This window comes from Streptomyces sp. CWNU-52B (assembly GCF_047444975.1).
Taxonomy (GTDB): Bacteria; Actinomycetota; Actinomycetes; order Streptomycetales; family Streptomycetaceae; genus Streptomyces.
In genome coordinates, this window is sequence record NZ_JBLFJV010000027.1 from 162,632 (window position 1) to 277,974 (window position 115,343).

Consider the following 115,343-nt stretch of genomic DNA (forward strand, 5'->3'; position numbering starts at 1 on the left):
GTTGCTGGCTGTGGGTGCGTTGTGGCTGGTCGCGCAGTTCCTCGCGCCCCTGAGGACCGGGGCTGCGCCCCGGGGGTTCTGCTGCTGGATTGCTGGCTGCGGGCGCGTTGTGGCTGGTCGCGCAGTTCCTCGCGCCCCTGAGAACCGGGGCTGCGCCCTTGCCGTTCGGCTGCGGGTGCGTTGTGGCTGGGCGCGCAGTTCCCCGCGCCCCTGACGGGGCCGGGCGCGGGGAACTGTGCGATCAGCCACGGGCGGTCGGTTCGTCATGTCTCCGGTTGCGTGGCTCGTAGCAGGCGTTCCGCCTCGGCGCGGCGGGCCACCGCCGTCTCGTCCGCGTCCGCGCCGGAGGCGTACGCCGCCAGAACCGCCCGCGCCCGCCCCGCCGCCCAGTCCGGATGCTCGAGGTCCGCCTCCAGCCAGCCCGCCGCCAGCTGTGCGTCCGTGCGGCTGTGGAGGGCTTCCTCGCCCAGGGAGAGGAAGCCGGAGACGGCCAGCGTCAGATGGGCCAGCGCCTCCTCGAACAGCGCCCGGATCGCGTCGTCGTCGGCGTCCCCGGGCACGGACCGCGCGACCAGGTCACCGAACTGCCGGTGCGTGTGCGCGAGTTCGGCCACGAGCCGTACCCGCCCCGCGGCGTCCTCGGACACCGCGGCCTCGGCGGCGTCCACCGCCCTGTTCATCAACTCCCGTGCCGCGTCGAGCCCCGCCTGCCCGGCATCCTCCGACAGCTCCTCGTCCCGGCCGCGCACCGCGAGCCACGCGCGGGCCCGCAGTGAGCGGATCAGCCCGTGGACGTTGCCGAGGGTCCGCCACAGATCACCGGCGCGCTCATAGGCCCGCTCCGCCTCGGTGAGCAGCCCCGCGTGGCCGAGCGCCTCGGCGGCGAGGTGGGCCAGCGTCGCGTGGTCCTGCTGCTCGGGCCACTGCCGGGCGATGTCGGCGGCCCGGAGCCAGTGCTCGGCGGCCTCGCGGTGCTCACCGAGCTCGGTGAGGCAGTCCCCCAGCCACCACCGGGTCTGCACGATCGCCCCGTCCCCGTGCGTCTGCGCGCTCAGTTCCACCAGCGCCGACTCCAGGACCTCCGCGGCCTCCGCCCACCGCTCCTGACGCAACAGGAAACCGCCCAGCTGATGCCGCGCCCAGGCACCGAGCGTGGCGCTCTCGCCGCCCTCGTCGGCCCAGTGCGACGCCTCCAGGGCATGGTCGGCGGCCGGCCCGAACCGCCCGGTGGCGCCGAGTATCTCGGCCAGCTGGAGATGCAGCTGCGCCTGACCGGGCGCCTCCACGAAGGGCGCCCCGTGCTCCAGCGCCGCTCTGGCCGCCCGCTCGGCTGCCTCGGCGTCGCCCAGGTGCCGGGCGAGCCCGGTCAGCCGGGCCTCGTACTCCACCGCGAGCCACGGCAGCCCCGCCGCGACGAACGCCTCCGAGGCCCGCGTGAACAGCTCCACGGCCCGCTCCACGTCCCCGGAGTGCGCCGCGAGCTGCCCGAGCACGGCCTGAGCCTCGGCCGCCCGCGAGGCGACCAGCAGATCGTCCCCGGCGCCGGGCCCGGCGAGGGCCAGCAGCTCCCGCGCGGCGGTCTCCGCGGCGGCCTCCCCGCCCGCGGCCCCGCCCTGCGCCCCGTTCGTCTCCGTCGCCTCGTGCACCCGGTGCAACAGGATCCGGGCCCGCCCCACCAGCACGGAGGCGGCCTGCCGCAGCCCGGTCCCGCCCTCCGCGAACAGCGCGAGCACCCGCTCGTACGGCTCCGATATCGCGGCCAGCGCCTCGTCGCTCCGGCCGGCCAGGGCCAGGACGTACGCCCCGCGCGAGCGTGCCGCCAGGGCCTCGCCCGGGTCGCCCGCCTCCTCGTACAGCTCGGCGGCCCGCGCGAACAGGTCCACGCCCTCGGGGCCGAGGCCCATCGCCCGGTGGTCGGTCATCTCCGCGAGGTCGCGCGGCGCCAGCCCCGTAACCCCTGAGTCTTCTGAGTCCCCGGCGTCTCCTGCGGACCCGACCGCCTCGGCGACCGCGGCCCACGCCGTGACGGACTCCGGGTGCAGGGACTCCGAGAGCCGGCGGGCCTCGGCGAGCAGCGCGGGCAGATCCGCTCCCGGGCCGGTCCCCGCGGCGGTTTCCGCGTCCGCGGCGGTCGCGGCCCCCGTCGCGAGCCGCACGGCGCCGGTGGCGGCCCCCGCCGCGCGTACGCCCAGCGGCAGGCGCTCCACCAGCGGTGCCTGCGCCATGCGCCGGCGGGCGCGCTCGCTCACATACGTCGTCCCGTTGCGCTCGTCGAAGCGTCCGGCCAACGCGAGGGCCTCCACGCGCGCGTGGGCGGCGAGTTCGCTCGCGGTCCAGGTACGGCCGGGCGGACCCGGCACCGGCCGACCGCCGTACCCGAGCGAGGCCAGCCGGTCCGTCAGCAGGGCGACCACCGCCAGGAAGTCCACCCGGCTGCGCGGCTCCCCGCTGTCCGTGAAGTACGCGGGCCGCTCCGCGAGCAGCTCCAGGGCACGGGCCTCGTTGCCGGTGAGGACGCAGAACTCCACATGGTCCGCGTACGCGCCCCGCATGCTCTCCATGGGGCGCACGAGCCGGAAACCGCGCAGATGGTGGGCCCGTGCCTCGTCCGTCCGGCCCAGGCGCAGCAGGGGCAGCAGCGAGGACGCGAGGACGGCGTGCGGTTCGTGGGCGCAGGTGTACTCGCCCTCCAGGACCGGCCGCCACAGCTCCAGCGCCTCGGCGTCCGCGCCCCGCTCGGCCAGCCACCAGCCCTGGTCGTGCAGCTCGCAGGCGTGGCAGTCGGCCATGGCGTCGCGGTCCGCGGCCAGCCACGCCGTGTACGCCCGCTCGGCCCGCGCCAGGTCGCCGATGGAGTGGGCCACCGTGAACTCGGTGCTGCGGACCGCCCGTTCGGAGTGACCGGCGAGCCGGTAGCGGTGCTCCATCTCGGCGAGCCACTTCTCGATGGAGGCGAGCGGCACGTGCGGCTGGCCGACCATGCCGGAGGAGACCCACTTGAAGACCCAGTGCAGGGAGTGGACCTCGTACGCGTCGAAGTCCTCGGGCCGTTCGTCCCACATGCGCAGCAGCCGCGCGAAGGGGACGAACATCCGGTCCTTCTCGGAGCTGTAGTTGTAGACCTTCAGCTGGTGGCCGAGCGCCTCGATCACGGCGAGCGGTACGTTCAGCTTCTCGGCCTCGACGAGCAGTTGCTCCGCGCGCGCGTTGCGGGCGGGCCCCTCCGGCTGCTCGTAGTTCTCCTGCATCGCCCGGCGCAGCGACTCGAAGTCTGTAGGGACGGGCTGGCTCATCGGTGGCCCTCCTCCGGGGGGTTGCTGTGGGTGGCCCACTCCAGGAGGCCCAGGAACGCCCGGTTGAGGAGCGCGGAGTCCGCGGGACGCAGCGGACGTTGTGCCATCAGCAGGGCCTGTCCGTAGAGCGACTCCGTGGCCGTGCCGATCAGTTCGCGGTCGTCGAGCGAACTGATCCGCCGGATCAGCGGGTTGAGGTGGTTGAGCACCAGACGCGCGCGCGGGGCGCTGCCGCGCAGCGAGCCGAGGATGCCCGCCCACAGGTCGTCGGCCTGCTCCTCGGCGTCCGCGCGGGCCTGTTCGTGACGGGCCGCGCGGTCGTCCAGATGCAGCGCGGGCACCGAGAGCGGATGGAAGGCGCGCAGCACCACATCGCACCCCAGGGGGTCGAGCTTCGCCCGCGCGGCGCCCAGGAACGCCGAGAGGGCCAGCTCCACCGCCGGGTCGACCGCGTCCAGATGCGCGGTCACCGTGTCGGCGTCCAGCTCCGCCACGACCGTCCCCGGGCGCACCGAGGGCAGCGCCTCGATCAGCTCGCTGTCGTACGTGTAGCCGCCGTTGACGACCCCCACACCCTGGGCGGACGCGATCGGCGCCACCTGGCGGTACTCCTCCACGGTCCGTGTGAAGTGCACCACCGGATGCCGCTGCGCGAACTCCTCCAGGGACAGCCGCCCGTCGGTGGTCTCGAAGGGCAGCCACGGCAGCATCGTGCGCAGCATCTCGCTGTCGTGCCGCGCCAGGGACTTCACCCCCAGGTGGTGCACCGCCAGGAAGGTGGCGAGGCGCTGGGGATCACCGGCGGCGAGCCCCGTCAGCCAGGTCCGGATCCGCTCGCCCAGCGCCTCCCGTACGCCCGCCAGCGTCTCGTCCTCGTACAGCGACTCCCGGGACGCGGTGGGCCGCAGGCTGTCCGTGTCCAGGACGCAACGCACGAAGAACGCCCAGTCGGGCAGCAGCTGTTCGGCCCGCTCGGTGAGCAGCATGCCCTTCAGATGGACGCGGTGCCCGGCGCGCTGGGCGGGGCTGACCGCGGCCGGCAGCACGTACGCCACCCCGCGGATCCCGGCCAGCGGCACGGTCAGCTCGATCGAGTCCAGCGGGGTGAACCCGAACAGGTCGTGGCAGTGCCGGGCCAGGGCGACCCTGCGGGCGGACGGACTGGGGTACGCGCGGTCCCAGGGCGCCGGAAGGTCCGTCACCGCCGCGTCGCCCACCCGGACGTCGTACGGCAGCAGCGAACCGAAGTCCCGGGCCAGCGACAGCACCCGCTCCTCGGCCAGCCAGTCGGCGGCGCCCGGACGGGCCTCCAGATACACGGTGGTGCCCGGTTCGGCGCGGGCCGAGCGGGGCAGCGTACGGACCCGGTACGAGCCGTCGTCGGTCGCCGTCCACTCCACGGGCGGCGCGTCGGGCGACCGCGCGCTGCGGCTGACCACCCGGATGCGCTCGGCCACCACGAAGCAGGCGAGCAGGCCGATGCCGAACTGGCCCAGGAAGTCGGAACGGGCCGACTCCAGCCCCTCGGCCCGCTTGGAGCTGCGGCCGATGGTCGCGAGGAGGCTGTGCACGTCCGTCTCGGTGAGCCCGATCCCGGAGTCCTCCACCCGCAGGGTGCCGCCCTCGGCGAAGAGCCGCACCAGGGCGGGCGCGTCGGGCTGCTCGGCACGCCGGGCGGTGATCGCGTCCACGGCGTTCTGCAGCAGTTCGCGCAGGTAGACCTTGGGACTGGAGTAGAGGTGATGGGAGAGCAGGTCCACGAGGCCGCGCAGGTCGACCTGGAACGTATGGGGTGACGGGGAGGCCTGAGATGACTGAGAGGTCTGTGAATCCATCGTCGCTGCGCCGGTGGGGGGACGTGCGACGGCGCGGGGTCGGGCGGTCCCGGAAACGAGGTGACCGCGAACAGAGCCGGAGTCCGGACATCCTAGGGCCCGAACGAGCCGTCTGACCAGCAGATTTCCAGGACGTATACGGCATTGTCAGTGTCGTGGTGTGCAATGGATCTCGTGCCCGCGCTCGAAGAACCACTGAAGAAGGTGCTCGGACCCGCCACCGCGAAGGTGATGGCCGAGCATCTCGGCCTGCACACGGTCGGCGACCTGCTGCACCACTATCCCCGCAGGTACGAGGAGCGGGGACAGCTCACCCACCTCGCCGACCTGCCGATGGACGAGCACGTGACGGTGGTCGCCCAGGTGGCCGACGCGCGCCTGCACACGTTCTCCTCGCCCAAGGCACCCCGCGGCAAGGGCCAGCGCCTCGAAGTGACCATCACGGACGGCAGCGGCCGGCTCAAGCTGGTCTTCTTCGGCCACGGCGTGCACAAGCCCCACAAGGAGCTCCTGCCCGGCACGCGCGCGCTGTTCGCGGGCAAGGTCTCGGTCTTCAACCACCGCCTCCAGCTGGCCCATCCGGCGTACGAGCCACTGCGCGGGGACGACGCGTCCGAGACGGTGGACACCTGGGCCGGAGCACTGATCCCGCTCTACCCCGCCACCGCCAAGCTGGAGTCCTGGAAGATCGCCAAGGCGGTGCAGACGGTGCTGCCGAGCGCCCAGGACGCCGTCGACCCGCTGCCCGACGCGCTCCGGGGCGACCGGGGACTGGTCTCGCTGCCCGAGGCCCTGCTGAAGATCCACCGCCCGCACACCAAGGCGGACATCGAGGACGCCCGGTCCCGCCTCAAGTGGGACGAGGCCTTCGTCCTCCAGGTGGCCCTGGCCCGCCGCCGCCACGCGGACGCCCAACTGCCCGCCGTGGCGAGGCGCCCCAAGAAGGACGGACTGCTCTCCGCCTTCGACGCCAAGCTCCCCTTCACCCTCACCGAGGGCCAGCAGAAGGTCACCAGGGAGATCTTCGACGACCTGGCGACGGAACACCCGATGCACCGGCTGCTGCAGGGAGAGGTGGGTTCCGGCAAGGCCCAGCCCCTTGACGCCCTGGTGCTGACGCCCACGGGTTTCCGGCCGATGGGAGACCTGCGGGAGGGCGACGAGGTCGTCGTACCCGACGGAGCGACCGCCGTCGTCGACGGGGTCTTCCCCCAGGGGGAGCGTGCGGTCTGGCGCTTGGTGCTCTCCGACGGCACGTCCGTGGAGTGCGACGACGAGCATCTCTGGATCGTCGGCACGAGCCGCGGATGGCACGGTGGAGAGCCGCCCGAGGTGATGACCGCTCGGGAGATCCGTCTCGACACGTTCGAGGCGGACGGATCGGCGAAGTGGTACCTCCCCGTCGTGACTCCGGTCGATCTGGGCCAGGACGCCGGGTTGCCGCTCGATCCCTATCTCTTCGGGCTGCTGCTCGGCGCCGGTTCGTTCCGGCGCGATCTGCTTCTGTCCACGGAGGACGAGGAGATCCGTGACGCCGCGGCAAGCGCCGTCGCGCCGGACTGCCGACTGGTTCCCGTGGCGGGCTCCCGGTGCGACTACACCATCCAGCTGAAGCAGCGTTCCGGTGAGGTGCGGAATCCTGTCGTCCGAGCCCTGTGTGACATGGCTCTGTGGGGTGTCACGTCCCATGGCAAGTTCATCCCGGAGGAATTCAAGAACACGTCGGTCAAGAATCGACTCGCTCTGGTGCAAGGACTTCTGGACACTGCCGGCACCGTGCGCGCGGAGGGGACGAGCGTCTTTCTCTGCTCCGCCTCACGCGAACTCGCGGAGGATCTCGCATGGCTGGTGCGCTCGCTGGGCGGCCGGGCGCGGGTGCTGCCCCGGAGCGCCGCGTTCGACGTGTCGGTGGAGCTCCCCGACGAGTACGCGCCCTTCGCGCTGTCCCGTGAGGCCGCTCGTGTGCGCCCCCGCCCGAAGGCCGACACGTTCCGGCGCGGAGTGCGTGCCGTCGAGTACGTGGGCCGCAAGCCGGTCCAGTGCATCAGCGTCGCCCACCCCGACCACGCTTATGTCACCGACAACTTCACGGTCACCCACAACACCATGGTCGCCCTGCGGGCCATGCTGACCGTGGTCGACGCGGGCGGGCAGGCCGCGATGCTCGCGCCCACCGAGGTGCTCGCCCAGCAGCACCACCGGTCGATCACCGAGATGATGGGTGAGCTGGCCGAGGGCGGCATGCTCGGCGGGGCCGAGGACTCCACGAAGGTGGTGCTGCTCACCGGCTCCATGGGCGCGGCCGGCCGCCGCAAGGCGCTCCTCGACCTGGTCACCGGCGAGGCGGGGCTCGTCATCGGCACGCACGCGCTGATCGAGGACAAGGTGCAGTTCCACGACCTGGGCCTGGTCGTGGTGGACGAACAGCACCGGTTCGGCGTGGAGCAGCGTGACGCCCTGCGGGGCAAGGGAAAGCAGCCGCCGCACCTTCTCGTGATGACCGCCACGCCCATTCCCCGTACGGTCGCGATGACCGTCTTCGGCGACCTGGACACCTCGGTCCTGGACCAGCTCCCCGCCGGGCGCTCGCCCATCGCCAGCCATGTCGTCCCGGCCGCGGACAAGCCCCATTTCCTCGCGCGCGCGTGGGAGCGGGTGCGCGAGGAGGTGTCCAACGGCCATCAGGCGTACGTGGTCTGCCCCCGTATCGGTGACGAGGACGACGCTCCGAAGAAGTCGAAGAAGAAGCCGTCACCCGAGGACGAGGGCGCTGCCGAGGCGGAGAAGCGGCCGCCGCTGGCCGTCCTCGACGTCGCCGAGCAGCTCGTGAAGGGGCCGCTCCAGGGGCTCGCGGTCGAAGTGCTGCACGGCCGTATGCCTCCGGACGAGAAGGACGCCGTGATGCGCCGCTTCGCCGCGGGGGAGACCCACGTCCTGGTCGCCACGACGGTCATCGAGGTCGGGGTGAACGTGCCGAACGCGACCGCGATGGTGATCATGGACGCCGACCGGTTCGGGGTGTCCCAGCTCCATCAGCTGCGTGGGCGGGTGGGCCGGGGGGCCGCCGCGGGGCTGTGCCTGCTGGTCACCGAGATGCCGGAGGCGAGTCCGGCGCGGCAGCGGCTGAACTCGGTGGCGTCCACGCTGGACGGCTTCGAGCTCTCCCGGATCGACCTCGAGCAGCGGCGTGAGGGGGATGTGCTCGGGCAGGCGCAGTCGGGGGCGCGGACGTCGTTGCGGATGCTCGCGGTCATCGAGGACGAGGAGATCATCGCGGAGGCCCGTGAGGAGGCGACCTCGGTGGTCGCCTCCGATCCGGAGCTGGCGGGGCTGCCCGGTCTGCGGACGGCGCTCCAGGCGCTGCTGGACGAGGAGAGGGAGCAGTACCTGGAAAAGGGCTGAGGCCTTCCCTCGCCCCCAGACCCCCCGATCGGCCTGAACGGCCTCATCCTCAAACGCCGGACGGGCTGAAAAGCAGGGGCGCAGCCCCGCTTTTCAGGGGCGCGGGGAACTGCGCGACCAGCCACACCCGACCCGCACCCGACAGACGGCCGGGGAGGCGCGGGCGAAGCCCCGCCGTCAAGGGGCGCGGGGAACTGCGCGACCAGCCCCCACCGGACCCGCACCCGGCACACCCCCCAGTCACAACGCACCGCACCACACCGCACCGCCCCCGCCCACCACGCGAACCACCCCCCACCTGCCAGACTGATCCCCGTGACCATCCCCTCCAGCAAGGACCCGCGATGACCCGCGTGATCGCCGGCGTCGCCGGCGGGCGACGCCTCGCCGTCCCCCCGGGCACCGGCACCAGGCCCACCTCGGACCGGGCCCGCGAGGGCCTCTTCTCCACTTGGCGGTCCCTGCTCGGCGGCCCCCTGGAGGGCGACCGCGTCCTCGACCTGTACGCGGGCTCGGGCGCCGTCGGCCTGGAGGCGCTCAGCCGGGGCGCCGGACACACCCTCCTCGTCGAGGCCGACGCCCGCGCCGCCCGCGTCATCCGGGAGAACGTGAAGACCCTGGGGCTCCCCGGCGCCGAGGTCAGATCCGGCAAAGCGGAACAGATCGTCCGCACCGGCGCCCCGGAAGCCCCGTACGACCTGGCGTTCCTCGACCCGCCGTACGCGGTCACCGACGACGATCTTCGCGAGATCCTGCTCACACTCCGCGCGGGGGGCTGGCTCGCGGGCGAAGCGCTCGTCACCGTTGAACGCGGTACCAGAGGTGGCGAATTCCGATGGCCGGACGGATTTGAAGCACTGCGATCCCGTCGCTATGGCGAAGGAACGTTTTGGTACGGTCGCGCCGCCTCTACGTGCGAAGACGCACGATGACCGGACCGGAGAGCGAGGGATCTGTAGTGCGCCGCGCCGTCTGTCCCGGGTCGTTCGACCCGATTACCAACGGACATCTCGACATCATCGCCAGAGCGTCCCGGCTGTACGACGTCGTACACGTCGCGGTGATGATCAACCAGTCCAAAAAAGGCCTGTTCGAGATCGAGGAGCGGATCGACCTGATCCGCCAGGTCACCGCCGAGTTCGGGAACGTCGAGGTCGAGTCCTTCCACGGACTCCTCGTCGACTTCTGCAAGGAGCGCGACATTCCGGCCATCGTCAAGGGCCTGCGCGCGGTCAGCGACTTCGACTACGAGCTGCAGATGGCCCAGATGAACAACGGCCTCTCCGGCGTCGAGACCCTCTTCGTCCCGACCAACCCCACCTACAGCTTCCTCTCCTCCTCGCTGGTCAAGGAGGTCGCGACCTGGGGCGGAGACGTCTCCCACCTGGTGCCGCCCCTGGTTCTCGAAGCGCTCACGGAGCGGCTCAAAAAGGACTGAGGAGCCGCCGGGTTCCGCCGGGAGGCCCGGCAGTTCGCCATCCGGTGTCGGGCGGGCCGGGAGTGGTCGTACAGTCGATGCGTCCGTCTCCAACACAGCTGTAGAGAGTGGCGAGCACACGGTGGACGTGCAGAAGAAGCTCGATGAGATCGTCTCGGCGGTCGGCAGCGCCCGCTCCATGCCCATGTCGGCCTCGTGCGTGGTCAACCGCGCCGAGCTCCTCTCCCTGCTCGAAGAGGTACGCCAGGCGCTGCCCGGCTCTCTCGCCCAGGCCGAGGAGCTGATCGGCGGGCGCGAGGAGATGGTCGAGCAGGCCCGCGTGGAGGCCGAGCGGATCATCGAGTCCGCGCACGCCGAGCGCGGCTCGCTGATCTCCGGCACCGAGGTCGCCCGCCGCTCGCAGAACGAGGCGGAGCGGATCCTGGCCGAGGCCCGCAAGGAGTCCGAGGACATCCGCGCCGAGGCCGACGAGTACGTCGACTCCAAGCTCGCCAACTTCGAGGTCGTCCTCACCAAGACCCTCGGCTCGGTCGGCCGCGGCCGCGAGAAGCTCCTCGGCACGGGCCCCGGCACCGACGAGCAGGGGTACGAGGACGAGGACGCCCCCGAGCGCAGCCACGACCCGGAGACCCTGCGCCGCAGCGCCGACGAATACGTCGACGTCAAGCTCGGCGCCTTCGAGGCGGTGCTCGCCAAGACCCTGGACGCCGTCGGCCGCGGCCGGCAGAAGCTGCACGGCCGGATCGCCAGCGACGACCTGGGAGACCTGGGCGCCCTCGGCGAGGACGGCACGGGGCAGCACACCACCGACGCCGAGTACCTGGACGGCCTCGCGGAGATCCCCGAGCAGGCCGCCCGACGGCCCCAGGCCGCCGAGCAGCCCCAGCCCCCGGCCGCCGCGCCCCACCAGCAGCAGTACGCCCAGCAGGACGCCTACGGCTATCAGCAGCAGGCTCCGGACCCGTACGCCTACCAGCAGCAGTATGCGCAGCAGGACGGATACGGCTACCAGCAGCAGACCGCCGACCCGTACGCCGCCTACCAGCAGCAGGGCTACGACCAGCAGGCCGCGTACGACCAGGGCCAGCAGCAGGGGTACGCCCCGGCCGCCCAGGCGCTCCCGCCCCAGCCCCAGTCGCCGCCCCAGGCCCAGCCGCACGAGAACGTGCTCGACGAGACCAGCCTCTTCGACACCACCATGATCAGCGCGGAGCAGCTGCGGGCGTACGAACAGGGGCGCTGACTCCGGATTGGGCCGTGAGCGAAAGGTCCAGTATCCTGGCTCTTCGGTCGTGTGTACCTCCGCGATCCATGCTGCCCGGGAAACATCGAGGGCAGTACTCCGAGTATCAAGATCGAAAGCAGGAATGGCTCTGAACGCCCGCCTCGACCACCGCAACCCCCTCGTGTTCGACACACACGAGCTGGGTCGGCGTCCGGGTGCGCTGCAGCGCCTGACCCGTGAGATCGGCGCTCCCAAGGACTTCGGTCTCCAGGGAGTCATCGGAGTGCCGGAAGGCGCACCGGTGAAGCTCGGACTCCGTCTTGAGTCGGTCATGGAAGGGGTGCTTGTCACAGGCACCGCCCGTGCACTGGCCAAGGGGGAGTGCGTAAGGTGTCTGGAGCCGATCGAGCAGCAGCTCGAAGCGGATTTCCAGGAGATGTTCTCGTACCCTGACGCCGACGACCGGGGCCGCGTGAAAGCGGAGCCGGCCGACGACGCCGAGGACGACGAGGACACGCTCTTCATCGAGGACGGTTTGTTCGACCTCGAACCCGTGCTGCGTGATGCGGTGGTGCTCGCACTGCCGATGCAGCCGGTGTGCCAGGACGACTGCCCCGGCCTGTGCTCCGAGTGTGGAGCCCGGCTCGCGGACGACCCGGAGCACCATCATGAAGCCGTCGACATCCGTTGGGCGGCACTGCAGGGACTCGCCGGTTCACTCGAAGATGGCGAGAAGGACGAGTTGAGCGGCGAAGCGCACACGTCAGAACGCGCCGCCGAGAAGCAGGAGAAGTAGCCGTGGCTGTTCCGAAGCGGAAGATGTCGCGCAGCAACACGCGCCACCGCCGGTCGCAGTGGAAGGCTGCGGTCCCCACCCTGGTTGCGTGCGAGCGCTGCCACGAGCCCAAGCTGCAGCACATCGCGTGCCCCGCTTGCGGCACCTATAACAAGCGCCAGGTTCTCGAGGTCTGAGCGGCTGGTGAGAGGCTCCATGTCTGACGCCAAGAAGTCTGTTCCCCGCGCGAGCGGGGCCCAGTCGGCGGACAACACAGCCTCGTCCCACACCCTTCTGGAAGGGCGGCTCGGGTACAAGCTCGAGTCCGCCCTTCTGGTGCGTTCCCTGACCCACCGTTCGTACGCGTACGAGAACGGCGGTCTGCCGACCAACGAGCGTCTGGAGTTCCTCGGGGACTCCGTACTCGGCCTCGTGGTCACGGACACGCTGTACCGGACCCACCCCGACCTGCCCGAAGGCCAGCTGGCCAAGTTGCGGGCCGCAGTGGTCAATTCTCGTGCGCTTGCGGAGGTGAGCCGTGGGCTCGACCTCGGCGCCTTCATCCGGCTCGGCCGGGGCGAAGAGGGCACAGGTGGCCGGGACAAGGCTTCCATCCTCGCCGACACCCTCGAAGCGGTGATCGGCGCTGTCTATCTCGACCAGGGTCTGGAAGCGGCGGGCGAACTCGTCCACCGGCTCTTCGATCCACTGATCGAGAAATCCTCGAATCTGGGCGCGGGCCTGGACTGGAAGACCAGTCTCCAGGAACTCACGGCGACCGAGGGGCTCGGCGTTCCCGAGTACCTGGTCACCGAGACCGGCCCGGACCATGAGAAGACCTTCACTGCTGCTGCCCGCGTCGGAGGCGTCTCGTACGGCACCGGCACCGGCCGCAGCAAGAAGGAGGCGGAGCAGCAGGCTGCGGAGTCCGCTTGGCGGTCCATCAGCTCCGCCGCGGAAGAACGGGCCAAGGCAGCCGTCATCGCCGAGGCAGAAGGTCCGGTGACCGACGCAGAGGTGTCGGCGGCGGTCGAGGAGGAGACGGTAGAAGCCTCCCCGACGACAGCGTCCGACCCGGCGTCCGCCTGACGCACTCGACTTCGCCCGCCCTCGCTCACCGGGGGCGGGCGAAGACGTGCCCAGGCGCGGAGCGCCGTGATGAAGGGGCGCGGGGAACCGCGCGACCAGCCCCCACCGACCCGCAGCCGACAACAAGGTGGCCGTTACGACGCCGGCCGCGGGGGCGAGTACGCTGCTGCGGGCGCGCGGCCCACCATCGCGCCCCCACACTCGGCTGACCCCTCCGGAGGAGAACCGTGCCCGAACTGCCCGAGGTCGAGGTCGTACGCCGGGGCCTCGAACGCTGGGTCGGCGGACGGACCGTCGAGGACGTCCAGGTGCTGCACCCGCGCGCGGTGCGCCGGCACATCGCGGGCGGCGAGGACTTCGGGGCCCGGCTCAAGGGACACCGCGTCGGACAGGTCCAGCGCCGCGGCAAGTACCTCTGGCTGCCGCTCGCGGACTCCACGACCGCCGTCCTCGCCCACCTCGGCATGAGCGGACAACTCCTCGTCCAGCCACAGGACGCGGCCGACGAGAAGCATCTGCGGATCCGTGTCCGGTTCGCCGACGGCCTCGGCACCGAACTCCGCTTCGTCGACCAACGCACCTTCGGCGGGCTCTCGTTGCACGAGACGTCCCCCGACGGACTGCCCGACGTCATCGCGCACATCGCCCGTGACCCCCTGGACCCGCTGTTCGACGACGACGCGTTCCACGAGGCGTTGCGCCGCCGGCGCACCACCGTCAAACGCGCCCTGCTCGACCAGTCGTTGATCAGCGGCGTCGGCAACATCTACGCGGACGAGGCCCTGTGGCGCACGCGGCTCCACTACGAGCGCCCCACCACCGGCTTCACCCGTCCGCGCACGGCCGAACTCCTGGGCCACGTACGGGATGTGATGAACGCGGCCCTCGCCGTCGGAGGCACCAGCTTCGACAGCCTCTACGTCAACGTGAACGGCGAGTCGGGCTACTTCGACCGCTCGCTCGACGCGTACGGACGTGAGGGCGAGCCGTGCCGGCGCTGCGGCACCCTGCTGCGGCGCAGGCCCTGGATGAACCGGTCCAGCTACTTCTGCCCGCGCTGTCAGCGACCGCCGCGCGCGGTGTCGTAGCGCTCGCGCGCCCCCAGCACCTCGTCCATCCGGCCCTCCACGAAGTGGATGAGGGCCAGCAGCCGTCCGGCGACCTCGTGGCCCAGCGGCGTCAGCTCGTAGTCGACCCGCGGCGGGTTCGTCGGCTGCGCCTCCCGGTGCACCAGACCGTCGCGCTCCAGCGCGTGCAGGGTCTGGGAGAGCATCTTCTCGCTCACCCCGTCGACCCGGCGGCGCAGTTCGTTGAAGCGGAGGGAGCCCTCGGACAGGGCTCCCAGCGTGAGCGCGCCCCAGCGTCCCGTGACGTGCTCAAGGGTGCCCCTGGACGGGCAGGCCTTGGAGAACACGTCGTACGCGAGGTCCGGCCGATCCGTGAGATCCATGCTTCGAGCGTACTCCCGTACAGCGCACACCACAGGGGTGCACTAACTTCGAGTTAGTGCACCCCTGTGGTGTGCGCTGTACGGGAGTACGCCGTGGCTAGTAGCCGAAGTCCTGGGTCCACCACGGGCCGCCCGACGCGAAGTGCGCGCCGACGCCCAAGGTCTTGAAGTCGCAGTTCAGGATGTTCGCGCGGTGGCCGGGGCTGTTCATCCAGGCCTCCATCACCGCGGCGGCGTCGGCCTGGCCGCGGGCGATGTTCTCTCCGCCGAGGTTCGCCACGCCGAGATCCTCCGCCCGGTCCCAGGGGGAGGCCCCGTCCGGGTCCGTGTGGTCGAAGAAGTCCCGCGCCGCCATGTCCTTGCTGAACGCCTCGGCCAGCGCGGCCAGCGAGCTGGACGCGGTCACCGGGCTGCAGCCGGCCTTGGCCCGCTCGTCGTTGACCAGTGAGAGGACCGCCGCCTCGGCCGTGGCCGGTGTGGAGGCCGCCTTCGACGGCGTCGTCTCGGGAGCCTTCGCCGTCGGGGCCTTCTCGGCGGGCGCCTGCGTCCTCGACTCCTCGACCGGGGACTTCGCCGACGGTGTCGCGGAGGGCTTCTTCGCCGACTTCTCCGGAGCCTTCGTCGGTGAGACCGAAGGGGACGGGGAACGCTCCAGGTCACGGCTGGTGCCCGGGGTCACGCGGTCGTCCGCGGACCCGTTCGTGCCGCCCTGGGTCTCCACGTCGCTCGGTGTGTCCTGGGCGCGCACCTTGTCCGAGCCGCCGCCGATCGGGAGCGAGTCACTGCCCGGTATCAGCCCGGAGGCGACGGCGACGGCGCCCATGGCGACAGCGGCCGAGACGCCGAGCAGACCGGTGCGTACGGGGGTCACGCCCTTCTTGCGACGGCGCTGGCCACCCCGCCCGCGGTCGGGCGCGTAGGCCCCCGAGGCGTGGCCTGCCGTCTCGTCGCCCTCGAAGAGGTAGGCGTCGCTCTTCGGGTAGGCGCTCTTCGTGTAGAGGTCGCCCGTCTCGTGGATGCCGCCCGGAGAGTCGTACAGGCCGGCGGTCGAGTAGGGGCCGCCGGTCAGGTAGTCCCCGGCCGTGCGGTAGTCCCCGGCGGCGCGGGGGGCGCCCGCGGTGGCGTAGTCGCCCAGGCTCGCGTACTCGCTCGCGTCATCCGTCGCGTAGCCGCCCGTGTACGTCTCGTACGTCTGTGTGTCTGCGGTACCGCGGCCTGTGGCGGCGCGGCCGGCGGCGGAGCGTCGGTGGCGTCCCATCTCCTGGCCTTTCTCAATCCTTGCGGTCAACGTTCCTTCACTCGAACGAGTGAGGCTCATTGGGTCGGGACGGTACCCCATGGCGCAAGGGGAGGAAGTGCTCCGAGAGCAATTGGCCGGTTAGCGTGCAGCCATGAACGAGCATGCACGGATGGTCGCCTGGGTACGCGGGCGCGTGCAAGGTGTGGGTTTCCGCTGGTACACGCGGGCCAGGGCCCTGGAGATCGGCGGGCTGAGTGGCTTTGCTCTCAATTTGGAGGACGGACGGGTCCAGGTGGTCGCGGAAGGCCCCCGGGACGGGTGTCAGGAGTTGCTGGAGTGGCTCGTGGGAGACGACACGCCGGGCCGGGTCAGCGGAGTCACTGAGATCTGGGACACGCCCCGTGGCGGCTACGACGGCTTCGCCATCCGGTGAGATCCACTCCACCCGGCCGGCCGCGACGCCCTCCGCGGGGAGCGCGGGGCGTGCGCCGGGCACCCGTCCAGGGTGGAAACCACCAGGTGGCTGCAGAGAAACGCCTTGCGGTGGGAGGCTCCGCCCACGAGGATGATCTCCCCGTCCCCAGGGCCCGGCACAGCGGCCGCGCCGCCCGCCGGCAGGCCGCGTGCGCAGGGGCGACCGGGCCTGCCCGTCAATACGGGGTGTGATCGTGTTGACCGTCAAACTTTTTGGTGAGACGCTGAAAGTCCCCGCGCACCTTAGCTGTTTGGCATGTGAGAGCGGCAGCAAGAACTCAAGATTGCCAAACATCGCGGGTGCGATTCCCTCACGACCCACACCGCTTCGGTCGGTCACTCAGTGTGGAGGACCATCCATCATGGCAAAGGCGCTTCTCGGTTACGTCGGCGGTTCCGACCCGCGACTCATTGCCGAGATGCGACGGCTCCAGCAGCGCGTCCAGGACCTGGAATCCGAGCTCGGACGAATCCAGGCCGAGAACGACGCGCTCGCGGCTGCCGCTTCTCACGAATCGCTTCTCGAGAGCATCGACGTACCCCAGGCGGAGCCTGCGCTCACCTGATCACTGAACTGCACAGTCACCCCCAGTGAACAGGCTGACCGTGTCAGCCGCTGAAACAGAGTTTCAAGGGACGCTTCGGCGTCCCTTTTTTCTTTCCCCCGACTGATCCATTGCTCGCTGTTCACCCTCTTTAACGTCTGGTGTGCCCTGCACGTTCATGGGTGAAACCGAGAGTTCGGGGAGTGAGACGGACAGTGAACCGGCGGTGGGACCCGGCGACCGGACGGGCGGTGACACCGGCGGTGGGACGACTTGGGAGGTAAAGTCCGGCTGCGTGCACCTCAAGGCTCTGACCCTGCGCGGGTTCAAATCGTTCGCCTCGGCCACCACGCTGCGGTTCGAGCCGGGTATCACCTGCGTCGTGGGGCCCAACGGCTCGGGCAAGTCCAATGTCGTGGACGCCCTCAGCTGGGTCATGGGCGAACAGGGCGCCAAGTCGTTGCGCGGCGGCAAGATGGAGGACGTCATCTTCGCCGGCACCACCGGGCGGCCCCCGCTGGGCCGGGCCGAGGTCTCGCTGACGATCGACAACTCCGACGGCGCGCTGCCCATCGAGTACGCCGAGGTCACCATCACGCGGATCATGTTCCGCAACGGCGGCAGCGAGTACCAGCTCAACGGCGATACCTGCCGATTGCTGGACATCCAGGAGCTGTTGTCCGACTCCGGCATCGGCCGTGAGATGCACGTCATCGTCGGGCAGGGCCAGCTCGACTCCGTACTGCACGCCGACCCGATGGGCCGCCGTGCCTTCATCGAGGAGGCCGCGGGTGTCCTCAAGCACCGCAAGCGCAAGGAGAAGGCGCTGCGGAAGCTGGACGCGATGCAGGCCAACCTCGCGCGCGTGCAGGACCTCACGGACGAGCTGCGGCGGCAGTTGAAGCCGCTCGGCCGGCAGGCCGCCGTGGCGCGCCGGGCCGCCGTCATCCAGGCCGACCTCCGGGACGCCCGCCTGCGACTGCTCGCCGACGACCTCGTACGGCTGCGGGGGGCGCTGCGGGCCGAGGTGGCCGACGAGGCCGTGCTCAAGGAACGCAAGGAGGCCGCCGAGGCCGAGCTGAGGAAGGCCCTCCAGCGGGAGGCGATGCTGGAGGACGAGGTGCGGCGGCTCGCGCCGCGTCTGCAGCGGGCCCAGCAGACCTGGTACGAGCTGTCGCAGCTGGCCGAGCGGGTGCGCGGCACGGTCTCCCTGGCGGACGCCCGGGTGAAGAGCGCCACCGCCCAGCCGCCGGAGGAGCGGCGCGGACGCGACCCCGAGGACATGGAGCGCGAGGCCGCGCGGGTGCGTGAGCAGGAGGCCGAGCTGGCAGCGGCCCTGGAAGCGGCCGAGTACGCGCTGGAGGACACGGTCGCGCACCGGTCCGACCTGGAGCGTGAACTGGCGGTCGAGGAGCGGCGCCTGAAGGACGTGGCGCGGTCCATCGCCGACCGCCGTGAGGGGCTCGCCCGGCTCAGCGGCCAGGTCAACGCGGCCCGTTCCCGTGCCGCCTCCGCCCAGTCCGAGATCGACCGGCTCGCCTCGGCGCGCGACGAGGCGCAGGACCGCGCGGTCACCGCCCAGGAGGAGTACGAGCAGCTCAAGGCCGAGGTCGACGGCCTGGACGCGGGCGACGAGGAACTCGCCGGACGGCACGACGCGGCCAGGAGGGCCCTCGCCGACGCCGAGTCCGCGCTCACCGAGGCCCGCGAGGAGGCCACCGCCGCCGAGCGCAGGCGCGCGGCCACCCAGGCCCGCCACGAGGCCCTGGCCCTGGGGCTGCGCCGCAAGGACGGCACCGGGGCGCTGCTCGCGGCGAAGGACCGGCTGTCGGGACTGCTCGGCCCGGCGGCCGAACTGCTCTCGGTCACCCCGGGCCACGAGGTCGCGCTGGCGGCCGCCTTCGGCGCGGCGGCGGACGCGATCGTGGTGACCACACCGACCTCGGCGGCCGACGCCATCCGCCTGCTGCGCAAGCAGGACGCGGGCCGGGCGGCCCTGCTCCTGACGGGAGCCCCGGACGAGACGACCCCGGCGGACCTGCCGGCCAGGACGGACCGGACGGGAGCGAGGACGCCGCCGGCCGAGCTGCCGGGCGCCCCGGGTCCAGGGGACTTGGAGGGGGACCCGGACCCGGTGGGCGGGGCGAGTGCTTCGGGCTCGATGGACTCGGCGGGTGCGGCGGGTGCGGCGGGTTCGGCGGGTTCGGCGGATCGGCCAGGTGTGCCGGGTCCAGCGGGTCGGAATGGGGGCCTGGGCCCGGTGGGCGGGGCGAGTGCTTCGGGCTTGACGGACCCGGCGGGGGCGATGGGCCCGGCGGGGTCGACGGATCAGCCGGGTGTCCCAGGTGTCCCAGGTGTCCCGGGTTCGGCGGGTGGGACGGGTGCCCCGGTCCCGAGGGATCGGGGCGGGGCCCCGGGGCCGACGGGCCGGACGGACGTGCCCGGCGTGACCGGGCCGACGCGGCCGGCTGGGTCGGCGGGTGTGCCGAGGGGGCCAGCCCTCTCGGCACACCCGCACTCCTCCGCCGGCCGCACCCGGCCCCCGGCGGGCGGTCCGCCGTACGCCGCCGATCTCGTCCGGGCGCCCTCCGAGCTCGTGCCCGCCGTACGGTGGCTGCTGCGGGACATCGTCGTCGTGGGGACGTTGGAGGACGCCGAGGACCTCGTCCACGCGCGGCCCGAGCTGACCGCCGTGACCGCGGAGGGCGACCTGCTCGGGGCGCACTTCGCGCAGGGCGGATCCGCCGGGGCGCCCAGCCTGCTCGAAGTACAGGCGTCGGTCGACGAGGCCGCGGCCGAGCTGACGGAACTGGGCGTCCTGTGCGAGGAGTTGAGCGGGGCCCAGCAGCGCGCCACCGAACTGCGCCGCGAACGGGCCGCTCTCGTCGACGAGTTGGGCGAGCGGCGCCGTGCGGGAGAGCGGGAGAGGTCCCAGGTCGCGCAGCAGCTCGGACGCCTCGCCGGGCAGGCGCGGGGCGCCGCCGGAGAGGCCGAGCGGAGCACCGCGGCCGCCGCGCGTGCGCAGGAAGCCCTCGACCGGGCCGTGGAGGAGGCCGAGGAACTGGCCGAACGGCTCGTCGTCGCCGAGGAGATGCCGGTCGAGGAGGAGCCCGACACCTCCGTACGGGACCGGCTCGCGGCCGACGGGGCCAACGCGCGGCAGACCGAGATGGAGGCCCGGCTCCAGGTGCGTACGCACGAGGAGCGGGTCAAGGGCCTGTCCGGGCGGGCCGACGCGCTCGACCGGGCCGCGCGCGCCGAACGGGAGGCCCGCGCCCGCGCCGAACAGCGCCGGGCCCGGCTGCGGCACGAGGCCGCGGTCGCCGAGGCCGTCGCCTTCGGCGCCCGCCAGCTGCTCGCCCATGCCGAGGTCTCGCTCGGCCGGGCGGACGAGGAGCGTACGGCCGCGGAGAGCGCCAAGGCGCGCCGGGAGCAGGACCTCGTCCTCGCCCGCAACCAGGGCCGCGACCTCAAGGCCGAACTCGACAAGCTCACGGACTCGGTGCACCGCGGTGAGGTGCTCGGAGCCGAGAAACGGCTGCGGATCGAGCAGCTGGAGGCGAAGGCGCTGGAGGAGCTGGGCGTCGAACCGGCGGGACTGGTCGCCGACTTCGGGCCCGACCAGCCCGTCCCGCCGTCCCTGCCCGCCGAGGGCGAGGAGCTGCCGGACGACCCCGAGCATCCGCGCAACCAGCCCCGCCCGTTCCACCGGGCCGAGCAGGAGAAGCGGCTCAAGTCGGCCGAGCGGGCCTACCAGCAGCTCGGCAAGGTCAATCCGCTCGCGCTGGAGGAGTTCGCCGCACTGGAGGAACGCCACAAGTTCCTCAGCGAGCAGCTGGAGGACCTGAAGAAGACCCGTACCGATCTCTTCCAGGTGGTGAAGGAGGTCGACGAGCGGGTCGAGCAGGTCTTCACCGAGGCGTTCTGGGACACGGCGCGGGAGTTCGAAGGGGTCTTCGGCCGGCTGTTCCCGGGCGGTGAGGGGCGGCTGGTCCTGACCGATCCCGACAACATGCTCACCACGGGCGTCGACGTCGAGGCGCGACCGCCCGGGAAGAAGGTCAAGCGCCTTTCGCTGCTCTCCGGCGGTGAGCGCTCGCTGACCGCCGTCGCGATGCTCGTGTCGATCTTCAAGGCGCGGCCCAGCCCCTTCTACGTGATGGACGAGGTCGAGGCGGCGCTCGACGACACCAACCTGCAGCGGCTGATCCGGATCATGGAGGAGCTGCAGGAGGCGTCGCAGCTGATCGTGATCACGCACCAGAAGCGGACGATGGAGGTCGCCGACGCGCTGTACGGCGTCTCCATGCAGGGCGACGGAGTGTCGAAGGTCATCAGCCAGCGACTGCGCTGACCTTCTCGTCGTACCAGCGGCCGCGGCCGGCCGGCCCGCGCGCTCGCCCGGACGGACGCACCTGGCGGCCGAATGGCCGCCGGGTGGGTGACGGCCGGTCGGGGCCGGTCCTGACGTTCCTCGCGTCGCTTACGGGGTACCCCCGAATACATGCAGTCTCCATCCGTCCAACACTTGAACACAACTTCCTCACCTGGGGCGGAACCCTCTACACAGGACCCCCTTTTGACTTCGAAACTTGAAGGCATAGTCTCTGATTCGTTGCTTTTACCTTCAGGTGGTGGGTGGCGTAAACGTGTGCGCCACTGGAGACACCGTCCGGAAGGGCTCGCCCCCACCCCCGGCAGTGAGGCCGGTGGCCCGAGGAGTTACACGTGACCAGCACAGCGCAGCCACCCCAGTCAGGAGCCCGAGCGGCTCACCCCGAACATCTGGGGCACGTCATCTTCATCGCGGCGGCGGCCGCGATGGGTGGCTTCCTCTTCGGCTACGACAGTGCCGTCATCAACGGCGCCGTCGAGGCCATCCGGCACCGGTACGACATCGGCTCCGCGGCCCTCGCCCAGGTCATCGCCATCGCGCTGATCGGCTGTGCGATCGGCGCCGCCACCGCGGGACGGATCGCCGACCGCATCGGCCGTATCCGCTGCATGCAGATCTCGGCCGTGCTGTTCACCATCAGCGCCGTCGGCTCCGCGCTGCCCTTCGCCCTGTACGACCTGGCCTTCTGGCGGGTCATCGGCGGCTTCGCCATCGGTATGGCCTCGGTCATCGGGCCGGCCTACATCGCCGAGGTCGCCCCGGCCGCGTACCGCGGGCGGCTCGGCTCCTTCCAGCAGGCCGCGATCGTCATCGGCATCGCCGTCTCGCAGCTCGTCAACTGGGGCATCCTCAACGCCGCAGGCGGTGACCAGCGCGGCAAGGTCATGGGCCTGGAGGCCTGGCAGGTCATGCTCGGCGTGATGGTCGTCCCGGCTGTCCTGTACGGCCTGCTCTCCTTCGCGATCCCCGAGTCGCCGCGCTTCCTGATCTCGGTCGGCCGCGACGAGCGCGCCCGTGAGGTGCTCCGGGAGGTCGAGGGCGACAAGATCGACCTGGACGCCCGCGTCACCGAGATCGAGCACGCGATGAAGAGCGAGCACAAGTCGGTCTTCAAGGACCTGCTCGGCGGCACCTTCTTCTTCAAGCCGATCGTCTGGATCGGTATCGGGCTCTCGGTCTTCCAGCAGTTCGTCGGCATCAACGTCGCGTTCTACTACTCCTCGACGCTGTGGCAGTCGGTGGGCGTCGACCCGACGGACTCGTTCCTCTACTCGTTCACCACGTCGATCATCAACATCGTCGGCACCGTGATCGCCATGATCTTCGTCGACCGGATCGGCCGCCGGCCGCTCGCGCTCATCGGTTCCGTGGGCATGGTCATCGGGCTGGGCCTGGAGGCCTGGGCCTTCTCCTTCGACCTCGTCGACGGCAAACTGCCCGCCACCCAGGGCTGGGTCGCCCTGATCGCCGCCCATGTGTTCGTGCTCTTCTTCGCCCTCTCGTGGGGTGTCGTCGTCTGGGTCTTCCTCGGCGAGATGTTCCCGAACAGGCTCCGCGCCGCGGCGCTCGGTGTGGCCGCCGCCGCGCAGTGGATCGCCAACTGGGCCATCACCGCGAGCTTCCCGTCGCTGGCCGACTGGAACCTCTCCATGACCTACGTGATCTACACGATCTTCGCCGCGCTCTCCATCCCGTTCGTGCTCAAGTTCGTGAAGGAGACGAAGGGCAAGACGCTGGAGGAGATGGGCTGACCCGGGCACCGGTCGCCCGGCACCAAGGCTCGGGGAGACGGGCCAAGACCCCGCCGTCCGTCTCCCCGTACTCGTGAGAGGGCGTACTGCCCCGGCTCTCCGGCCTACCGGCCCCTGAGCCGGGGCAGTACGTTCTCGCAGAACAGATGCATGCTGCGCCACCCCTCGTCGACCGGCATCCCGCCGGACAGCGGATGCAGTACGTAGCTGTCGAGGCCCTGCGCCAGACACTCCTCCGGCGTCACGATCCGGTAGACACCCTCGGCGCGCAGCTCCTCCACCGTGGTGGCCCCCGACTTCACCGCCGAGCGGATGTCGGAGGACTGCCAGGAGGCGTACGTCCGCGCCTCGTGCAGGAAGTGCCTGCCGTGCTCGGCCCAGGCCCGGTCCGGGTCCTCCGCCAGGTGCAGCAGCGGCGTGACCTCCGCGGGCATCATGGTCCAGCCCTGCGTGCCGTACTCGGTGAGCCGCTCCTTGTAGTAGGCCTCGATGTCCGGCAGATGCGCGCTGGGGAAGAACGGCAGCCCGAGCCGCGCCGCGCGCCGGGCCGCCGCCTTCGAGGAACCGCCCACCAGGAGCAGGGGGTGCGGATCGGAGAAGGGGCGCGGGGTGACCCGTACCGTACGGCCGCGGTGTTCGAACTCCTCGCCGGTCCAGGCCTTCAGCAGCGTCTCCAGGAGCTCGTCCTGGAGGGCGCCGCGCCGCTTCCAGTCCACGTCGAAGAGCGCGTACTCCTCGGGCCGGTAGCCGATGCCCGCCACCGTGACGAGCCGGCCGCCGCTGAGGAGGTCGAGCACGGCGATGTCCTCGGCCAGGCGCAGCGGGTCGTGCAGCGGGCCGATGATCGCCGAGACCGTGACCGCGATCTTCCGGGTCGCGCCGAAGACCGCGCCCGCGAAGGTGAACGGCGAGGGCAGCCAGTTGTTCGCGGCGCCGTGGTGCTCCTCGGTCTGCACGGTGGTCATCCCGCGGTCGTCGGCGTAGGCGGCCATCTCCAGCGCGGCCTTGTAGCGGTCGCTGAGCGAGGCGGGCGTGGCGCCGGGATCGACGAGGTTGAAGCGTACGACCGTGACGGGCATGGGAAAGTCCCCCTTCGCCGAGCGGGTGGCGTGCCGGCGGCTTCGGTCCGGCGTCGGTGCAGGGGGGACCGTAGCTGACGGAGCGTCAGACGGCCATAGGGGCGGGCCCCTTGGCGGAGTCCGGTGCGGGACCCGGCACGGCGGGCTTCGGCAGCAGCGCGTACAGCAGGAAGGACACGACGATCGTGGCCGCCCAGCCCAGGCCGTACTCGCCGACCGGATTGCCCAGGGCCAGCGGTCCGGTGAACCAGTCCGAGGCCGTGAAGAGAAGCCCGGCGCACAGGCCCGCCGCCCAGGCCGCGACCGCGGCCGGCGCGAAGCCGCCCCGGTACCAGTAGGCGCTGGTGCGCGTGGTGTCGAGCAGGGCCCGCGCGTCGTACTCCCGGCGGCGCAGCATGTCCGCGCCGAAGACCCCGGCCCAGGCCGAGAAGGCGACCGCGAGCAGCGAAAGGAACGCGAGGAACGAGCTCATGAAGCTCGTCGCCACGAGCATCAGGACCCCGCCGAGGACCAGCGAGATCACGGCGTTGACGGACACCGCCCAGTGCCGCGGCACCCGGAAGCCCAGCGTCTGCGCGGTGAAGCCCGCCGAGTACATCGACATCGCGTTGATCAGCAGCGTGCCCGCCAGGGCGACGAGGAGGTACGGGGCCGCGATCCACAGCGGCAGGATCTCGCCGAGGAACGAGACCGGGTCGGTCGTCGAGGCCAGGTCCGGTGTGGAGACCGCCATGACCGCGCCCATCAGGACCAGTGGCAGTACGACGAGGCCGGCGCCGCCCACGGTGTTCCCCACGATCGCCTTCGAGGAGGCCGTGCGCGGCAGATAGCGGGTGAAGTCGGGGGAGGAGGGCACCCAGCTGATGCCGCCCGCCGCGATCAGGCCGACCCCCGTGATCATCAGCGGGGTCGGGCCCGCGCCCCGTCCGAAGACCCGGCCCCAGTCGGTCTCCACGAGCAGATGGCCGAGGACCAGGACGGAGAAGCCGCCGAAGAGACAGGCCGCGTACCTGCCGCAGGTCCGCACGGCGTTGATGCCGAGCCCCGAGATCACGAAGGTGGCGAGCACGAAGAGCAGCAGCGTCACGACGGTCAGGGCGGTGGTGGCGTGGACGCCGAAGAGGATGTCGACCACGGTGAGCAGGGCGTACGCGCCGGTCACCGCGTTGATCGTCTCCCAGCCCCAGCGGGCGACCCAGATCAGCGAGCCGGGCAGCAGATTGCCGCGCTGGCCGAAGACCGCCCGGGAGAGCATCATGCCGGGCGCGCCGCCGCGCTTCCCCGCGATACCGACCAGCCCGACGAGGCCGAACGCCACGAGCGGCGCCGCCGCGGCCACCACCAGGGCCTGCCAGAAGTTCAGCCCGTACGAGACCACGAGGCTCGCGCCCATCGTGAGCAGCAGCACGGTGATGTTGGCGGACGCCCAGGTGGGGAAGAGCTGGCGGGTCCGCGCGGTGCGCTCCGCCTCCGGGACCGGTTCGATGCCGCGCGTCTCCAGCGCGCCGTCGGGCCTGGTGGTCCTCATGCCGGAGCCGCTCCGTACCGTGGGGAGGCGGGGAATCATCCCACTTTAGCCCGACTGGTCACCTCAAGCGGTGTATGTGCTTCCCGGGCGAACGCGAGCGGTAGCCGTCCGGGGCACATGGTCGATACTGAGTGGGTTATGGAAATCGTCATCCTTGCTGTAGTCATCGCCGTGGTCGTGATCGGCGCACTCGGCGGGCTCGTCGTCGGCAGCCGCAGGCGCAAGCAGCTGCCCCCGCCGCCCCCCGCCGCCCCCGACATCACCGCTCCGCCGGCCGAGCCGCACATCGGCGACGAGGCCGAGACGCCGCGCGACGAACCGCGCCGCACGATAGAGGAGGTGGATCTTCCGGACTCCTCGGCGACCGCTCCGGTCGCCGAAGCGCCCCCGATCGAGGTCCCGGAACCGACCGCCGGCCGTCTGGTGCGCCTGCGCGCCCGGCTGTCGCGCTCGCAGAACGCGCTCGGCAAGGGGCTCCTCACGCTCCTCGCGCGCGAGCACCTCGACGAGGACACCTGGGAGGAGATCGAGGACACGCTGATCACCGCCGACGTCGGTGTGCAGCCCACCCAGGAGCTGGTCGAGCGGCTGCGCGAACGCGTGAAGGTGCTCGGCACGCGCACTCCCGAGGGGCTGCGGGCCCTGTTGCGTGAGGAACTGCTCGCGCTGCTCGTGCCCGAGTTCGACCGCACGGTGAACACCGACTCCGGTCTGGACACCCCCGGCATCGTGATGGTCGTCGGGGTGAACGGCACCGGCAAGACCACCACCACCGGCAAGCTCGCGCGCGTGCTCGTCGCCGACGGCAAGCATGTGCTGCTCGGCGCGGCCGACACCTTCCGGGCCGCCGCCGCCGATCAGCTGCAGACCTGGGGCGAGCGGGTGGGTGCCCGCACCGTACGCGGGCCCGAGGGCGGTGACCCCGCCTCGATCGCCTTCGACGCCGTCAAGGAGGGCATCCAGGAGAGCGCCGACGTCGTACTCATCGACACGGCGGGGCGGCTGCACACCAAGACCGGTCTCATGGACGAGCTCGGCAAGGTCAAGCGCGTCGTCGAGAAGCACGCCCCGCTGGACGAGGTGCTGCTCGTCCTGGACGCCACCACCGGCCAGAACGGCCTGGTGCAGGCGCGTGTCTTCGCCGAGGTCGTCGACATCACCGGCATCGTCCTGACGAAGCTCGACGGCACGGCCAAGGGCGGCATCGTCATCGCCGTCCAGCGTGAACTGGGCGTACCCGTCAAGCTGATCGGCCTGGGCGAGGGCGCGGACGACCTGGCCCCGTTCGAGCCGGAAGCGTTCGTGGATGCCCTTATCGGAGAGTGAGAGCGCGTACGAGCCGTATGTGCGTGACGCGTACGTGTCGTCCGTGCGTGAGGAAGGGCCCCACTCCATGGTGCAGATGGTGTGGGGCCCTTCCGTGTCGGCAGGCCTCTGTCGAGGAAGCCGGTGCCGACAGGCCCGGCACGGCGCCTCGCGGCGTTGTCGCACGACCCGCGTACGACCCGCGTACGACCCGAGTACGCCCCGTACGCGGATCGCGCTCCGTGGATCCCGCGCCGCTGTGCGATGCACCGCACCGGACACCGCGGCCCGTGCGACCTGGTCCGAACGGGACGCCTCAGGCGGGTGACCGGTGGGCCACGTACGCGAGCGTCCCGAGCAGCAGTCGTGCGGCCGGTGGCTTCGTCGCCGAGTCGAGCGCGGGGGAGCGCAGCCAGTGGACCGGGCCGCGGCCGCCCCGGTCGGAGGGCGGCGCCGTGATGTACGCGCCGGCGCCCAGGCCGTGCAGGTCGAGCGAGGCGTCGTCCCAGCCCATGCGGTAGAGCAGCTCGGGCAGTTCGGCCGCGGCGCCGGGTGCGACGAAGAAGTGCGCGCGGCCCTCGGGCGTGACGGTCACGGGGCCCAGCGGGAGGCCCATCCGTTCGAGCCGGACCAGGGCGCGGCGGCCGGCGGACTCGGCGACCTCGATGATGTCGAAGGCGCGGCCGACGGGGAGCATCACCGAGGCGCCGGGGAACTCGCCCCAGGCCCGGGTCACTTCGCCCAGGGTGGCGCCCGCCGGGACGACGGGCGCGAAGCCCAGGGGATGCGCGCCGCGCTCGGCACAGTGCGGCCGGCCGCACGAGCAGGCCCCGGCGCCCGCGCGGGCGCCGGGCACCACGTCCCAGCCCCACAGCCCGGTGAACTCGGCCACGGCCGTGCACTCCGAGGAGCGGCCGCGGCGACGCGAGCCGGTCCGAATGTCGCGGATGCCGCCGATCGTGAAGCCCATGCCCCCTCCAACGGGTCCAGCGCGCCCATGGTTACGTCATGAAATCGTGTCGTAACTCTCAGTATTCTCGGTTCCCATCGGTGCGCGATCCAAGCGGCGCTCGGTTGCGTCACGGGTGGTGCGGCCGGTTTCGTGCGCCCCGGCGTACATCGCTCCGCCCGCTCCCGTTCGTCCTGTGTCAAGTGAATCGCGCGGCGGCGATCGCGAGTTCATTCGAAGGGGTGGCGAATGGTGGCGTTTCAGGGATCGCCATGGCTGGAGGGGTGATCGTAGGATTACTGTGAGTGCACAAGTCCTTGGGACGCATGCACTTGTGGGTATGCCGGAGGCAACTCGGCTTCCCGTTCGACGGGTGAGAACGGCCGGACGGGCGGCCCCGTTCACGGGCATTCTGGTAGGGCTTGGCGCACACAGCGCACAAGTGGGTTCAGGGATGGGGGCGTTCCAGTGGGCGGCAACGGCGCAGGCGCGAGGTCCGCGACCGGCACGGACAAGCGCCCCAACGAATTGTTGGGCTCGTGGTTCGTGCGCAGCGGCTGGTCCAAGGGCGAGCTGGCACGTCAGGTGAACCGCAGGGCACGCCAGTTGGGGGCCAACCACATCTCGACGGACACCTCGCGGGTCCGCCGCTGGCTCGACGGGGAGAATCCCCGCGAGCCGATCCCGCGCATCCTCTCCGAGCTGTTCTCCGAGCGCTTCGGCTGCGTCGTCGCCGTCGAGGACCTGGGGCTGCGCGCGGCCCACCGGGCCCCGTCCGTGTCCGGTGTCGACCTGCCCTGGACCGGCCCGCAGACGGTGGCCCAGATCAGCGAGTTCTCGCGCAGCGACCTGATGCTCGCGCGGCGCGGCTTCCTCGGCGCCTCACTGGTCCTGTCCGCCGGGCCCACGCTCATCGAGCCCATGCAGCGCTGGCTGGTGCCCAGCCCCGCCACGCCGCGCGAGGAGCCCATGCTCTCCGCCGCGGCCGCCCGCCGTCCGGGCAGGCTCTCCCAGCCCGAGCTGGACCTCCTGGAGTCCACCACCGTCATGTTCCGCCAGTGGGACGCCCAGTGCGGCGGCGGCCTGCGCCGCAAGGCGGTCGTCGGCCAGCTGCACGAGGTGACCGACCTGCTCCAGGAGCCCCAGCCCGAGGCGACCACCAGGCGGCTGTTCAAGGTCGCCGCCGAACTGGCCGAGCTGGCCGGCTGGATGAGCTACGACGTGGGGCTCCAGCCCACCGCCCAGAAGTACTTCGTCCTCGCCCTGCACGCCGCCAAGGAGGCCGCCGACCGGCCGCTCGGCTCGTACATCCTCTCCAGCATGAGCCGCCAGATGATCCACCTGGGCCGCCCCGACGACGCGCTGGAACTGATCCACCTCGCCCAGTACGGAAGCCGTGACTGCGCGAGCCCGCGCACCCAGGCCATGCTGTATGCGATGGAGGCCCGCGCCTACGCCAGCATGGGGCAGCCCGGGAAGTGCAAGCGCGCCGTCCGGATGGCGGAGGACACCTTCGGGGACGCCGAGGAGTCCGGCGAGCCCGAGCCCGACTGGATCCGCTTCTTCTCCGAGGCCGAGCTGCACGGCGAGAACTCCCACTCCTACCGCGACCTCGCCTACGTGGCGGGCCGTAGCCCCACGTACGCCTCGCTGGCCGAGCCCGTCATGCAGAAGGCCGTCGACCTCTTCGAGAACGACCTGGAGCACCAGCGTTCGTACGCGCTCAACCTCGTCGGGATGGGCACGGTGCACCTGCTCCGGCGGGAACCCGAGCAGAGCGCCGTCCTGGTGCACAAGGCCCTGCGGATCGCCAAGAAGGTGCGGTCCGAGCGGGTCAACACTCGTATCCGAAAAACGGTCGACACGGCCGTCCGCGACTTCGGGGACCTCGCCGCCGTCGTCGATCTGACCGACCAGCTCGCCATCGACCTGCCCGAGACCGCAGAGGCGGTCTGACCCCAGTACGCCGGCCGCGACCGCCGTCCGTAACAGCCCGACTCGGCTCCCCCATGCCAGGTCATAGGACGGACGGCCGCGGCCGGTCTCCTTTTTGCGCCCGCGGCGGCGCCGCTCTCACGGAGGCGGCTGAGCGCCGTCCGGGTTGCTCGATCCGTGGCTGAGCGCGCGGCCGTCCGAGTGCTCCGGCCGTGTCCGTGGAAGGTTGCGCCACGATAACGATCGAGGCTGCCACTATCCGGCGGTTCATCGAGGCGTAACACGTACGTCCTCTTCGTCACCCCGGCGAAACATGCAGGGGCGCCGGTCGAAACCGCGCTGCGCCAATCTCTGGCCCATAACCGGCCCACCCCTCACCAACCGCTCATGGCTTCGCCCGCACGGGGCCGTACCAACGACGAGGAGACGCCGATGGCACCAGCCATCACGCTTGCCGCAGACGCTCCCACGCTGTCTGCCGCCAACACCGGATTCATGCTCATCTGTTCCGCCCTGGTGCTGATCATGACTCCCGGTCTTGCCTTCTTCTACGGAGGCATGGTCAGGGTCAAGAGCACCTTGAACATGTTGATGATGAGCTTCATCAGCATGGGGATCGTCACGATCCTGTGGGTGCTCTACGGCTTCTCGCTCGCCTTCGGCACCGACTCGGGCAGTGTCGTCGGCTGGTCCTCGGACTACGTCGGCTTCAGCGGCATCGGGAAGATGGACCTCTGGGACGGCTACACCATCCCGGTCTTCGTCTTCGCCGTCTTCCAGCTGATGTTCGCGATCATCACCCCCGCGCTGATAAGCGGTGCCCTCGCGGACCGCGTCAAGTTCACCTCCTGGGCGCTGTTCATCACCCTGTGGGCCACCGTCGTGTACTTCCCGGTCGCGCACTGGGTCTGGGGCACCGGAGGCTGGGCCTTCGACCTCGGCGTCATCGACTTCGCCGGTGGTACCGCGGTCCACATCAACGCGGGTGCCGCGGCACTCGGCGTGATCCTCGTCATCGGCAAGCGCGTCGGGTTCAAGAAGGACCCGATGCGCCCGCACAGCCTCCCGCTGGTGATGCTCGGCGCCGGTCTGCTGTGGTTCGGCTGGTTCGGATTCAACGCCGGCTCCTGGCTCGGCAACGACGACGGCGTCGGCGCGCTGATGTTCGTCAACACCCAGGTCGCCACCGCCGCCGCCATGCTCGCCTGGCTCGCCTACGAGAAGATCCGCCACGGCGCGTTCACCACCCTCGGCGCCGCCTCCGGCGCGGTCGCCGGTCTCGTCGCGGTCACCCCGTCCGGCGGCGCAATCTCCCCGCTCGGCGCGATCGCCGTCGGCGCCATCGCCGGTGTGCTCTGCGCCATGGCCGTCGGCCTCAAGTACAAGTTCGGCTACGACGACTCGCTCGACGTCGTCGGTGTGCACCTCGTCGGCGGTGTCGTCGGCTCCCTGCTCATCGGCTTCTTCGCCACCGGCGGCGGCCAGTCCGACGTCGAGGGTCTCTTCTACGGCGGCGGCCTCGACCAGTTCTGGAAGCAGTGCGCCGGTGTCTTCGGCGTCCTCGCCTACTCCCTGGTGGCCTCCGCGGTGCTCGCCTTCCTGATCGACAAGGCCATCGGGATGCGGGTCCCCGAGGACGTCGAGATCGCCGGCATCGACCAGGCCGAGCACGCCGAGACCGCATACGACTACAGCGGTGCCGGTGGCGGCGCCGCCCGCACCGCGGTCACGGCCCCGGCCGGCGACTCCGCGAGCAAGAAGGTGGACGCATGAAGCTCATCACCGCCGTCGTGAAGCCCCACCGCCTCGACGAGATCAAGGAAGCCCTCCAGGCCTTCGGCGTCCACGGCCTCACGGTCACCGAGGCGAGCGGTTACGGTCGTCAGCGGGGCCACACCGAGGTCTACCGCGGTGCCGAGTACACCGTCGACCTCGTCCCCAAGATCCGTATCGAGGTACTGGTCGAGGACGACGACGCCGAGCAGCTGCTCGACGTCATCGTGAAGGCGGCCCGTACCGGCAAGATCGGAGACGGCAAGGTCTGGTCCGTCCCGGTCGAGACGGCGGTCCGGGTCCGGACCGGCGAGCGCGGACCCGACGCGCTGTAGACGCCACGCGCCGCGGACAGCAGAAGAACAGGAGCCACTGGGTGACGAGTACGGACACGCGTACGGAAGCAGAGGACTCGGGACCCAGCGGCTATGCGGCGGCCCGGCTGCGCCTCCTCCAAGAGGGGGCGCGGTCCGGGCCGCCGCGCCGTGCGGCCCTCGCCGAACTGACCGACGACTGGCTCACCGGACTGTTCGACGCGGGCGCCGAGAAACTGCGCGGCGTCTCGCTCGTCGCCGTCGGCGGCTACGGCCGCGGCGAACTCTCCCCGCGCAGCGACCTCGACCTGCTGCTCCTGCACGACGGCAGCGCCGACTCCGGCGCGGTGGCCTCCCTCGCCGACCGCATCTGGTACCCGATCTGGGACCTCGGCCTCGACCTCGACCACTCCGTCCGTACGCCCGCGGAGGCCCGCAGGACCGCGGGCGAGGACCTCAAGGTGCAGCTCGGCCTGCTGGACGCCCGCCACCTCGCCGGCGACCTCGGCCTGACCGCGGGACTGCGCACGGCCGTCCTCGCCGACTGGCGCAACCAGGCGCCGAAACGGCTCCCCGAACTCCAGGAACTGTGCGCCGAGCGCGCCGAGCGCCAGGGCGAACTGCAGTACCTCCTCGAACCCGACCTCAAGGAGGCCCGCGGTGGCCTGCGCGACGCCACCGCGCTGCGCGCCGTCGCCGCCTCCTGGCTCGCCGACGCCCCGCGCGAGGGCCTCGCCGACGCCCGCAAGAGCCTCCTCGACGTCCGTGACGCCCTGCACCTCGCCACCGGCCGCGCCACCGACCGCCTCGCCCTCCAGGAGCAGGACCAGGTCGCCGCGGAACTCGGCCTGCTGGACGCCGACACCCTGCTGCGCCAGGTGTACGAGGCCGCCCGCGTCGTCTCGTACGCCAGTGATGTCACCTGGCGCGAGGTGGGGCGCGTGCTGCGGTCGCGCGCCGTGCGACCGCGTCTTCGCAAACTGGCAAGGGAGCGGAGCGACTTCCTCAGAAGGGCGGTGGCGGGCGACGGGAGGGCGCTGGGCGGCGGCAAACCCGCTCCCGAGCGCTCCCCGCTGGCGGAGGGCGTCGTCGAGCAGGACGGCGAGGTCGTCCTCGCCCGCGCCGCCCGCCCCGACCGCGACCCCGTGCTGCCGCTGCGCGCCGCCGCCGCGGCCGCCCAGGCGGGGCTGCCGCTCTCGCTGCACGCGGTCCGCCGCATGGCCGCCGCGGCCCGTCCCCTGCCCACGCCGTGGCCCGCCGAGGCCCGCCAGGAACTCATCACGCTGCTCGGCTCGGGGCCCTCGACCATCGAGGTCTGGGAGGCCCTGGAGGCGGAGGGCCTGATCACCCGGCTGCTGCCCGACTGGGAGCGGGTCCGCTGCCGCCCGCAGCGCAACGCCGTCCACATCTGGACCGTCGACCGCCACCTGATCGAGACGGCGGTCCGCGCCGCCGAGTTCACCCGCCGCGTCCACCGGCCCGACCTGCTCCTCGTCTCGGCCCTGCTGCACGACATCGGCAAGGGCTGGCCCGGCGACCACTCGGTGGCCGGCGAGATCATCGCGCGGGACGTGGCGGCCCGGATCGGCTTCGACCGCACCGACGTGGCGACCCTCGCCACGCTCGTACGCCATCACCTGCTGCTCGTCGAGACGGCGACCCGGCGCGACCTGGAGGACCCGGCGACCGTACGCGCGGTCGCCGAGGCGGTCGGCTCGCAGGGCACGCTGGAACTCCTGCACGCCCTCACCGAGGCCGACGCGCTGGCCACCGGGCCCGCCGCCTGGTCCTCGTGGCGCGCGTCCCTCGTCACCGACCTGGTGAAGCGGGTCTCCGCCGCGCTCGCCGGGGACGACCCCGAGGAGCCCGAGGCGGCGGCGCCCACCGCCGAACAGGAACGGCTCGCCATCGAGGCCTTCCGCACCGGCGGTCCCGTACTCGCGCTGCGCGCCCAGACCGAACCCCCCGCCGAGCCGTCCGCCGAGGAAGCCTCCGGGGAGCCGGAGCCCCTCGGGGTGGAACTGCTCATCGCGGTACCGGACCAGAAGGGCGTCCTGCCCGCCGTGGCGGGCGTCCTGGCCATGCACCGGCTCACCGTGCGGACGGCGGAGCTGCGGGCGCTGGAGCTGCCCGACGGCGTCTCAGGGTCCGTCCTGCTGCTCGACTGGCGGGTCGCCGCCGAGTACGGGTCCCTGCCGCAGGCGGCCCGGCTGCGCGCCGATCTGGTACGCGCCCTCGACGGCTCCCTCGACATCACCGGGCGCCTCGCCGAACGGGACGCCGCCTATCCGCGGCGGCGGGGCATCGCCGCGCCGGCGGCCCGGGTGAGCGTGGCCTCCACCGCGTCCAGGCTCGCCACCGTCATCGAGGTCCGCGCCCACGACGCCCCGGGGCTGCTGCACCGCATCGGGCGCGCGCTGGAGAACGCGCAGGTGCGGGTGCGCAGCGCGCATGTCTCCACGCTGGGCGCGAACGCGGTGGACGCGTTCTACGTGACCGGGCCCGAGGGAGCTCCGCTGCCGGGGGAGCAGGCCGGGTCGCTGGCGCGGGCCTTGGAGGAGACGTTGCGGGAGTGAGCGGTGTGCTGCGCGCCGCTCGGGGCCGTTTCGGCGGCCGGTCCTCGGCCGCGGGCCGGTTGTGGCTGAGCGCGCCCCGCGGCGGAGCCGCCCGATGTCACAGCCCCGCGTCCCTTATGGGGCCGGGGTGGAGACCCTTTCCGGTGGGGGCGGATACCCTGGAAGGCGGACCTGTCCCCCTGCCCCCGACTTGAGGATTCGCGACCGCCGTGTTCGACACTCTCTCCGATCGCCTCGCAGCGACATTCAAGAACCTTCGCGGCAAGGGGCGCCTGTCCGAGGCGGACATCGACGCCACCGCGCGCGAGATCCGTATCGCCCTGCTGGAAGCGGACGTCGCGCTGCCGGTTGTCCGGGCCTTCATCAAGCAGGTCAAGGAGAGGGCCCTCGGGGCCGAGGTATCACAGGCGCTCAACCCCGCCCAGCAAGTCATCAAGATCGTCAACGAGGAGCTCGTCGGCATCCTCGGCGGTGACACCCGGCGGCTGCGCTTCGCGAAGCAGCCCCCGACCGTGATCATGCTCGCCGGTCTGCAGGGTGCCGGTAAGACCACGCTCGCCGGAAAGCTCGGCAAGTGGCTGCAGGGCCAGGGCCACACGCCGCTGCTCGTCGCGTGCGACCTCCAGCGCCCGAACGCGGTGAACCAGCTGAGCGTCGTCGGCGAGCGGGCCGGCGTCGGCGTCTACGCGCCCCAGCCGGGCAACGGCGTCGGCGACCCGGTCCAGGTCGCCAGGGACTCCATCGACTACGCGAAGCAGAAGCAGCACGACGTCGTCATCGTCGACACCGCGGGCCGCCTCGGCATCGACGCCGAGCTGATGCAGCAGGCCGCCGACATCCGCGACGCGGTCTCGCCGGACGAGATCCTCTTCGTCGTCGACGCGATGGTCGGCCAGGACGCGGTCAACACCGCGGAGGCCTTCCGCGACGGAGTCGGCTTCGACGGCGTGGTCCTCTCCAAGCTCGACGGCGACGCCCGTGGCGGCGCGGCGCTCTCCATCGCGCACGTCACCGGCCGCCAGGTCATGTTCGCCTCCAACGGCGAGAAGCTGGACGACTTCGACGCGTTCCACCCGGACCGCATGGCGTCCCGCATCCTCGGTATGGGCGACATGCTCACGCTGATCGAGAAGGCCGAGCAGACCTTCTCGCAGCAAGAGGCCGAGCAGATGGCCGAGAAGCTGGCCTCCAAGAAGGGCCAGGACTTCACGCTCGACGACTTCCTGGCCCAGATGGAGCAGGTCAGGAAGATGGGCTCCATCTCCAAGCTGCTCGGCATGCTTCCCGGCATGGGCCAGATCAAGGACCAGATCAACAACCTCGACGAGCGCGACGTGGACCGCACGGCCGCGATCATCAAGTCGATGACGCCGACCGAGCGTCAGGAGCCGACGATCATCAACGGCTCGCGGCGTGCTCGTATCGCCAAGGGCTCCGGTGTCGAGGTCAGCGCGGTCAAGGGGCTGGTCGAGCGGTTCTTCGAGGCCCGCAAGATGATGTCCCGGATGGCCCAGGGCGGCGGTATGCCGGGGATGCCCGGGGCGCCTGGCATGGGCGGCGGAGCCGGCCGGGTGAAGAAGCAGCCGAAGAAGGCCAAGGGCAAGCAGCGGTCGGGCAACCCGATGAAGCGCAAGCAGCAGGAGGAAGAGGCGGCGGCGCGGCGGGAGGCCGCGGGGCAGGCGGGCGGCGCGTTCGGCCTGCCGGCCGGGCAGCAGCCGGAGAACTTCGAACTCCCGGACGAGTTCAAGAAGTTCATGGGCTGAGGCCGCCCCTCCAGGCCAAAAGATTGCGCAGTTCCCCGCGCCCCCGGATGGGGGCGCGGGGAACTGCGCAATCTTTTGCAGGTACCGCGCTCAGGTCACGGTGTCCGGGTGATCAGGTAGCGGAAGACGTTCGGCATCCACACCGTGCCGTCCCGTCGCCGGTACGGATGCACGGCCTCCCGCACCTCCTTGTCGACCTGCTCCCGGTCCGTCGCCGCCACGGCCGCGTCGAAGAGCCCGGTGGACAGCAACCCCCGCACCGCGTTGTCCACGTCCGCGTACCCGAACGGACACGACACCCGCCCGGACCCGTCGGGACGAAGGCCGGCCCGCTGGGCGACCTCCTCCAGGTCGTCCCGGAGGGAGGGGCGCCAACGGCCCGTACCGCGCAGCGGATCCGCCAGCTTGGTGGCGACCCGCAGCACCGAGGACGTGGCACACCGCTCAGGCGGCCCCCAGCCCGTGAGGACCACGGGAACCCCCCGTCCGACGAGCCCGGTCGCCGCCGTCAGCGACTCGGCGAGGCCTTCGGAATCACCGGCCACACACCCGATCGGCTCGAAGGCGGTCACCAGATTGCACGCGGTCGCCGCCGTGCCGTCCACGTCCGCCGGCTCACCGTCGGTCAGCCGGGCGCCGGCGCACGCGCGCGTGCCCCACGGCTCGGGCAGCAGACGCTCCCGCGCGAGAGCCAGCCGCTCCGGCGCGTGCGCCTGCACCCCGGCGACCGAGGCACCCCGCGCGGCGGCCATCAGCAGCGCCAGGCCGGACCCGCAGCCGAGCCCCAACAGCCTGGTCGAGGAGCCCACTTCGAGTCGCTCGTAGACGGCCTCGTAGAGCGGTACGAGCATCCGCTCCTGAATCTCGGCCCAGTCACGCGCGCGTGCCCCCTGGTCCACCTGGGGCGCAGCCCCCGAACGAGGTAGGCGCTGCCGCACGAGCGTAGGTGTCATCGAAAGTGCCCCAATCCGCCGAGAGTTGCTTCTGTGCCTGTTCGTCCACCCCCGTGCAGTGCGCTCGCACTCCCCCCGTATGCCAGGAAACTCCGCGCTCGTCGTGGCGTCCAGGGGTTGAGTGGCCCCGTTTCGTACCATCGGCGCGCGCCGAAAAGAATTCACATACCGGCAACATGTGCCCCTACGATCGCGCCATGGCGAAGGCACCTGTTCTCACTCCCCGGGCGCGTGATTTCCCGCGCTGGTACCAGGATCTGATCACCAAGGCCGAGCTGGCCGACAACGGTCCGGTGCGCGGCACCATGGTGATCCGGCCCTACGGATACGGGCTGTGGGAGCGGATGCAGCAGGAGATGGACGCCCGTATCAAGAGGGCGGGTGCCCAGAACGCGTACTTCCCTCTCCTCATCCCGCAGTCGTATCTGAGCCGGGAGGCCGAGCACGTCGAGGGCTTCGCGCCGGAGCTCGCGGTCGTCACGCACGGCGGCGGCAAGGAGCTGGAGGAGCCGGTCGTCGTCCGGCCCACCTCGGAGACGATCGTCAACGCGTCCTTCGCCAAGTGGGTGCAGAGCCACCGTGACCTGCCGCTGCTGATCAACCAGTGGGCGAACGTGGTCCGCTGGGAGATGCGCCCGCGCGTGTTCCTCCGTACGACCGAGTTCCTGTGGCAGGAGGGACACACGGCCCACGCCACGTACGAGGACGCCCGGGACTTCGCCGCGCACATCCACGAGCGGGTCTACGCGGACTTCATGGTGAACGTCCTGGGGATCGACGTCGTGCTGGGCCGCAAGACGGCGCGCGAGCGGTTCGCCGGGGCCGTCAACACCCTCACCCTCGAAGCGATGACGGGCGACGGCAAGGCCCTGCAGATGGGCACCAGCCACGAGCTGGGCCAGAACTTCGCCAAGGCCTTCAACACCCGGTACCTGTCCAGGGAGGGCCGGCAGGAACTCGTCTGGCAGACCTCCTGGGGGTCCTCGACCCGCATGGTGGGTGGCCTGATCATGTCGCACGGCGATGACAGCGGGTTGCGGGTTCCGCCGCGCCTGGCCCCCGTACAGGCCGTGGTCCTCGCCATCAAGGGCGACGAGGCGGTTCTGGCCAAGGTCCGCGAGCTCGCCGACCGGCTCGGGGCGGCGGGCGTACGGGTACGGGTCGACGACCGCACCGACACCCCGTTCGGCCGCCGCGCCGTCGACTGGGAGCTCAAGGGCGTCCCCGTCCGCGTCGAGGTGGGCCCTCGTGACCTGGAGAGCGGCACCGTGACGCTGGTCCGGCGCATCCCCGGCGGCAAGGAACCCGTGACGGCCGACTCGCTGGTCCGTCTGCTGCCCGCCGTGCTGGAGGAGGACCAGGCGCTGCTCCTGGCCCAGTCGCGCGAGCGCCGGGTGGCACGGACCTCGGAGGTGTCGACGGTCGGGGAGGCCGTCGAGGCCGCCGGTGCCGGTGGCTGGGCCCGTATTCCGTGGGCCACCCTCGGTGAAGAGGGGGAAGCCGAACTGGCCGCGCACGCGGTGACCGTACGGTGTCTGGTGGCCGAGGACGGGTCGGTGCCCGAGACCGACGACGCACCCGGTAACGTCGCCGTGGTGGCCCGCGCCTACTGAGCCCCGGTATTCCGCCGCGAGAAGGACCGAAACGGCTCTTGCGCATCCGGTGACCCCAGGTGCCCCGGCACGCAGACGGCGCCTACGCGCCGGGACGTATACGGCACTACGTACCGGCTAGGTGCGAACTGTGAGGCTTCTCCGCAGATCAGCGCACCCGCCCTCGTCAGGACGCATCAGCGGCAACTGACGGGTACGTGCAAAATATTTGGGATGCCCCGGAATAGGAACACAGAGGCACCCCGGCTCGTTGTCATTACGTGAGCACGACACCACCTGTTCTCGCCGCAGAGCTGGCAGGGGCGTGGGCCGACATTCAGCGGCACCACCCCGAGCTGCCCGATCTTGCCGCGCCAGAGTCCCTGATCGGGGAGTCGTCGTCCGCCTGCGGACACGAACTCTCCTTCGAACGACTGCTTCACGAAGCAGTCCACGGCATCGCCGCCGCCCGAGGTGTCCGAGACACCTCCCGCGCCGGCCGGTACCACAACCGCAGATTCCTCGCGATCGCCGAGGAGTTGGGCCTGGACCACCCCGAGGAGCCGCATCCCAGCAGCGGCTTCTCACTGGTCACGCTCAACCTCGAGGCGAAGCGGCGTTACCGCCCGACGATCGAGCGACTGCAGCGCGCCCTCAAGGCGCACACGGTCGCGACCGCCGCCGACACGGCGCGCAGCTTCCGGGGCCCGGCCGCCCGGCACGGCTCCTCCGGAGGGGGCGTGCGGGTGAAGGCGGTCTGCGACTGCGGACGCAACGTCCGCGTCGTTCCGTCGGTCCTCGCCCAGGCGCCGATCGTGTGCGGAGGGTGCGGGAAGCCGTTCCGTATCCCGGAGGTGGTCGGCGCGGCAGCGGGCTGAGCGGGACGGCAGACGCAGCGGCGGGTCGTCGTACCGCCGGGGTGGTGCAGGAGAGCGCGGCGGCACTTCGTGGGTGCCGGCTCGTCCGGTGGCCCGCCCCGACGGCACTGTCCGCCCCACGGCAGTACGCGTACCGGGCCCGGCGGCGTCGCGGGCCGGCCCGGGGCTGCCCGGGTCGAGGGGGGCTTTCAGGGTGTGGCAGAATGGTCAGCTGTACTCGCAGCCGCACAGGACCCCTCTCTCCTCCGGCTGACGCGTCCATCGGGCACTCGGGTACCGCAACCCCACGCGGCAATCTCGCCGTGCCCAACCACGTCAAGACCAGGAGACACCACTTCCGTGGCAGTCAAGATCAAGCTGAAGCGTCTGGGCAAGATCCGTTCGCCTCACTACCGCATCGTCGTCGCCGACTCCCGTACCCGCCGTGATGGCCGGGCCATCGAGGAGATCGGCCTGTACCACCCGGTGCAGAACCCGTCGCGCATCGAGGTCGACTCCGAGCGTGCGCAGTACTGGCTGGGTGTCGGCGCGCAGCCGACCGAGCCCGTGCTCGCCATTCTCAAGCTGACCGGCGACTGGCAGAAGCACAAGGGTGAGCCCGCCCCGCCTCCGCTGCTCGTCGCGGAGCCGAAGGCCGCGCGCCCGCTGTTCGAGGCCCTGGGTGGCGACACCGAGGGCAAGGGTGAGGCCATCACCCAGAAGAAGAAGACTGAGAAGAAGGACGAGGCCACCGCCGAGTCCGCGTCGACCGAGGCCTGAGCATGCTCGAGGAGGCTCTCGAGCACCTCGTGAAGGGCATCGTCGACAACCCGGACGACGTGCAGGTCGCCTCGCGTGACCTGCGCCGAGGGCGTGTCCTCGAGGTCCGGGTCCACCCCGACGACCTCGGTAAGGTGATCGGCCGCAACGGCCGCACCGCGCGCGCCCTGCGCACCGTCGTGGGCGCCATCGGCGGCCGCGGAGTCCGCGTCGACCTCGTCGACGTGGACCACGTCCGCTGACGTACACGCAGCACCGGCTCGGGCCGGGGAGGGCCTTCAGGGCCGTCCCCGGCCCGTAGTCGTTGGACACACGACAGGAGATCGAGCAGTGCAGCTGGTAGTCGCGCGGGTGGGCCGCGCCCATGGCATCAAGGGCGAGGTCACCGTCGAGGTACGGACCGACGAGCCGGAGCTGCGGCTCGGGCCCGGTGCCGTCCTGGCCACGGACCCCGCCTCGGCCGGTCCGCTGACCATCGAGACGGGCCGGGTGCACAGCGGCCGCCTCCTGCTGCGCTTCGCCGGGGTGCACGACCGCACCGCCGCCGAGGCGCTGCGCAACACCCTGCTGATCGCGGACGTCGACCCGGACGCGGTGCCCGAAGACCCTGACGAGTACTACGACCACCAGCTCATGGACCTGGACGTCGTCCTGGCGGACGGCACCGAGGTCGGCCGGATCACCGAGATCTCGCACCTGCCCTCGCAGGACCTCTTCGTGGTCGAGCGCGCCGACGGGACCGAGGCGCTGATCCCGTTCGTCGGGGAGATCGTCGTCGAGATCGACCTGGAGAAGCAGCGGGCGGTGATCGACCCGCCCCCCGGGCTGATCGACGACAAGGCGGAGATCGCCTCGTCCCGGGACGAGGACGCGGGTTCCGACACCTCCGGTGCGGGCAGCGGGCCGGGAGTCGGCGTCTGATGCGGCTCGACGTCCTCACGATCTTCCCCGAGTACCTGGACCCGCTGAACGTCTCCCTCGTGGGGAAGGCACGCGCGCGTGGACAGCTGAATGTGCACGTGCATGATCTGCGGGAGTGGACCTACGACCGGCACAACACGGTCGACGACACCCCTTACGGCGGTGGCCCCGGCATGGTCATGAAGACCGAGCCCTGGGGCGACGCGCTGGACTGTGTCCTCGCGGACGGCTACGAGACGGGCTCCCACAGCCCCGTCCTGGTCGTCCCCACACCCAGCGGGCGCCCCTTCACCCAGGAACTCGCCGTCGAGCTGTCCGAGTGCCCCTGGCTGGTCTTCACACCCGCCCGCTACGAAGGCATCGACCGCCGCGTCATCGACGAGTACGCGACCCGGATGCCCGTCCACGAGGTCTCCATCGGCGACTACGTGCTGGCCGGCGGCGAGGCGGCCGTCCTCGTCGTCACGGAGGCCGTGGCCCGGCTGCTGCCGGGCGTCCTCGGCAACGCCGAGTCGCACCGCGACGACTCGTTCGCGCCGGGAGCCATGGCCAACCTCCTGGAGGGCCCGGTCTACACGAAGCCGCCCCGGTGGCGCGGCAGGGAGATCCCGGACGTGCTGGTCAGCGGCCATCACGGCAAGATCGCCCGCTGGCGCCGGGACGAGGCCCTGCGGCGCACGACCGCCAACAGACCGGACCTCATCGAGCGCTGCGACCCCGCGGCCTTCGACAAGAAGGACCGCGAGATGCTCTCCATCCTCGGCTGGCAGCCCGGTCCCGACGGCCGATTTGGGCGCAGGCCCGAGACCGTGGAAGAATAGGCGGCTGCTGTACGTCGTCCGGCGTGCGCCCCTGCCACAGGGGGACACGACGCCCGCCCCGACGAGAACAGCCCCCTTATGGAAACACCTACTTCCGTCGATGACCTGTGGCATCGCCGAAGAAAGCAGACGATCATGGCCAGCTTGCTCGAGACCGTCGACGCCGCGTCGCTGCGCAGCGACGTCCCGTCCTTCCGCCCGGGTGACACCGTCAACGTCCACGTACGCGTCATCGAGGGCAACCGCTCCCGTGTGCAGCAGTTCAAGGGCGTAGTCATCCGCCGCCAGGGCGCCGGCGTCCGCGAGACCTTCACGGTCCGCAAGGTCTCCTTCTCCGTCGGCGTCGAGCGCACCTTCCCGGTGCACACCCCGATCGTCGAGAAGATCGAGCTCGTCAGCCGCGGCGCCGTGCGCCGCGCGAAGCTCTACTACCTCCGTGAGCTGCGCGGCAAGGCCGCGAAGATCAAGGAGAAGCGCGACAACTGAACCTCGCGCCGGTTCCGTGCGAGGGCCGGATAGCATCTGGCCCACATGGACGCCGAAGCACAGCAGACGGAGCGCGACCGCTCCTCCCACCCCGCCGTGTCCGAGGAGATCTCGGACACACGGGGGACGGAGGGCCGGTCGCGTTTCGCGTGGGTGACCAGGGCCGCCGAGTGGCTGCCGGGCGGACGTATCACCCTGACCGCGCTGTTCTGCCTGTTCTCCCTGCTGCTGCTCACCCGGTTCGTGATCCAGCCGTTCCAAATTCCCAGTGGCTCGATGGAGCCCGGATTGAGGATCGGGGACCGCGTTCTCGTAAATAAGTTGGCGTACCGTTTCGGTGCTGAGCCGAGGCGCGGTGACGTCGTCGTGTTCGACGGCACCGGTTACTTCGGCGACGCCGACTACATCAAGCGTGTCGTCGGCGTGGGGGGAGACCATGTGGTCTGCTGCGACAGGCAGGGGAGGATCGAGGTGAACGGCCGCTCGGTCGACGAGTCGACGTTTGTGTTCACAGGGGACGAGCCGTCCGAAGTCCCCTTCGACATCGTCGTACCCGACGGCACGCTCTTCGTCCTCGGTGACCACCGCGGCGATTCGAGCGACTCCCGGGACCACCTCGGCTCCCCGGGGGGCGGCATGATCCCCGTGCACGACGTGATCGGCAGAGCCGACTGGATCGCCTGGCCCCTCGGCCACTGGAACCGTCTCGAACGAGCCGACGGCTACGCGCGCGTGCCCGCCGCCACGGACCGGACCCCTGTGGGCCGGACCGATGCGGGCCGGACCGCTCAGGGGGCCGACGGGTGGCCGACCGTGGACGGTGTCCATGGGTAACCGCGGCAAACCCCGCGGCGTCCACAGCGCCGCCGAGGATCTCCTGCCCACCGGCAGCCGGCGTACCGGCGGACCCGTGATGCCCGGCCGGGCCGAGCGGCGCAAACTGGCCCGCAAGGTCAAGCGGCGCAGACAGCGTTCCGCGGTCAAGGAGATACCTCTCCTGATCGGTGTCGCCCTGCTCATCGCGCTCGTCCTGAAGACGTTCCTCGTGCAGGCCTTCGTGATCCCCTCGGGCTCCATGGAGCAGACGATCCGGATCGGCGACCGCGTCCTGGTCGACAAGCTCACGCCGTGGTTCGGCTCGAAGCCCGAGCGCGGCGACGTCGTCGTGTTCAAGGACCCCGGCGGCTGGCTCGAGGACGAGCAGCCGACGGCGAAGAAGGAGGACCCCGTCGTCGTCAAGCAGGTGAAGCAGACACTGACCTTCATCGGTCTGCTTCCCTCCGACAACGAACGGGACCTGATCAAGCGGGTCGTCGCGGTCGGCGGCGACACCGTCAAGTGCTGTGACACCCAGGGCCGCGTCACCGTCAACGGCATGCCGCTCAACGAGCCCTACATCAACCCCGGCGACAAGCCCTCGTCACTCGTCTTCGAGGTGAAGGTGCCCGTGGGGCGCCTGTGGGTGATGGGGGACCACCGTTCCAACTCCGCCGACTCCCGTTTCCACCGCACCGAGAAATACGGCGGCACCATCTCCGAGGACGTCGTGGGCCGCGCCATGGTCATCGCCTGGCCGGTCGGTCACTGGAGCCGTTTCAAGGAGCCCGACACCTACGCGTCCGTGCCCGAGGCGGCGAGCGGGTCGACCGCCGCACTCGACACGTCGCATAGGGTGGCCACCGCGGATCGATACGGATTGATCCCGCTCCCGACTCCTGCGGAACTCCCGCTCGTTATGGGAGTGGTGGGCCTGCGTCGTATCCGGCGCGGGCGGCGGCACGGAGTGAGGAGTGGATGTGGGGGATTTGGCGGTCGGCGCACGATCCGGACACGAGGGTCCCGAGGAGCGGCCGGGACGATCCGAAGAGACGGTCCCCCCGGCCGCAGAGGACGTCGTACCCCCCGGAGACGGCCCCGGTGACCATGGCCCCGGTGACCGCGGTGCCGGTGACCACGGCGCCAGGGACGAGCGGGACGCCGCCGACGAGGATTCGGCACCGAGCAAGCCGCGGTCCTTCTGGAAGGAACTCCCGCTGCTCATCGGCATCGCGCTGGTTCTCGCGCTGCTGATCAAGAGCTTCCTGGTCCAGGCGTTCTCGATCCCCTCGGACTCGATGCAGAACACCCTCCAGCAGGGTGACCGCGTCCTCGTCGACAAGCTGACACCGTGGTTCGGCTCGGAGCCCGAGCGCGGCGAGGTCGTCGTCTTCCACGACCCCGACAAGTGGCTGGCGGGCGAGCCGACGCCGAGCCCGAACGTGATCCAGACGGCTCTCAGCTGGATCGGCCTGATGCCGTCCGCCGAGGAGAAGGACCTGATCAAGCGGGTCGTCGGAGTCGGCGGCGACACCATCGAGTGCAAGGGCACCGGCCCGCTGAAGGTCAACGGCAAGGCACTGAACGAGCCTTACGTGTACCCGGGGAACACGCCGTGCACCATGGACGACGGCGGCGGCCAGTTCAAGGTGAAGGTTCCCGAAGGCAAAATCTGGGTCATGGGTGACCACCGGCAGAACTCGCTGGACTCCCGCTACCACCAGCAGGACGCGAACAAGGGCTTCGTCCCCGTGGGCAACGTCGTCGGGCGCGCGATCGTCGTCGCCTGGCCGCCCACCCGCTGGTCCACGCTTCCGGTGCCGGACACCTTCGACCAGGGTCTCGCCGCCTCGGCTGCTCCCGGCGTGCTCGGTCTCGCCGGCGCGGCACCGTTGGTGCTGTGGCGCAGGCGTCGCCTTACCGTCGGGAACACCAGGGTTTCTGGGGCGCGTACCGCCGGGTAGGGTGCCGTCCCAGATCGCCGATCCGTCGCGGCCCGGACCTGGGCCGAGGGATCGGTTCTCCGAGGTGTGGGGAGCACTGGGATGAGCGGGACAAGTCGTACGGACGAGGGCCGCGGACGGCTCGGCAGCAAGCTGTCGGGGCTGGCCGTGGCCCTCGGCTGTGTGCTCTTCCTCGGTGGGTTCGGCTGGGGAGCGATCGTCTACCAGCCGTACACCGTGCCGACCGAGTCGATGTCGCCGACCATCGCGGCCGGCGACCGGGTGCTCGCCGAGCGGATCGACGGCTCCGACGTCGAGCGCGGTGACGTCGTCGTCTTCAAGCAGGCCAGCTGGGGCAACCTCCCCATGGTCAAGCGGGTCGTCGCCGTCGGCGGTGACACGGTCGCCTGCTGCACACAGGGCAAGCTGACCGTCAACGGCAAGAAGATCGAGGAACCGTACCTGCCGAAGGGCACCGAGGCCGAGTCGTCCTCGATCCCGTCCATCGAGGTCCCCAAGGGCCGGCTCTTCCTGCTCGGTGACGAGCGCAGCGGTTCGCTGGACTCCACCGCCCATCTGACGGAGGCCGGCAACGGCACGGTGCCGCGCACCTCGGTGAACGCGCGCGTCGACGCGGTGGCCTGGCCCATGAACGGCATGCTGGCGCGCCCCACCGGCTTCGAGACGCTCGGCGGCCTCTCCGAGCCGGGTCCGCTGCGGCTGGTCCTCGTGGCGATCGTGGCGGGTGCGGTCCTCGTCCTGGGCGGCGCGGCCTACGGGCCGGTCGCCAAGCGGGCGGGACGCCGAAGGAACCGCACGGGGGCGAGGGAGCGGGCCCTTGCCGGCTGAGACGTCCCAGCCGGCCGACGACCGGTCGGCCCAGGCTCCGGCTCCGGCCTCAGTTCCGGCCCCGGCCTTCGACGAGCTCGGTGAGCTGCGGAAGGTCGCCCGGGTGGTGCTGCTGGATCCGCGGGACCGCATCCTGCTGCTGCACGGCCATGAACCCGGGGATCCGTCGGACGACTGGTGGTTCACGCCGGGCGGCGGTGTGGAGGGCGACGAGACGCGGGAGGAGGCGGCGCTGCGGGAACTCGTCGAGGAGACCGGCATCACCGAGGTCGAGCTGGGTCCGGTGCTGTGGCGGCGGACCTGCGCGTTCCCGTTCGCGGGGCGCCGCTGGGCCCAGGACGAGTGGTACTTCCTGGGCCGTACGGAACAGACGGCGACCGAGGCGACCGGGCTGACCGAGCTGGAACGGCGCAGTGTCGCCGGAGCGCGCTGGTGGACGTGCCGGGAACTTGAGCGGGCACATGAGACGGTGTATCCGACCAGACTCGCCGAGCTGCTGCTCAGGCTGCTCGACGAAGGTCCCCCGGCCAGGCCCGAGACCCTCGACACGGAAATCGTCTAGGGGCTCCCGGGGCTGGCGCACAATAGGGGGACGCACGGCTGAAGGGGAACATGCCATGAGCGCCGAGGACCTCGAGAAGTACGAGACCGAGATGGAGCTGAAGCTCTACCGGGAGTACCGCGATGTCGTCGGTCTGTTCAAATACGTGATCGAGACCGAACGGCGCTTCTACCTCACCAACGATTACGAGATGCAGGTGCACTCGGTTCAGGGCGAGGTGTTTTTCGAGGTGTCCATGGCGGATGCCTGGGTGTGGGACATGTACCGGCCTGCTCGGTTCGTGAAGCAGGTGCGTGTCCTGACATTCAAGGATGTGAATATCGAGGAGCTGAACAAGAGCGACCTCGAGTTGCCGGGCAGTTAGACCGGCTCCTGGGAGTGGTTCTGGGAGCGGTCCCAGGCTCCTGAGAGCTCTGCGGCGGGGCGGGCCGCTCGTGTGGGTGAGTGAGTTGTCCACAATCGAGCGGCCGTCCACCAAGATCCAACAGCGGATCGGGACGGGCTCAGTGTTGGCGCCGGAGGTGGTGCCGACATGAAGACGTCCAAGGCGCACAGCGCACTCGGCAGGTACGGCGAGGACCTGGCCGCACGGCGGCTGACCGAGACCGGAATGAAGATCCTCACGCGCAACTGGCGCGCGGGCAGGACCGGCGAGATCGACATCGTGGCCCAGGACGGCGACGCGCTGGTCGTCTGCGAGGTCAAGACCCGCCGGGCGGGGGCCTTCGAGCATCCGATGGCCGCCGTGACCCCCGTCAAGGCGCACCGCCTGCGCGGCCTGGCCGAGCGCTGGCTGCACGAACACGGCGGGGCCCCACCCGGCGGCGTCCGTATCGACGTCGTGGGAGTGCTGCTGCCCGACCGCGGCGCCCCCGTCGTGGAGCATGTGCGAGGGGTGGCCTGATGGGCTTCGCGCGTACGTGCTCGGTGGCGCTCGTGGGCGTGGACGGTGTGGTCGTCGAGGTCCAGGCGGATCTGGAGCCGGGGGTCGCGGCGTTCACCCTGGTGGGGCTGCCGGACAAGAGCCTGACCGAGAGCAAGGACCGGGTCAGGGCCGCCGTGGTCAACAGCGGCGGCGAGTGGCCGCAGAAGAAGCTCACCGTGGGACTCAGCCCGGCCTCGGTGCCGAAGGGCGGGAGCGGCTTCGACCTCGCCATCGCCTGTGCGGCCCTCGGCGCCTCCGAGCGCATCGATCCACGCGTCCTGGCCGACATCGTGATGATCGGCGAACTGGGCCTGGACGGACGGGTCAGGCCCGTCCGGGGTGTGCTGCCGGCCGTACTGGCCGCGGCCGACGCCGGATACGAGCAGGTGGTGGTGCCGGAGTGCGCGGCCGCCGAGGCGTCCCTGGTGCCCGGAGTGTCCGTGCTCGGCGTCCGCACACTTCGCCAGCTCGTCGCGATCCTCACCGACGAGCCCGTGCCCGACGAGGATCCGGACGAGCAGGGCAGGACCGATCCGCTCGCGGGCCTGCGCATGCCGGGCACGGGAGCGGCGACGGGCATGCACAGCCTCGGTGCCGCACAGTACGACCAGGGGCACGACCTCGCCGACGTCGTCGGCCAGCTCGCCGCACGGACCGCCGTGGAGGTGGCCGCGGCCGGCGGACATCATCTGTTCCTGGAAGGGCCTCCGGGAGCCGGCAAGACGATGCTCGCCGAACGGCTGCCCGCGATTCTGCCGCCGCTCGACCGGGGCGAGTCCCTGGAGGTCACCGCGGTCCACTCGGTCGCCGGCCTGCTGCCACCCGGCAAGCCGTTGGTCGACGTCGCCCCCTACTGCGCCCCGCACCACTCATCGACCATGCAGGCGCTGGTGGGAGGTGGCCAGGGCGTGGCACGGCCGGGCGCGGTGTCGCTCGCCCACCGTGGGGTGCTTTTTCTCGACGAGACCCCAGAGTTCAGCAGCCATGCCCTCGACGCGCTGCGCCAGCCACTGGAGGCAGGTCATGTGGTGATCGCGCGCAGCGCCGGTGTCGTGCGCTTTCCGGCCCGGTTCCTGATGGTGCTCGCGGCCAACCCCTGCCCCTGCGGCCGTTTCTCGCAGCGGGACACCCTGTGCGAGTGCTCGCCCGCCGTGATCCGCCGCTACCAGGCCAGGCTCTCCGGACCCCTGCTCGACCGCGTCGATCTGCGGGTCGAGGTGGACCGTGTCACCCGGTCCCAGCTGACGGAGCGGGGCGCACGGGGCGAGTCCACCGGGACGGTCGCCGACCGGGTCAGGGAAGCCAGGGAGCGGGCGCTCTCGCGACTCGCGGGCACCCCCTGGCGTACGAACAGCGAGGTACCGGGCCGTGAGCTGCGCTCCCGGTGGTACGCGTCCCCGGGTGCCATGGACGACGCGGAGCGCGGCCTGGAGCGCGGTGTGCTCAGCGCCCGGGGCTTCGACCGGGTGCTGCGGGTCGCCTGGACCGTCGCGGATCTCGCGGGCCGCGACCGGCCCGAGGCCGCGGACGTGTCCCTCGCGCTGCAGCTGCGCACCGGGGTGCCCCGTGGGGTGCCGATGGCGATCGGGGCACCGTCGTGAGCGGGGACGCGAGCGAGGAGACGGGCGGGGACGCGGGAGGTGAGGAGCGGCGGCACCGGGCTCTTCTCGCGCGCGTCGTCGAGCCGGGGGACGAGGTCTGCGGGCGATGGCTCCGGGAGGCCGGAGCGGGGGAGGTGGTCCGGCGCCTGGCCGGAGACGGGCAGCAGCTGCCGGGCGTCACGGACGTGCGGTGGGCGGGCCTGCGGGCGCGCGCCGGGCGGGCGGACCCGGAGCGGGACCTGGCGCTGGCGCGGGAGAGCGGGACACGGTTCGTGTGTCCGGGCGACGCCGAGTGGCCCGCGCAGCTGGACGATCTCGGGGACGCGAGGCCGGTGGGGCTGTGGGTGCGAGGGCTGCCCAGCCTGCGGTTATGGGCGCTGCGCTCCGTCGCGGTCGTCGGGGCACGGGCGTGTACCGAGTACGGCGCCCACATGGCGGCCACGCTCGGCGCCGGGCTCGTGGAGCGGGGGTGGGTCGTGGTCTCGGGCGGTGCCTACGGCGTGGACGGCGCGGCGCATCGTGGCGCGCTCGGCGCGGGCGGTGCCACGGTCGCCGTGCTCGCCTGCGGGGTCGACCGCCCCTATCCGCGCGGCCACACACAGTTGATCACCAGGATCGCCGAACAGGGCCTGGTGGTGGGTGAATTGCCGCCCGGTGACCACCCGACACCCAGCAGATTCATCCTGCGGAACCGGGTCATCGCGGCGTTGACGCGCGGCACGGTGGTCGTCGAGGCGGCGTACCGGAGCGGCGCGTTGGTGACCGCCCGTGCCGCACAGCGGCTCGGCAGGTTCACGATAGGGGTGCCAGGGCCGGCCACCAGCGGGCTCTCGGCAGGGGTGCACGAACTCCTGCGCGGGGACGCGGTGCTGGTCACGGACGCCGCGGAAGTGGCCGAGCTCGTCGGCGACATGGGCGAGCTGGCCCCCGCCCGGCGCGGTCCCGTGCTGCCGCGCGACCTCCTGGACCCGGCGGCCGCCCGGGTGCTGGCCGCGCTGCCGGCCCGGGAGGCGGTGCCGCGGCAGGAGATCGCCAGGGGTGCCGGGACGACCGAGGACGACGCGGTCGCGAGACTGTACGAACTCCGCTCACTTGGCTTCGTCGAACGACACGGCGACGGCTGGAAGTTGACACGCCAGGCCACGATGTCCGTCGACACGGATCGGGGGCGATGCTGACCGAGCGTGTTCGGCCGTCCGGGCGACCCCCGAAGCCCTTGGGGTTTCCCGTAGTTGGTGCCCCACGGTGGTCACGCACGGCGACGGCCGCGACCCCGGAGAGCATCAAGCGGAACGTATCTGCGCACGGTGAGTCCACCGGTGTTCGCACACTGCGACTCCTCAGTCACGCTACGCTCACAAGGATTCCGACGCAGACAGGCAACTCGACATCAGACCGACAGCTCACGCAGTCACTCCCAGTTCACTGCAGAACGGCACAAGGCGACGAATGCCCCAGCACACCTCCGGGTCCGACCGGGCGGCAGTTCCCCCCGCGGCCCGCCGCGGCGTGCGCCCGCCCGCCCCCTCGACGCTCGACGAGCTGTGGAGGTCGTACAAGACCACGGGCGACGGGCGGCTGCGCGAGCAGCTGATCCTGCACTACTCGCCGCTCGTGAAGTATGTGGCGGGCCGGGTGAGTGTGGGGCTGCCGCCCAATGTGGAGCAGGCGGACTTCGTCTCGTCGGGTGTCTTCGGGCTGATCGACGCCATCGAGAAGTTCGACATCGAGCGCGAGATCAAGTTCGAGACGTACGCGATCACGCGGATCCGCGGGGCGATGATCGACGAACTGCGCGCGCTGGACTGGATCCCCCGGTCCGTGCGGCAGAAGGCACGCAACGTCGAGCGGGCCTACGCGACGCTGGAGGCGCGGCTGCGGCGCACACCGTCGGAGTGCGAGGTGGCCGCCGAGATGGGCATCGCGGTCGAGGAACTGCATGCGGTGTTCGGTCAGTTGTCGCTGGCCAACGTGGTGGCCCTGGAGGAGCTGCTGCATGTCGGCGGTGAGGGCGGCAACAGGCTGAGCCTGATGGACACGCTGGAGGACACCGCGGCGGACAACCCCGTGGAGGTCGCCGAGGACCGTGAGCTGCGGCGTTTCCTGGCGCGGGCCATCAACACGCTGCCCGAGCGGGAGAAGACGGTGGTCACCCTCTACTACTACGAGGGGCTCACACTCGCCGAGATCGGCAATGTCCTCGGCGTGACGGAGAGCCGCGTCAGCCAGATCCACACCAAGTCCGTGCTCCAGCTGCGGGCGAAGCTGGCGAGTTTCGGCCGTTGAGCACGCCGCCGGGCTCAGCCTGACGGTGCCTGATCCCGTCGGCTGCGCCGATGGCGCCGATGTTCCCGACCTGCCCGGAGGCAGGAAACCTTTCGGCCCGGGAGGTCATCGATCAAGCCCTCTCGGACGGGAGTCTCCCGTCTTGGGCGGGGCATCCGTAAAGTGGGTGCGTGCCAAGGATTCGAGCGGCCTCCGTGGCCGAGCACCGGTCGATGCAGCGAGCCGCCCTGCTGGACGCGGCGAGGTCCCTGCTGTCCGACGGCGGGACGGACGCGCTGACGTTCCCCGCGCTCGCCGAACGGACGGGGCTCGCGCGCTCGTCCGTGTACGAGTACTTCCGGTCCCGCGCGGCCGTCGTCGAAGAGCTGTGCGAGGTCGACTTCCCGCTCTGGGCCGCCGAGGTCGAGGCGGCGATGGCGCTGGCCGCGACGCCCGAGGGCAAGGTCGAGGAGTATGTCCGCCGGCAGCTCGCGCTGGTCGGGGACCGGCGGCACCGGGCCGTGGTGGCGATCTCCGCGAGCGAGCTGGACGCGGGTGCGCGCGACAAGATCCGCGCGGCCCACGGGGGGCTTGTCGCGATGATCGTGGAGGCGCTGCGGGACATGGGGCACGAGCAGCCGCGGATGGCCGCGATGCTCCTTCAGGGCATCGTCGACGCCGCTGTGCGCAGGATCGAGATCGGCGCGGCCGAGGAGCCCGGAGCGATCACCGACGCGGCCGTCTCGATGGCCCTGCGTGGCGTGCGGGGCTGAGGGGCCGGGGCTCTCCCGTTCTTGTGACCGCCTCCGCCGCTGGGGCGTGAGACCGGATCCGTCTCGGGGCCTTCCCGCTCGGCGCGCTGCGCGCGGGTGATCGGCCGACGGAACCGCGCGGGGGCGAGGGCGGCGGGCCCTCGCCGACGAGACGTCCACGACCGCGATGGAGCGCCGTGTGCGTCCGCGGGTGCGTCGTGGCTGGTCGCGCGGTCCTCCGTGCCCCCGGGGAGTGAGGGCCTCCGCGCCCCCGGGGAGTCAGGGCCGAGCCCGTCCTTCAGGGGCACCCCGGTCACCGGCAGCAGGCGGGACGGGCCCCGGCCCAGCAGCCACGGTGGCAGCAGGGAGAGCGGGTCCAGGTAGGTGTCCGCGCGGCGCAGTCCCCAGTGCAGGCATGACACGGGGCAGTGGGATCCCGCCGGTTCCAGTACGCCGACCGTCTCGCCCGCGGCCACCACGGCACCCTTCTCGACCGTCGCCCGCACCGGCCCGTACGTCGTGCGCAGGGGCGGGTCTCCCGTGCCGGTCAGCTCGACCGAGACGACTCCGCGGCCCGCCACCCGGCCGGCGAAGGAGACGCGGCCGGGAGCGACGCTGCGGACCGGGGTGCCGGGGGCCGCGGTGAGGTCGATGCCCCGGTGGCCCCGGCCGTAGGCGGTCGCCGGGGGCTCCCAGCCGCGCGCCACCGGCGGCCGGGACCCCACCGGCCAGGCACGACCGACCGCCGGCACCGGCGGGCTCACGTCGAGCGGGCGGCTTGCGCCGTCGCCGTTCCGCAAGCCGCCGCCCGGGTCCCCTCCGCGGGCGATGGCCGCCGGCCCGCCGGACACCAGCACCGCGGCCACTGCCAAAGCCCACAGCGCGGACAGCCACGCGGACAGCCGGACGGGCGGCAAGGGGGACCGGAAGGCGGGCCGTGCCATCGGTCCCGTACGAAGACATCGCTCGGATCGCATGCGAGAACGGTCCCGTGTGCCGCGCGAAAAAGTGGATCATGACCGGGATCTGTGGACTACCCGTCGGTTGTGGACAGCGGCGTCACCCGGCACCTCGTGGGTCCCGTACACTTCTTGTGGCGATCCGGGTCACCGGGTCGACTTCGCACGCCCCGACATCAGGCCGTCAAACAGCTGGTGTCAGCGCCCCTCGGTCCCTCGTGGCAAGGCGCAATGCGGGCGTCAGGCGCGTCCGCCGTCCGGCGGACGCGGCACAACCGAGAACACCAAGGAGTACGGCCATGGCCGTCGTCACGATGCGGGAGCTGCTGGAAAGCGGCGTCCACTTCGGTCACCAGACCCGTCGCTGGAACCCGAAGATGAAGCGATTCATCTTCACCGAGCGCAACGGCATCTACATCATCGACCTGCTCCAGTCGCTGTCGTACATCGACCGCGCCTACGAGTTCGTCAAGGAGACCGTCGCCCACGGCGGCACGGTCATGTTCGTCGGCACGAAGAAGCAGGCGCAGGAGGCCATCGCCGAGCAGGCCACCCGCGTCGGCATGCCCTACGTCAACCAGCGCTGGCTGGGCGGCATGCTCACCAACTTCTCGACCGTCTACAAGCGTCTGCAGCGCCTCAAGGAGCTCGAGCAGATCGACTTCGAGGACGTCGCGGCCTCGGGTCTGACCAAGAAGGAGCTTCTCGTGCTCTCGCGCGAGAAGGCCAAGCTGGAGAAGACCCTCGGCGGTATCCGCGAGATGTCCAAGGTGCCCAGCGCCGTCTGGATCGTGGACACCAAGAAGGAGCACATCGCGGTCGGTGAGGCCCGGAAGCTCAACATTCCGGTCGTCGCCATCCTCGACACCAACTGCGACCCCGACGAGGTCGACTACAAGATCCCGGGCAACGACGACGCGATCCGCTCCGTCACCCTGCTCACCCGCGTGATCGCCGACGCGGTCGCCGAGGGCCTCATCTCCCGTTCCGGTGCCGGCAAGGCCGCCGAGGGTGACAAGGCCGCGGGCGAGCCGCTCGCCGCGTGGGAGCGCGACCTGCTCGAGGGTGGCGAGAAGAAGGCCGACGAGACCGCTGCCGAGGCGCCCGCCGCCGACGCTCCGGCCGCCGACGCCGAGGCGCCCGCCGCTGAGGCCCCCGCTGCTGAGGCGCCCGCCGCCGAGGCCCCCGTCGCCGAGACCCCCGCGGCTGAGGCCGAGGCCGCTGTCGAGGCTCCGGCCGCCGAGGCCGAGAAGCCGGCCGACGCCGAGCAGGCCTGACGATCCAGCGTCACGGTTGAGTGAGGGCGGGCGGCGCCTTGTGCGTCGCCCGCCGTTCACCCCCAGCCCGTAGATCTTCGGTGGACGCCCGCCCGATCAGCGGTGGACGCCGACTTCGAGACTTCGAGACTCCGAGAAGAGATTCACAGATCATGGCGAACTACACCGCCGCTGACGTCAAGAAGCTCCGTGAGCTCACCGGCGCCGGCATGATGGACTGCAAGAAGGCGCTGGACGAGGCCGACGGCAACGTCGACAAGGCCGTCGAGGCCCTGCGCATCAAGGGCCAGAAGGGCGTCGCCAAGCGCGAGGGCCGCTCCGCCGAGAACGGCGCCGTGGTGTCGATCATCGCGGACGACAACACCTCCGGTGTCCTGGTCGAGCTGAAGTGCGAGACGGACTTCGTCGCCAAGGGCGAGAAGTTCCAGGCCGTCGCCAACCAGATCGCCCAGCACGCCGCCGCGACCTCCCCGGCCGACATCCAGGCGCTCCTCGCCTCGGAGATCGAGTCCGGCAAGACGGTCCAGACGTTCGTGGACGAGGCCAACGCCAACCTGGGCGAGAAGATCGTCCTGGACCGCTTCGCCCAGTTCGCCGGCGCCTACGTCACCGCGTACATGCACCGCACCATGCCCGACCTGCCCCCGCAGATCGGTGTCCTGGTCGAGCTGGACAAGGCCGACGCCGCCCTCGCCAAGGGCATCGCTCAGCACATCGCCGCCTTCGCGCCGAAGTACCTCTCCCGTGAGGACGTCCCGGCCGAGATCGTCGAGTCCGAGCGTCGTGTCGCCGAGGAGACCACGCGCGCCGAGGGCAAGCCCGAGGCCGCGCTCCCGAAGATCGTCGAGGGTCGCGTGAACGGCTTCTTCAAGGAGGCCACGCTCCTCGGCCAGCCGTACGCGCTCGACCAGAAGAAGTCCGTCCAGAAGGTTCTGGACGAGGCCGGTGTCACCCTGAAGCGCTTCGCGCGCATCAAGGTCGGCATCTGAGTCCGTACCGCGATCGACGCGCGATCCCGCTAGGGTCGACAGCAGTCGTCCGTGTCGGTTGCGTATGCCGCCACGCGCGCGCGTGACGGACGACAGCAGATCTGACGAGGAGGCCATTGCCGCGCATGGGATGCGAACACCACCCCACCGGCAGTGGCCTTCTTCGTATGTGCGAGACGTATGTGCGACACGTAGAAGAGGCGAGATCTCCATGACCACCACCAAGGCCGCCGACAAGGACGACAAGAGCGATCACGGCAAGGGATCCGGGCGCTTCCTGCTGAAGCTTTCCGGTGAGGCGTTCGCCGGTGGCGGGGCGCTCGGAGTCGACCCCGACGTGGTGCACAAAATGGCCCGGGAGATCGCCGCGGTGGTCCGCGGCGGTGCCCAGATCGCCGTCGTCATCGGCGGCGGCAACTTCTTCCGCGGGGCCGAACTCCAGCAGCGCGGCATGGACCGGGCCCGTTCCGACTACATGGGCATGCTCGGCACCGTCATGAACTGCCTCGCCCTCCAGGACTTCCTGGAGAAGGAAGGCATCGACTCGCGCGTGCAGACCGCCATCACCATGGGGCAGGTCGCCGAGCCGTACATCCCGCTGCGGGCCGTGCGCCACCTGGAGAAGGGCCGTGTGGTCATCTTCGGCGCCGGTATGGGCATGCCGTACTTCTCCACGGACACCACCGCGGCCCAGCGCGCTCTGGAGATCGACGCCGAAGCGCTCCTCATGGGCAAGAACGGTGTGGACGGGGTCTACGACTCCGACCCCAAGACTCATCCCGAAGCGGTCAAGTTCGACGCGCTCAGCTACAGCGAGGTCATCACCCGGGACCTGAAGGTCGCCGACATGACCGCGATCACCCTGTGCCGCGACAACAAGCTCCCGATCCTCGTCTTCGAGCTTCTGACAGAGGGCAATATCGCTCGGGCGGTCAAGGGTGAGAAGATCGGCACGCTTGTGGGTGACCCGGGCAGTCGGGCCTGACCGAGGGATGGACAATGTTCCGCCGGTCGGGAACCGTGCAGGAACAAGACGCGACGCAGCCGGCCGCCAACCCGTCAAGGAACCGCAGCCGGGCCTACTCAAGACACGCAGGAGCAAGTGGTGATCGAAGAGACCCTCCTCGAGGCCGAGGAGAAGATGGAGAAGGCCGTCGTGGTCGCCAAGGAGGACTTCGCCGCGATCCGCACCGGCCGTGCGCACCCGGCGATGTTCAACAAGATCGTGGCGGACTACTACGGCGCGCTGACACCGATCAACCAGCTGGCCTCGTTCTCGGTGCCCGAGCCGCGCATGGCCGTGGTGACCCCGTTCGACAAGAGCGCGATGCGCAACATCGAACAGGCGATCCGTGACTCGGACCTGGGCGTCAACCCGAGCAACGACGGCAATATCATCCGGGTGGTGTTCCCCGAGCTCACGGAGGAGCGCCGCAAGGACTACATCAAGGTGGCCCGTACCAAGGCCGAGGACTCCAAGATCTCGATCCGTTCCGTACGCCGCAAGGCCAAGGACGGCATCGACAAGCTGATCAAGGACGGCGAGGTCGGCGAGGACGAGGGCCGCCGTGCGGAGAAGGAGCTCGACGACACCACCGCCAAGTACGTGGCCCAGGTGGACGAGCTGCTCAAGCACAAGGAAGCAGAGCTGCTCGAGGTCTGATGAACGACTCTTCCTGGGCGCCGCCGCCGCAAGCCGGGTACTGGGGGCCGTCCGACGAGGGGCCTGTCCAGGGGGCTGCCCCGGCGGGTCCCGCATACGATGCGCAGCACGCGCAGCAGACTCGCCCCATGCCCATCGTGCCCGACGTACCCGCGCATGGCGGAGACCAGGATGACGACCGGGGGGCTGCTCCGACGGGCGGCCCCCCGTTCCACGACGAGACGCCGCCGACGCACGCGCAGTCGCCGCCGCCACCGTTCCCGCCTCCGTCGCGGGATCCGCAGAGTTCGCAGGAGCCCATGTCCAGCGCCGCACAGTCCGTACCCGCGCCGCCGCAGAAGAAGAGCGCGGGCCGCGACCTGGGTGCTGCCATAGGGGTCGGCGTCGGACTCGGCGTGGTGATCGTCGCGTCGCTGTTCGTCGTCAAGGCCGCCTTCGTCGGCGTCATAACGGTCGCCGTCGTGGTCGGCCTGTGGGAACTGACGTCGAGGCTCGCGGAGCGCAAGGACATCAAGGCGCCGCTCGTGCCGCTCGCGGTGGGCGGCGCGGCGATGGTCGTCACCGGATACGTCCGCGGCGCCGAGGGCGCCTGGGTGGCGATGGCGTTCACCGCGCTCGCGGTCCTGGTCTGGCGGATGACGGAACCACCCGAGGGCTACCTCAGGGACGTCACCGCGGGGGTCTTCGCGGCCTTCTACATCCCGTTCCTCGCCACGTTCGTGGCGATGATGCTCGCCGCGGACGACGGCGCGTGGCGGGTCCTCACCTTCCTGCTGCTGGCGGTGGTCAGCGACACGGGCGCGTACGCCGTCGGCTGGCGCTTCGGCACGCACAAGCTCGCTCCGCGCATCAGCCCCGGCAAGACGCGCGAGGGCCTGCTGGGCGCGATCGCCTTCGCCATGGTGGCGGGCGCGCTGTGCCTGCAGTTCCTGATCGACGGCGGCACCTGGTGGGAGGGACTGCTCCTCGGGCTCGCGGTCGCGGTCAGTGCCACGCTCGGTGACCTGGGTGAGTCGATGATCAAGCGGGACCTGGGCATCAAGGACATGGGCACCCTGCTCCCGGGCCACGGCGGGATCATGGACCGCCTGGACTCCTTGCTGCCCACCGCGCCCGTGGTGTGGCTGCTGCTGGTGATCTTCGTGGGCTCGGGCTGAGGTTGGGGCTGAGAGGCCGGGGCGGTGTCCGGCCGGGCCGGGCGAGTCCGGTCGACAGCCGCAGTGAATGTCTCTGACCTGCGGTGATGTACACGAGGGGCTCGTTGTCCACAGGGTGGCGGGTCCCTCTTCGTATGTCTGCGACACTTGACGTGTTATGCCTGCACCCGGAGAACTCACATTCGTCGCCCCCCGCGGAGCCAAGAAGCCGCCGCGGCACCTCGCCGATCTCACGCCCGCCGAGCGTAAAGAGGCCGTTGCCGCGATCGGTGAGAAGCCGTTTCGTGCCAAGCAGCTCTCGCAGCACTACTTCGCGCGGTTCGCGCACGATCCGGAGCAGTGGACCGACATCCCGGCGGGGTCGCGTGCCAAGCTCCAGGAGGCGTTGCTGCCCGAGCTGATGACGGTCGTGCGGCATCTGTCCACCGATGAGGAGACCACCCGCAAGACCCTCTGGCGGCTCTTCGACGGCACCCTCGTCGAGTCCGTGCTGATGCGCTACCCGGACCGGGTCACCATGTGCATCAGCTCCCAGGCGGGCTGCGGGATGAACTGCCCGTTCTGCGCGACCGGACAGGCCGGCCTCGACCGGAACCTGTCGACGGGCGAGATCGTGCACCAGATCGTCGACGGCATGCGGGCGCTGCGTGACGGGGAGATCCCCGGCGGCCCGGCGCGGCTCAGCAACATCGTCTTCATGGGCATGGGCGAGCCCCTCGCCAACTACAAGCGGGTCGTCCAGTCCATCCGGGCCCTCACCGACCCCGAGCCGGACGGGCTCGGACTGTCGCAGCGCGGTATCACGGTGTCGACCGTCGGCCTGGTCCCCGCCATCAACAGGTTCGCCGACGAGGGCTTCAAGTGCCGCCTCGCCATCTCCCTGCACGCACCGGACGACGAGCTGCGCGACACCCTCGTCCCGGTCAACACACGCTGGAAGGTCCGGGAAGTACTGGACGCCGGCTGGGAGTACGCGGCCAGGTCGGGACGCCGGCTCTCCATCGAGTACGCGCTCATCCGGGACATCAACGACCAGGCGTGGCGTGGTGACCGGCTCGGGCGGATGCTCAAGGGCAAGCCCGTCCATGTGAACCTGATCCCGCTCAACCCGACACCCGGCTCCAAGTGGACCGCCTCGTGGCCCGAGGACGAGAAGGCCTTCGTCGAGGCGATCGCCGCCCATGGTGTGCCCGTCACCGTCCGGGACACCCGTGGCCAGGAGATCGACGGGGCGTGCGGGCAGCTCGCGGCCACCGAGCGGTAGTCTGGCTGGAAGTACGTACATCTTCATATTCCGACAGGGGAGCGCCACAGCGCTGAGAGTGCGGGACAGCCCGCAGACCCTCTGAACCTTGCCCAGGTCATTCTGGGTAGGAAGTTCGGTCACTACTCAAGCTGTTGCGCCCTGCCCGGGATCCGACCGAGGTCCCGGGCAGGGCCGCGTCTCTTCCTGGACAACCCAGGAGGAATCCAGTGAGCACCACGAGTACCGCGAGCACCACGAGCACCACGAGCACTGCGCGTACCGCTCAGAAGATCACCGCCGTGGTCGTCGCCACCGGGCTCGGCCTCGTCGCGCTCACCGCGTGCGGTTCGTCGGACTCCGGCTCCGGCGACGGGGGCTCCGGGTCCAAGACCGTGACCCTCGTCAGCCATGACTCCTTCGCCTACACCAAGGACGTGCTGAAGGCGTTCGAGAAGGAGTCCGGGTACAAGGTCAGGGTCCTCAAGGACGGCGACGCCGGGCAGGCCGTCAACAAGGCGATCCTCACCAAGGACAACCCCCAGGGCGACGTCTTCTTCGGCGTCGACAACACCCTGCTCTCGCGCGCGCTCGACAACGGGCTGTTCCAGTCGTACGAGGCCAAGGGGTCGAACCTCGTCCTGCCGGAGTACCGGGTCGACCAGGACAAGCACCGGGTCACACCCATCGACACCGGCGACATCTGCGTGAACTACGACAAGGCCTACTTCAGCGAGCACGAGCTGGCCCCGCCGACGTCCTTCGACGATCTGGTCAAGCCCGCGTACAAGGATCTTCTCGTCACCGAGAACGCCTCCACGTCCTCGCCCGGCCTCGGCTTCCTGCTCGGCACCGCCGCCAAGTACGGCGACAAGGGCTGGGCGGGGTACTGGAAGAAGCTCAAGGCCAACGGCGTGAAGGTCGTCGACGGCTGGGAGCAGGCCTACAACGAGGAGTTCTCCGGGTCCTCCGGCGGCAAGAAGGCCAAGGGCGAGCGGCCGCTCGTCGTCTCGTACGCCTCCTCCCCGCCCGCCGAGGTCATCTACGCCGACCCGAAGCCGAAGACGGCGCCGACCGGCGTCGCGGACGGCACCTGCTTCCGGCAGGTCGAGTACGCGGGTCTGCTGAGCAACGCGAAGAACACCGAGGGAGGCAAGGCGCTCATCGACTTCCTCATCACCAAGCGGTTCCAGGACGACATGCCGCTCAACATGTTCGTGTACCCGGTGCGTGAGGCCGCTCAGGTACCGCAGGAGTTCGTGAAGTTCGGCCCGCAGGCCGACGACCCGGAGACCCTGGACCCCGCCAGGATCGCCGCCAACCGTGACGAGTGGGTCAAGGCGTGGACGTCGCTCGTACTGAAGTAGAGGCCCGCGCTGAAGGAGAGCCCCGCGCCGAGGCGAAGCCGCGCACAAGTGCACTCCGACGCGCACTCCGACGCGCACGCCCGCGCAGGGGGAGCGTGGCGCGGCTCGGCCTGATGGCCGTGCCCGTCGCGTTCTTCGGGGTCTTCTTCGCCTACCCGGTCGTGGCGATCGTCGCCCGGGGACTCAAGGTCGACGGAGTCTGGCGGTTCGGGCGGATCTGGGACGTCCTCGCCCAGCCGGACATCCGGCACGTCCTGTGGTTCACCACCTGGCAGGCGCTCGCCTCCACGGCGCTCACCCTGCTGATCGCGCTCCCCGGCGCGTACGTCTTCGCGCGCTTCGACTTCAGGGGCAAGCAGGTCCTGCGGGCCGTCGTGACCGTTCCGTTCGTGCTGCCGACGGTCGTCGTGGGCACGGCCTTCCTGGCACTGCTCGGACGGGGCGGGCTCCTCGACGAGCTGTGGGGCGTACGCCTGGACACCACCGTGTGGGCGATCCTGCTCGCGCACGTCTTCTTCAACTACGCGGTCGTCGTCCGCACGGTCGGCGGTCTCTGGGCACAGCTGGACCCGCGTCAGGAGGAGGCCGCGCGGATGCTCGGCGCCTCCCGCCTCGCCGCCTGGCGCAAGGTGACGCTCCCCGCGCTCGGCCCGGCCGTCGCCGCCGCCGCGCTCATGGTCTTCCTTTTCACCTTCACCTCCTTCGGGGTCGTGCAGATCCTCGGCGGCCCCACCTTCTCGACCCTTGAGGTCGAGATCTACCGGCAGACCTCGGAGATCTTCGACCTCTCCACGGCGGCCGTGCTGACGATCATCCAGTTCGCGGCGGTGGGCGCGATCCTCGCCGTCCACGCCGGGACCGTACGCCGACGGGAGACGGCCCTGCGCCTGGTGGACGCCGCCACGACCGTACGACGGCCGCGCGGGGCGGGGCAGTGGGCGCTGCTCGCCGCCGTCCTCGCCACCGTCGCCGTCCTGCTGGTCCTGCCGCTGGCCGTCCTGGTCCAGCGGTCGCTCGACGCCCCCGGGTTCGGCTACTACAAGGCGCTGACCAGCGACGATGGCAGCCTCTTCCTGGTGCCGCCGATCGAGGCGGTCGGCAACTCCCTGCGGTACGCCCTCGCCGCGACCGCCATCGCGCTGCTGATCGGGGGACTCGCGGCCGCCGCCCTGACCCGCCGGGACGCCGGACGTCTGGTACGGGGCTTCGACGCGCTGCTGATGCTGCCGCTGGGCGTCTCCGCGGTGACCGTCGGCTTCGGCTTCCTGATCGCGCTCGACGAACCGCCGCTGGACCTGCGGAGCACTTGGATCCTGGTGCCGCTCGCCCAGGCGCTGGTGGGCGTCCCCTTCGTCGTACGGACCATGCTGCCGGTGCTGAGAGCCGTGGACGGGCGGCTGCGGGAGGCGGCGGCGGTGCTCGGTGCCTCGCCCTGGCGGGTGTGGCGCGAGGTCGACCTGCCGATGGTGCGGCGGGCACTGCTGATCGCGGCCGGGTTCGCCTTCGCCGTGTCGCTGGGCGAGTTCGGCGCGACCGTCTTCATCGCACGGCCCGACAACCCGACCCTGCCGGTCGCCGTGGCGCGCCTGCTGGGGCGGGCCGGCGATCTCAACTACGGGCAGGCCATGGCCCTTTCGACGATCTTGATGGTGGTGTGCGCGGTGGCGCTCCTGGTCCTCGAACGTCTTCGCACCGACCGGACGGGAGAGTTCTGACCATGCTCGAACTCGACGGGGCGACCGTGCGGTTCGGCGGGCGGGCCGTGCTCGACGACGTCGGACTCCACGTCGCCGAGCACGAGACCGTGTGCGTCCTCGGGCCCAGCGGCAGCGGCAAGTCGACGCTGCTCAGGGCCGTCGCCGGGCTGCAGCACCTGGACGCCGGGCGGGTCCTCCTGGACGGCCGTGACCTCGACGGCGTACCCGCGCACAAGCGGGGGGTGGGCCTGATGTTCCAGGACCACCAGCTGTTCCCGCAGCGCGACGTGGGCAAGAACGTGTCCTTCGGGCCGCGCATGCACGGCGAGTCCAAGGCGCAACAGGCCGTACGGGTGAAGGAGTTGCTCGAACTCGTGGGGTTGCCGGGCTCCCAGGGGCGGGCCGTCGCCTCCCTGTCCGGCGGCGAACAGCAACGCGTCGCGCTCGCCCGCGCGCTGGCTCCCCGGCCCCGGCTGCTCATGCTCGACGAACCGCTCGGCCAGCTGGACCGTTCGCTGCGCGAACGGCTCGTGGTCGAACTGCGGGAACTCTTCGGCGAGTTGGGTACCACCGTGCTCGCGGTCACACACGACCAGGGTGAGGCCTTCGCGCTCGCCGACCGGGTCGTCGTGATGCGGGACGGGCGGATCGCCCAGGCCGGTACGCCACTTGAGGTCTGGCAGCGTCCGGCCGACGAGTTCGTGGCCCGCTTCCTCGGCTTCGAGAACGTGACCGGGGCGCAGGTCGTCGGGGAGGCCGCGCACACCCCCTGGGGCAAGCTGCCGGTGCCTTCGGACGCCCCGCAGGGCGAGGTCACGCTGCTGGTCAGGCCGGCCGGCGTACGGCTCGTACCGGTCGCGGAGGGACTGCGCTGCACGGTGGCCGCGCGGACCTTCCGGGGCACCCATGTCGCCGTACAGCTGCAGCCCGAGGGCGCGCCGCGCCTTGAGGCGGCGTGCGCGCTGCGGGACGCGCCGGAGACCGGGGACGTGGTCGGAGTGGCCTTCGACACCGCCGAAATCGTGGTACTCGGCGGGGTCCGCGCCGTTTAGGGTGCGGCCCATGACGCCACTCGGGACGACGCCACTCGTACACGACCGCTACTGCGACGAAGTCGTCGGCCAGACCGCGCTGCTGCGGGCCCACCTCGCCGGTGCCGACCTCACCGCGACCGTGCCGACCTGTCCGGAGTGGACGTTGCGGCAACTCGCCGTGCACGTGGGCGAGGCGCACCGCTGGGCCGAGCACGTCGTCCGCACGGGTGCGAGCGCCGAGGTGCCTGTGGAGGACGTGGCGGGGGCCCAGGGCCCCGAGGGCGGCGACCCCGCCTCCCTGGACGCCTGGCTCGCGGAAGGCGCCGAGCTGGCCGCAGGGACCTTCCGTGCCGCCGGGGAGGACGGCCCGGCCTGGTCCTGGGCCTGGGAGCACACGGCCGGGTTCTGGGCGCGGCGCATGGCGCACGAGACGGTGATCCACCGGGCGGACGTGGCCGGTGCGGTCGGTGTGCTCCGTGCGGTCGGTGTGGCCGGTGCGACCGGGACGGCGTACGAGGTCGCGCCGGATCTGGCGGCGGACGCGATCGACGAGTGGCTGCAGATCGTGCGGTTCGCGCAGGAGCGGTATCCCGACGACGCGACGCGGGAGTTGCGGGAGGCGGGGGCGGGAGCGGTGCGCAGTATCCGTCTCCACGCCACCGACGCGCTCGCGGACACCGGTGCCGTGTCCGGGCCGGCCGCCGAGTGGGTCATCGAGTTGGGGGACGAGGGTGTCGACTGGCGGCGTGGGCACGCGCAGGCGACGGTGACGCTCCGCGGGCCGCTGACCGAGGTGCTGCTCGCCTTCTACCGGAGGCTTCCGCCGGACGGTGGGCGGCTGGAGGTGCTGGGGGAGCGGGAGTTGCTTGATTTTTGGCTGGAACGGGCCACGTTCGGCTGAGCGCCGAGCGCCGAGCGCGCACTTCCATGTGCCCCTTCGGGGCGCGACACAGCGTGCGATACAGCGGTGGCCCGCCCCCTCGTGAGGGGACGGGCCACCGCAGCTACAGCTACGTGCAGGTGGTGCGGTACAACCAGGCTGGTGTCAGCGGCTGTTGGCCGCGCCGCGGCGACGCAGCGCGAACATGACACCGGCACCGGCCGCCACGAGCGCGGCCGCGATCCCGGCGATGGCACCGGTGTTGGAGCTCGAACCCGTCTCGGCGAGGTTCGAGTCACCCGCGGGCGAGGGGGCGTTGTCGTCCCCGGTCGACGCGGCGGGGGAGGTCTCCGACTCCGAAGGCTTCGGGGCTTCCGAAGCGCCCGAGGGCTTCGAGGGCTCGTCAGAGGGCTCCTCCGAAGGCGCCGGGGTCGCCGGGGGAGTGGACTCCTCCGGGGACTCGCAGCCCTCGGACGGGGTGGTGAGACCGCCCTTGATGTCCTCGTCGACCTGGTTGCCGGCCTTGACGTGGACGCGGTACTTCGCGTCCGGCTTCCAGTCCTCGGAGAAGTCGATGGTCACGCCCTCGCGCGAACCCTTGACCACCTGTTCGCCGACGAGCTTCTCGTCGGCGCCGTTGGACTCGAGGAAGACAGAGACCGTGGCCGCCAGGCCGGACGGGTCCTTGTCGGTGACGCTGATGACGCCCTTGGTGCCGTCGCACTTGGCGACGGCGGTGAACTCACTGATGTTGCAGGCGAGCGCGTTGCCGGCGAGGCCGAGCGTGAGCGCGGCCGAGGCGGAGGCAACTCCGAGAATGCGCACGGAACGTGCGGTACGGCGAGATATGGACACGATTGCCCTTCACGGGATGCACAAGACGAGGGGGGTTGATGGGAGTTGTTGCGAAACAACAATCCCAGACGCCTCACAGGTTTATTGGGCACCCTCTCCGGTTGTCAATCCGTGTGTCCGTCTTGACCCCTGCTTTTAGGTTTCGTTTACACGCGACAGGCGGTCCAGCGCCTCCGGTGCCTCCTCGATCCGGTCGACCAACTCGATGCGGGACTCCATCGGGCGGTCGCGGGCCAGCGCCTGGAGGAGGGGCCAGGCGGGCAGGCGTTCCGTCCAGTGGACGCGGTCCACCAGGACCATCGGGGTGGGTTCGCCGCGGGACTCGTAGTAGTTGGGGGTCGTGTTGTCGAAGATCTCCTGGACCGTCCCCGCGGCGCCGGGCAGGAAGACGACGCCCGCGTTCGAGCGGGCCAGCAGGCCGTCCTCGCGGGTGGCGTTGGCGAAGTACTTGGCGAGGTGCGAGGCGAAGGCGTTGGGCGGCTCGTGCCCGTAGAACCAGGTGGGGACGCCGACGGAGGAGTTGCCTTTCGGCCACCGGGTGCGCACCTCGAAGGCGGCGCGCGCCCAGTCGGTCACGGACGGGACGAACGACGGTGCCCCGCCGAGGAGTTCGCACGCCTCGTCCAGCATGCCGTCGCGGTACGGGGCCGCGTACGCGCCGAGGTTCGCCGCCTCCATCGCGCCGGGGCCGCCGCCCGTCGCCACCGTGAACCCGGCACGGGCGAGGGCGCGGCCGAGTCGGGCCGCGCCCCCGTACTCCCGTGAGCCGCGCGCTATGGCGTGACCGCCCATCACGCCCACCACCCGGGCGCCGCACAGGAGTTCGTCGAGCGCGTCGGAGACGGCGTCGTCGTGGACGGAGCGCAGCATCGACGCGTAGATGTCCCCGTCGGCCCTGGTCCGCCGGAACCAGTCGTACGCGAGCGCGTCCGGCGTCTGCTCGTAGCCCTTGTCGAGGGAGCCGAACAGCTCCTCGGGCGTGTAGAGGTGGCCGCGGTACGGGTCGAACGGCACATCGGGCCGGGGTGGGAAGACCAGCGCGCCGTCGGCCCGGATCTTCGCCGCCGCGTTCTCCCGCATCGGGCAGCCGAGGAAGACGGCCCCCTCGGTGTCGCTGGCGAGCAACTCCCGCGTACGGTCGGTCAGATCGACGGCCTGGACGCGGAAGCCGGCGAGAGTTCCGCGTGCCGAGACGGTCGCGTCGAACTCCTCCAACGTCTCGATCTCTCGGTCACCGTGGTGGGCCACATGGGCGGGGCTCGTCTGCACCCGCCCATGTAAGCACGGCCTGTTCGAGCGCGGCCCGTTCGAACGCGGCCCCCTTCGGGCACGGCTTCTTCGGGCACGGCCTCTTCGGGTGTGGGCAGGACGGGTCAGCCCTGGACCACCGACGGGTCCATCCACATGACCTCCCAGGTGTGGCCGTCCGGGTCGTCGAAGGCCCGCCCGTACATGACGCCGTGGTCCTGGGTCTGTCCGCTCGCCGAGCCACCCGCCGCGATCGCCTTGTCGACCAGCTCGTCCACCTTCTCGCGGCTCTCGGCGCTCAGACACAGGAGTACTTCGCTGGTCGTCGTCGAGTCCGCGATCGTCTTCTTCGTGAAGTCCGCGTAGCGCTGCTTGCTCAGCATCATCGCGACGATCGTGTCGCTGATGACGACGGACACGCAGTTCTCGTCCGAGAACTGGTCGTTGATCGTGTAGCCGAGCTCCGAGAAGAACTTCCTGGACGCGTCCACGTCGGTCACGGCGAGGTTCACGAAGATCATCTGCTGGTACATGGGAGGTCCTCCGTCGGTGAGTCGCTGTTCGCAGGGGTAGACCGGGGCTTCGGCGGAAAGTCATCGGCCCGCGCGAAAATCTTTTCGCCCCGGTCAGCGGACCAGTGGCAGCGCCGCGAGCTGCGCGATCAGCCAGGTCAGCGGGCCCAGGACGGCGATCAGCGTGCCGGCGCGGAGGGCGGCCGCGGCGCGCAGCGTCACGGCGGGCGCGCCGATCCGCAGCAGGGCCGCCGTGGTGTCGGCGCGCGCGTTCCGCGCCTCGACGGCGGCGGTCAGGAGCGTCGCCACGGCGCACCCGGCGACGAGCAGCGCGCCGAGCGTGGTGAGCGGCCCGGTGTCGGGGCGCGTGTCGGTGTAGAGCACGGCCATGGCGTACGCGCCCGACGCCACCGCGCACACCACGCCGAGCGGGCGGCCGATCCGGGTCGCCTCCTCCATGAGCACGCGCCCGGCGAGCAGCCGCAGGGCGCCGGGCCGCGCCGTCTGGAGCAGCCTGCCGCAGAGGTGGGTGAGCGCGGGCCCGGCCAGCGCGAGACCGATCGCGGTGAGCGCCCAGCCGACGAGCATCCCGAGGGAGCCGCCGTCGAACCCGCCGGGCAGGGTGGGCCCGCCGGAAGCGGGGGCCCTGCGGCCCGCGTACGTCTCCACCGCGAGCCCGGCGGCGAGCACGGCGGTGCCCCAGGGGAGGGCGCCGGGGGCGGGGAGCGGGGGCAGGGGGTGGTGGGGGTCCAGCGGGTGGCCGGGGAGCCGGGCGAGGGTGGGGGCGGTCGATCCGCCCGGTCCGGCGTCGTCGTCCGGGTGGCCGGCGCTGTGGCGAGGGCCGCGGTGCTCGTCGGCGTCACGGGCATCACGGGCATCACGACGGTCGCGCGGGTGGCGTGAGCTGTGAAGGTCGGACGTGTCGCGCATTTCGCGCCCGTCCCGTCCGCCGGGTTCCTCCCGCTCGGCGCTCCCTGCGCTCCCGGCGCTTCCGGCGTTCCCGTCGAGCCCGGCGTTCCCCTCCGTCCCGTCGCCGTCCGTACCGACGCGCGCGTTGCCTCGGGCGCCCGAGCGGCGGGGCACGTCGAGCGAGAGCACGCGGCCGGGGGCGTCCTGGGGGCCGGGGGCCGCGTGTCCGGCATGTCCGTCAGGAGCCCCGTTCCCGCTCGGCGCCTGGGGGTCGCTCCTCCGGCCGGAGGGGCCAGGAGCGCTCTGCCCGGCCTCGTCCCGGCCTTCGGCGGGGCCGCCGGACCGCTCGTCCGGGTGCGTTCCGAAGCGCCCGTAGGCGCCGAATCCGACGCGCTCGGTGGAGCGTCCGTAACCGCCGAATCCGGTCAGCCGCCGCGGACGTCCGCCCGCCGCGGCGCCGGCCGACCGGAGCCCGCGCGGGCGCAGCACCAGCGCGCCGGCCGCCGACGCGACGATCGGCACCAGTGCCAGGAGGGTGAGTACGGCGGCCAGGGGCAGCGGCCGGTCCGCGGCGAGGAGACCGGCCGCCGCGCCGTCGAGGGGGAGGCCGGCCAGATCGCCGCGCAGATGCAGGAAGACCAGCAGGGCGACCAGCGAACCGAGCGTGCACGACGCGGCGGTGGAGACGGCCGCGAGAGCCATCAGCCGGCCGGGTCCCAGGCCGATCGCCGAGAGCCCCGGCCGGGGCCGGGTGGCCGGGTCGGTCCGGGCGACGGCGACCGCGAACTGCACGGTGGCGGCGATCGGCGCGAGGCACCAGGCGAGCCGCAGCACGGCCGCCGTGGACGCGCCCGGATGCCCCAGCGCGTATCCCAGGGCGCACAGGAGGAGGAAGCCCGTGCCCGCGGAGGCCGCGGCGACGAGCAGCCTGCGGAACTGGACGGCGGGGCGGGCGCTGCGGGCTAGGCGGAGAGCGAGCACGTGGCCCGGCCTTCCGTCTCGGTGACCGGCGGCAGATGGACGGTGTTCACTCGCCGCCCGTCGAGCAGCGACACCGTGCGGTCGGCGAGCGCCGCGGTGTCCGCGTCGTGGGTGGCCAGGACGACGGTGATCCCGTGCGAGCGGGCCGCCGTGGTGAGGGTCCGCAGCACCTGGGCGCGGTCCGCGCGGTGCAGCGCCGCGGTGGGTTCGTCGGCGAAGATCACGGTCGGCGCGGGAGCCAGGGCGCGGGCGATGGCCACCCGCTGACGCTCCGACCTGAGCAGCGCGTACGGGCGTCTGCGGGCGCACTCGCCGACGTCGAGGCGGTCCAGCCACTCCAGGGCGGCGGTCTTGGCCCGGCGGCGGCCGACACCGCGCAGCAGCAGCGGCAGGGCCGCGTTCTCCCAGGCGTTCAGTTCGGGGACGAGGACGGGCGTCGGGTCGATCCAGCCGAAGCGGTCGCGGCGCAGCCGCTCGCGGTGCAACGGGCTCAGGGTGTGGACGGGCGCGCTGTTGAACCAGACCTCGCCCTCCTGCGGCAGGAGCTGTCCCGACAGGCACTGGAGGAGGGTCGTCTTGCCGCTGCCGCGCGGGCCGCCGACGGCGAGGATCTCGCCCTCGCCGACCCCGAGGGAGACACCGGTGAGTGCGGGTGAGCCGTTGAGTCTGACGTGCAGGGCGCGTGCCCAGAGCACGTCGTTGTCCGGCGGAGCCGCCATCGCGTCACCTCTTCAGATCTGATGTGCGCTGCCCGGACGGCCCGGGAAGGCCGCTCGGTCCCCTGCTCGGGGAACGAAGGCAGGGCCGATCGGTCACTGGGCACGCTAGGGAGTCGGGGCGCGGAGGCCGGACAGCACACGGCCCCGGGGCGCCCATTCTCACTCGAACGGGCGCCACCGGGGCCGGTGTTGATCTCCGGCTGGGCTCAGAGCTTCGTCCAGGCCTCCGTGAGGACCTGGCGGACGATCCGTTCGATCTCGTCGAACGTGGACTGGTCGGCGACCAGCGGCGGCGCCAGCTGGATGACCGGGTCGCCGCGGTCGTCGGCGCGGCAGTAGAGGCCGTACTCGAAGAGCTTCTTCGAGACGAAGCCGTACAGCACGCGCTCCGACTCCTCGTCCGTGAAGGTCTCCTTGGTGGCCTTGTCCTTCACCAGCTCGATGCCGTAGAAGAAGCCGTTGCCGCGGACGTCCCCGACGATCGGCAGGTCGTGCAGCTTCCGCAGGGTGGACAGGAACGCGCTCTCGTTGTCCAGTACATGCTGGTTGAGCCCCTCGCGCTCGAAGATGTCGAGGTTCGCGAGGCCCACGGCCGCCGACACCGGGTGACCGCCGAAGGTGTAGCCGTGCAGGAAGGTGTTGTCGCCCTGGTAGAACGGCTCGGCGAGCCGGTCCGAGATGACGCAGGCGCCGATCGGGGAGTAGCCCGAGGTCATGCCCTTGGCGCAGGTGATCATGTCCGGTACGTAGCCGAACTTGTCGCAGGCGAACATCGTGCCGAGCCGGCCGAAGGCGCAGATGACCTCGTCCGAGACGAGCAGCACGTCGTACTGGTCGCAGATCTCGCGCACCCGCTGGAAGTAGCCGGGCGGCGGCGGGAAACAGCCGCCGGCGTTCTGCACGGGCTCCAGGAAGACGGCGGCGACCGTCTCCGGGCCCTCGAAGAGGATCTGCTCCTCGATCTGGTCGGCGGCCCAGCGGCCGAAGGCCTCCGGGGAGACGCCGGATCCCTGGTCGAGGAAGGCGGGCGCGCGGTAGATGTTGGTGTTCGGGACCTTCCGGGCGCCCGGGACCAGCGGCTCGAAGGGTGCCTTGAGGGCGGGCAGTCCGGTGATGGACAGGGCGCCCTGGGGGGTGCCGTGGTAGGCGACCGCGCGGGAGATCACCTTGTACTTGGTGGGCTTGCCGGTCAGCTTGAAGTACTGCTTGGCGAGTTTCCACGCGGTCTCGACGGCCTCGCCGCCGCCCGTGGTGAAGAAGACCTTGTTCAGGTCGCCCGGCGCGTGGTGCGCCAGGCGCTCGGCCAGCTCGACCGCCTTGGGGTGGGCGTAGGACCAGATGGGGAAGAAGGCCAGCTCCTGGGCCTGCTTGAAGGCCGTCTCCGCCAGCTCGGTGCGGCCGTGACCGGCCTGGACCACGAACAGACCGGCGAGACCGTCGAGGTAGCGCTTGCCCTTGTCGTCGTAGATGTAGGTGCCCTCGCCACGGACGATCGTGGGGACGGGCGCGTCCTCGTACGAGGACATGCGGGTGAAGTGCATCCACAGGTGGTCGTACGCGGTTCGGCTGAGGTCCTTGGCAGTCACGGCTATCGGGTTCCCCACATGTAGGTCTGCTTCTTGAGCTTGAGGTAGACGAAGCTCTCGGTGGAGCGCACGCCGGGCAGGATCCGGATGCGTTTGTTGATGACGTCCAGCAGGTGGTCGTCGTCCTCGCAGACGATCTCGGCGAGGATGTCGAAGGAGCCCGCGGTCATCACCACGTACTCCACCTCCGACATGGCGCTCAGCGCGTCCGCGACGGGTTCGAGGTCGCCGTCGACGTTGACGCCGACCATCGCCTGCCTGCGGAAGCCCACGGTGAGCGGGTCCGTGACGGCGACGATCTGCATCACGCCCTGGTCGAGCAGCTTCTGTACGCGCTGACGCACGGCCGCCTCGGAGAGGCCGACGGCCTTGCCGATCGCCGCGTACGGACGGCGGCCGTCCTCCTGGAGCTGCTCGACGATGGCGAGGGAGACGGCGTCCAGCTGGGGGGTGCCGTTCCTGGACTCGCGGTCCCGGGCGTCCTTGGGGTCCTTGGGGTCTGCGCTTCGACTGGCCACGGGCTCACTGTGCACGAGGGCTCGACGGTTCCGCAAGGTCTGATCGATGAAATTCGTTGTCTACGCGTTCTCGTTCTGCGGATTTCGCAGCTATGAGGTCGTCGGGGGTGTTGAAAACGTCGGTGTGAGGATTAGGGTGGGAGCTCAGGCGTCTCAGGTAGTGGACACCTGGGGCACAGGACATCCGACAGGAGGGCCGGGCAGTGAGCACCGAGCTGCGTCGTCTGCGTAACTACATCGCCGGAGAGTTCCGCGATGCCGCCGATGGACGGACCACCGACGTGGTCAACCCCGCGACGGGCGAGGCGTACGCCACCGCGCCGCTGTCCGGTCAGGCCGACGTCGACGCCGCGATGGCGGCCGCCGCCGCGGCCTTCCCCGCCTGGCGCGACCTCACGCCGGCCGAGCGCCAGCGGGCCCTGCTCAAGATCGCGGACGCCTTCGAGGAGCGCGCCGAGGAACTCATCGCCGCCGAGGTGGAGAACACGGGCAAGCCCATCGGCCTGACGCGGTCCGAGGAGATCCCGCCCATGGTCGACCAGATCCGCTTCTTCGCGGGCGCGGCGCGGATGCTCGAAGGCCGGTCGGCCGGTGAGTACATGGAGGGTCTGACCTCCATCGTCCGCCGTGAGCCGATCGGGGTCTGCGCGCAGGTCACGCCGTGGAACTATCCGATGATGATGGCCGTGTGGAAGTTCGCCCCGGCGCTCGCCGCGGGCAACACGGTCGTACTCAAGCCGTCCGACACCACTCCGGCCTCCACGGTCCTGATCGCCGAGATCATCGGCTCGATCGTCCCCGAGGGTGTCTTCAACGTCGTCTGCGGCGACCGGGACACCGGCCGCGCGATGGTCGAGCACCCGACCCCGGCCATGGCGTCCATCACCGGATCCGTACGGGCGGGCGTCTCCGTCGCCGAGTCCGCGGCCAAGGACGTCAAGCGGGTCCATCTGGAGCTGGGCGGCAAGGCGCCCGTCGTGGTCTTCGAGGACACCGACATCGCCAAGGCCGTCGAGGACATCTCGGTGGCGGGGTTCTTCAACGCGGGCCAGGACTGTACGGCCGCCACGCGCGTCCTCGTCCAGGAGTCCATCCACGACGAGTTCGTGGCCGCGCTCGCCAAGGCCGCCGCCGACACGAAGACCGGCCTGCCGGACGACGAGGACGTGCTGTACGGGCCGCTGAACAACCCGAACCAGCTCAAGCAGGTCACCGGCTTCATCGAGCGGCTCCCCGCCCACGCCAGGGTCGAGGCGGGTGGCCGCCGGGTCGGCGAGACGGGCTACTTCTACGCCCCGACCGTCGTCTCCGGCCTCAGGCAGGACGACGAGATCGTCCAGAACGAGGTCTTCGGACCGGTCATCACCGTCCAGCCCTTCACGGACGAGGCCCAGGCCGTCGAGTACGCGAACGGCGTCGAGTACGCCCTGGCCTCCTCCGTCTGGACGAAGGACCACGCGCGCGCGATGCGCATGTCCAAGGTCCTCGACTTCGGCTGCGTGTGGATCAACACGCACATCCCGCTGGTCGCGGAGATGCCGCACGGCGGCTTCAAGAAGTCCGGCTACGGCAAGGACCTGTCGGGATACGGGTTCGACGACTACACGCGGATCAAGCACGTCATGACGTCGCTCGGCTGAGCCGGCGTCACCGTTCCGGCCCGACCGCGCGCCGTTGCCCGAGGCGGGGGCGCGGTCGGGTCGGCGTACGTGGATCGACATCGGGCCCGGATCCGAGCTTGGACACGAGCTCGGATCCGAGGGTGCCATACTCAACAATGCGATTAAGGTATTAGTGGGCTATGGCGAGAGGGGTCACCCCATGTCCGGCAGCGGATATCTGCGGTACGTCGCCCTTGGGGACAGTCAGACCGAGGGGCTCGGGGACGGTGACGACGTGCGAGGGCTGCGCGGGTGCGCCGACCGGCTGGCGGAGGACCTCGCGACCCGGCAGCCGGACCTCCGGTACGCCAACCTCGCCGTCCGCGGACGCCTCGCCGGACAGGTGCGCGCCGAGCAGTTGGCACCGGCGCTCGCGCTGCGGCCCGACCTGGCCACCGTGGTCGCCGGGATGAACGACCTGCTGCGGCCCCGCTTCGACGCGGACGAGGTGGGTGCCCACCTGGAGGCGATGTTCGCCGCGCTCACCGCGCGGGGCGCCCGCGTCGCGACCGTCACCTTTCCCGACATCGCCCGCATCGCCCCACTGGCCCGCCCGCTCGGCCCCCGGGTGCTCGCGCTCAACGATCGCATCCGGCAGGCGGCCGCCCGGCACGGTGTGGCGGTGGCCGAGCTGTCCCGGCACCCCGTGGTCACCGATCCCAGGCTGTGGAGCACCGACCGGCTGCATGCGAGCCCCCTCGGTCACGCGCGCATCGCCGCCGCGGTCGCGCACGCGCTCGGGCTGCCCGGCAGCGACGACGGCTGGACGCACCCCCTGCCCACCGACCCGGCCCCGCCCTCCGGCCTGCGGGCCGTGGCGGGCGAACTGCGCTGGGCGGGCTCCTTCCTGGGGCCCTGGCTCGTACGCCGGGTCCGGGGCCGCTCGTCCGGCGACGGCCGGGAGGCGAAACGGCCCGCCCTGCTGCCGATGACCGACGCCGCCGTCACCGACGGGCGATGGTCGGACGGCCGAGAGTCGAGAGCCGATAGTCGTGCCCTTGATTAATCAAGGGACTGACCAGCGCGGTGCTAGCTTGAGCCCATGGCGTTGCGCAACGCGGTGATGGCCGCGCTTCTGGAGGGCGAGGCGTCCGGGTACGACCTCGCGAAGGGCTTCGAGGCCTCGGTCGCCAACTTCTGGATGGCCACCCCCCAGCAGCTCTACCGCGAGCTGGAGCGGATGGAGGGCGAGGGGCTCGTCTCCGCCCGTGTCGTCCAGCAGGAGCGCCGGCCCAACAAGCGGCTCTTCTCGCTCACCGACGCCGGCCGCCGGATGCTGCGCGCGTACGTCACCGAGGGCCCCGCGAAGCCGTTGGCCATCCGGGACGAGCTGATGGTCAAGGTCCAGTGCGTGGACATCGGGGACATCGCCGAGTTCGAGGCCGTCCGGGCGGCGGTCGCCGAGCGCGTCGAGCGGTCCACCGCGAAACTCGCCCGCTACCGGCGCATGCAGGAACGCATGCTGGCCGGCCGCACCGAGGACGAGTACCTCACGACCGCCGACCGCGTCGGCCCCTACCTCACCCTCCAGGGTGGCATCGCCCTGGAGCGGGGGAACCTCCAGTGGGGCGAGACGGTCCTGAAGCGCCTCGCCCAGCGCGTCGCGGTACTCGGCGACCGGGCCCGCGCGCACGGCTGACCTGCGGCTCACACGCGAGTGACCCGCGGGCGGCCTCAGCCGCCGAACGCCGCCCGTACGATCCGTTCGGCCACCGGACTCATGTCCTCCCCCTTGGCGTCGGTCGAGTCGACCGAGTACACGAGCGTGCGGGACAGATCGCGGGTGGCCGCGAGGACCGTGTTGTACCCGGGACGCGCGCCCGACTTCACCCAGATGAACGTGCCGTCCTCCATGTCGAACCTCTGCAGGCCGGCGCTCATGGTCGCGCCCGGCACCGCGGGCAGGGTGAACATCTCGCTCTCCAGGAGCGGCTGGGGGACCAGCCGGCCCCGGAACAGCGCGTACAGCAGCCGCTCCAGGTCCGCCGTCGTGGAGATCATGTCGCCCGCGGCCCACCGGTCCGACATGTTCCACTCGGTGGCGTCCACCAGCCTGCCGTCCGTCAGCCTCTGGTAGCCGCGGTTGTGCGGTCCGTGGATGCGCGGGTCGGGGCCGCCGGGGAAGGACGTGTGCCGCATCCCGGCAGGCCGCAGGACCCGTACGGCCGCCTGGTGCTCGTACGAGTCGCCGGTGACCCGCTCGATGAGCAGGCCGAGCACGGTGTAGTCGATGTTGGCGTACTTCTGCCGCTCACCGGGGCGGAAGGCGGGCCCCCGGGCGACCGAGGCGGCCACGACGTCCTCGGGGGTCAGCGTCTCGTACCGCCGCTCGTACCCCTCGCCGGCCACGTCCCCGAGCGACGAACCCGGCTTCAGGCCGCTGGTGAAGGTGAGCAACTGCCGTACGGTGATGGGTTCGAAGGCCGTCGAGAGGAGGCCGGGCAGGTAGGTCTGGACGTGCCCGTCCAGCCGCACCCGGCCCTCGGCGGCGAGTTGGAGCACGACGGCCGCGGTGACGACCTTGGTCGTGGAGCCGGCCCGGAAGCGCCCGTCCGGCAGCGCCTCGCGGCCGCTCGGCAGGTCGTGCACCCCTGCGCTGCCCCGCCACGTGCCGTCCGTGCCCGACACCCGGACGAGCGCGGCGGTCGCGTCGTCGTCCGGGAGCCCCGCGAGCGCGGCGCGCAGGGCACGGGCGGTGGCCGGATCCACGGGCGCGGGCACGCGGCTCTCCCGTACGGCGGCCGTGGCGGAGGCGGTGGTGGCGGAGGGGGCGGCGAGTGCGGTCCCGGCCAGCGGGGCCGAGGCCAGGCCCAGGACCACGAGGGCGGCACAGGCGGTACGGACTCTGGCACGCATCAGCTGACTCCCGGAGCGATCGGTGGCCTTCATCGTCCGGGCGTACGGCCCCTCGCGGATCCTCCTTCGGGCGGGCGGCGCCCCTGGCTCGGACCCCTAGCAACTACCTTGCTGGGTAAGGGAGTTGTCAGGGATTGCCATTAGGGTCCCGCCGGGGCCGTGATCGGGATCAGGGTGCGGAGCGTGGCGATGCGGTTCGTCGTGATCGAGTCGACGCCCGCGTCCAGGAGCCGTCGCATCGAACGGCGGGTGTCGGGTGTCCAGACCGAGACCAGGTAGCCGTCACGGTGGACCCGTGTGACGAGTTCGTGGCTCGCGAGCCCGAAGCGGTAGTTGAGCCACCGGGGCCGTACCGCGTCGAGCAGCGCGGGGCGCGGCGGCGCGAGGCTCGTCCAGGTGAGGGCGATCTCCGCGGCGGGGTCGGCCGCCCGGACCGCGAGCATGGTGTGGGCGCCGGCGCAGTAGTACGCCCGCTCCTCGGCTCCGTGGTCCCGGATGACGCCGACGACCCGGCGGACGGCGCGCTCGTCCGTCGGACCCGGCAGGTCGACCATGAGCCGGCCCTCGTCCGTCGCCGCGATGGCCTCCTCCAGCGTGGGGACCTTGCCGTCCGTCAGCCCCCGCACCTCGTCGTAGGAGAGTGACCGCAGCGGCCGGTCCTGCTCCCACAGCCGCTTCAGCGTGTCGTCGTGCAGCAGCACGGGCACGCGGTCGCGGGTCAGCCGGACGTCGAACTCGACGGCGTCCGCGCCCCGTCGGAGCGCGGAACGCAGTGAGTCGATCGTGTTCTCACGGGCGTGGTAGGGGTCGCCGCGATGGGCCACGGCAGTCACGGTACGCATCGGGCCATTGTGCTGGTGGGCCGGCTCAGGGCGCGAGCCACCCGGCGGTGTACGTGTCGATCTCCGTGGCGAGCGCCGCCTTGCCCGGGCCGTCCAGGAAGGAGACCTCGACGGCGTTCTTGGCGAGCGCGGCGAGTCCCCGCTCGTCCAGGCCGAGGAGGCGGGCGGCGACCGCGTACTCGTTGTTGAGGTCGGTGCCGAACATCGGCGGGTCGTCGGAGTTGAGGGTGACGACGACACCGGCATCGAGGAACGTCTTCAGGGGGTGCTCGTCGAGGGTGCGGACCGCGCGGGTGGCGATGTTGGACGTCAGGCTGACCTCCAGCGGGATCCGGTGCTCGGCGAGGTGCGCGAGGAGCCTGGGGTCGCGGGCGGAGCTCGTGCCGTGGCCGATGCGCTCGGCCCGCAGGTCCGTCAGGGCGTCCCAGACGGTCTCCGGGCCCGTCGTCTCGCCGGCGTGCGGTACGGAGTGCAGGCCGGCCGCGATGGCACGGTCGAAGTACGGCTTGAACTGCGGCCGGGGTACGCCGATCTCGGGTCCGCCGAGTCCGAAGGAGACCAGGCCCGCCGGGCGGATCTTGTCGGTGGTGGCCAGCCGGACCGTTTCCTCGGCGGATTCGAGTCCCGCCTCGCCCGGGATGTCGAAGCACCACCGCAGGACGGTCCCGAAGTCGGCCTCGGCGGACGTGCGGGCGTCCTCGATCGCGTCCATGAAGGCGCCCTCGTCGATACCGCGACGGGTCGACGAGAACGGCGTGATCGTCAGCTCGGCGTAGCGGATCTGCTGCCGGGCCATGTCGCGGGCGACCTCGTACGTCAGCAGGCGCACGTCCTCGGGGGTGCGGATGAGGTCGACGACGGACAGGTACACGTCGATGAAGTGGGCGAAGTCCGTGAACGTGAAGTAGTCGACCAGTGCCTCGGGGTCCGAGGGCACCTTGGAGTCCGGGTGGCGGGCGGCCAGCTCGGAGACGATACGGGGGGAGGCTGAGCCGACGTGGTGGACGTGGAGTTCGGCCTTGGGCAGTCCGGCGATGAAGGCGTGCAGGTCGCGCGGAGCGGCCGGGTTGCCAGAGGTGCCAGAGGTGCCCGGGGTGATCGGGTCGAGGTGGTCGGTCAAGGTTCCTCCCCAGGAACGGCGCCGGGCCGGTGTCGGGCGGGCGCGGGTGATCGGCTGATCGGTGGTTCGGTGCTTCGGCGGTGCGGGGATCATCGTAGAGCGCGGCTCATCGCCCGTGCGGGGGAGGCTTGGGCCGTAGCATGACGCTACGTTGACAGAGGGGGGCTCCGCGTATGTCCGACGACGCGCAGACGCCGAGGGACGGGGTGTCTCTGGGCAAGCCGTCCGGCGGGGCGGATCCCTGGGCCGCGCCGGCGGACACGGGGGCGTCCTCCTCGGTGCCGCCTCCGCCGAGCCCGCCGTCGGTTCCCGGGGGCCCGGGGCCGTACGCGCCGGGGCCGTACACGCCGGGGCCGTACGGCTACGGGCAGGGGCCGGCGTACGGGCCGGGGTACGGGTATCCGGCTCAACCCGCTCCTGGTCCGGTACCCGGTTACGGCTACGGCTGGTCCGGGATGCGCGTGGCGCCGCCCAGCAACGGGATGGGTGTGGCGTCGCTCGTGCTCGGGATCGTCGCGACGGTCCTCTTCTGCCTGTGGCCGGTGTCCCTCACGTCCGGGATCCTCGCGGTGATCTTCGGTCTGATCGGGCGGGGCAAGGTGCGGCGCGGCGAGGCGACCAATTCGGGGCATGCGTTGGCGGGGGTCATCTGTGGGGCGGTCGGTGTCGCGCTGACGGTCGCGTTCGTGGTGCTGCTCGCGGTGGTGCCGGAGGACGCGGGGAGTGAGGACTCGGGGACGGGTGGGGGTGGGGGCGGGTTCAGGACGTCGCTCACTGTCGACGACTGAGCGGCGGGGACGCGGGGGCGCGCCGCTGGGTCTCGCAGGTGCGGGTCGGTGGGGGCTGAGCGCGCAGTTCCCCGCGCCCCTCAGGTGAGTCGGGTCACGGGTGTCTCAAGTGGGCCCTGGCTCTCATCAGGGCGAAGCCCAGGAGGTTCGGGCCCTGCCAGTGGGGTGGGTCCGTCGCTCGGGGGTCGTCCGCGGACAGGCCGATGCCCCACACCCGGTCCAGGGGGCTCGCCTCGACCAGTACCCGCTCACCCGTGCCCAGCAGGAACGTGCTCAGCGCGTCGTCCGACGCGAACTTCCGCACGCTCCCCTCGACCACGATCTCGAACCGCTCCCGCTCCCACACGGCCTCGTCGAACCCCCGGACCAGCCGTCCGGCCTTCTTCGCGAGCGCCGGGTTCGACGCGTCCACCGCCAGCCGCTCCGCCTCCGCGTCACCGAAGAGGCGTGCCTTGCGCGCCATCATCCAGTGCTCGGCCGTCCGGTACTCCACCCCGTCCGCCGTGAACGGCGACGGCCACCACTGGCTCAGACAGCTCGGCCCGATCCGTCCGTCCGCACGCGGCCGATGTCCCCAGAAGTGCAGGTACCTGACTCTCACCCCCGCTCGGACCGCGCTGACCAGCGCCTCCCGGGAGTCGATCTTCCCCGGCTCGTCGGTCGTCTCGGACTTCCCCCTCTTCTCCATGCGCCCGAGTCTGGCACCCACCACCGACATTCCGGCCCGCCTTTTCCCGAGCCGTGGGACAGCCCGTCGACAGATTCCGTCGCGTAACCAAATGGCAACAACGGAATCACTTGTTGGAGCACCATTGCTCTGTCAGGATCGGCACTCAAATCGAGCTGGAGCTACGCCAGCCCCCTCGTTGCGGGGAGTGCGGCGGAGGAGAGCGACATGCACAATCCGGGCCATCGCTTCCAGGCGCAGGACCACTTCGCGGCCGGCGCGCAGTACATCGCGGGCCGCCTGGCCCAGGGCACCTCGGGGCGGAGGCACGCCGTCGTGGACCCTGCCACCGGCGACGAGGTCCACACCTACGAACTGGCCGGCACCGGCGACGTGGACGCGGCGGTCGCGGCCGCACGGGACGCGTTCCCCGGCTGGTCCGGCGCCACCCCCGGAGAGCGCTCCGATGCCATGCACCGCTTCGCCGCCGTACTCGCCGACCGCGCCGAGGAATTCGCGCAGGCGGAGTCCCTGCAGTGCGGCAAACCGATCAAGCTGACCCGGGAGTTCGACGTCCCGGGCACCATCGACAACACCGCCTTCTTCGCCGGCGCGGCCCGCCTCCTCCAGGGGCAGTCCGCGGGCGAGTACTCGGGCGACCACACCTCGTACGTACGCCGTGAGCCCATCGGGGTCGTCGGCTCCGTCGCCCCCTGGAACTACCCCCTCCAGATGGCCGCCTGGAAGATCCTCCCGGCGATCGCCGCGGGCAACACCGTCGTCCTGAAGCCCGCCGAGCTCACCCCGTTCACCTCCCTCCTGTTCGCCGAGGCGGCGACCTCGGCCGGCATCCCGGACGGGGTCGTCAACATCGTGACGGGGTCCGGGAAGGTCGCCGGTGAGCGTCTCGTCGGCCATCCCGACGTCGTCATGACCTCCTTCACCGGGTCCACCGCCGTCGGCAGGCGGGTCGCCGAGATCGCGGGGGCCACGGTCAAGCGCCTCCACCTGGAACTCGGCGGCAAGGCGCCCTTCGTGGTCTTCGACGACGCGGACCTGGAGGCCGCCGTGCACGGCGCGGTGGCGGGCGCGCTCATCAACACGGGCCAGGACTGCACGGCCGCCACGCGCGCGTACGTGCAGAGGCCCCGCTACGAAGAGTTCGTCGCACGGACCGCCGACCTCATGGACACCGTCCGGCTCGGTGATCCCTTCGCGCCGGACACCGACCTCGGGCCGCTCATCTCGTTCGCCCAGCGCGACCGCGTCGCCGGATTCGTCGACCGGGCGCGGTCCTCCGCGCGCGTGGTCACCGGTGGCGAGGTCCCCAAGGGCCTTGAGCACGGCGCCTACTACCGGCCCACCCTGATCGCCGACGCCGCCCAGGACAGCGAGATCGTGCAGTCCGAGATCTTCGGACCCGTCCTGGTGGTGGTGCCCTTCGACAGCGACGACGAAGGCATCCGGCTCGCCAACGACACCCCGTACGGACTCGCCGCCTCCGCCTGGAGCCGTGATGTGTACCGGGCGAACCGGGCCACCCGCGAGATCAGGGCGGGCTGTGTGTGGGTCAACGACCACATCCCGATCATCAGCGAGATGCCGCACGGCGGCTACAAGGCGTCCGGCTCCGGCAAGGACATGTCCGCGTACTCCTTCGAGGAGTACACGCAGATCAAGCACGTCATGTTCGACAACACCGCGGTGGCCAGGAAGGACTGGCACCGCACGATCTTCGGGGACCGCTAGCCATCCAGTCACCACCGGCCCGGACCTGGCCGAACCCTCCCGGAAGGGCACCACGAGCATGGAGCAGTACGAGCCCGATCGCCTGTCCCCGGCCCGGTTGGCCGCCATGCGGCGCAGTCTCCGCGGCGGCAGGGCCTCCCTCACCCGCCGTTCGCTGCTGCGTGCCTCGACGGGCGGCGCGCTCGCCCTGGGCGGACTCGGGTCGCTGAGCGCCTGCGGAATACCCGCCGCGAAGAACACCGCGGGTGTCTCGTCCGAGGACCACTCGGCGAAGGAGAAGCGGGTCAGCTTCTCCAACTGGACCGAGTACATGGACGTGGACGACAGCGAGAAGCGCCACCCGACGCTCGACGCGTTCGCCGCGCGCACCGGTGTCACCGTCAAGTACACCGAGGACATCAACGACAACGTCGAGTTCTTCGGCAAGCTCAAGCCGCAGCTCGCGGCGGGCCAGGACACCGGGCGTGACCTCATCTGCGTCACCGACTGGCTGGCCGCCCGGCTGATCCGCTTCGGCTGGGTGCAGAAGCTCGACGCCTCCCACCTGCCGCACGCCTACGCCAACCTCTCCCAGCAGTTCCGCACCCCCGACTGGGACCCGGGGCGCGCGTACTCGTATCCCTGGACCGGTATCTCCACCGTCATCGCGTACAACAAGAAGGCGCTGGACGGTGTGGAGGTGAAGTCCCTCTCCGACCTGCTCGACAACTCCGAGCTCAAAGGGCGCGTCGGTTTCCTGTCCGAGATGCGCGACAGCGTCGGCATGATGCTGCTGGACCTCGGCAAGGACCCGGCGAGGTTCACGGACGACGACTTCGACGCGGCGATCGCCCGTCTGCAAAAGGCCGTCGACAAGGGCCAGATCCGCCGCTTCACCGGCAACGACTACACGGCCGACCTCACCAAGGGCGACCTCGCGGCCTGTGTCGCCTGGGCCGGTGACGTCGTCCAGCTCAAGGCGGACAGCCCGGACGTCGACTTCGTCATCCCGGACAGCGGCTATCTGACGTCCACGGACAACCTGCTGGTCCCCAACAAGGCACGGCACAAGACCAACGCCGAGCGGCTCATCGACTACTACTACGAACCCGGTCCCGCCGCACAGCTGGCCGCGTACATCAACTACGTCTGCCCCGTCGACGGGGTGAAGCCCGAACTGGCGAAGATCGACAAGTCGGCGGCGGACAATCCGCTGATCCTTCCCGACGCCGCCATGGCGGCCAAGTCGCACTCCTTCCGCTCCCTGAGCACGAAGGAAGAGACGGCGTACGAGGCCAAGTTCGCCAAGCTGACCGGGGCGTAGTGCCTCCGGCGGGCGCGGCCTTCGCGTCCCGCCCCGGACCACGGACGACCCCGACACCCAGGGACCACACCATGACGAAAGACACCGGCGGCGATGTCCGTCTCTCCGGAATCAGCAAGACCTACGGCTCCTTCACCGCCGTCCAGCCGCTCGATCTGACCGTGCCGCAGGGGTCGTTCTTCGCCCTCCTGGGGGCGTCCGGCTGCGGCAAGACCACCACGCTGCGGATGATCGCAGGACTGGAGGACCCCTCCTGCGGGTCCGTCGCCCTCGGCGACCAGGACGTGACCCACCTGCCCCCGTACCGGCGCCCGGTGAACACCGTCTTCCAGTCGTACGCCCTCTTCCCGCACCTCGACATCTTCGAGAACGTCGCCTTCGGTCTGCGCAGGCGTGGCATCAAGTCGGTGAAGAAGCAGGTCGAGGACATGCTCGACCTGGTCCAGCTCGGCGAGCAGGCCCGCAAGAAGCCCCACCAGCTCTCCGGCGGCCAGCAGCAGCGCGTCGCCGTGGCCCGCGCCCTGATCAACACCCCCGAGGTGCTCCTCCTGGACGAACCCCTCGGCGCCCTGGACCTCAAGCTGCGCCGCCAGATGCAGCTGGAGCTCAAGCGCATCCAGACCGAGGTCGGCATCACCTTCATCCATGTCACCCACGACCAGGAGGAGGCCATGACGATGGCCGACACGGTCGCCGTCATGAACGCGGGCCGTGTCGAGCAGCTCGGCTCGCCCGCCGACCTCTACGAGAACCCGCGGACCACGTTCGTCGCCAACTTCCTCGGCACCTCCAACTTCATAGAGGCCGAGGTCGACACCAGGAGCGGCGACGAGATAGCCCTCAAGGCGGGCGGCGGCAGGCTCGTCCTGCCCGGGGCCCGATGTTCCGCGCCCACGACGACCGGCGGCAAGGTCCTGGTCGGGGTCCGCCCCGAGAAGATCTCCCTCACGCACGCCGACGAGGCGGGCGGGATACCGGCGGGCCGCAACCGCATCACCGGCACGATCGCCGACTCCAGTTTCCTCGGCGTCTCCACGCAGTACGTCATCGACAGCCCACTCTGCCCGGAGTTCGAGGTCTACGCCCAGAACATCGACCGCGACGCACGGCTGGTACCCGGCGCCGAGGTGGTCCTGCACTGGAACCCGGCGCACACCTTCGGTCTGGACGCCGCCCAGGACATCGACGCGGGCATCGAGACGGTGGGGGACCGGACGACAGAGGCCGAGACGGTGAGGGCCGAGACGGTGGGGCCGCACGAAGGGGCGGCGGCCCGATGAGCACCGCCACCGGCACACCGGCCCCGGCCCCCGCGCCCTCCGCCTCCGCCGCTGCCGAGGAGCGCCCGCCGAGAAGGCGTGGCCGGCTCACCCCGTACTGGCTCCTGCTGCCCGGCATCCTCTGGCTGCTCGTCTTCTTCGCGCTGCCGATGGTCTACCAGGCCTCCACGTCCGTGCAGACGGGCTCCCTGGAGGAGGGCTACCAGGTCACCTGGCACGTCGCGACGTACTGGGACGCGGTGGCCGACTACTGGCCGCAGTTCCTGCGGTCCATCGCCTACGCCGGCGCCGCCACGGTCCTGTGTCTGCTGTTCGGCTACCCGCTCGCGTATCTGATCGCGTTCCGCGCGGGCCGCTGGCGCAACCTCGTCCTGGTCCTGGTCGTCGCGCCGTTCTTCACCAGCTTCCTGATCCGTACGCTCGCCTGGAAGACGATCCTCGCGGACAGCGGCCCGGTCGTCGGCGCCCTCGACTCGCTGCACGTCCTGGACGTCACGAGCTGGCTCGGCGTCACGGCGGGCGACCGCGTGCTGGCCACCCCGCTCGCGGTGATCTGCGGACTCACCTACAACTTCCTGCCGTTCATGATCCTGCCGCTCTACACCTCGCTGGAGCGCATCGACGGGCGGCTGCACGAGGCGGCCGGCGACCTGTACGCGAAGCCCTTCACGACCTTCCGCAAGGTGACCTTCCCGCTGTCGATGCCCGGCGTCGTCTCCGGGACGCTCCTCACGTTCATCCCGGCGAGCGGGGACTACGTGAACGCCGATCTGCTCGGCTCCACGGACACCCGCATGGTCGGAAACGTCATCCAGACGCAGTTCCTGCGCATTCTCGACTACCCGACGGCAGCCGCGCTCTCCTTCATCCTCATGGCGGGGATCCTGGCCGTCGTCACGCTCTACATCCGCAAGTCCGGGACGGAGGATCTGGTCTAAATGGCTCCTGTGAAGGCCCCCGTGAAGTCCCCGGTGAAGGCTCCCTTGACGGCCCTCGGACGCTGGCTCAAGCACCGTCTCGTCGTCATCGCCGGGCTGCTGACCCTCGGTTATCTGCTGCTGCCGAACATCGTCGTCACGGTGTTCTCCTTCAACGACCCCAACGGGCGCTTCAACTACACGTGGCAGCGGTTCTCCACGGACGCCTGGACCGATCCCTGCGGGGTCGCCGATCTGTGCGGCTCGCTCTCGCTGAGTCTGCGGATCGCCGCCTGGGCGACACTGGGCGCCACCGTGCTCGGCACGATGATCGCCTTCGCGCTCGTGCGCTACCGCTTCCGCGCGCGCGGCGCCGTGAACTCGCTGATCTTCCTGCCGATGGCGATGCCCGAGGTCGTGATGGCCGCCTCGCTGCTCACGCTCTTCCTCAACCTGGGCGCCCAGCTGGGCTTCTGGACGATCCTGATCGCCCACATCATGTTCTGTCTGAGCTTCGTGGTCACCGCCGTCAAGGCACGCGTCATGTCGATGGACCCGAGTCTGGAGCAGGCGGCGCAGGACCTCTACGCGGGGCCCGTCCAGACGTTCCTGCGGGTCACCCTGCCCATCGCCGCGCCCGGTATCGCCGCCGGAGCGCTGCTCGCCTTCGCGCTCTCCTTCGACGACTTCATCATCACCAATTTCAACGCCGGTTCGACCGTCACGTTCCCCATGTTCGTCTGGGGCTCGGCGCAGCGCGGAACACCCGTTCAGATCAATGTCATCGGCACGGCCATGTTCCTCGTCGCCGTACTGTTCGTGCTGGCCGGCATGGTCATCGGAAACCGCCGGAACCGGCAGAGGACGTCATGAACCGCGACAAGGAACGTGACAAGGACGGCGACGAGGACCGGGCCGCCGTCGGGTGGAGCCGATGGAGGGAGTCCCTCTCCGACGTCCGGCCCGGCTCGTACTGGCTGGACGACCCGGCCAGGCCCGGCCCCGAGCCCGCGCTCACCGGCGCCGAGAGCTGCGACCTGCTCGTCGTCGGCGGTGGTTACAGCGGACTGTGGACCGCGCTCCTCGCCAAGGAGCGCGACCCCGGGCGCGACGTGGTCCTGGTCGAGGGCCGTGAGGTGGGCTGGGCCGCCTCGGGGCGCAACGGCGGCTTCTGCGCGGCCTCCCTCACCCATGGCCTGGCCAACGGCCTGACCCGCTGGCCCGACGAGATCCACAAACTGGCGGAGCTGGGCGCCCGCAACCTCGACGGCATCGAGGCGGCCGTCGCCCGCTACGGCCTCGACTGCGACTTCGAGCGCACCGGCGAGATCGACGTCGCGACCGAGCCGTACCAGGTGACCGAAGCGCGCGAGTGGTACGCGGAGTTGCGGCAGCGCGGCCTGGCGGACGGCGTGGAGTACCTGGACGCCGAAGCCGTACGGGACCAGGTCGACTCTCCGACCTTCCTCGCGGGTCTGTACGACCGCCGGGGCGTCGCCATGCTGCACCCCGCCAAACTCGCCTGGGGTCTCAAGCGTGCCTGCGTCGAGCTGGGTGTCCGCGTGTACGAGCACACGCCCGCGCTGTCCCTGACGCCGCACGGCGCCGGAATGGCCGTCCGCACGCCGTACGGCGGGGTGCGCGCCCGCCGGGTCGCCCTGGGCACCAACATCTTCCCGAACCTGGTCAGGCGCGTGCGCCCGTACACGGTCCCGGTCTACGACTACGCGCTGATGACCGAGCCGCTGACCGCGGAGCAGCTCGCCTCCGTCGGCTGGAAGAACCGGCAGGGCCTCGGCGACTCGGCGAACCGCTTCCACTACTTCCGGCTGTCCGCCGACAACCGGATCCTGTGGGGCGGCTACGACGCGGTGTACCCGTACGGCGGCCGGGTGCGCGCCGAGTACGACGACCGGCCCCGGACGTACGCGAAGCTCGCCCGGCACTTCTTCACCTGCTTCCCGCAGCTGGCGGGCGTCCGGTTCACCCATGCCTGGGGCGGCGCGATCGACACGTGCTCCCGTTTCTCGGCCTTCTTCGGTACGGCCCACCGGGGGCGGGTCGCCTACGCGGCGGGCTACACGGGCCTGGGCGTCGGGGCGACCCGGTTCGGCGCGGACGTGATGCTGGACCTGCTGGCGGGGGAGCGCACGGAGCGTACGTCGCTGGAGATGGTCCGCAGGAGACCGCTGCCCTTCCCGCCGGAGCCGTTCGCCTGGACGGGCATCGCGCTCACCAAGTGGTCCCTCGCACGGGCGGACACGCACGGCGGCCGGCGCAATCTGTGGCTGCGGTCGATGGACCGCCTGGGCCTCGGCTTCGACAGCTGAGGGCGTGCGTCCCTGTACGTGATCCACAGGCGTACGCCCAGCTCACTGCTGTGACCCGGTTCACTACTAATCGGTAGCTGAACCCGCGTAATGCCCGGCCCGCACCCGCCTCTCCCTTGTGACGCGACCAGCGTCGACACGAGAGAGAGGAAGGTTCCGCCATGACAGGGGCCAAGACGGCGGTCGAGTGGCTGGCATCCGTGGCACCGGACCCCGAGGCCTGCCGCTGGGAATGGGAGCGCAACCCGATGGGGGTCGCGCTGCTGCCCGCGGGCAAGGTCTGGGACGTGCTCATCCTGCCGGGCAGGCTCGGCTATCCGACGCTCGACGTACTGTCCCGGGTGCTCGACCAGCCGGGGCCGGTGCTCGTCGACTTCGGTGACGCGCGCACGGGCTTCTTCGTCCCGCCGGGGACGGCCGCGCGCTGGCTCGGCACGGGGGTGCGCACGGCGGGACGCGGTACGTGGATCGTGGTGCCGTATCCCGGACGGTCCACCGGCGGGGTCCGCTGGCTGGTCCCGCCGGACGGCTCCGGCACGCTGACCGACCCGGCGCTGCTGGAACTGGCCATGCACGAGGCGGCGGCGGGCCTGGCGACGGAGGACCGCGGCTAGCCGACCGCTGCCGGAGGTCTTGACAACAGGATTGGTCTGGACCAAATTGGGCGCGCTCCACCCTCCAACTCCCCCCATGCATGGAGGCACTCGTGGACCGCGTCAGATCCGTCCTCGCCGTCTGCACGGCCGCCGTCCTGGCCGTACCCGGCATCACCGCGCTCTCGTCGGCCGCCCGTGCGGCCGACGCGGACCTGGCCCGCAACGGCGGGTTCGAGTCCGGTCTCGACGGCTGGACCTGCACGGCGGGCGCCGTCGTCGACTCGCCCGTCCGCAGCGGTGGTTCGGCGCTGCGGGCGACCCCGGCCGACAGCGACAACGCGCGCTGCGCGCAGACCGTGACCGTCCGGCCCGACTCCCAGTACACGCTCGCCGGATACGTCCGCGGCGCCTACGCCTACCTCGGCGCGAGCGGCACCGGCACCACCGACGTCTCCGCCTGGACCCCCTCCGCACCGGACTGGCAGCGGCTCGCCACGACCTTCCGCACCGGCCCCTCGACCACCGAGGTCACGCTCTACACGCACGGCTGGTACGGCACCGGCGCCTACTACGCCGACGACCTCTCCCTGACCGGGCCCGGCGTCGACGCCGGGCAGCCGCCGGCCGCGCCCGCAGGGCTCACGGTCGGCACGGTCACCTCCACCGGCGTCGACCTGTCCTGGCCGGCCGTGCCGGGCGCGACGGGCTACGCCGTCTACCGCGACGGGGCGAAGGTCCGGACGGTGACCGGGACCTCGGCCACCGTCGGCGGACTCAGCCCGTCGACCGCCTACTCCTTCCAGGTCGCCGCCGTGAACACCGCCGGGGAGTCCGCGAGGTCCGCGGCCGTCACGGCGACCACCACGGCGGCCCCGGGCGGCGGCGACCCCGTGGAGCTGCCCGCCCACGCCCTGGTCGGCTACCTCCACGCGAGCTTCGCCAACGGATCCGGCTACACGCGGATGGCCGACGTCCCGGACAGCTGGGACGTGATCGACCTGGCCTTCGGCGAACCGACCTCGACGACCTCGGGCGACATCCGCTTCGACCGCTGCCCGGCCGCGGAGTGCCCCGGAGTCGAGACCGACGCCGAGTTCAAGGCGGCGATCGAGGCCAAGCAGGCCGCGGGCAAGAAGGTCCTCATCTCCATCGGCGGCCAGAACGGCCAGGTACAGCTCACGACCACGGCGGCCCGCGACACGTTCGTCTCGTCGGTCTCCCACATCATCGACACGTACGGACTCGACGGACTGGACATCGACTTCGAGGGGCACTCGCTCGCCCTGGACGCCGACGACACCGACTTCAAGAACCCGAAGACCCCGGTGATCGTGAACCTCATCTCGGCCCTGAAGACCCTGAAGGCCGAGTACGGCGACGACTTCGTGCTGACGATGGCCCCGGAGACGTTCTTCGTCCAGCTCGGCCACCAGTACTACGGAACGGGCCCGTGGGGCGGCCAGGATCCGCGCGCCGGCGCCTACCTCCCGGTCATCCACGCCCTGCGCGACGACCTGTCGCTCCTGCACGTCCAGGACTACAACTCCGGCCCGATCATGGGCCTGGACAACCAGTACCACTCCATGGGCGGAGCCGACTTCCACATCGCGATGACGGACATGCTCCTCACCGGGTTCCCGGTGGCGGGGAACGCGGCTGACGTCTTCCCGCCGCTGCGTCCGGACCAGGTCGCGATCGGCATGCCGGCGTCGACGAACGCGGGCAACGGTCACGTGCCGACGTCCGAGGTCGACAAGGCACTGGACTGCCTGACGAAGAAGACGGACTGCGGCTCGTACGCGACCCATGGCACCTGGCCGGACCTGCGCGGCCTGATGACGTGGTCGATCAACTGGGACCGCTTCGGAGGCTGGGAGTTCTCGAAGAACTTCGACGCGTACTTCGGCTGAGCAGGAACATCGCGAGTCCCAGCAGCAGCACGGCGCTCAGGCACCAGCTCCCGGCCACGTCCAGCGGCCAGTGGTACCCGCGGCGGACCAGGCCGAAGCTCACCGACGCCACCAGGAGCAGACAGGCGAGGGTGAGTTCGCGGCGCAGATAGCGGTTCTGGAGCCAGGGGAGCAGCAGGAGGACGGCGGCTCCGTACGCGACGGCGGCCGTGGCCGTGTGCCCCGAGGGGTAGTAGCCGTCGCCTGCCGTGCCGGGCGGCCCGGTACGGCCGACGGCCTCCTTCAGCGGGACCACCAGGAGGGGTACGAGGGCCATGGTGACCAGGGCCGCGAGCGAGGGGAGCCACCAGCTGGGCAGGGCCGCGCGCCGGGCCCGCCACGCGACGTACGCGGCGACCGCGAGCAGGACCGGGACCGCGACCAGGACGTTGCCGAGGTCCGCGAGGAACTCGGCGGCGCCCGCCGGAAGGCGGCTGTCCGCGACGGTGCCGCCCAGGCGCTCGTCGGCGCGGCGCAGCGGGGTGTCGACGGCGGCCTGCCAGGTGAGGAAGGCGAGGAGGAGGACGAGCAGGGCCATGACCAGCGCCGGACGCGCCGGACGCACCGGGACCACGGGGGGTGCCTCGCCGGGAGCGGCGGGCGGGGGTGGCCCGGGGTGCGGCCCGAGGTGCGGCTCGGGCCGTGCCGAGGGCGGGTCCTGCTGGTCCGGGGCGGTGGGCATGACACCCAGCGTGGCAGGAACGACCGGTCGCGTGTACGCGAGGGTGTCCGTACGGGGCACGCGCGGCGTGGCGCCGGACACGCCGAAGGGCTTGCACCAGGGGGGGGAGGTGCAAGCCCTTCGGTGGTTCGGGCGCTTCGGGCCGACCGCTGATCCGCTTGCACGGATGTTCGCGATGCGGCGCCTGGGCGGCCTTGTGGACCGGGTTGTCGCACGCCCCGGGGGGTTTGGGGCGGGCGACTGTCCGATCGGTGAGGAGACCCGGAGCCGAAGGCCCCGGTTGTGTGCGCGAAGGCACGACCAGGGCGAAGCTGGGGAGGCCCCGTCCTGATGCCGTCCACAGTCCCCTGTGGGCGGGTGTATCTCTCAACTGCGTAGAACCTACGACAGGGCGAGGGCGTCCGACAGACGGAATCCGTTCCCGCCATCTACCTCGCACACGTTCTTCACACGCCCCGCTCCTCGTGGCCCCGGGACCGGAACCGATGAGGCGGACGCCGCTCAGATGCGGGAAAACGCCTGCTCGATGATGTCGAGGCCCTCGGCCAGCAGGTCCTCTCCGATGACCAGCGGCGGCAGGAAACGCAGCACGTTGCCGTAAGTGCCACAGGTCAAGACCAGCAGGCCCTCCTGATGGCAGGCCTTGGCCAGCGCGGCGGTCGTCTCCGCGTCCGGCTCCTTCGTCGTACGGTCCTTGACCAACTCGATCGCGATCATCGCGCCCCGGCCGCGGACGTCCCCGATGACGTCGAACTTCTCCGCCATCGCGCCCAGGCGCGCCTTCATCGTCCCCTCGATCGCCTTCGCCCTGGCGTTGAGGTCCAGCTCCTTCATCGTCTCGATCGCGCCGAGCGCGGCCGCGCAGGCCACCGGGTTGCCGCCGTAGGTGCCGCCCAGGCCGCCCGCGTGCGCGGCGTCCATGATCTCGGCGCGGCCGGTCACGGCGGCCAGCGGCAGCCCGCCCGCGATGCCCTTGGCGGTGGTGATCAGGTCCGGTACGACGCCCTCGTCCTCGCACGCGAACCACTGGCCGGTCCGGCAGAACCCGGACTGGATCTCGTCGGCGACGAAGACGATGCCGTTGTCGGACGCGAACCGGCTGAGGGCCGGCAGGAAGCCCTTCGCGGGCTCGATGAAGCCGCCCTCCCCGAGGACCGGCTCGATGATGATCGCGGCCACGTTGTCGGGACCGACCTGCTTGGTGATCTCGTCGATGGCCTGCGCGGCGGCCTCCGGGCCCGCGTTGTCCGGACCGGTCGGCCAGCGGTAGCCGTACGCCACCGGGACGCGGTAGACCTCGGGCGCGAACGGGCCGAAGCCGTGCTTGTACGGCATGTTCTTCGCGGTCAGCGCCATCGTGAGGTTCGTCCGGCCGTGGTAGCCGTGGTCGAAGACGACGACGGCCTGCCGCTTCGTGTGGGCACGCGCGATCTTGACGGCGTTCTCGACGGCCTCGGCGCCGGAGTTGAACAGGGCGCTCTTCTTGGCGTGGTCCCCGGGCGTCAGCTCGGCCAGCGCCTCGGCGACGGCCACGTACCCCTCGTACGGCGTGACCATGAAACAGGTGTGGGTGAAGTCCTGGAGCTGGGCGGCCGCCCGGCGCACGACGGCCTCGGCGGACGCGCCGACGCTCGTCACGGCGATGCCGGAACCGAAGTCGATCAGCCGGTTCCCGTCGACGTCCTCCAGGATCCCGCCGCCGGCCCGCGCGGCGAACACGGGCAGGACGGACCCCACACCGGCCGCGACCGCGGCACTGCGGCGGGCCTGCAGCTCCTGCGACTTCGGGCCGGGAATGGCGGTGACGAGGCGGCGCTCCTGCGGAACTGCGCTCATGAGGGGCTCCCTGGGGTCGTGCGAAGGTCCGGATGCGTTGTTTCTTCTTCGGTGTTTCTTCTGCTTTCTTCTTCGCAGGCTAGGGCCGGGGGCGGGGGGTGGGCATGCTCCATCCGGGCGTTGTCGGAGGAGCCCGTTGTCCGCCGTGGACATGGCGCGGTCCGGGAGCGCCGAGGGCGCCCGAGGGCCCGTACCGCCGCGCACGCGGCCGGTGCGCGGCTGATACGCGGCCGGTGCCCGGCCCGGTAAGCGGTGAACTCCCTTTGCGGGGGCGTTAGATTGACTGGGGAACCACGTACGGAGCGGCTGGTCAGGGGTGGCAGAGGCGATGGACAGCGACGGCACGCACGACGCACGGGGCACGCACGCCGATCGTGTGCCCCGGCCGGCCGGGCCGCCCCAGGTACCGCAGGTGCCCCAAGTACCGCCACGGCCCACGCGGGCGCCCGGAGCGCCACCGCTGCCGGACGGCTCCGCCTTCCTCACCTGGCTGCGCACCCCGCGGCCCGAGGCCGCGCCGGGCGTCTGGCGGTTCGGGCACCGCCCCCGGCCGGAGGTGGAGCCCGAGCAGATCCCGGCCCGGCAGCTGCTCACCGGCGCGTTCATCGCCTTCCTCGTGGGCTGGCTGATCTGGTCCCTGCTCTGGAACGGCTACCTCGGCAGCTGGTGGCTGCTGCCGCTCTACGCGATGATCCCGGACTCCTGGGCCCAGCCGCACAGCTTCGGCGCCGTCGTGGTCGTCTACGCCTACTACGTGGCCATCGCACTCGGGATCATGATCGGCGTGGGCCGGCTCGGCCGCTGGAGCGAGGTCTGGCAGCGGTACGGACTGCCGGCCTGGCGACGGGCCGCCCCCGTGACCGAACGGGCGCCCGCACCCGAGGAGGACCCCGCGCAGTGGAACGCGCTGCGCGCCGCCGGAGCCGTCGACGCCGCCGAGCGGCTCGGCGCGGACGCGCGCGCCGGACTCATGCGCGACGTCGACCACGCGCGGATCACCCGGGCCTGGCAGAGCGTGCGCAGCGGGCGGCACAGCCTCACCACCTTCACCGGCGCCGTGCTGCGGGAGGGCGCCGCCGCCTGTCTGCACCCCTCCGGGGCCCGGGACCTGCCGGGCCGCCTCGCGAAGCACGACCTCGTCACGGGCCAGGTGCACCTCGGCACGACCGCCGACGACCCGCGCAACCCGTACGCGTACCGCGGCACCGGCATGGCACTGGGGCCCGATCTGCTGGGGACCTCGCTGCTCGCCGTGGGGCCCGCCGGGTCCGGCAAGACCGGCGGTGTCGTCTGGCCGCTCGTCGAGTCGCTGTGCCTGCACGCGCTCGCGGGCCGGGCCGCCGTGGTCGTCGTCGGGGCCGCCGGGGCGGGCCTGGGCCCCGTGGACGCGTACGACGTCGTGGTGCGCGTGGGCAACCCCGAGTCCGTGTACGACCTCGATCTGTACGGCGGCACCACCGACCCGGACGAGGCCGCGGCCGTGCTCGCCGAGGCGCTCGTCGGCGATCTCACCGACCCGCACCCCGGTGGGGACAGCCGGCGCTCCACCACCGTGCTCGCCCAGCTCCTCGGGCCGTACCGGAGTGTCCACGGACGTTTCCCCTCGGTGCCCGAGCTGCGGCAGCTCCTCGACGGCGCGCCCGGCCCGCTCGGCGCGCTCCGCAAGGCGCTCACCGACGCGGGACAGGAGTCGCTGCTGCGGGAACTCGACGCGCGCGAACGGCAGCTGGGCCAGCCCGGCGACCTGGGCGGGGTGCTCGCGGACCGGGTGGCACTGCTCGACCGGCCCGCCTTCGCCGGCTTCTTCGACACGTCGGGGCAGTCCCGGCCCTTCTCGCTGCGCGCCCTCGACCATCCCGTACGCGTACGGATCGATCTGCCCCAGCGCGGGCACGCGGACGCCTCCCGGATCCTCTCGCGGCTGGTGCTCGCCCAGTTCGCGGCGAGCGTCGCGGTGCGCGAGGACCGGTCCCTGTTCGCCTGCCTCGTGCTCGACGACGCCACCGGGGTCGTCACCCCCGAGGCCGTCCGGGGCATCCAGCGGCTGCGGTCCGCCAACGCCGGGGTCGTGATGACGCTCCGCACGCTCGACGACGCGCCCCGTCCGCTGCGGTCACCGCTGCTCGGCGCGATCGGGTGCCGGGTGGCGCTGTCCGGGCTCACACCGTGGGACGGGCAGGACTTCGCCGAGGTGTGGGGCAAGGAGTGGATCGAGGCGCGGGACGTCACCGACCGGCAGATCATCGCGGAGACACCGGCGGGCAAGGCCGTCCACATGCTGCGCCGGGTGATCACCGGCAACGCGCCCACGGCCCGCGCCGTGACTGTGCGGCAGGTCGAACGGGAACGGTGGTCGGCGTCCGAGCTGGCGCACGGGGTGCCGCCGGGGCACGCGGTGCTCTCGCTCACCAGCGTGCGCGGGGAGTACGCGCCGCCGCTCCTGGTCGATCTGCGGAACCGGGGAAGCGCACAGGGAAGCGCACAAGGAAGCGCATAAGGTCACCGGTCGACCGTACGGTGAGGCAGAATCGACACAGGTCGTTCATACATCGCGGCCAAAAGATCACAGGTCCGGTGACTGTCGCGGAGTCTGTGAAGACCCGTGCGCTCACGCACCGAAGATCCGACGTACCGAAGACCGGGAGACCTGAAGGCCTCATGCCGCCCACGCTCGCCTCGCTCGTCCACCACTCGGCGCTCAAGCTCTCCGTGCGCGCGGGCGGGGACCGCCTGGACACCCCCGTGCACTGGGTCCACGCCAGCGAGCTCACCGACCCCGTGCCGTACATGGAGGGCGGGGAGCTGCTGCTCATCACCGCGCTCAAGCTGGACGCCGAGGACGCGGACGCGATGCGGCGGTATGTGAAGCGGCTGGTCGGGGCGGGAGTGGCCGGGCTCGGGTTCGCCGTCGGCGTGCACTACGACGAGATCCCCGGGGCGCTGGCCGACGCGGCGGTGGAAGAGGGGCTTCCGCTGCTGGAGGTCCCTCGGCGCACTCCGTTCCTCGCCATCAGCAAAGCCGTCTCCGCGGCCATCGCCGCCGACCGGTACCGGGCGGTGACGGCGGGGTTCGCCGCGCAGCGGGAACTGACGAAACAAGCCCTGAACGACGGCCCCGAAGGGCTGCTGACCGCACTCGCCTCACAGGTCGACGGCTGGGTCGCGCTGTACGACGCCTCAGGGGCCGTGGTCGCCACCGCGCCCGAGTGGGCGGAGCGCAGGGCCGCCCGGATCACCGCGGACGTGGAGCGCCTGCGGGACCGGCCGGCGCCGGCGAGTTCCGTCGTCGGCGGGGACGGGGCGGACGGTACGGACGGCGAGGACCGGGTCGAGCTGCACTCGGTGGGCACCGGGCGGCGCGCCCGTGCCGCGCTCGCCGTTGGCACCGCGGCGCCGCTGGGCACGGCCGAGCGGTACGCCGTGCACTCCGCGATCGCCCTGCTGACGCTGACCACGGAACGGTCCCGGTCGCTGTACGCCGCCGAGCAGCGGATCGGGGCGGCGGTGCTGCGGATGCTGCTGGCCGGGCAGTCCGACCACGCGCGGGGCGTCGCCGGGGACCTGTACGGGGGCCTGCTGGACGCGCCCTACCGGATGATGCTCGCCGAGGCCGCTTCGGCGTCCGCCGGACGGGCGCGGGCCGGTGGCGGCGAGGAGGAGGCGGACGCGGCGGACCCGGCGCGGGTCGAGGCCGCCGCGGCGGTGCTCGCCGAGGCCGGGGGCGATCTGGTGGGCGGGCTCGTCGAGGTCGCGGAGTCCGCGGCCGCCAGGTCCGGCGAGGCCGTGCTGGTCGTGCCCGACGGGGAGCGGCTCGTGGTGCTCGCCGCGGACGGCGGCGCGGTGGTCGCCGCGTGTGCCCGGTACGCGGAGACGGTCGGGCTCGCGCGCAGCGGCTCCGAGCAGGGGACCGACGAGGACGAGCTGGTCGTGGGGGTCTCCGCGCCGGCCGGTCCGGTGGCTGCCGGGGCCGCGTACAAGCAGGCCGAACAGGCGCTGTCCGTCGCCAGGCGGCGGGGGCGGGTGCTGGTGGAGCACGAGGACGTGGCGACGGGGTCGGTGGTGCCGTTGCTGGCGGACGACGCGGTGCGGGCGTTCGCCGACGGGCTGCTGCGGGCGCTGCACGAGCACGACGCGACCGGGCGAGGGGATCTGGTCGCCTCGGTACGGGCCTGGCTGTCGCGGCACGGTCAGTGGGACGCGGCCGCGGCGGACCTCGGGGTGCACCGGCATACGTTGCGGTACCGGATGCGGCGGGTGGAGGAGATCCTCGGGCGGTCGCTGGACGATCCGGACGTGCGGATGGAGCTGTGGCTGGCACTGAAGGCGACGACGGCCGTCCCGGCGGGTGCGCGGGAGTAGGCGGGCTCGGTCGGGTGGCTCGGTGGGCTCGTTGGGCTCGTTGTCGAGTCTGGGTAGGTGGGGGCTGGGTGCACGGTTCCCCGCGCCCCCGCACGGGCTCGCCGGGCCCGGAGGTGTCCGACAAAACGGAGTGGGGTCGGGGTGGAGTGCTACGGGTTGGACAAGCCGGCTCGGGGCGCCGCGGGCCTACCGTGGGCGTCGGACACGTCGCCAGATCTGTCACCAGCCGTATCAACGAAGGGCCGGGACCCGATGACTTCCACCCACGCCTTCTGGCTCGCCGGTCGCCGAGCCACCGGTGAGGCCACCTTCGACGTCACGTCGCCCTGGGACGGGCACCTGGTCGGCAGGGTCGGTGTGCCGAGTGACGCCCAGGTCGAGGAGGCCGTCGCGGCCGCCCACGCCGTGCGGGACGAGTTCGCCGCCACACCGGCCCACGTACGGGCCGCCGCCCTGGACCAGGTGAGCAGGCGGCTCGTCGAGCGGACCGAGGAGATCGCCCGGCTGATCTCCGCCGAGAACGGCAAACCGCTCAAGTGGGCCCGTGGTGAGGTCGGCCGGGCCGTGTCCGTGTTCCGGTTCGCCGCCGAGGAGGCCCGCCGGTTCAACGGCGGCGAGGCGCAGCGGCTCGACACCGACCTCGGGGGCCAGGGGCGGCTCGCGCTGACCCGGCGCTTCCCGAAGGGCGTCGTACTGGGCATCGCGCCCTTCAACTTCCCGCTGAACCTGTGCGCCCACAAGATCGCTCCGGCGATCGCGGCCGGGGCGCCGATCATCCTGAAGCCGGCGCCCGCGACCCCGCTGAGCGGTCTGCTCCTGGGCGAACTGCTCGCCGAGACCGAACTCCCGGCCGGCTCCTGGTCGGTGCTGCCCGTCGCCAACGACAGGATGCCCGCGCTGGTGCGGGACGAGCGGCTGCCCGTCATCTCCTTCACCGGGTCCGACAAGGTCGGTTACGCGATCATGGACTCCGTACCGCGCAAGCACCTCACCCTGGAACTGGGCGGGAACGGTGCGGCGGTCGTGCTCGCCGACTGGTCGAGCGACGAGGACCTGGACCGGGCCGCGGCGCGCATCGCGACCTTCAGCAACTACCAGGGCGGCCAGTCCTGCATCTCCGTGCAGCGGGTGATCGCGGACGCGTCGGTGTACGAACGCCTGCTGCCCCGGATCGTCGCCGCGGTCGGGGCCCAGGTGACCGGGGACCCGTCCGACGACGCGACGGACGTCGGCCCGCTGGTGAGCGAGGACGCCGCGCGGCGGGTGGAGGCGTGGGTCGACGAGGCGGTCGGGGCCGGGGCCGAACTGCTCGCGGGCGGCAAGCGCGACGGCGCCTCGTACGCGCCGACCGTGCTGGCCGGCGTACCGGCGGAGGTGACGATCTCCAGCGAGGAGGTCTTCGGCCCGGTCCTCACCGTCCAGCGGGTGGCGGGCGAGGCAGCGGCCTTCGCCGCCGTGAACGAGTCCAAGTACGGGCTGCAGGCAGGCGTGTTCACCCACGACCTGCAGGCCGCCTTCCGGGCCCACCGGGCGCTGGAGGTGGGCGGCGTGGTCATCGGAGACGTCCCCTCGTACCGCGCCGACCAGATGCCGTACGGCGGGGTCAAGCAGTCCGGCGTGGGACGGGAGGGCGTCAGGTTCGCCATGGACGACTACACGTACGAGCGCGTACTGGTCCTCACGGGGCTCGCGCTCTGAGGCCGGTGTCGGGACCGGGCGTCGAGATCAGGTACTGATCCACGGCCGGAGCCCGGCTTCGTCACGTCTCGTAGACCGTGGAGCGGTGTCCGACCTGAACGACCCATACGACCAGTTCGCCGTTGTCGATGGTGTAGACGACCCGATAGTCGCCGACTTGGAGGCGACGGCGATCGGGTTGGGACACGAGTGCCGTGGTGCTGAATCCGAGCGGGTCGCTCTCCAGTTCCGCCGATCGCCGGTGAAGTGACAATCGTTTTCATGTAGTGTGCCGGGCATGGCAGTCCCGAAGCGCAAGATGTCCCGTTCCAACACCCGGCACCGTCGATCCCAGTGGAAGGCGGCGACGCCCGATCTCGTGCCGTTCCGCGTCGACGGGCGCGAGTACTCCGTGCCCCGCCGGCTGATCCGCGCCTACGAGCGTGGGCTCATCACGCCCGAGGGGTGATTCCGCGTCACCCCCGGGCCCCGTGGGCGGAGAAGCCGACATGCGCGAGCCGTAGTCGGCCGCGCAGTCCGATCCGCAGGTCGTGGATTCCGGACGCGTCGAACGGGGCCGTGACGGAGGTGTAGGTGTACGGGTCCGGTGTGGGCGCGATGTCCAGGCGTGCGACCACCCGGCCGTCGTCCAGGGCCAGTTCGAGGGTGCCCTCGCCCGACGCCTCCACCGTGACCGACCGCGTCACCGGGCCGAAGTCGCAAGCTCGGTAGGTCAGTTCGGCCGTGCTGTCGGCACACCGCGAGGTCGTCGGTGTCACCGCGTTGCCCGACCGCTTCGTACGGTCGACGATATCGGCGCCCCACTGCTCGTCGAAGTCGGCCGCGGGCAGGCCGCGTTCGAGGACCGGGCGCGGGGCGGCCGGCGTGCCGGTCAGCTCGACCGTCCCGCTGAGGCGGATGTCCTCGCTGGACGCGCCCGCCAGGACGTCGTACGCGCCGGGCTCCAGACGCCAGGTGCCGTGCGCGACGTCCCAGAACTCGAAGGCCGCGAGCGGGAGTTCGAAGGTCAGGGCCGTGACGGCCCCCGGCGCGAGGTGGACCCTGCGGTGGGCCAGCAGGGCGCGGCGGGGGCGTGGCACGGACGGTGACACCGGGCGGCCGTAGAGCTGCGCCACCTCGTCGCCCGCCGTGTCACCGGTGTTGGTGACGGTGAAGGTGACCCGCACGGACTCCTCGCCGACCCGCGCCGCGAAGTCCCCGTACCCGAAGGCCGTGTACGAGAGCCCGTGGCCGAACGGGAAGAGCGGGGTGCCCTCGAAGTACTGGTACGTCTGCCCGCCGCCGATCACGTCGTAGTCGAGCAGACCGGGCAGGTCCGCGTCCGAGGCGTACCAGGTCTGCGGCAGCCGGCCCGCCGGAGAGACGTCCCCGGCCAGGACACGGGCCAGCGCGGTGCCGGCCGCCTGGCCGCCGTGGGCCGTCCAGAGCACCGCGGAAAGGTCCGTCGGGTCGATCGCGTAGGGGTACGAGGACGTGATGACCAGGGCGGTGTTCGGGTTCGTGGCCCGTGCCGCGTCCAGCAGGCGCAATTGGTGCGCGGGGAGGGCGAGCGTCGTGCGGTCCTCCGTCTCGCGGCCGTTGATGTGCGGGTCGTTGCCCACGACCACGAGGACCACGTCGGCCGAGGCCGCCGCGCGCGCCACCGCCGCCTCGCCGCACTCCGCGATCTCCAGCTCGACGGTCACCGGGGTTTCGCCGATCGCCGGGTTCTCGTCGGCAACCTTTACGCCCGCCGCGGTGACGCAGACGTAGCGACCCGTGCCGACGTGCTTCAGGAGGTGACCGTTCCCGTGCGAACCGTGCGGCTCCAGACGGAACGTCTCCTGGACGACCCAGCCGCCGGGCTGGTCCGCCGAGGCGCGCAGGAAGCCGTCCCGCGCGACCGACAGACAGCGGCCGTCGGGAGCGCGGAACGTGAGGACGCCCCCGCCCCAGTCGGTCAGCGCGAGTTCGGTGCCGACGGCGTCCGTGGTCAGCGGCGGCAGGTCGGTGCGGCCCGCGAGGAGGGCCGGGTCGAGCGCGCCCCCGGCCCCGCGGACCTCGTCGGCCGCCTCGTCCGACGGCGGCACGCTCAGATACGTACCGTCCGACGTCCTCAGCCGTACGCGGTCCACGCCCTCGGCGAAGTCCACCCGCTCGGCGCCGAAGCGCTCGTACAGCCCTTCGAGCGGTGTGGAGCGGTGGATGAGGGTGCCGCTGTACCAGTCGAGCTTGCACTCGTCGGCGAGCAGGCCGACCACCGCGATGCGCGTGTCCTGGCGGGTGAGGGGGAGCAGGCCGTCGTTCTTGAGCAGCACGACCGCCTGCTCCGCGGCCTCCCGGGCGAGGGCCCGGTGCGCGGGCGTGTCGAAGTCCTTGGAGTCCGCGTACGGATCCAGATGGGGGTCGAACTCGCCGAGGCGGAAGCGGACCGAGAGCTGGCGGCGGACCGCCGCGTCGATGTCGGCCTCGGTCAACAGACCCTGGTCGAGGGCCCTTTGGACACGTCCGACGATCGTCGAGCTGTCCGTGCCGTGGTCGGTGAAGCTGTCGACGCCGGCGAGCAGCGCCGCGGCCGTCGCCTCCTCGTGCGTGTCGAAGTAGCGCTCGGAGTCGACCAGGTTCGAGGGCGCGCCCGCGTCCGAGCAGACCAGGAGAGCCTGGTCCGTCCAGGTGCGCAACTGCTCGGCCAGATACGGCGACACGTGGTTGGGGCGGCCGTTGACCAGGTTGTACGCGGGCATCACGCCGGCCACCGCGCCCGCCTCGACCGTCGCCCGGAAGGCACGCAGGTCGTACTCGTGCAGCACCCGGGGCCGGACCGAGCTCGACGCGGTGGCCCGGTCCGTCTCGTTGTTGTGCGCGAGCCAGTGCTTGAGGACCGGCGCCGTACGCCAGTGGACGGGATGGTCGCCGCGCAGACCCCGGGTGTACGCGGTCGCGATCGCCGAGGTCAGCCCCGGGTCCTCCGAGTAGCCCTCCTCGTTGCGGCCCCACAGGGGGTGGCGCAGGAGATTCACCGTGGGCGCCCAGACGTTGAGGCCGACGCGGTCGTCGCGCGAGCGCATCGTGCGGACCTCGGTGGACACCGCCTCGCCGACCCGGCGCACCAGCTCCTCGTTCCAGGTCGCGCCCAGGCCGACCGCCTGCGGGAACACGGTCGCGGGCCCCATCCAGGCCACGCCGTGCAGCGCCTCCTGGCCGGTGCGGAACGCGGCGACGCCGAGGCGCTCCACCGCGGGCCCGAACTGGTGCAGCATCGCCACCCGTTCGTCCAGGGTGAGCCGCGACAGAAGATCGTCGATGCGCTTCGCGAACGGCAGCTGCGAGTCGCGGAAAGGCGGCGTTTGTGCAGTCACGCGAGGATCCCTTGGTGGAGGACGGGAAAGATCGGAGCGCTTCCTTCGAAGCGCTTCGATGCTCATTCGACCGACGGCCGGGTGTCAAGACACCCCGACGCACCAACTCCGGGCCCCTGAGGTCACTCACGGTCCGGAAGCGACCGGTACGGACCTTCGAGCCGCCGTGCACCTCCCGCACACGGGTCGGCACACCTCCGAGGAATGTTGGAATCGGCCCTTGTGCGCCCCCAGGTGTTCACTTAACCTCGCAGCAACATCGAAGCGCTTCGACTTTCTTCGACTTCGACCGTCGAGGATGCCGCTCCTGCTGCGCCCTGCCGCGCCTGCCGCTCCTTGGGTGCGGGGACCCCCGAGGTCCGCCACCGCTCAGCCAGCTCCGCTCAGCCAGCTCCGCTCAAGACACCGCAGCCGACGGCCGCACCGCCGGGTGTCCCGCTGTGCGCCATCTGTGCGCCATGAAGGGTTGACGCAATGACGCCGAACACCTCTGCCTCCGCCTTCGCCTCCGGACCCAGCCGGAGAAGCTTCCTCGCCTCCACGGCGGTCGCCACCGCCGCGGTGGCCGGCGGGATGCCGCTGCTGGCCGCCTGCGGTGGCTCCGAGGGCGGCTCGAAGGAGGGCACCACCTCGGGCAAGGACGCGAAGAGGATCCTTCCCGCCTTCGTGGCGCAGCACGTGGTGACGCCGGACATCGCGTCGAAGAACGGCTCCTCGGTCGGCTTCACCGGCAAGCTCGTCGTGGACGACCTGAAGACCTCGGTGCCCCAGAAGCTCGGCAAGGGCGGCACCGTCAAGGTCATGTCGCCCTTCTGGGGCTCTCCGCCGAAGGGCGACAACCCCTACTACCAGGCGATGAACGCGAAGATCGGCGTCGACGTCGTCTGGCAGAACCAGGACGGCAACACGTACGACGAGAAGCTCGGCGCGGTCCTCGCCTCCAGCGACATGCCGGACGTCGTGGTGATCCCCGGCTGGAACATGGGCGGCAAGATCCCCAGCGCCATCATCAGCAAGATGGCCGACCTCGGCCCGTACCTCTCCGGCGACAAGGTCAAGGAGTACCCGAACCTCGCCGCCGTCCCGACGGACGCCTGGCAGCGCTCCATCTTCGGCGGCAAGCTGCGCGGCCTGCCGATGCCCAGCTCGTACGTCACCAACATCGTGCCGTACTACCGCAAGGACGTCTTCGACGCGAAGGGCTACGAACTTCCCACCTCGGCGGCCGAGTTCCTGGCCCTGGCCAAGGAGATGACCGACGCCAGGGCGAAGGTGTGGGCCTGCGACGACATGAAGTGGACGGCCTTCAACAGCTTCGGTGTGCCGTCCGGGAGCGAGAAGTCGCTCGGCTGGAACCTCGTCGACGGCAAGCTGGTCTACCGCGTCGAGACCGACGCGTACCTCGAAGCGCTGGAGTGGACGCGGAAGCTGTACTCCGCGGGTGTCGTCCACCCGGACGCCAAGGCGCAGAACCAGGGTGACTCCAGTCTGCGTTTCACCTCCGGCGAGGTCCTCATCTACAACAACGACCTCTCGCACTGGTGGGCCAAGACCGCCGAACAGGCCTCCCAGAACAAGGACTTCCGCATCGAGGGCATGGACATCTTCGGCCACGACGGCGGGGACCCCACGCTGTGGGCCGGTGTGCCCGCCGGAATCTTCGCCTTCGTCAACAAGAAGGCGTCGAAGGCCGTGATCCACGACGTGCTGGCCGCCGCCAACGTCGCCGCCGCCCCGTACGGCACCGAGGAGTACATGCTCACCAACTACGGGGTCGAGGGCACGCACTACACGATCAAGGACGGCACGCCCACCAAGAACGACAAGGGCAATCAGGAGGTCCTGAACGCCTTCGTGATGCTGGCGGGCCCCGCCTCGACGATCGCGCACCCCGATCTCCCGGACGTCGCCAGGGCGCAGGTCGAATGGCAGCAGCGGATGGGCGCCTGCACCAAGAAGTCCTCCTTCTACGGCCTCCAGATCATCGAGCCGAGCCGCTACACGAACCTCTCCAACGACTTCGAGCAGCTGGAGGACGACGTCGTTCGCGGCCGCAAGAAGATCGGTGACATGCAGCAGGCGGTGGCGGACTGGAAGAGCAAGGGCGGCGACAAACTGCGGGACTGGTACCGGAAACTGCTGGACGACAGCGGATCCGCGCAGGGGTGACGAGGTGTCACACAGCACCGCTTCGGGTGCCACTGAGCCGACCACGGCGTCGGGGTCGACGGCGGCAGGGGCAGCGTCATCGGCCCCGGCCCCGGCCTCGGACGACGGCAGTGCCGCCTCCTCCGGCACAGGGCGCGGGACCGGGAAGTCCGGCGGCGTGACCAAGGCCGAGACGAAGGCACTGAGCAAGGCCGGGAAGAGGGCCGGGAAGAGGGCCGGGAAGAGGGCCTCGGGCGGTGGCAGCTTCAAGGTCCGCCTCCGGCGGGACCGCACGCTGGTCCTGATGACCCTGCCGGCCGTCCTGCTGGTCCTGGTCTTCAACTACATACCGATCCTGGGCAACGTCGTCGCCTTCCAGGAGTACGACCCGTACATCAGCGACAACGGCTTCATCGCCGTCTTCCACAGCCCCTGGGTCGGCTTCGAGCAGTTCTCACGGCTGTTCGACGACTCGGCGTTCTGGGACGCCGTCCGGAACACCCTCGTGCTGTTCGTGCTGCAACTGCTGCTCTTCTTCCCGATCCCGATCGCGCTGGCCCTGCTGATCAACAGCGTGATCAGGCCCCGGGTGCGGGCGGTGTCGCAGGCGATCCTCTACCTGCCGCACTTCTTCTCCTGGGTGCTGGTCATCACCGTCTTCCAGCAGATCTTCGGCGGCGCCGGCATCATCGCGCAGACCCTGCGCCGGCACGGATACGAGGGCTTCGACCTCATGACCGACCCGGGGATCTTCAAGTTCCTGGTGACGGCGGAGGGCGTCTGGAAGGACGCGGGCTGGGGCGTCATCGTCTTCCTCGCGGCCCTGGCCTCCGTCAGCCCCGACCTGTACGAGGCCTCGGCGATGGACGGGGCCGGCCGCTGGCGCCGTATGTGGCACGTCACGCTGCCCGCGCTGCGTCCGGTGATCGCCCTGCTCCTGGTGCTGCGCGTCGGCGACGCGCTCACGGTCGGCTTCGAACAGATCCTGCTGCAGCGGGACGCGGTGGGGCCGGGCGCGGCGGAGGTCCTCGACACCTACGTGTGGTGGAACGGCGTCCGCAACCAGGACTTCAGTTACGCGGCGGCCGCGGGCCTCATCAAGGGCGTGGTCAGTCTCGGCCTCGTCCTCGCCGCCAACAAGGTCGCCCATCTCATGGGCGAGCAGGGGGTGTACAAGAAGTGAGTGCCGTGACCGGCATGACAGGTGTGACAGGCACGACGGAGGAACGGCCGAAGGCGGGCGGCGGCTCGGGCGGGCCCGGCCGCTGGGCGGCCCCGCCGCGGCCCGTCTGGGAGGAGGAGCCCAGCAGCGCCGGGATCGCGGGCAAGGGCATCGCCCTGGCCGTCGCCTGCCTGGGCGTCCTGTTCCCGCTGTGGATCGTCGTCGTCACCAGCCTCTCCACGAAGCAGACCATCAGCGACGCCGGCGGGCTGGTGGTGGTCCCCAGGGGCGTCACCTTCATCGCCTACCAGGAACTGCTGAGCGGCGGCCAGGTCACCCGCGCCGCCGTCGTCAGCCTGGGCGTCACCCTGGCCGGCACGCTGTTCTCGATGACGGTGTCCGTCCTGTCCGCGTACGGGCTCTCGCGCATCGGGTCGGTCGGGCACCGCTGGTTCCTGATGACCCTGCTCGCCACGATGTTCTTCGGCGCCGGGCTCATCCCCACGTATCTGCTGGTGCAGTCCCTCGGCCTCACGGACACCTATCTGGCGCTGATCCTGCCGAGCGCGGTCAGCGTCTTCAACATCCTGGTGCTGCGGGCGTTCTTCATGGGCATCTCGCCCGAACTCATCGACAGCGCGCGGATCGACGGGGCGGGGGACTGGCGGATCCTCCGGCAGATCGTGATGCCGCTGTCCCGCGCCGTGCTCGCGGTGATCACGCTCTTCTACGCCGTCGGGTACTGGAGCGCCTGGTTCAACGCGTCGATCTATCTGAGCGACCAGGACATGATGCCGCTGCAGAACGTCATGATCCAGCTCGTCCAGAAGCAGGAACCGCCGGTCGGGCTCGGGCAGGCCATCAGGGCGGGGCAGTTGTCCGCGCTCGGGGTGCAGATGGCGGTGATGGTGCTGGCGCTGCTGCCGGTGGCGTTCCTCTCGCCGTTCGTGCAGAAGCATTTCAAGAAGGGCATGTTGACCGGCGCGGTCAAAGGCTGACCTCGCCCCTTGTGGTGCCGGTCAGCCAGCTGTCCTTCTGGTCGGAGGACTGCGGGTTCCTTCGTCGCGTGCGGGCTGTTGTGGCTGGGCGCGCCCACGCGGCGGAGCCGCACATGTACACAGCCCCGCGCCTCCGGAAGAGTGATCATCCCTATGAAAGCGAGGTATGTCATGGGCACGTCACAGACCGGTGGGCGACCACGCCTCGCCGATGCCGCTCGTGGGCGGGTGCTGTTCGGGGGTGACTACAACCCCGAACAGTGGCCCGAGGAGGTCTGGGGCGAGGACGTACGCCTCATGACGGAGGCCGGGGTCAACTCCGTCACCCTCGGTGTCTTCTCCTGGGCGAAGCTCGAACCCCGCCCAGGAGCCAGGGAGTTCGGCTGGCTCGACCGGCTGATGGACCTCATGCACGGGCACGGCATCGGGGTCGTACTCGCCACGCCGACCTCCTCGCCCCCGCCCTGGCTGGGCCGGCTCCACCCGGACACGCTGCCCCGCGACGCGGACGGCCGCACCGAGTGGTGGGGCGGCCGCCAGCACTTCTCGCACTCCAGTGCCACCTACCGCCGCCACGCCGCCGCCATCACCGAGGACCTGGCCGCCCGCTACGGGAGCCACCCCGCCCTCACGATGTGGCACATCAACAACGAGTACTGCACCTACGACTGGGGCGACGAGGCGGCCGTCACCTTCCGCCGCTGGCTCCAGGACAGGTACGGCACGCTCGACGCGCTCAACACCGCCTGGGGCACGGCCTTCTGGAGCCAGGGCTACGGCGACTGGCGGGAGGTACTGCCGCCGCGCCACGCCCACTACCTGAACAACCCCACCCAGGTGCTCGACTTCAAGCGCTACACCTCCGACATGCTCCTGGAGTGCTTCGTCGCCGAGCGCGACATCGTCCGCCGGTACTCCCCCGACCTCCCGGTGACCACCAACTTCATGCCGATGTGGGCGGGCCAGGACGCCTGGCGCTGGGCGCGGGAGGAGGACGTCGTCTCCGTCGACCTCTATCCGGATCCGCGCGACCCCTTCGGCGCCCAGGACGGCGCGCTCGTCCAGGACCTGACCCGCTCCCAGGCCCGCGGGCCGTGGATGCTGATGGAACAGGCGGCGGGCCCGGTCAACTGGCGCGGCGTCAACCGTCCCAAGCCGCGCGGGCTCAACCGGCTCTGGTCCCTCCAGGCCGTCGCCCGGGGCGCCGACGCCGTCTGCTACTTCCAGTGGCGGCAGTCCCGGCAGGGCGCGGAGAAGTTCCACTCGGGCATGGTGAGCCACGCGGGCGAGCGGGGGCGCACCTACCAGGAGATCAAGCAGCTCGGTGCCGAACTCGCCCGCATCGGCCCGGAGGTGACGGGGCTTCACTCGTCCGCCGACGTGGCGATCCTCCACGAGTGGCACGCCTGGTGGGCGGGGACGCAGGACGGCCGGCCCTCCCGCGAGGTCGACCCTCCGCAGGTCGTGCGGGCCTGGCACCGCGCCCTGTGGGAGGCCCACGTCACCACGGACTTCGCGCACCCCGAGCACGACCTGTCCGCGTACCGGCTGGTCGTCGTGCCGCAGCTCTACCTGCTCACCGACGCCGCCGTCGACAACCTGGTCGCGTACGTACGCGGAGGGGGCACCCTGGTCTGCGGCTTCCTGACCGGGATCGCGGACGAGGACGACCGGGTACGGCCCGGCGGCATGGACGCGCGGCTGCGGGCGCTCCTCGGCATCCGCACCCTGCACGAGTGGTGGCCGCTGGACCCCGGCGAGTACGCGGCATGCGACGGCTTCCGCGGCACGCTGTGGTCCGAGGAGATCGAGTCCGAGACCGAGGGTGCCGTCGTGCGCTCCCGCTACAAGGGCGGCGAACTCGACGGACTGCCCGCCGTACTGCGCAAGGGCCGCGCCTGGTACGTCTCCACGCTGCCCGAACCCACCGCGCTGCGCGAGCTGTTGGAGGGCGTGGCCGCCGAAGCGGGGGTGCGGCCGGTGCTCGAAGGGCTGCCCGTCCAGGTCGAGGCCGTACGCCGGGGCGGCCTGCTCTTCCTCCTCAACCACGGGCGCGACCCGGTCACGGTGGCGGTACCGGGCACGTACCGGGACCTGCTCGACGGCCGGCAGGTCCACGGCTCGGTGGAGCTGGGCCGGTACGGGGCGGCGGTGCTCTCACCGTGAGCGCGACGCCCTGAGCCGCACCCGGCCCCTTCCGGCCACTCCCGGCCTCACCCGACGAACGGCCCACATCCCACGGCACATCCCCCACCCATGGAAGGGACACCATGGCAACACGCACCCGGCACAACACGCGGAACGCCCCACGAAACAGCACCCTGAAGAGGGTCACCAAGGCACTCCTGGCCCCCGCGCTCGCCCTCGGAGTGACCGTGGGCCTCGCCTCCGCCCCCGCCTCGGCCGCGATCTGGAACTCCTGCGACCAGTGGGGCAACACCAGCCTGAACGGCTACACCCTCTACAACAACATCTGGGGCTCCGGCGCCGGCAGCCAGTGCATCTGGGCCAACTCCGGCACCAACTGGGGAGTCTGGGCCAACCACCCCAACACCGGCGGCATCAAGTCGTACCCCAACTCCAAGAAGGTGGTCAACAAGACGATCACCTCCCTCGGCTCGCTCTCCAGCAGCTACAACGTCACGGTCCCGGCGGCCGGCGCGTACAACACCTCGTACGACATCTGGGACACCGACTACGACTACGAGATCATGCTCTGGGTCAACTACAACGGGGCCGTCGGGCCGCTCGGCACCTCGCAGGGCAACGTGACGCTCGGCGGTCACACCTGGGCGGTCTACAAGGGCGACAACGGCGCGAACGAGGTCTTCTCGTTCCTGCGCACCTCGGACTCGAACTCCGGCACCGTCAGCATCCTGCCGATCCTCAAGTGGATCAAGGACACCAAGGGCTGGATGGGCAACGAGACCATCGGCGACGTCCAGTTCGGCTTCGAGGTCACCTCCTCGTCCGGCGGCCTGGACTTCGTCACCAACAACCTGACGGTCAGCAGCAGCTGACCGTCAGGCACGACGACGCGCGGCTACTTTGCCACGGGCAGCCGCGCGTCGTCCCGCAGGAACAGCGGGATGCGGTCCAGCGGGGCGTCGACGGTCACGGCGGCGCCTCCCGCGTACGACGTGCCGGTCCACGCGTCCGTCCAGCGCGCGCCCGCCGGAAGGTAGGCCGTACGGACCGTCGCGCCCGCCGTGAGTACCGGCGCGACCAGCAGGTCACCGCCGAAGAGGTACGCGTCGTCCACCGACCAGGCCGTCTGGTCCTCGGGGAACTCCAGGAACAGCGGCCGCATCACCGGCAGCCCCTCCTCGTGGGCCTCCCGCATGACCTCCAGCACGTACGGCTTCAGCCGCTCGCGCAGATGCAGGTACTTCTCCAGGATCGGTCCGGCCACCTCGCCGTACGACCACACCTCGTTCGGGCCGCCGGTCATCTCCGGGCCGAGCGGGGTGCCCGGGTCGCGGAAGCCGTGCAGCCGCATCAGCGGGGACAGGGCGCCGAACTGGAACCAGCGGATCAGCACCTCCCGGTAGGCCGGGTCGTCCGGGTCGCCGCCGTGGAAGCCGCCGATGTCGGTGTTCCACCAGGGGATGCCGGACAGCGAGGTGTTGAGGCCCGCCGCGATCTGGCGGCGCAGCGTCGCGAAGTCCGTGCCGATGTCGCCGGACCACAGCGCGGCGCCGTAGCGCTGGCTGCCCGCCCACGCCGAGCGGTTGAGGGTGACGACCTCGGTCTCACCGGCCGCGAGCATGCCCTCGTGGAAGGCACGGGAGTTCTCGCGCGGGTACATGTTGCCCACTTCGAGCCCGGGGCCCGCCCAGTAGCGCAGGTTCTCCTGGAACCCCGGCTTCAGCTCCGGCTCGCAGGCGTCCAGCCAGAACGACGTGATCCCGTACGGCTCCAGGTAGTTGTCCTTGATCCGCGACCACATGTACGCGCGCGCCTCGGGGTTCGTCGCGTCGTAGAAGGCGACCTGGACGGTGGAGGCGACCTCCTTGTCCGGCCAGTCGGCGTGCGCCATGGGCCCGTACTGCGTGCCGATGAAGTAGCCGCGCTGCTCCATGGGCCGGTGGTTCTCGGAGAGCGGGGAGACGGACGGCCACACCGACACGACGAGCTTGATGCCGAGCTCGGTCAGCTCCCGCTGCATCCCCGCCGGGTCGGGCCACTCGGCCGGGTCGAACTTCCAGTCGCCCAGGTGCGTCCAGTGGAAGAAGTCGCAGACGATGGCGTCGATGGGCAGGCCGCGGCGCTTGTACTCCCGTGCCACGCCGAGGAGTTCGTCCTGGGTGCGGTAGCGCAGCTTGCACTGCCAGAAGCCCGCCGCCCACGCGGGCAGCATCGGCGTACGGCCGGTGACCGCGCTGTAGCGGCGCTGCGCGTCGGCGGGCCGGCCCGCCGTGATCCAGTAGTCGATCTGCCGGGCCGAGTCCGCCACCCAGCGGGTGCCGTTGCCCGCGAGCTCGACACGGCCGATCGCCGGGCTGTTCCACAGCAGGGTGTAGCCGCGGCTGGAGGTGAGGACCGGGATGGTCACCTCGGCGTTGCGCTGGACCAGGTCGAGGACGGTGCCCTTCTGGTCCAGCAGACCGTGCTGGTGCTGCCCCAGGCCGTACAGCTTCTCGCCCTCGTACGCGGCGAAGCGCTGCTCCAGGCGGTGGTAGCCGTTGCCGACAGGGGTGTAGAGGCGCGGTCCCGGCCACCAGAAGTGGGCGCGCTCCTCGGCGAGGAGTTCGGCCCCGTCGTCGGTGCGCACGAAGCGGACCAGCCCCTCGGCGTCGACCTCGACGGTCAGCGCGCCGACGGTCAGCAGGCCCCGCCCGCCCTCGATCTTGACAGTGGCCTCGGCGGCGGGCACCTCGTCGAGCACGGCGCTGGGCAGGCCCACCAGGATCGGCCCGCCCAGCCTGGCCCGGACCCGGACGGCGTCGGGGCCCCACGGCTCGATGCGTACGGTCTCCTGGCGGCCGCTCCACTCCAGCGCGCCGCCGCGTTCGCGGAACGTGCCTTCGGTGGGGGAGGACTGGGAAAGACTGGCGGACCCCGAGCCGGGCTGTCCGGGCTGGTTCTCGGCAGGCTGATTCATGCGGGGTGCTCCTGAAGGAAGGAGTGCGGGAGGTCGCATGTGCGGGACGAACGGAAGAGCGGGAGAGCGGGTCAGGGGGAGCGGGATCAGAGGGAGGTCAGGGTGCGGCCGGGGCCGGGCCCGTGCTCGCCCGTACCGTCAACTCGGGCGCGATGAGAACGACGTCGTCCTGGTCGTGCCCCGTCAGCTTGGCGATCAGTTGTTCCACCGCGTTACGCCCCATCTCCTGGGCGGGGATGGCGACCGAGGTCAGCCGTACCGAGGCCTGGACGGCGACCTGGTCCGGGCAGATCGCGATCACCGACACGTCCTCGGGCACGGCCCGGCCCTGCCGGCGCAGCAGCGCGAGCAGCGGCTCGACCGCCGACTCGTTCTGCACGACGAAGCCGGTGGTGCCGGGGCGCTCGTCGAAGACCCGGGCCAGGGTCAGGGACATCGCGTCGAAGCCGCCCTCGCACGGGCGGTGCAGCACGCGCAGACCCAGCTCGCGCGAGCGGGAACGCAGCCCGTCGAGCGTGCGCTCCGCGAACCCCGTGTGCCGTTCGTACACCGCGGGCGCCTCGCCGATGACAGCGATGTCACGGTGACCGAACATCGCGAGATGCTCGGCGCACAGCGCGCCCGTCGCCCCGAAGTCGAGGTCCACACAGGTCAGACCGCTGGTGTCGGCGGGGAGCCCGATGAGGACCGACGGCTGGTCGGTGCCGCGCAGCAACGGCAGGCGCTCGTCGTCGAGTTCGACGTCCATCAGGATCATCGCGTCGGCGAGCCCGCTCCCGGTGACCCGGCGCACGGCGTCGGGGCCCTCCTCGCCGGTGAGCAGCAGCACGTCGTACCCGTGGGCGCGCGCGGTGGTCGTCACCGCGATGGCGATCTCCATCATCACGGGTACGTACATGTCGGTGCGGAGCGGGATCATCAGCGCGATGATGTTGGAGCGGTTGCTCGCCAGCGCGCGGGCGCCCGCGTTCGGGTGGTAGCCGAGCTGCTGGATGCTCTGCTCGACCCGCTGCCGGGTGCCCGCGGAGATGGACCGCTTGCCGCTGAGGACATAGCTCACCGTGCTCGCCGAGACTCCGGCGTGCTGGGCGACCTCGGCGAGGGTGACCATCCGCTCTCCAAGCATGGTGTGAAGCGCTTCGACAGCGCGGCGTGCGGACAACGGGGAGTGAGGGTGGCTCGACAGTAGCCTGATGGCGGGTGGGTGTCCATAGGTTGTCGAAGCGCTTCGACTCCGTCGGGTGCGGGTGAGTGGGGGCTGGGCGCGCAGTTCCCCGCGCCCCTGGAAGGCGGCCCTGCGGGCCTGCCTTCCAGGCCCTGAGTCCCGGAGCGGGGCTGGGCCCCTGTGCCCGCCGGAGGGAGCCGAATGGTGCGCCAGGACTGGTGGGCGGGTCCGGAATCGGGTACATACGATCGAGTAGCACCGGTGAGTAACGTAACGGACCAAGATCCCTATTCGCGGCGAGGTGAGCCTCTTGTCCGCAACACCCCACCAGCCCGCTGTCACCGAGCGCGAGGCCCGTCAGGTCGCCGAGGCCGCGCGGGAGCAGGACTGGCGCAAACCCAGCTTCGCCAAGGAGCTGTTCCTCGGCCGCTTCCGGCTCGACCTGATCCACCCCCACCCGATGCCCGCCGACGAGGCCGCCCAGCGCGGTGAGGAGTTCCTCGCCAAGCTGCGCGACTTCTGCGAGACCAGGGTCGACTCCGCGCTCATCGAGCGGGAGGCGCGCATCCCCGACGAGGTGATCAACGGGCTCAAGGAGCTCGGCGCCCTCGGTATGAAGATCGACACGAGGTACGGCGGCCTCGGACTGACCCAGGTCTACTACAACAAGGCGCTCGCCCTGGTCGGCTCCGCGAACCCGGCGCTCGGCGCGCTGCTCTCCGCGCACCAGTCGATCGGCGTACCGCAGCCGCTGAAGATCTTCGGCACCCAGGAGCAGAAGGACGCCTTCCTGCCGCGGCTGGCCCGCACCGACATCTCCGCCTTCCTGCTCACCGAACCGGACGTGGGCTCCGACCCGGCGCGCCTGGCCACCAGTGCCGTACCGGACGGGGACGAGTACGTCCTCGACGGGGTGAAGCTCTGGACGACCAACGGCGTGGTCGCGGACCTGCTGGTCGTGATGGCGCGCGTACCGAAGTCCGAGGGCCACAAGGGCGGCATCACCGCCTTCGTCGTCGAGGCGGCCTCGGAGGGCGTCACCGTCGAGAACCGCAACGCGTTCATGGGGCTGCGCGGCCTGGAGAACGGCGTCACGCGCTTCCACCGGGTCAGGGTGCCCGCCGCGAACCGCATCGGCCCCGAGGGCGCCGGCCTCAAGATCGCCCTGACCACCCTCAACACCGGACGCCTCTCGCTGCCCGCCATGTGCGTCGGCGCCGGCAAGTGGTGCCTGAAGATCGCCCGCGAGTGGTCGTCCGTGCGGGAGCAGTGGGGCAAGCCGGTCGCCCACCACGAGGCCGTGGGCACGAAGATCTCCTTCATCGCGGCGACCACGTTCGCCCTGGAGGCCGTCCTGGACCTGTCGTCCCAGATGGCCGACGAGGACCGCAACGACATCCGGATCGAGGCCGCCCTGGCCAAGCTGTTCGGCTCCGAGATGGCCTGGCTGATGGCCGACGAGCTGGTCCAGATCCGCGGCGGACGCGGCTTCGAGACCGCCGACTCGCTCGCCGCCCGCGGCGAACGGGCCGTGCCCGCCGAGCAGATGCTGCGCGACCTGCGCATCAACCGCATCTTCGAGGGCTCGACGGAGATCATGCACCTGCTGATCGCGCGGGAGGCGGTCGACGCACACCTCTCCGTCGCCGGCGACCTCATCGACCCGGACAAGTCCCTCTCCGACAAGGCGAGGGCGGGCGCGAGCGCCGGGGCCTTCTACGCCAAGTGGCTCCCCAAGCTGGTCGCGGGCCCCGGGCAGCTCCCGCGCTCGTACGCCGACTTCCGTCCGGCCGGGCACGTCGACCTGTCCGGCCACCTCCGGTACGTGGAGCGCTCCGCCCGCAAGCTCGCCCGGTCCACCTTCTACGCCATGTCCCGCTGGCAGGGCCGGATGGAGACCAAACAAGCCTTCCTCGGGCGGATCGTCGACATCGGCGCCGAACTGTTCGCGATGAGCGCCGCCTGCGTCCGCGCCGAATTGCTCCGCTCCACCGAGGCCCACGGCCGTGCGGCGTACCAGCTCGCGGACGCCTTCTGCGGTCAGTCCCGCATCCGGGTGGAGGAGCTCTTCGGGCGCCTGTGGTCCAACACCGACGACATCGACCGCAAAGTCGTCAAGGGCGTCCTCGGCGGCGCCTACACCTGGCTGGAGGACGGAATCGTCGACCCGTCAGGAGAGGGCCCCTGGATCGCCGACGCCACACCCGGCGCGTCCGAGAAGGAGAATGTCCACCGCCCCATCCGCTGACCTTTTCCCCAGGAACGCACTGACGTCCCCGTCGTCATTCTGTTGCTTGCCGCACGAAAGGTGTGCGTCAACAATGAAGGGAATGGCGAACGGGGGCACACCATGCGCCACGGTGTGGGGGAAGACGACAGTCGGGGAATCTCTGTCCAGCTGACACGGGCTCGCCGGGAAGCGCGCCGGCAATTGGACGACACGGAACTCGTACGCGCGTTGCGCACGGTGCGTGACGAGGTCCGGCCGCTGGCCGCCAAGCTGCGTGAGAGCGCGCCGGAGGCCTTCGAGCCGCACCGGGACGCGCTCGCCGTGCTGCTCAACGACTGCGCGCTCGCGCTGCTCGACGAGGAACCCCGGCCGACGGTCGCCTCTTTCGACCCGCTGCCCGTCCGCAGGATCGACCCGCACGCCGTCGATTCCCTGCTCGACGCCGGACGGCCGGGCGAACGGCCCGTGATCCAGCAGTTGTTGCGCGGGGCGGTGGAGTACGCCAGAGATCCCGTACTACGTGAAGTGATCAAGGCGAACCAGCAAGGCGTCCACATTCTGCAGCGGGCGAACCACTGGATACGGATGCTCGTGGACGCGACTCGGTGAATCGAGCCGAGCAGTCCCGGCACATCAATTCAGTACATCGATCAATGCGCCAAGTCGATCAATCAGGTGAATCAGTGAACCGCGAGTCAGTGACGCAGTGGGGG

Annotated in this window: 93 protein-coding genes, 2 pseudogenes and 1 riboswitch; of the genes and pseudogenes, 69 read left to right on the forward strand and 26 right to left on the reverse strand. The window is 71.1% G+C overall.

Annotated features, from left to right (window positions below):
• Positions 1–263: 263 nt before the first annotated feature.
• A complete protein-coding gene (locus ACLVWQ_RS25325) occupies positions 264–3,293 on the reverse strand; it encodes a tetratricopeptide repeat protein (protein WP_414111457.1) in 3,030 nt (1,009 codons plus the stop codon).
• Complete coding sequence (locus ACLVWQ_RS25330) at positions 3,290–5,128, reverse strand: HSP90 family protein (protein ID WP_414111458.1); 1,839 nt, start codon at positions 5,126–5,128, stop codon at positions 3,290–3,292. Before ACLVWQ_RS25330 ends, ACLVWQ_RS25325 begins: the two co-directional genes overlap by 4 nt.
• Before the next feature lie 165 nt (positions 5,129–5,293).
• Between ACLVWQ_RS25330 and ACLVWQ_RS25335 the strand changes: the two genes are divergently transcribed.
• The 8 genes from ACLVWQ_RS25335 to mutM all read left to right on the forward strand — a co-directional run bounded on the left by ACLVWQ_RS25335 (position 5,294) and on the right by mutM (position 14,145).
• Entirely contained in the window at positions 5,294–8,530 is a 3,237-nt protein-coding gene (locus tag ACLVWQ_RS25335; protein ID WP_414111459.1) for a helicase-related protein, read from the forward strand.
• Positions 8,531–8,724: 194 nt separating this feature from the next.
• Entirely contained in the window at positions 8,725–9,462 is a 738-nt protein-coding gene (rsmD, locus tag ACLVWQ_RS25340; RefSeq protein ID WP_414111576.1) for a 16S rRNA (guanine(966)-N(2))-methyltransferase RsmD, read from the forward strand.
• Between the two features lie 26 nt (positions 9,463–9,488).
• Entirely contained in the window at positions 9,489–9,968 is a 480-nt protein-coding gene (coaD, locus tag ACLVWQ_RS25345; RefSeq protein ID WP_414111577.1) for a pantetheine-phosphate adenylyltransferase, read from the forward strand.
• Positions 9,969–10,089: 121 nt separating this feature from the next.
• Positions 10,090–11,211, forward strand: a complete 1,122-nt coding sequence (locus ACLVWQ_RS25350; RefSeq protein WP_414111460.1) for an ATP synthase F0 subunit B — start codon at positions 10,090–10,092, stop codon at positions 11,209–11,211.
• Between the two features lie 124 nt (positions 11,212–11,335).
• Complete coding sequence (locus ACLVWQ_RS25355; protein ID WP_414111461.1) at positions 11,336–11,989, forward strand: YceD family protein; 654 nt, start codon at positions 11,336–11,338, stop codon at positions 11,987–11,989.
• Between the two features lie 2 nt (positions 11,990–11,991).
• The gene (gene rpmF / locus ACLVWQ_RS25360; RefSeq protein WP_006139588.1) at positions 11,992–12,165 is read left to right on the forward strand and encodes a 50S ribosomal protein L32; all 174 of its coding nucleotides are present in this window, start codon (positions 11,992–11,994) and stop codon (positions 12,163–12,165) included.
• A 19-nt stretch (positions 12,166–12,184) separates the two neighbouring features.
• Positions 12,185–13,057 (forward strand): ribonuclease III, encoded by an 873-nt coding sequence (gene rnc, locus ACLVWQ_RS25365; protein ID WP_414111462.1) that lies wholly within the window; start codon positions 12,185–12,187, stop codon positions 13,055–13,057.
• 227 nt (positions 13,058–13,284) lie between these two features.
• A complete protein-coding gene (mutM, locus tag ACLVWQ_RS25370) occupies positions 13,285–14,145 on the forward strand; it encodes a bifunctional DNA-formamidopyrimidine glycosylase/DNA-(apurinic or apyrimidinic site) lyase (RefSeq protein ID WP_414111463.1) in 861 nt (286 codons plus the stop codon).
• Here mutM and ACLVWQ_RS25375 read toward each other — a convergent pair.
• Together ACLVWQ_RS25375 and ACLVWQ_RS25380 are read right to left on the reverse strand one after the other, a co-directional pair.
• Positions 14,118–14,507: a winged helix-turn-helix transcriptional regulator gene (locus ACLVWQ_RS25375; protein ID WP_414111464.1), complete on the reverse strand. Its 390-nt coding sequence runs from the start codon at positions 14,505–14,507 to the stop codon at positions 14,118–14,120. The two genes, mutM and ACLVWQ_RS25375, sit on opposite strands and share 28 nt — an antisense overlap.
• 97 nt (positions 14,508–14,604) lie before the next feature.
• On the reverse strand, positions 14,605–15,765 hold the full coding sequence (locus ACLVWQ_RS25380; RefSeq protein WP_414111465.1) for a CAP domain-containing protein: 1,161 nt from the start codon (positions 15,763–15,765) through the stop codon (positions 14,605–14,607).
• A 133-nt stretch (positions 15,766–15,898) separates the two neighbouring features.
• Here ACLVWQ_RS25380 and ACLVWQ_RS25385 point away from each other — a divergent pair, with 133 nt between their 5' ends.
• The 4 genes from ACLVWQ_RS25385 to ACLVWQ_RS25400 all read left to right on the forward strand — a co-directional run bounded on the left by ACLVWQ_RS25385 (position 15,899) and on the right by ACLVWQ_RS25400 (position 22,913).
• Positions 15,899–16,180 carry an acylphosphatase gene (locus ACLVWQ_RS25385; protein WP_414111466.1) on the forward strand — a complete coding sequence of 94 codons (282 nt, stop codon included), beginning with the start codon at positions 15,899–15,901 and terminating at the stop codon, positions 16,178–16,180.
• 403 nt (positions 16,181–16,583) lie between these two features.
• Positions 16,584–16,787 carry a hypothetical protein gene (locus tag ACLVWQ_RS25390; RefSeq protein WP_414111467.1) on the forward strand — a complete coding sequence of 68 codons (204 nt, stop codon included), beginning with the start codon at positions 16,584–16,586 and terminating at the stop codon, positions 16,785–16,787.
• Between the two features lie 274 nt (positions 16,788–17,061).
• A complete protein-coding gene (locus tag ACLVWQ_RS25395; protein WP_414111468.1) occupies positions 17,062–21,120 on the forward strand; it encodes an AAA family ATPase in 4,059 nt (1,352 codons plus the stop codon).
• 374 nt (positions 21,121–21,494) lie between these two features.
• Positions 21,495–22,913: a sugar porter family MFS transporter gene (locus ACLVWQ_RS25400; protein ID WP_414111469.1), complete on the forward strand. Its 1,419-nt coding sequence runs from the start codon at positions 21,495–21,497 to the stop codon at positions 22,911–22,913.
• Between the two features lie 104 nt (positions 22,914–23,017).
• On the opposite strand, the gene ACLVWQ_RS25405 is transcribed toward ACLVWQ_RS25400, so the two are convergent.
• Entirely contained in the window at positions 23,018–23,992 is a 975-nt protein-coding gene (locus ACLVWQ_RS25405; RefSeq protein ID WP_414111470.1) for an LLM class flavin-dependent oxidoreductase, read from the reverse strand.
• Between the two features lie 85 nt (positions 23,993–24,077).
• A complete protein-coding gene (locus ACLVWQ_RS25410) occupies positions 24,078–25,520 on the reverse strand; it encodes a cytosine permease (protein ID WP_414111471.1) in 1,443 nt (480 codons plus the stop codon).
• 138 nt (positions 25,521–25,658) lie between these two features.
• Here ACLVWQ_RS25410 and ftsY point away from each other — a divergent pair, with 138 nt between their 5' ends.
• On the forward strand, positions 25,659–26,846 hold the full coding sequence (ftsY, locus tag ACLVWQ_RS25415; RefSeq protein ID WP_414111472.1) for a signal recognition particle-docking protein FtsY: 1,188 nt from the start codon (positions 25,659–25,661) through the stop codon (positions 26,844–26,846).
• Between the two features lie 295 nt (positions 26,847–27,141).
• Here ftsY and ACLVWQ_RS25420 read toward each other — a convergent pair whose 3' ends face one another.
• The gene (locus ACLVWQ_RS25420) at positions 27,142–27,795 is read right to left on the reverse strand and encodes a bifunctional DNA primase/polymerase (RefSeq protein ID WP_414111473.1); all 654 of its coding nucleotides are present in this window, start codon (positions 27,793–27,795) and stop codon (positions 27,142–27,144) included.
• A gap of 447 nt (positions 27,796–28,242) precedes the next feature.
• On the opposite strand from ACLVWQ_RS25420, the gene ACLVWQ_RS25425 reads away from it, so the two are divergent.
• The 5 genes from ACLVWQ_RS25425 to ffh all read left to right on the forward strand — a co-directional run bounded on the left by ACLVWQ_RS25425 (position 28,243) and on the right by ffh (position 36,135).
• Positions 28,243–29,730: a hypothetical protein gene (locus ACLVWQ_RS25425; protein WP_414111474.1), complete on the forward strand. Its 1,488-nt coding sequence runs from the start codon at positions 28,243–28,245 to the stop codon at positions 29,728–29,730.
• Positions 29,731–30,141: 411 nt separating this feature from the next.
• The gene (locus ACLVWQ_RS25430) at positions 30,142–31,482 is read left to right on the forward strand and encodes an ammonium transporter (RefSeq protein WP_414111475.1); all 1,341 of its coding nucleotides are present in this window, start codon (positions 30,142–30,144) and stop codon (positions 31,480–31,482) included.
• Positions 31,479–31,817 (forward strand): P-II family nitrogen regulator, encoded by a 339-nt coding sequence (locus ACLVWQ_RS25435; RefSeq protein WP_055510557.1) that lies wholly within the window; start codon positions 31,479–31,481, stop codon positions 31,815–31,817. The genes ACLVWQ_RS25430 and ACLVWQ_RS25435 overlap by 4 nt, the downstream gene beginning before the upstream one ends.
• 41 nt (positions 31,818–31,858) lie before the next feature.
• On the forward strand, positions 31,859–34,372 hold the full coding sequence (locus ACLVWQ_RS25440) for a [protein-PII] uridylyltransferase (protein WP_414111476.1): 2,514 nt from the start codon (positions 31,859–31,861) through the stop codon (positions 34,370–34,372).
• A 209-nt stretch (positions 34,373–34,581) separates the two neighbouring features.
• Positions 34,582–36,135 (forward strand): signal recognition particle protein, encoded by a 1,554-nt coding sequence (ffh, locus tag ACLVWQ_RS25445; protein WP_414111477.1) that lies wholly within the window; start codon positions 34,582–34,584, stop codon positions 36,133–36,135.
• A gap of 95 nt (positions 36,136–36,230) precedes the next feature.
• Here ffh and ACLVWQ_RS25450 read toward each other — a convergent pair whose 3' ends face one another.
• Positions 36,231–37,088 (reverse strand): SAM-dependent methyltransferase, encoded by an 858-nt coding sequence (locus ACLVWQ_RS25450; protein ID WP_414111478.1) that lies wholly within the window; start codon positions 37,086–37,088, stop codon positions 36,231–36,233.
• 197 nt (positions 37,089–37,285) lie between these two features.
• Here ACLVWQ_RS25450 and proS point away from each other — a divergent pair, with 197 nt between their 5' ends.
• The 18 genes from proS (at position 37,286) to ACLVWQ_RS25540 (ending at position 52,279) form a co-directional block, all read left to right on the forward strand.
• Complete coding sequence (gene proS, locus ACLVWQ_RS25455) at positions 37,286–38,701, forward strand: proline--tRNA ligase (protein WP_414111479.1); 1,416 nt, start codon at positions 37,286–37,288, stop codon at positions 38,699–38,701.
• Between the two features lie 260 nt (positions 38,702–38,961).
• The gene (locus ACLVWQ_RS25460) at positions 38,962–39,558 is read left to right on the forward strand and encodes a hypothetical protein (RefSeq protein ID WP_414111480.1); all 597 of its coding nucleotides are present in this window, start codon (positions 38,962–38,964) and stop codon (positions 39,556–39,558) included.
• A 339-nt stretch (positions 39,559–39,897) separates the two neighbouring features.
• A complete protein-coding gene (gene rpsP, locus ACLVWQ_RS25465; protein ID WP_414111481.1) occupies positions 39,898–40,317 on the forward strand; it encodes a 30S ribosomal protein S16 in 420 nt (139 codons plus the stop codon).
• Between the two features lie 2 nt (positions 40,318–40,319).
• A complete protein-coding gene (locus tag ACLVWQ_RS25470; RefSeq protein ID WP_005479813.1) occupies positions 40,320–40,559 on the forward strand; it encodes an RNA-binding protein in 240 nt (79 codons plus the stop codon).
• A gap of 88 nt (positions 40,560–40,647) precedes the next feature.
• Entirely contained in the window at positions 40,648–41,238 is a 591-nt protein-coding gene (gene rimM / locus ACLVWQ_RS25475; RefSeq protein ID WP_414111482.1) for a ribosome maturation factor RimM, read from the forward strand.
• A complete protein-coding gene (gene trmD, locus ACLVWQ_RS25480) occupies positions 41,238–42,059 on the forward strand; it encodes a tRNA (guanosine(37)-N1)-methyltransferase TrmD (protein WP_414111483.1) in 822 nt (273 codons plus the stop codon). The genes rimM and trmD overlap by 1 nt, the downstream gene beginning before the upstream one ends.
• A 135-nt stretch (positions 42,060–42,194) precedes the next feature.
• Positions 42,195–42,545, forward strand: a complete 351-nt coding sequence (gene rplS, locus ACLVWQ_RS25485; protein WP_414111484.1) for a 50S ribosomal protein L19 — start codon at positions 42,195–42,197, stop codon at positions 42,543–42,545.
• Between the two features lie 45 nt (positions 42,546–42,590).
• The gene (lepB, locus tag ACLVWQ_RS25490; protein WP_414111485.1) at positions 42,591–43,379 is read left to right on the forward strand and encodes a signal peptidase I; all 789 of its coding nucleotides are present in this window, start codon (positions 42,591–42,593) and stop codon (positions 43,377–43,379) included.
• The gene (lepB, locus tag ACLVWQ_RS25495) at positions 43,372–44,466 is read left to right on the forward strand and encodes a signal peptidase I (protein WP_414111486.1); all 1,095 of its coding nucleotides are present in this window, start codon (positions 43,372–43,374) and stop codon (positions 44,464–44,466) included. The genes lepB (ACLVWQ_RS25490) and lepB (ACLVWQ_RS25495) overlap by 8 nt, the downstream gene beginning before the upstream one ends.
• On the forward strand, positions 44,351–45,325 hold the full coding sequence (lepB, locus tag ACLVWQ_RS25500) for a signal peptidase I (protein ID WP_414111578.1): 975 nt from the start codon (positions 44,351–44,353) through the stop codon (positions 45,323–45,325). The genes lepB (ACLVWQ_RS25495) and lepB (ACLVWQ_RS25500) overlap by 116 nt, the downstream gene beginning before the upstream one ends.
• Positions 45,326–45,406: 81 nt before the next feature.
• Positions 45,407–46,153, forward strand: a complete 747-nt coding sequence (gene lepB, locus ACLVWQ_RS25505; RefSeq protein ID WP_414111487.1) for a signal peptidase I — start codon at positions 45,407–45,409, stop codon at positions 46,151–46,153.
• Positions 46,154–46,238: 85 nt separating this feature from the next.
• Complete coding sequence (locus ACLVWQ_RS25510; RefSeq protein WP_414111579.1) at positions 46,239–46,715, forward strand: NUDIX hydrolase; 477 nt, start codon at positions 46,239–46,241, stop codon at positions 46,713–46,715.
• A 55-nt stretch (positions 46,716–46,770) separates the two neighbouring features.
• Complete coding sequence (locus tag ACLVWQ_RS25515) at positions 46,771–47,079, forward strand: DUF2469 domain-containing protein (protein WP_005311352.1); 309 nt, start codon at positions 46,771–46,773, stop codon at positions 47,077–47,079.
• A 168-nt stretch (positions 47,080–47,247) separates the two neighbouring features.
• The gene (locus ACLVWQ_RS25520) at positions 47,248–47,619 is read left to right on the forward strand and encodes a YraN family protein (protein WP_414111488.1); all 372 of its coding nucleotides are present in this window, start codon (positions 47,248–47,250) and stop codon (positions 47,617–47,619) included.
• Positions 47,619–49,241, forward strand: coding sequence for a YifB family Mg chelatase-like AAA ATPase (locus ACLVWQ_RS25525; RefSeq protein ID WP_414111489.1), 1,623 nt, complete (start codon positions 47,619–47,621; stop codon positions 49,239–49,241). Before ACLVWQ_RS25520 ends, ACLVWQ_RS25525 begins: the two co-directional genes overlap by 1 nt.
• Positions 49,238–50,419, forward strand: coding sequence for a DNA-processing protein DprA (gene dprA, locus ACLVWQ_RS25530; protein ID WP_414111490.1), 1,182 nt, complete (start codon positions 49,238–49,240; stop codon positions 50,417–50,419). Before ACLVWQ_RS25525 ends, dprA begins: the two co-directional genes overlap by 4 nt.
• Positions 50,420–50,690: 271 nt before the next feature.
• Complete coding sequence (whiG, locus tag ACLVWQ_RS25535; protein ID WP_414111491.1) at positions 50,691–51,527, forward strand: RNA polymerase sigma factor WhiG; 837 nt, start codon at positions 50,691–50,693, stop codon at positions 51,525–51,527.
• Between the two features lie 194 nt (positions 51,528–51,721).
• On the forward strand, positions 51,722–52,279 hold the full coding sequence (locus ACLVWQ_RS25540; RefSeq protein ID WP_414111580.1) for a TetR/AcrR family transcriptional regulator: 558 nt from the start codon (positions 51,722–51,724) through the stop codon (positions 52,277–52,279).
• A gap of 278 nt (positions 52,280–52,557) precedes the next feature.
• On the opposite strand, the pseudogene ACLVWQ_RS25545 reads toward ACLVWQ_RS25540, so the two are convergent.
• Positions 52,558–53,235, reverse strand: a pseudogene (locus ACLVWQ_RS25545) (murein hydrolase activator EnvC family protein); the annotation flags it as partial.
• A 281-nt stretch (positions 53,236–53,516) separates the two neighbouring features.
• Between ACLVWQ_RS25545 and rpsB the strand changes: the two are divergent.
• From rpsB to ACLVWQ_RS25595, 10 genes are all read left to right on the forward strand, one after another.
• A complete protein-coding gene (rpsB, locus tag ACLVWQ_RS25550; RefSeq protein WP_414111492.1) occupies positions 53,517–54,494 on the forward strand; it encodes a 30S ribosomal protein S2 in 978 nt (325 codons plus the stop codon).
• A gap of 152 nt (positions 54,495–54,646) precedes the next feature.
• Complete coding sequence (tsf, locus tag ACLVWQ_RS25555; protein ID WP_414111493.1) at positions 54,647–55,483, forward strand: translation elongation factor Ts; 837 nt, start codon at positions 54,647–54,649, stop codon at positions 55,481–55,483.
• Between the two features lie 211 nt (positions 55,484–55,694).
• Complete coding sequence (gene pyrH / locus ACLVWQ_RS25560; protein ID WP_414111494.1) at positions 55,695–56,468, forward strand: UMP kinase; 774 nt, start codon at positions 55,695–55,697, stop codon at positions 56,466–56,468.
• Between the two features lie 120 nt (positions 56,469–56,588).
• Entirely contained in the window at positions 56,589–57,146 is a 558-nt protein-coding gene (gene frr / locus ACLVWQ_RS25565) for a ribosome recycling factor (protein WP_149515371.1), read from the forward strand.
• The gene (locus tag ACLVWQ_RS25570; RefSeq protein ID WP_414111495.1) at positions 57,146–58,303 is read left to right on the forward strand and encodes a phosphatidate cytidylyltransferase; all 1,158 of its coding nucleotides are present in this window, start codon (positions 57,146–57,148) and stop codon (positions 58,301–58,303) included. Before frr ends, ACLVWQ_RS25570 begins: the two co-directional genes overlap by 1 nt.
• Positions 58,304–58,460: 157 nt before the next feature.
• The gene (gene rlmN / locus ACLVWQ_RS25575; RefSeq protein ID WP_414111497.1) at positions 58,461–59,567 is read left to right on the forward strand and encodes a 23S rRNA (adenine(2503)-C(2))-methyltransferase RlmN; all 1,107 of its coding nucleotides are present in this window, start codon (positions 58,461–58,463) and stop codon (positions 59,565–59,567) included.
• 25 nt (positions 59,568–59,592) lie between these two features.
• A riboswitch (TPP riboswitch) is annotated at positions 59,593–59,698 on the forward strand.
• Positions 59,699–59,839: 141 nt separating this feature from the next.
• A complete protein-coding gene (locus tag ACLVWQ_RS25580) occupies positions 59,840–60,913 on the forward strand; it encodes a thiamine ABC transporter substrate binding subunit (protein ID WP_414111581.1) in 1,074 nt (357 codons plus the stop codon).
• 113 nt (positions 60,914–61,026) lie between these two features.
• On the forward strand, positions 61,027–62,628 hold the full coding sequence (locus tag ACLVWQ_RS25585) for an ABC transporter permease (protein ID WP_414111582.1): 1,602 nt from the start codon (positions 61,027–61,029) through the stop codon (positions 62,626–62,628).
• 2 nt (positions 62,629–62,630) lie between these two features.
• Positions 62,631–63,662, forward strand: coding sequence for an ABC transporter ATP-binding protein (locus ACLVWQ_RS25590; RefSeq protein ID WP_414111498.1), 1,032 nt, complete (start codon positions 62,631–62,633; stop codon positions 63,660–63,662).
• A 10-nt stretch (positions 63,663–63,672) separates the two neighbouring features.
• Positions 63,673–64,545 carry a maleylpyruvate isomerase N-terminal domain-containing protein gene (locus ACLVWQ_RS25595; protein WP_414111499.1) on the forward strand — a complete coding sequence of 291 codons (873 nt, stop codon included), beginning with the start codon at positions 63,673–63,675 and terminating at the stop codon, positions 64,543–64,545.
• Positions 64,546–64,689: 144 nt separating this feature from the next.
• Here the strand turns inward: ACLVWQ_RS25595 and ACLVWQ_RS25600 are convergent, their stop codons facing one another.
• The 7 genes from ACLVWQ_RS25600 to ACLVWQ_RS25630 form a co-directional block, all read right to left on the reverse strand.
• On the reverse strand, positions 64,690–65,349 hold the full coding sequence (locus ACLVWQ_RS25600) for an LAETG motif-containing sortase-dependent surface protein (RefSeq protein WP_414111500.1): 660 nt from the start codon (positions 65,347–65,349) through the stop codon (positions 64,690–64,692).
• 165 nt (positions 65,350–65,514) lie between these two features.
• Complete coding sequence (locus tag ACLVWQ_RS25605) at positions 65,515–66,648, reverse strand: LOG family protein (protein ID WP_414111501.1); 1,134 nt, start codon at positions 66,646–66,648, stop codon at positions 65,515–65,517.
• A gap of 104 nt (positions 66,649–66,752) precedes the next feature.
• Complete coding sequence (locus ACLVWQ_RS25610; protein ID WP_414111502.1) at positions 66,753–67,160, reverse strand: VOC family protein; 408 nt, start codon at positions 67,158–67,160, stop codon at positions 66,753–66,755.
• 93 nt (positions 67,161–67,253) lie between these two features.
• The gene (locus ACLVWQ_RS25615) at positions 67,254–69,029 is read right to left on the reverse strand and encodes a hypothetical protein (RefSeq protein WP_414111503.1); all 1,776 of its coding nucleotides are present in this window, start codon (positions 69,027–69,029) and stop codon (positions 67,254–67,256) included.
• Positions 69,011–69,748, reverse strand: coding sequence for an ABC transporter ATP-binding protein (locus ACLVWQ_RS25620; protein WP_414111504.1), 738 nt, complete (start codon positions 69,746–69,748; stop codon positions 69,011–69,013). The genes ACLVWQ_RS25615 and ACLVWQ_RS25620 overlap by 19 nt, the downstream gene beginning before the upstream one ends.
• Positions 69,749–69,954: 206 nt before the next feature.
• Positions 69,955–71,352, reverse strand: coding sequence for an aspartate aminotransferase family protein (locus ACLVWQ_RS25625; protein ID WP_414111505.1), 1,398 nt, complete (start codon positions 71,350–71,352; stop codon positions 69,955–69,957).
• Positions 71,337–71,867 carry an Lrp/AsnC family transcriptional regulator gene (locus ACLVWQ_RS25630; protein ID WP_414111506.1) on the reverse strand — a complete coding sequence of 177 codons (531 nt, stop codon included), beginning with the start codon at positions 71,865–71,867 and terminating at the stop codon, positions 71,337–71,339. Before ACLVWQ_RS25630 ends, ACLVWQ_RS25625 begins: the two co-directional genes overlap by 16 nt.
• Before the next feature lie 188 nt (positions 71,868–72,055).
• On the opposite strand from ACLVWQ_RS25630, the gene ACLVWQ_RS25635 reads away from it, so the two are divergent.
• The 3 genes from ACLVWQ_RS25635 to ACLVWQ_RS25645 all read left to right on the forward strand — a co-directional run bounded on the left by ACLVWQ_RS25635 (position 72,056) and on the right by ACLVWQ_RS25645 (position 75,152).
• Positions 72,056–73,492: a gamma-aminobutyraldehyde dehydrogenase gene (locus tag ACLVWQ_RS25635; RefSeq protein WP_414111507.1), complete on the forward strand. Its 1,437-nt coding sequence runs from the start codon at positions 72,056–72,058 to the stop codon at positions 73,490–73,492.
• Between the two features lie 181 nt (positions 73,493–73,673).
• Positions 73,674–74,519, forward strand: a complete 846-nt coding sequence (locus ACLVWQ_RS25640) for an SGNH/GDSL hydrolase family protein (protein ID WP_414111508.1) — start codon at positions 73,674–73,676, stop codon at positions 74,517–74,519.
• A 36-nt stretch (positions 74,520–74,555) separates the two neighbouring features.
• Positions 74,556–75,152, forward strand: coding sequence for a PadR family transcriptional regulator (locus tag ACLVWQ_RS25645; RefSeq protein WP_414111509.1), 597 nt, complete (start codon positions 74,556–74,558; stop codon positions 75,150–75,152).
• Between the two features lie 35 nt (positions 75,153–75,187).
• On the opposite strand, the gene ACLVWQ_RS25650 is transcribed toward ACLVWQ_RS25645, so the two are convergent.
• From ACLVWQ_RS25650 to ACLVWQ_RS25660, 3 genes are all read right to left on the reverse strand, one after another.
• Positions 75,188–76,369, reverse strand: a complete 1,182-nt coding sequence (locus ACLVWQ_RS25650) for a serine hydrolase domain-containing protein (protein WP_414111510.1) — start codon at positions 76,367–76,369, stop codon at positions 75,188–75,190.
• Positions 76,370–76,509: 140 nt separating this feature from the next.
• Positions 76,510–77,211, reverse strand: coding sequence for a glycerophosphodiester phosphodiesterase (locus ACLVWQ_RS25655; protein WP_414111511.1), 702 nt, complete (start codon positions 77,209–77,211; stop codon positions 76,510–76,512).
• Between the two features lie 25 nt (positions 77,212–77,236).
• Positions 77,237–78,424: an adenosine deaminase gene (locus ACLVWQ_RS25660; RefSeq protein ID WP_414111512.1), complete on the reverse strand. Its 1,188-nt coding sequence runs from the start codon at positions 78,422–78,424 to the stop codon at positions 77,237–77,239.
• 80 nt (positions 78,425–78,504) lie between these two features.
• Here ACLVWQ_RS25660 and ACLVWQ_RS25665 point away from each other — a divergent pair, with 80 nt between their 5' ends.
• Positions 78,505–79,119, forward strand: a complete 615-nt coding sequence (locus tag ACLVWQ_RS25665) for a DUF4190 domain-containing protein (RefSeq protein ID WP_414111513.1) — start codon at positions 78,505–78,507, stop codon at positions 79,117–79,119.
• A gap of 94 nt (positions 79,120–79,213) precedes the next feature.
• Here ACLVWQ_RS25665 and ACLVWQ_RS25670 read toward each other — a convergent pair whose 3' ends face one another.
• Positions 79,214–79,837 carry an NADAR family protein gene (locus ACLVWQ_RS25670; RefSeq protein ID WP_414111514.1) on the reverse strand — a complete coding sequence of 208 codons (624 nt, stop codon included), beginning with the start codon at positions 79,835–79,837 and terminating at the stop codon, positions 79,214–79,216.
• A 177-nt stretch (positions 79,838–80,014) separates the two neighbouring features.
• On the opposite strand from ACLVWQ_RS25670, the gene ACLVWQ_RS25675 reads away from it, so the two are divergent.
• From ACLVWQ_RS25675 to ACLVWQ_RS25710, 8 genes are all read left to right on the forward strand, one after another.
• Entirely contained in the window at positions 80,015–81,535 is a 1,521-nt protein-coding gene (locus ACLVWQ_RS25675) for a gamma-aminobutyraldehyde dehydrogenase (protein ID WP_414111515.1), read from the forward strand.
• Between the two features lie 58 nt (positions 81,536–81,593).
• Complete coding sequence (locus tag ACLVWQ_RS25680; RefSeq protein ID WP_414111516.1) at positions 81,594–82,838, forward strand: spermidine/putrescine ABC transporter substrate-binding protein; 1,245 nt, start codon at positions 81,594–81,596, stop codon at positions 82,836–82,838.
• A gap of 71 nt (positions 82,839–82,909) precedes the next feature.
• Positions 82,910–84,118: an ABC transporter ATP-binding protein gene (locus ACLVWQ_RS25685; RefSeq protein WP_414111517.1), complete on the forward strand. Its 1,209-nt coding sequence runs from the start codon at positions 82,910–82,912 to the stop codon at positions 84,116–84,118.
• Entirely contained in the window at positions 84,115–85,056 is a 942-nt protein-coding gene (locus ACLVWQ_RS25690) for an ABC transporter permease (protein WP_414111518.1), read from the forward strand. Before ACLVWQ_RS25685 ends, ACLVWQ_RS25690 begins: the two co-directional genes overlap by 4 nt.
• Positions 85,057–85,908, forward strand: coding sequence for an ABC transporter permease (locus ACLVWQ_RS25695; protein ID WP_414111519.1), 852 nt, complete (start codon positions 85,057–85,059; stop codon positions 85,906–85,908).
• Positions 85,905–87,365 carry an NAD(P)/FAD-dependent oxidoreductase gene (locus ACLVWQ_RS25700; protein ID WP_414111520.1) on the forward strand — a complete coding sequence of 487 codons (1,461 nt, stop codon included), beginning with the start codon at positions 85,905–85,907 and terminating at the stop codon, positions 87,363–87,365. Before ACLVWQ_RS25695 ends, ACLVWQ_RS25700 begins: the two co-directional genes overlap by 4 nt.
• A gap of 161 nt (positions 87,366–87,526) precedes the next feature.
• The gene (locus ACLVWQ_RS25705; protein WP_414111521.1) at positions 87,527–87,979 is read left to right on the forward strand and encodes a hypothetical protein; all 453 of its coding nucleotides are present in this window, start codon (positions 87,527–87,529) and stop codon (positions 87,977–87,979) included.
• 80 nt (positions 87,980–88,059) lie between these two features.
• Positions 88,060–89,871: a chitinase gene (locus ACLVWQ_RS25710; protein ID WP_414111522.1), complete on the forward strand. Its 1,812-nt coding sequence runs from the start codon at positions 88,060–88,062 to the stop codon at positions 89,869–89,871.
• Here ACLVWQ_RS25710 and ACLVWQ_RS25715 read toward each other — a convergent pair.
• Positions 89,810–90,592 carry a phosphatase PAP2 family protein gene (locus ACLVWQ_RS25715; RefSeq protein ID WP_414111523.1) on the reverse strand — a complete coding sequence of 261 codons (783 nt, stop codon included), beginning with the start codon at positions 90,590–90,592 and terminating at the stop codon, positions 89,810–89,812. The two genes, ACLVWQ_RS25710 and ACLVWQ_RS25715, sit on opposite strands and share 62 nt — an antisense overlap.
• A 501-nt stretch (positions 90,593–91,093) precedes the next feature.
• Positions 91,094–92,428: a 4-aminobutyrate--2-oxoglutarate transaminase gene (gene gabT, locus ACLVWQ_RS25720; RefSeq protein ID WP_414111524.1), complete on the reverse strand. Its 1,335-nt coding sequence runs from the start codon at positions 92,426–92,428 to the stop codon at positions 91,094–91,096.
• Between the two features lie 328 nt (positions 92,429–92,756).
• On the opposite strand from gabT, the gene ACLVWQ_RS25725 reads away from it, so the two are divergent.
• The 3 genes from ACLVWQ_RS25725 to ACLVWQ_RS25735 all read left to right on the forward strand — a co-directional run bounded on the left by ACLVWQ_RS25725 (position 92,757) and on the right by ACLVWQ_RS25735 (position 98,485).
• Positions 92,757–94,925 (forward strand): ATP-binding protein, encoded by a 2,169-nt coding sequence (locus tag ACLVWQ_RS25725; protein ID WP_414111583.1) that lies wholly within the window; start codon positions 92,757–92,759, stop codon positions 94,923–94,925.
• Between the two features lie 161 nt (positions 94,926–95,086).
• On the forward strand, positions 95,087–96,787 hold the full coding sequence (locus tag ACLVWQ_RS25730; protein ID WP_414111525.1) for a PucR family transcriptional regulator: 1,701 nt from the start codon (positions 95,087–95,089) through the stop codon (positions 96,785–96,787).
• A gap of 252 nt (positions 96,788–97,039) precedes the next feature.
• A complete protein-coding gene (locus ACLVWQ_RS25735; RefSeq protein WP_414111526.1) occupies positions 97,040–98,485 on the forward strand; it encodes an aldehyde dehydrogenase family protein in 1,446 nt (481 codons plus the stop codon).
• 61 nt (positions 98,486–98,546) lie between these two features.
• Here ACLVWQ_RS25735 and ACLVWQ_RS25740 read toward each other — a convergent pair.
• A pseudogene (locus ACLVWQ_RS25740) lies at positions 98,547–98,717 on the reverse strand (type II toxin-antitoxin system RelE family toxin); the annotation flags it as partial.
• 45 nt (positions 98,718–98,762) lie between these two features.
• On the opposite strand from ACLVWQ_RS25740, the gene rpmF (ACLVWQ_RS25745) reads away from it, so the two are divergent.
• Positions 98,763–98,933 (forward strand): 50S ribosomal protein L32, encoded by a 171-nt coding sequence (rpmF, locus tag ACLVWQ_RS25745; protein ID WP_414111527.1) that lies wholly within the window; start codon positions 98,763–98,765, stop codon positions 98,931–98,933.
• 7 nt (positions 98,934–98,940) lie between these two features.
• Here rpmF (ACLVWQ_RS25745) and ACLVWQ_RS25750 read toward each other — a convergent pair whose 3' ends face one another.
• Positions 98,941–101,823 carry a glycoside hydrolase family 3 C-terminal domain-containing protein gene (locus ACLVWQ_RS25750; protein ID WP_414111528.1) on the reverse strand — a complete coding sequence of 961 codons (2,883 nt, stop codon included), beginning with the start codon at positions 101,821–101,823 and terminating at the stop codon, positions 98,941–98,943.
• 474 nt (positions 101,824–102,297) lie between these two features.
• Between ACLVWQ_RS25750 and ACLVWQ_RS25755 the strand changes: the two genes are divergently transcribed.
• The 5 genes from ACLVWQ_RS25755 (at position 102,298) to ACLVWQ_RS25775 (ending at position 109,151) form a co-directional block, all read left to right on the forward strand.
• Positions 102,298–103,992 (forward strand): extracellular solute-binding protein, encoded by a 1,695-nt coding sequence (locus tag ACLVWQ_RS25755; RefSeq protein ID WP_414111529.1) that lies wholly within the window; start codon positions 102,298–102,300, stop codon positions 103,990–103,992.
• A gap of 157 nt (positions 103,993–104,149) precedes the next feature.
• Positions 104,150–105,154 carry an ABC transporter permease gene (locus ACLVWQ_RS25760; RefSeq protein WP_414111530.1) on the forward strand — a complete coding sequence of 335 codons (1,005 nt, stop codon included), beginning with the start codon at positions 104,150–104,152 and terminating at the stop codon, positions 105,152–105,154.
• Positions 105,155–105,168: 14 nt separating this feature from the next.
• Complete coding sequence (locus ACLVWQ_RS25765; protein WP_414111531.1) at positions 105,169–106,131, forward strand: carbohydrate ABC transporter permease; 963 nt, start codon at positions 105,169–105,171, stop codon at positions 106,129–106,131.
• Positions 106,132–106,302: 171 nt separating this feature from the next.
• A complete protein-coding gene (locus ACLVWQ_RS25770) occupies positions 106,303–108,297 on the forward strand; it encodes a beta-galactosidase (RefSeq protein WP_414111532.1) in 1,995 nt (664 codons plus the stop codon).
• 104 nt (positions 108,298–108,401) lie between these two features.
• Complete coding sequence (locus ACLVWQ_RS25775; protein ID WP_414111533.1) at positions 108,402–109,151, forward strand: glycoside hydrolase family 12 protein; 750 nt, start codon at positions 108,402–108,404, stop codon at positions 109,149–109,151.
• 23 nt (positions 109,152–109,174) lie between these two features.
• Here ACLVWQ_RS25775 and ACLVWQ_RS25780 read toward each other — a convergent pair whose 3' ends face one another.
• Both ACLVWQ_RS25780 and ACLVWQ_RS25785 read right to left on the reverse strand, forming a co-directional pair.
• Positions 109,175–111,235, reverse strand: coding sequence for a TIM-barrel domain-containing protein (locus ACLVWQ_RS25780; protein ID WP_414111534.1), 2,061 nt, complete (start codon positions 111,233–111,235; stop codon positions 109,175–109,177).
• Between the two features lie 97 nt (positions 111,236–111,332).
• Positions 111,333–112,346 (reverse strand): LacI family DNA-binding transcriptional regulator, encoded by a 1,014-nt coding sequence (locus ACLVWQ_RS25785; RefSeq protein WP_414111584.1) that lies wholly within the window; start codon positions 112,344–112,346, stop codon positions 111,333–111,335.
• A gap of 355 nt (positions 112,347–112,701) precedes the next feature.
• Here ACLVWQ_RS25785 and ACLVWQ_RS25790 point away from each other — a divergent pair, with 355 nt between their 5' ends.
• Positions 112,702–114,648: an acyl-CoA dehydrogenase family protein gene (locus tag ACLVWQ_RS25790; RefSeq protein WP_414111535.1), complete on the forward strand. Its 1,947-nt coding sequence runs from the start codon at positions 112,702–112,704 to the stop codon at positions 114,646–114,648.
• A gap of 183 nt (positions 114,649–114,831) precedes the next feature.
• Positions 114,832–115,239 carry a hypothetical protein gene (locus ACLVWQ_RS25795; RefSeq protein WP_414111536.1) on the forward strand — a complete coding sequence of 136 codons (408 nt, stop codon included), beginning with the start codon at positions 114,832–114,834 and terminating at the stop codon, positions 115,237–115,239.
• Positions 115,240–115,343: the final 104 nt, after the last annotated feature.

Coding starts and splice junctions, on each gene's coding strand:
- ACLVWQ_RS25695 (WP_414111519.1), top strand. CDS start 85,057: ATGGCTCCTGTGAAGGCCCCCGTGAAGTCCCCGGTGAAGGCTCCCTTG.
- ACLVWQ_RS25450 (WP_414111478.1), bottom strand. CDS start 37,088: ATGACACCTACGCTCGTGCGGCAGCGCCTACCTCGTTCGGGGGCTGCG.
- ACLVWQ_RS25650 (WP_414111510.1), bottom strand. CDS start 76,369: ATGCGTGCCAGAGTCCGTACCGCCTGTGCCGCCCTCGTGGTCCTGGGC.
- ACLVWQ_RS25640 (WP_414111508.1), top strand. CDS start 73,674: ATGTCCGGCAGCGGATATCTGCGGTACGTCGCCCTTGGGGACAGTCAG.
- lepB (WP_414111486.1), top strand. CDS start 43,372: ATGGGTAACCGCGGCAAACCCCGCGGCGTCCACAGCGCCGCCGAGGAT.
- ACLVWQ_RS25755 (WP_414111529.1), top strand. CDS start 102,298: ATGACGCCGAACACCTCTGCCTCCGCCTTCGCCTCCGGACCCAGCCGG.
- ACLVWQ_RS25660 (WP_414111512.1), bottom strand. CDS start 78,424: ATGATCCCCGCACCGCCGAAGCACCGAACCACCGATCAGCCGATCACC.
- ACLVWQ_RS25390 (WP_414111467.1), top strand. CDS start 16,584: ATGGCAAAGGCGCTTCTCGGTTACGTCGGCGGTTCCGACCCGCGACTC.
- ACLVWQ_RS25680 (WP_414111516.1), top strand. CDS start 81,594: ATGGAGCAGTACGAGCCCGATCGCCTGTCCCCGGCCCGGTTGGCCGCC.
- ACLVWQ_RS25775 (WP_414111533.1), top strand. CDS start 108,402: ATGGCAACACGCACCCGGCACAACACGCGGAACGCCCCACGAAACAGC.
- ACLVWQ_RS25335 (WP_414111459.1), top strand. CDS start 5,294: ATGGATCTCGTGCCCGCGCTCGAAGAACCACTGAAGAAGGTGCTCGGA.
- ACLVWQ_RS25670 (WP_414111514.1), bottom strand. CDS start 79,837: ATGTCGGTGGTGGGTGCCAGACTCGGGCGCATGGAGAAGAGGGGGAAG.
- ACLVWQ_RS25785 (WP_414111584.1), bottom strand. CDS start 112,346: ATGGTCACCCTCGCCGAGGTCGCCCAGCACGCCGGAGTCTCGGCGAGC.
- lepB (WP_414111485.1), top strand. CDS start 42,591: ATGGACGCCGAAGCACAGCAGACGGAGCGCGACCGCTCCTCCCACCCC.
- ACLVWQ_RS25410 (WP_414111471.1), bottom strand. CDS start 25,520: ATGAGGACCACCAGGCCCGACGGCGCGCTGGAGACGCGCGGCATCGAA.
- ACLVWQ_RS25515 (WP_005311352.1), top strand. CDS start 46,771: ATGAGCGCCGAGGACCTCGAGAAGTACGAGACCGAGATGGAGCTGAAG.
- ACLVWQ_RS25355 (WP_414111461.1), top strand. CDS start 11,336: ATGGCTCTGAACGCCCGCCTCGACCACCGCAACCCCCTCGTGTTCGAC.
- ACLVWQ_RS25470 (WP_005479813.1), top strand. CDS start 40,320: ATGCTCGAGGAGGCTCTCGAGCACCTCGTGAAGGGCATCGTCGACAAC.
- ACLVWQ_RS25700 (WP_414111520.1), top strand. CDS start 85,905: ATGAACCGCGACAAGGAACGTGACAAGGACGGCGACGAGGACCGGGCC.
- ACLVWQ_RS25780 (WP_414111534.1), bottom strand. CDS start 111,235: ATGAATCAGCCTGCCGAGAACCAGCCCGGACAGCCCGGCTCGGGGTCC.
- ACLVWQ_RS25420 (WP_414111473.1), bottom strand. CDS start 27,795: ATGGGCTTCACGATCGGCGGCATCCGCGACATTCGGACCGGCTCGCGT.
- ACLVWQ_RS25385 (WP_414111466.1), top strand. CDS start 15,899: ATGAACGAGCATGCACGGATGGTCGCCTGGGTACGCGGGCGCGTGCAA.
- ACLVWQ_RS25330 (WP_414111458.1), bottom strand. CDS start 5,128: ATGGATTCACAGACCTCTCAGTCATCTCAGGCCTCCCCGTCACCCCAT.
- ACLVWQ_RS25375 (WP_414111464.1), bottom strand. CDS start 14,507: ATGGATCTCACGGATCGGCCGGACCTCGCGTACGACGTGTTCTCCAAG.
- ACLVWQ_RS25570 (WP_414111495.1), top strand. CDS start 57,146: ATGAACGACTCTTCCTGGGCGCCGCCGCCGCAAGCCGGGTACTGGGGG.
- ACLVWQ_RS25705 (WP_414111521.1), top strand. CDS start 87,527: ATGACAGGGGCCAAGACGGCGGTCGAGTGGCTGGCATCCGTGGCACCG.
- ACLVWQ_RS25655 (WP_414111511.1), bottom strand. CDS start 77,211: ATGCGTACCGTGACTGCCGTGGCCCATCGCGGCGACCCCTACCACGCC.
- ACLVWQ_RS25675 (WP_414111515.1), top strand. CDS start 80,015: ATGCACAATCCGGGCCATCGCTTCCAGGCGCAGGACCACTTCGCGGCC.
- ACLVWQ_RS25595 (WP_414111499.1), top strand. CDS start 63,673: ATGACGCCACTCGGGACGACGCCACTCGTACACGACCGCTACTGCGAC.
- ACLVWQ_RS25430 (WP_414111475.1), top strand. CDS start 30,142: ATGGCACCAGCCATCACGCTTGCCGCAGACGCTCCCACGCTGTCTGCC.
- ACLVWQ_RS25685 (WP_414111517.1), top strand. CDS start 82,910: ATGACGAAAGACACCGGCGGCGATGTCCGTCTCTCCGGAATCAGCAAG.
- ACLVWQ_RS25405 (WP_414111470.1), bottom strand. CDS start 23,992: ATGCCCGTCACGGTCGTACGCTTCAACCTCGTCGATCCCGGCGCCACG.
- ACLVWQ_RS25325 (WP_414111457.1), bottom strand. CDS start 3,293: ATGAGCCAGCCCGTCCCTACAGACTTCGAGTCGCTGCGCCGGGCGATG.
- ACLVWQ_RS25610 (WP_414111502.1), bottom strand. CDS start 67,160: ATGTACCAGCAGATGATCTTCGTGAACCTCGCCGTGACCGACGTGGAC.
- ACLVWQ_RS25730 (WP_414111525.1), top strand. CDS start 95,087: ATGCCGCCCACGCTCGCCTCGCTCGTCCACCACTCGGCGCTCAAGCTC.
- rplS (WP_414111484.1), top strand. CDS start 42,195: ATGGCCAGCTTGCTCGAGACCGTCGACGCCGCGTCGCTGCGCAGCGAC.
- ftsY (WP_414111472.1), top strand. CDS start 25,659: ATGGAAATCGTCATCCTTGCTGTAGTCATCGCCGTGGTCGTGATCGGC.
- ACLVWQ_RS25725 (WP_414111583.1), top strand. CDS start 92,757: ATGGACAGCGACGGCACGCACGACGCACGGGGCACGCACGCCGATCGT.
- rpmF (WP_414111527.1), top strand. CDS start 98,763: ATGGCAGTCCCGAAGCGCAAGATGTCCCGTTCCAACACCCGGCACCGT.
- ACLVWQ_RS25620 (WP_414111504.1), bottom strand. CDS start 69,748: ATGGCGGCTCCGCCGGACAACGACGTGCTCTGGGCACGCGCCCTGCAC.
- rnc (WP_414111462.1), top strand. CDS start 12,185: ATGTCTGACGCCAAGAAGTCTGTTCCCCGCGCGAGCGGGGCCCAGTCG.
- tsf (WP_414111493.1), top strand. CDS start 54,647: ATGGCGAACTACACCGCCGCTGACGTCAAGAAGCTCCGTGAGCTCACC.
- rpsB (WP_414111492.1), top strand. CDS start 53,517: ATGGCCGTCGTCACGATGCGGGAGCTGCTGGAAAGCGGCGTCCACTTC.
- whiG (WP_414111491.1), top strand. CDS start 50,691: ATGCCCCAGCACACCTCCGGGTCCGACCGGGCGGCAGTTCCCCCCGCG.
- ACLVWQ_RS25590 (WP_414111498.1), top strand. CDS start 62,631: ATGCTCGAACTCGACGGGGCGACCGTGCGGTTCGGCGGGCGGGCCGTG.
- proS (WP_414111479.1), top strand. CDS start 37,286: ATGGCGAAGGCACCTGTTCTCACTCCCCGGGCGCGTGATTTCCCGCGC.
- gabT (WP_414111524.1), bottom strand. CDS start 92,428: ATGAGCGCAGTTCCGCAGGAGCGCCGCCTCGTCACCGCCATTCCCGGC.
- ACLVWQ_RS25770 (WP_414111532.1), top strand. CDS start 106,303: ATGGGCACGTCACAGACCGGTGGGCGACCACGCCTCGCCGATGCCGCT.
- ACLVWQ_RS25710 (WP_414111522.1), top strand. CDS start 88,060: ATGGAGGCACTCGTGGACCGCGTCAGATCCGTCCTCGCCGTCTGCACG.
- ACLVWQ_RS25520 (WP_414111488.1), top strand. CDS start 47,248: ATGAAGACGTCCAAGGCGCACAGCGCACTCGGCAGGTACGGCGAGGAC.
- ACLVWQ_RS25525 (WP_414111489.1), top strand. CDS start 47,619: ATGGGCTTCGCGCGTACGTGCTCGGTGGCGCTCGTGGGCGTGGACGGT.
- ACLVWQ_RS25435 (WP_055510557.1), top strand. CDS start 31,479: ATGAAGCTCATCACCGCCGTCGTGAAGCCCCACCGCCTCGACGAGATC.
- ACLVWQ_RS25765 (WP_414111531.1), top strand. CDS start 105,169: ATGACAGGTGTGACAGGCACGACGGAGGAACGGCCGAAGGCGGGCGGC.
- trmD (WP_414111483.1), top strand. CDS start 41,238: ATGCGGCTCGACGTCCTCACGATCTTCCCCGAGTACCTGGACCCGCTG.
- ACLVWQ_RS25690 (WP_414111518.1), top strand. CDS start 84,115: ATGAGCACCGCCACCGGCACACCGGCCCCGGCCCCCGCGCCCTCCGCC.
- ACLVWQ_RS25715 (WP_414111523.1), bottom strand. CDS start 90,592: ATGCCCACCGCCCCGGACCAGCAGGACCCGCCCTCGGCACGGCCCGAG.
- pyrH (WP_414111494.1), top strand. CDS start 55,695: ATGACCACCACCAAGGCCGCCGACAAGGACGACAAGAGCGATCACGGC.
- ACLVWQ_RS25380 (WP_414111465.1), bottom strand. CDS start 15,765: ATGGGACGCCACCGACGCTCCGCCGCCGGCCGCGCCGCCACAGGCCGC.
- ACLVWQ_RS25645 (WP_414111509.1), top strand. CDS start 74,556: ATGGCGTTGCGCAACGCGGTGATGGCCGCGCTTCTGGAGGGCGAGGCG.
- ACLVWQ_RS25735 (WP_414111526.1), top strand. CDS start 97,040: ATGACTTCCACCCACGCCTTCTGGCTCGCCGGTCGCCGAGCCACCGGT.
- lepB (WP_414111487.1), top strand. CDS start 45,407: ATGAGCGGGACAAGTCGTACGGACGAGGGCCGCGGACGGCTCGGCAGC.
- rlmN (WP_414111497.1), top strand. CDS start 58,461: ATGCCTGCACCCGGAGAACTCACATTCGTCGCCCCCCGCGGAGCCAAG.
- ACLVWQ_RS25585 (WP_414111582.1), top strand. CDS start 61,027: ATGGCCGTGCCCGTCGCGTTCTTCGGGGTCTTCTTCGCCTACCCGGTC.
- ACLVWQ_RS25665 (WP_414111513.1), top strand. CDS start 78,505: ATGTCCGACGACGCGCAGACGCCGAGGGACGGGGTGTCTCTGGGCAAG.